The organism is Cylindrospermum sp. FACHB-282 (assembly GCF_014697195.1).
GTDB lineage: Bacteria > Cyanobacteriota > Cyanobacteriia > Cyanobacteriales > Nostocaceae > Cylindrospermum.
In genome coordinates this window covers 1-115,343 of the sequence record NZ_JACJRJ010000007.1, presented here as the reverse complement: position 1 = coordinate 115,343, position 115,343 = coordinate 1, and the positions used below count along the sequence as shown (strand labels likewise).

100 protein-coding genes, 1 tRNA gene and 2 pseudogenes (1 of these 103 running past the window's edge) are annotated in these 115,343 nt (G+C 42.7%); 41 read left to right on the top strand and 62 right to left on the bottom strand.

Going from position 1 to position 115,343, the window contains the following annotated elements; genetic code table 11:
- From H6G32_RS05775 to H6G32_RS05765, 3 genes are all read right to left on the bottom strand, one after another.
- A protein-coding gene (locus tag H6G32_RS05775; protein WP_190456005.1) for a CHAT domain-containing protein crosses the window boundary here: on the bottom strand, positions 1 to 2,224 show its 5' portion. Its footprint begins 389 nt before the window's first position; 2,224 of the gene's 2,613 nt are visible here — the first part of the coding sequence; it begins with the start codon at positions 2,222 to 2,224; the stop codon falls past the left edge of the window.
- A 94-nt stretch (positions 2,225 to 2,318) separates the two neighbouring features.
- Entirely contained in the window at positions 2,319 to 3,065 is a 747-nt protein-coding gene (ftsE, locus tag H6G32_RS05770; RefSeq protein ID WP_190456003.1) for a cell division ATP-binding protein FtsE, read from the bottom strand.
- A gap of 163 nt (positions 3,066 to 3,228) precedes the next feature.
- Positions 3,229 to 3,981: a WecB/TagA/CpsF family glycosyltransferase gene (locus H6G32_RS05765; RefSeq protein WP_190456001.1), complete on the bottom strand. Its 753-nt coding sequence runs from the start codon at positions 3,979 to 3,981 to the stop codon at positions 3,229 to 3,231.
- A 570-nt stretch (positions 3,982 to 4,551) separates the two neighbouring features.
- Between H6G32_RS05765 and H6G32_RS05760 the strand changes: the two genes are divergently transcribed.
- The 3 genes from H6G32_RS05760 (at position 4,552) to H6G32_RS05750 (ending at position 7,565) form a co-directional block, all read left to right on the top strand.
- Positions 4,552 to 5,268: a response regulator transcription factor gene (locus tag H6G32_RS05760; protein ID WP_190456000.1), complete on the top strand. Its 717-nt coding sequence runs from the start codon at positions 4,552 to 4,554 to the stop codon at positions 5,266 to 5,268.
- Positions 5,269 to 5,462: 194 nt separating this feature from the next.
- Entirely contained in the window at positions 5,463 to 7,136 is a 1,674-nt protein-coding gene (locus H6G32_RS05755) for a SpoIIE family protein phosphatase (protein ID WP_190455998.1), read from the top strand.
- Between the two features lie 3 nt (positions 7,137 to 7,139).
- On the top strand, positions 7,140 to 7,565 hold the full coding sequence (locus tag H6G32_RS05750; RefSeq protein ID WP_190455996.1) for an ATP-binding protein: 426 nt from the start codon (positions 7,140 to 7,142) through the stop codon (positions 7,563 to 7,565).
- Between the two features lie 193 nt (positions 7,566 to 7,758).
- Here H6G32_RS05750 and H6G32_RS05745 read toward each other — a convergent pair whose 3' ends face one another.
- The gene (locus H6G32_RS05745; RefSeq protein WP_190455994.1) at positions 7,759 to 8,193 is read right to left on the bottom strand and encodes a nuclear transport factor 2 family protein; all 435 of its coding nucleotides are present in this window, start codon (positions 8,191 to 8,193) and stop codon (positions 7,759 to 7,761) included.
- A gap of 172 nt (positions 8,194 to 8,365) precedes the next feature.
- Between H6G32_RS05745 and queG the strand changes: the two genes are divergently transcribed.
- The gene (queG, locus tag H6G32_RS05740; protein WP_190455993.1) at positions 8,366 to 9,340 is read left to right on the top strand and encodes a tRNA epoxyqueuosine(34) reductase QueG; all 975 of its coding nucleotides are present in this window, start codon (positions 8,366 to 8,368) and stop codon (positions 9,338 to 9,340) included.
- Positions 9,315 to 9,950 carry an HAD-IA family hydrolase gene (locus H6G32_RS05735; protein WP_190455991.1) on the top strand — a complete coding sequence of 212 codons (636 nt, stop codon included), beginning with the start codon at positions 9,315 to 9,317 and terminating at the stop codon, positions 9,948 to 9,950. Before queG ends, H6G32_RS05735 begins: the two co-directional genes overlap by 26 nt.
- A gap of 126 nt (positions 9,951 to 10,076) precedes the next feature.
- Here the strand turns inward: H6G32_RS05735 and H6G32_RS05730 are convergent, their stop codons facing one another.
- A complete protein-coding gene (locus H6G32_RS05730) occupies positions 10,077 to 10,454 on the bottom strand; it encodes a hypothetical protein (RefSeq protein ID WP_190455989.1) in 378 nt (125 codons plus the stop codon).
- Positions 10,455 to 10,665: 211 nt separating this feature from the next.
- On the opposite strand from H6G32_RS05730, the gene H6G32_RS05725 reads away from it, so the two are divergent.
- Positions 10,666 to 11,196 carry an orange carotenoid protein N-terminal domain-containing protein gene (locus H6G32_RS05725; RefSeq protein WP_190455988.1) on the top strand — a complete coding sequence of 177 codons (531 nt, stop codon included), beginning with the start codon at positions 10,666 to 10,668 and terminating at the stop codon, positions 11,194 to 11,196.
- Positions 11,197 to 11,213: 17 nt separating this feature from the next.
- Here H6G32_RS05725 and H6G32_RS05720 read toward each other — a convergent pair whose 3' ends face one another.
- From H6G32_RS05720 to H6G32_RS05690, 7 genes are all read right to left on the bottom strand, one after another.
- Positions 11,214 to 11,978 (bottom strand): ABC transporter ATP-binding protein, encoded by a 765-nt coding sequence (locus tag H6G32_RS05720; RefSeq protein ID WP_199328008.1) that lies wholly within the window; start codon positions 11,976 to 11,978, stop codon positions 11,214 to 11,216.
- A 22-nt stretch (positions 11,979 to 12,000) separates the two neighbouring features.
- Positions 12,001 to 13,218 carry an ABC transporter permease gene (locus H6G32_RS05715; RefSeq protein WP_190455985.1) on the bottom strand — a complete coding sequence of 406 codons (1,218 nt, stop codon included), beginning with the start codon at positions 13,216 to 13,218 and terminating at the stop codon, positions 12,001 to 12,003.
- Entirely contained in the window at positions 13,215 to 14,687 is a 1,473-nt protein-coding gene (locus tag H6G32_RS05710) for an efflux RND transporter periplasmic adaptor subunit (protein WP_190455983.1), read from the bottom strand. The genes H6G32_RS05715 and H6G32_RS05710 overlap by 4 nt, the downstream gene beginning before the upstream one ends.
- A 129-nt stretch (positions 14,688 to 14,816) precedes the next feature.
- Complete coding sequence (locus tag H6G32_RS05705; protein ID WP_190455981.1) at positions 14,817 to 15,410, bottom strand: TetR/AcrR family transcriptional regulator; 594 nt, start codon at positions 15,408 to 15,410, stop codon at positions 14,817 to 14,819.
- Positions 15,411 to 15,747: 337 nt separating this feature from the next.
- The gene (locus tag H6G32_RS05700; protein WP_304523776.1) at positions 15,748 to 16,419 is read right to left on the bottom strand and encodes an ABC transporter ATP-binding protein; all 672 of its coding nucleotides are present in this window, start codon (positions 16,417 to 16,419) and stop codon (positions 15,748 to 15,750) included.
- A 91-nt stretch (positions 16,420 to 16,510) separates the two neighbouring features.
- Positions 16,511 to 17,788, bottom strand: coding sequence for an ABC transporter permease (locus tag H6G32_RS05695; protein ID WP_190455979.1), 1,278 nt, complete (start codon positions 17,786 to 17,788; stop codon positions 16,511 to 16,513).
- Positions 17,789 to 17,810: 22 nt separating this feature from the next.
- Positions 17,811 to 19,373, bottom strand: coding sequence for an efflux RND transporter periplasmic adaptor subunit (locus tag H6G32_RS05690; protein WP_190455977.1), 1,563 nt, complete (start codon positions 19,371 to 19,373; stop codon positions 17,811 to 17,813).
- 458 nt (positions 19,374 to 19,831) lie between these two features.
- Between H6G32_RS05690 and H6G32_RS05685 the strand changes: the two genes are divergently transcribed.
- On the top strand, positions 19,832 to 20,725 hold the full coding sequence (locus H6G32_RS05685; RefSeq protein WP_190455975.1) for a tetratricopeptide repeat protein: 894 nt from the start codon (positions 19,832 to 19,834) through the stop codon (positions 20,723 to 20,725).
- Positions 20,726 to 20,850: 125 nt separating this feature from the next.
- Here H6G32_RS05685 and H6G32_RS05680 read toward each other — a convergent pair whose 3' ends face one another.
- Positions 20,851 to 21,249, bottom strand: coding sequence for a response regulator (locus tag H6G32_RS05680; protein ID WP_190455972.1), 399 nt, complete (start codon positions 21,247 to 21,249; stop codon positions 20,851 to 20,853).
- Between the two features lie 228 nt (positions 21,250 to 21,477).
- Here H6G32_RS05680 and gyrA point away from each other — a divergent pair, with 228 nt between their 5' ends.
- The gene (gyrA, locus tag H6G32_RS05675; protein WP_190455970.1) at positions 21,478 to 23,979 is read left to right on the top strand and encodes a DNA gyrase subunit A; all 2,502 of its coding nucleotides are present in this window, start codon (positions 21,478 to 21,480) and stop codon (positions 23,977 to 23,979) included.
- A gap of 71 nt (positions 23,980 to 24,050) precedes the next feature.
- On the opposite strand, the gene H6G32_RS05670 is transcribed toward gyrA, so the two are convergent.
- Entirely contained in the window at positions 24,051 to 24,431 is a 381-nt protein-coding gene (locus tag H6G32_RS05670; RefSeq protein WP_190455968.1) for a hypothetical protein, read from the bottom strand.
- Between the two features lie 354 nt (positions 24,432 to 24,785).
- On the opposite strand from H6G32_RS05670, the gene H6G32_RS05665 reads away from it, so the two are divergent.
- The gene (locus tag H6G32_RS05665) at positions 24,786 to 24,971 is read left to right on the top strand and encodes a chlorophyll a/b-binding protein (RefSeq protein ID WP_190455967.1); all 186 of its coding nucleotides are present in this window, start codon (positions 24,786 to 24,788) and stop codon (positions 24,969 to 24,971) included.
- 123 nt (positions 24,972 to 25,094) lie between these two features.
- On the opposite strand, the gene rpoD is transcribed toward H6G32_RS05665, so the two are convergent.
- On the bottom strand, positions 25,095 to 26,267 hold the full coding sequence (gene rpoD / locus H6G32_RS05660) for an RNA polymerase sigma factor RpoD (protein WP_190455965.1): 1,173 nt from the start codon (positions 26,265 to 26,267) through the stop codon (positions 25,095 to 25,097).
- A 2,107-nt stretch (positions 26,268 to 28,374) separates the two neighbouring features.
- On the bottom strand, positions 28,375 to 30,315 hold the full coding sequence (gene gyrB / locus H6G32_RS05655; protein WP_190455963.1) for a DNA topoisomerase (ATP-hydrolyzing) subunit B: 1,941 nt from the start codon (positions 30,313 to 30,315) through the stop codon (positions 28,375 to 28,377).
- Positions 30,316 to 30,540: 225 nt separating this feature from the next.
- On the opposite strand from gyrB, the gene miaA reads away from it, so the two are divergent.
- Entirely contained in the window at positions 30,541 to 31,440 is a 900-nt protein-coding gene (gene miaA, locus H6G32_RS05650) for a tRNA (adenosine(37)-N6)-dimethylallyltransferase MiaA (protein ID WP_190455961.1), read from the top strand.
- 52 nt (positions 31,441 to 31,492) lie between these two features.
- On the opposite strand, the gene H6G32_RS05645 is transcribed toward miaA, so the two are convergent.
- Positions 31,493 to 32,176, bottom strand: coding sequence for a Uma2 family endonuclease (locus tag H6G32_RS05645; RefSeq protein WP_190455959.1), 684 nt, complete (start codon positions 32,174 to 32,176; stop codon positions 31,493 to 31,495).
- 371 nt (positions 32,177 to 32,547) lie between these two features.
- Here H6G32_RS05645 and glcD point away from each other — a divergent pair, with 371 nt between their 5' ends.
- The 5 genes from glcD (at position 32,548) to H6G32_RS05620 (ending at position 39,072) form a co-directional block, all read left to right on the top strand.
- On the top strand, positions 32,548 to 34,020 hold the full coding sequence (glcD, locus tag H6G32_RS05640; protein WP_190455957.1) for a glycolate oxidase subunit GlcD: 1,473 nt from the start codon (positions 32,548 to 32,550) through the stop codon (positions 34,018 to 34,020).
- Between the two features lie 459 nt (positions 34,021 to 34,479).
- The gene (locus H6G32_RS05635) at positions 34,480 to 35,700 is read left to right on the top strand and encodes a glycoside hydrolase family 10 protein (protein ID WP_190456083.1); all 1,221 of its coding nucleotides are present in this window, start codon (positions 34,480 to 34,482) and stop codon (positions 35,698 to 35,700) included.
- Positions 35,697 to 36,272 (top strand): hypothetical protein, encoded by a 576-nt coding sequence (locus tag H6G32_RS05630; protein ID WP_190455955.1) that lies wholly within the window; start codon positions 35,697 to 35,699, stop codon positions 36,270 to 36,272. The genes H6G32_RS05635 and H6G32_RS05630 overlap by 4 nt, the downstream gene beginning before the upstream one ends.
- A 428-nt stretch (positions 36,273 to 36,700) precedes the next feature.
- Positions 36,701 to 38,938 carry a sensor histidine kinase gene (locus H6G32_RS05625; protein WP_190455953.1) on the top strand — a complete coding sequence of 746 codons (2,238 nt, stop codon included), beginning with the start codon at positions 36,701 to 36,703 and terminating at the stop codon, positions 38,936 to 38,938.
- 62 nt (positions 38,939 to 39,000) lie between these two features.
- Positions 39,001 to 39,072 (top strand) — tRNA-Lys (locus H6G32_RS05620).
- Between the two features lie 207 nt (positions 39,073 to 39,279).
- Here H6G32_RS05620 and H6G32_RS05615 read toward each other — a convergent pair.
- The 8 genes from H6G32_RS05615 to H6G32_RS05580 all read right to left on the bottom strand — a co-directional run bounded on the left by H6G32_RS05615 (position 39,280) and on the right by H6G32_RS05580 (position 45,630).
- Positions 39,280 to 40,719, bottom strand: coding sequence for a hypothetical protein (locus tag H6G32_RS05615; protein ID WP_190455951.1), 1,440 nt, complete (start codon positions 40,717 to 40,719; stop codon positions 39,280 to 39,282).
- A 101-nt stretch (positions 40,720 to 40,820) separates the two neighbouring features.
- Complete coding sequence (locus H6G32_RS05610; protein WP_190455949.1) at positions 40,821 to 41,144, bottom strand: DUF433 domain-containing protein; 324 nt, start codon at positions 41,142 to 41,144, stop codon at positions 40,821 to 40,823.
- A 98-nt stretch (positions 41,145 to 41,242) separates the two neighbouring features.
- A complete protein-coding gene (locus H6G32_RS05605; protein ID WP_190455947.1) occupies positions 41,243 to 41,536 on the bottom strand; it encodes a helix-turn-helix domain-containing protein in 294 nt (97 codons plus the stop codon).
- Complete coding sequence (locus tag H6G32_RS05600) at positions 41,533 to 41,883, bottom strand: type II toxin-antitoxin system RelE/ParE family toxin (RefSeq protein WP_190455945.1); 351 nt, start codon at positions 41,881 to 41,883, stop codon at positions 41,533 to 41,535. The genes H6G32_RS05605 and H6G32_RS05600 overlap by 4 nt, the downstream gene beginning before the upstream one ends.
- 174 nt (positions 41,884 to 42,057) lie before the next feature.
- Positions 42,058 to 42,285 (bottom strand): type II toxin-antitoxin system MqsA family antitoxin, encoded by a 228-nt coding sequence (locus H6G32_RS05595; protein WP_190455943.1) that lies wholly within the window; start codon positions 42,283 to 42,285, stop codon positions 42,058 to 42,060.
- A gap of 17 nt (positions 42,286 to 42,302) precedes the next feature.
- A complete protein-coding gene (locus H6G32_RS05590) occupies positions 42,303 to 42,527 on the bottom strand; it encodes a DUF4258 domain-containing protein (protein ID WP_199328007.1) in 225 nt (74 codons plus the stop codon).
- A 405-nt stretch (positions 42,528 to 42,932) separates the two neighbouring features.
- Positions 42,933 to 44,486, bottom strand: coding sequence for an NAD(P)H-hydrate dehydratase (locus H6G32_RS05585; protein ID WP_190455941.1), 1,554 nt, complete (start codon positions 44,484 to 44,486; stop codon positions 42,933 to 42,935).
- A gap of 391 nt (positions 44,487 to 44,877) precedes the next feature.
- Positions 44,878 to 45,630, bottom strand: coding sequence for a hypothetical protein (locus H6G32_RS05580; protein ID WP_190455940.1), 753 nt, complete (start codon positions 45,628 to 45,630; stop codon positions 44,878 to 44,880).
- A gap of 284 nt (positions 45,631 to 45,914) precedes the next feature.
- Between H6G32_RS05580 and mnmA the strand changes: the two genes are divergently transcribed.
- Positions 45,915 to 46,970: a tRNA 2-thiouridine(34) synthase MnmA gene (gene mnmA / locus H6G32_RS05575; protein ID WP_190455938.1), complete on the top strand. Its 1,056-nt coding sequence runs from the start codon at positions 45,915 to 45,917 to the stop codon at positions 46,968 to 46,970.
- A 400-nt stretch (positions 46,971 to 47,370) separates the two neighbouring features.
- Complete coding sequence (locus H6G32_RS05570) at positions 47,371 to 47,769, top strand: hypothetical protein (RefSeq protein WP_190455935.1); 399 nt, start codon at positions 47,371 to 47,373, stop codon at positions 47,767 to 47,769.
- A 55-nt stretch (positions 47,770 to 47,824) separates the two neighbouring features.
- Here the strand turns inward: H6G32_RS05570 and H6G32_RS05565 are convergent, their stop codons facing one another.
- Positions 47,825 to 48,247, bottom strand: a complete 423-nt coding sequence (locus tag H6G32_RS05565) for a hypothetical protein (protein ID WP_190455933.1) — start codon at positions 48,245 to 48,247, stop codon at positions 47,825 to 47,827.
- Positions 48,240 to 48,665: a Panacea domain-containing protein gene (locus tag H6G32_RS05560; protein ID WP_309232563.1), complete on the bottom strand. Its 426-nt coding sequence runs from the start codon at positions 48,663 to 48,665 to the stop codon at positions 48,240 to 48,242. The genes H6G32_RS05565 and H6G32_RS05560 overlap by 8 nt, the downstream gene beginning before the upstream one ends.
- Before the next feature lie 286 nt (positions 48,666 to 48,951).
- Between H6G32_RS05560 and sat the strand changes: the two genes are divergently transcribed.
- On the top strand, positions 48,952 to 50,118 hold the full coding sequence (gene sat / locus H6G32_RS05555) for a sulfate adenylyltransferase (protein ID WP_190455929.1): 1,167 nt from the start codon (positions 48,952 to 48,954) through the stop codon (positions 50,116 to 50,118).
- A 28-nt stretch (positions 50,119 to 50,146) separates the two neighbouring features.
- Positions 50,147 to 52,294: a caspase family protein gene (locus H6G32_RS05550; protein WP_190455927.1), complete on the top strand. Its 2,148-nt coding sequence runs from the start codon at positions 50,147 to 50,149 to the stop codon at positions 52,292 to 52,294.
- A gap of 456 nt (positions 52,295 to 52,750) precedes the next feature.
- Here H6G32_RS05550 and H6G32_RS27040 read toward each other — a convergent pair whose 3' ends face one another.
- The 4 genes from H6G32_RS27040 to H6G32_RS05535 all read right to left on the bottom strand — a co-directional run bounded on the left by H6G32_RS27040 (position 52,751) and on the right by H6G32_RS05535 (position 56,295).
- Positions 52,751 to 52,873 (bottom strand): hypothetical protein, encoded by a 123-nt coding sequence (locus H6G32_RS27040; protein ID WP_255502404.1) that lies wholly within the window; start codon positions 52,871 to 52,873, stop codon positions 52,751 to 52,753.
- Between the two features lie 531 nt (positions 52,874 to 53,404).
- On the bottom strand, positions 53,405 to 55,387 hold the full coding sequence (gene thiO, locus H6G32_RS05545) for a glycine oxidase ThiO (protein WP_190455926.1): 1,983 nt from the start codon (positions 55,385 to 55,387) through the stop codon (positions 53,405 to 53,407).
- 103 nt (positions 55,388 to 55,490) lie between these two features.
- Positions 55,491 to 55,937, bottom strand: coding sequence for a hypothetical protein (locus H6G32_RS05540; RefSeq protein ID WP_190455923.1), 447 nt, complete (start codon positions 55,935 to 55,937; stop codon positions 55,491 to 55,493).
- Positions 55,938 to 55,953: 16 nt separating this feature from the next.
- The gene (locus H6G32_RS05535; protein ID WP_190455921.1) at positions 55,954 to 56,295 is read right to left on the bottom strand and encodes a 2Fe-2S iron-sulfur cluster-binding protein; all 342 of its coding nucleotides are present in this window, start codon (positions 56,293 to 56,295) and stop codon (positions 55,954 to 55,956) included.
- A 76-nt stretch (positions 56,296 to 56,371) separates the two neighbouring features.
- Between H6G32_RS05535 and cimA the strand changes: the two genes are divergently transcribed.
- The 6 genes from cimA (at position 56,372) to H6G32_RS05505 (ending at position 63,752) form a co-directional block, all read left to right on the top strand.
- Positions 56,372 to 58,027, top strand: coding sequence for a citramalate synthase (gene cimA, locus H6G32_RS05530; protein ID WP_190455919.1), 1,656 nt, complete (start codon positions 56,372 to 56,374; stop codon positions 58,025 to 58,027).
- A 191-nt stretch (positions 58,028 to 58,218) separates the two neighbouring features.
- Entirely contained in the window at positions 58,219 to 58,809 is a 591-nt protein-coding gene (locus H6G32_RS05525) for a COP23 domain-containing protein (protein WP_190455917.1), read from the top strand.
- Positions 58,810 to 58,837: 28 nt separating this feature from the next.
- Positions 58,838 to 59,692 carry a S1 family peptidase gene (locus H6G32_RS05520; protein ID WP_190455915.1) on the top strand — a complete coding sequence of 285 codons (855 nt, stop codon included), beginning with the start codon at positions 58,838 to 58,840 and terminating at the stop codon, positions 59,690 to 59,692.
- A gap of 49 nt (positions 59,693 to 59,741) precedes the next feature.
- Entirely contained in the window at positions 59,742 to 60,671 is a 930-nt protein-coding gene (locus H6G32_RS05515; protein ID WP_242046507.1) for a S1 family peptidase, read from the top strand.
- Positions 60,672 to 60,751: 80 nt separating this feature from the next.
- Entirely contained in the window at positions 60,752 to 61,321 is a 570-nt protein-coding gene (locus H6G32_RS05510; protein WP_190455913.1) for a hypothetical protein, read from the top strand.
- Between the two features lie 163 nt (positions 61,322 to 61,484).
- Complete coding sequence (locus H6G32_RS05505) at positions 61,485 to 63,752, top strand: VWD domain-containing protein (protein ID WP_190455911.1); 2,268 nt, start codon at positions 61,485 to 61,487, stop codon at positions 63,750 to 63,752.
- 42 nt (positions 63,753 to 63,794) lie between these two features.
- On the opposite strand, the gene H6G32_RS05500 is transcribed toward H6G32_RS05505, so the two are convergent.
- The gene (locus H6G32_RS05500) at positions 63,795 to 64,028 is read right to left on the bottom strand and encodes a hypothetical protein (RefSeq protein WP_190455909.1); all 234 of its coding nucleotides are present in this window, start codon (positions 64,026 to 64,028) and stop codon (positions 63,795 to 63,797) included.
- Between the two features lie 163 nt (positions 64,029 to 64,191).
- On the opposite strand from H6G32_RS05500, the gene H6G32_RS05495 reads away from it, so the two are divergent.
- Positions 64,192 to 66,324, top strand: a complete 2,133-nt coding sequence (locus H6G32_RS05495; protein WP_190455908.1) for an NAD(P)/FAD-dependent oxidoreductase — start codon at positions 64,192 to 64,194, stop codon at positions 66,322 to 66,324.
- 71 nt (positions 66,325 to 66,395) lie between these two features.
- On the opposite strand, the gene H6G32_RS05490 is transcribed toward H6G32_RS05495, so the two are convergent.
- Positions 66,396 to 67,973 carry a hypothetical protein gene (locus H6G32_RS05490; RefSeq protein ID WP_190455906.1) on the bottom strand — a complete coding sequence of 526 codons (1,578 nt, stop codon included), beginning with the start codon at positions 67,971 to 67,973 and terminating at the stop codon, positions 66,396 to 66,398.
- Positions 67,974 to 68,371: 398 nt separating this feature from the next.
- On the opposite strand from H6G32_RS05490, the gene H6G32_RS05485 reads away from it, so the two are divergent.
- On the top strand, positions 68,372 to 68,617 hold the full coding sequence (locus H6G32_RS05485) for a hypothetical protein (protein ID WP_190455903.1): 246 nt from the start codon (positions 68,372 to 68,374) through the stop codon (positions 68,615 to 68,617).
- 162 nt (positions 68,618 to 68,779) lie between these two features.
- Here the strand turns inward: H6G32_RS05485 and H6G32_RS05480 are convergent, their stop codons facing one another.
- The 3 genes from H6G32_RS05480 to H6G32_RS05470 all read right to left on the bottom strand — a co-directional run bounded on the left by H6G32_RS05480 (position 68,780) and on the right by H6G32_RS05470 (position 72,402).
- Positions 68,780 to 70,279: an Ig-like domain-containing protein gene (locus tag H6G32_RS05480; protein ID WP_190455901.1), complete on the bottom strand. Its 1,500-nt coding sequence runs from the start codon at positions 70,277 to 70,279 to the stop codon at positions 68,780 to 68,782.
- 46 nt (positions 70,280 to 70,325) lie between these two features.
- Positions 70,326 to 71,099, bottom strand: a complete 774-nt coding sequence (locus H6G32_RS05475) for a TIGR03943 family putative permease subunit (RefSeq protein ID WP_190455899.1) — start codon at positions 71,097 to 71,099, stop codon at positions 70,326 to 70,328.
- Positions 71,100 to 71,346: 247 nt separating this feature from the next.
- Positions 71,347 to 72,402, bottom strand: coding sequence for a permease (locus H6G32_RS05470; RefSeq protein WP_190456080.1), 1,056 nt, complete (start codon positions 72,400 to 72,402; stop codon positions 71,347 to 71,349).
- Positions 72,403 to 73,029: 627 nt separating this feature from the next.
- Here H6G32_RS05470 and H6G32_RS05465 point away from each other — a divergent pair.
- Positions 73,030 to 74,388 carry a sensor histidine kinase gene (locus H6G32_RS05465; protein WP_190455896.1) on the top strand — a complete coding sequence of 453 codons (1,359 nt, stop codon included), beginning with the start codon at positions 73,030 to 73,032 and terminating at the stop codon, positions 74,386 to 74,388.
- 607 nt (positions 74,389 to 74,995) lie between these two features.
- A complete protein-coding gene (locus H6G32_RS05460) occupies positions 74,996 to 75,787 on the top strand; it encodes an exosortase-dependent surface protein XDP2 (RefSeq protein ID WP_190456079.1) in 792 nt (263 codons plus the stop codon).
- A 302-nt stretch (positions 75,788 to 76,089) separates the two neighbouring features.
- Here H6G32_RS05460 and H6G32_RS05455 read toward each other — a convergent pair whose 3' ends face one another.
- Together H6G32_RS05455 and H6G32_RS05450 are read right to left on the bottom strand one after the other, a co-directional pair.
- Positions 76,090 to 77,574: a glycosyl hydrolase family 57 gene (locus H6G32_RS05455; protein WP_190455894.1), complete on the bottom strand. Its 1,485-nt coding sequence runs from the start codon at positions 77,572 to 77,574 to the stop codon at positions 76,090 to 76,092.
- A 97-nt stretch (positions 77,575 to 77,671) separates the two neighbouring features.
- Positions 77,672 to 78,547: an SDR family NAD(P)-dependent oxidoreductase gene (locus tag H6G32_RS05450; RefSeq protein ID WP_190455892.1), complete on the bottom strand. Its 876-nt coding sequence runs from the start codon at positions 78,545 to 78,547 to the stop codon at positions 77,672 to 77,674.
- An 807-nt stretch (positions 78,548 to 79,354) separates the two neighbouring features.
- Here H6G32_RS05450 and H6G32_RS05445 point away from each other — a divergent pair.
- From H6G32_RS05445 to H6G32_RS05430, 4 genes are all read left to right on the top strand, one after another.
- On the top strand, positions 79,355 to 79,756 hold the full coding sequence (locus H6G32_RS05445; RefSeq protein ID WP_190455890.1) for a hypothetical protein: 402 nt from the start codon (positions 79,355 to 79,357) through the stop codon (positions 79,754 to 79,756).
- Entirely contained in the window at positions 79,756 to 80,190 is a 435-nt protein-coding gene (locus H6G32_RS05440; RefSeq protein ID WP_190455888.1) for an HNH endonuclease, read from the top strand. Before H6G32_RS05445 ends, H6G32_RS05440 begins: the two co-directional genes overlap by 1 nt.
- A 259-nt stretch (positions 80,191 to 80,449) precedes the next feature.
- On the top strand, positions 80,450 to 80,674 hold the full coding sequence (locus H6G32_RS05435; protein WP_190455886.1) for a hypothetical protein: 225 nt from the start codon (positions 80,450 to 80,452) through the stop codon (positions 80,672 to 80,674).
- A 59-nt stretch (positions 80,675 to 80,733) separates the two neighbouring features.
- Positions 80,734 to 81,096: a hypothetical protein gene (locus H6G32_RS05430; protein ID WP_199328005.1), complete on the top strand. Its 363-nt coding sequence runs from the start codon at positions 80,734 to 80,736 to the stop codon at positions 81,094 to 81,096.
- Positions 81,097 to 81,687: 591 nt separating this feature from the next.
- Here the strand turns inward: H6G32_RS05430 and glmS are convergent.
- The 4 genes from glmS to H6G32_RS05410 form a co-directional block, all read right to left on the bottom strand.
- On the bottom strand, positions 81,688 to 83,577 hold the full coding sequence (gene glmS, locus H6G32_RS05425) for a glutamine--fructose-6-phosphate transaminase (isomerizing) (RefSeq protein WP_190455884.1): 1,890 nt from the start codon (positions 83,575 to 83,577) through the stop codon (positions 81,688 to 81,690).
- 315 nt (positions 83,578 to 83,892) lie between these two features.
- Positions 83,893 to 84,138, bottom strand: coding sequence for a photosystem I iron-sulfur center protein PsaC (gene psaC / locus H6G32_RS05420; RefSeq protein WP_012411495.1), 246 nt, complete (start codon positions 84,136 to 84,138; stop codon positions 83,893 to 83,895).
- A gap of 554 nt (positions 84,139 to 84,692) precedes the next feature.
- Positions 84,693 to 84,851: a hypothetical protein gene (locus H6G32_RS05415; protein WP_190455882.1), complete on the bottom strand. Its 159-nt coding sequence runs from the start codon at positions 84,849 to 84,851 to the stop codon at positions 84,693 to 84,695.
- Between the two features lie 97 nt (positions 84,852 to 84,948).
- The gene (locus tag H6G32_RS05410; RefSeq protein WP_190455879.1) at positions 84,949 to 87,237 is read right to left on the bottom strand and encodes a tetratricopeptide repeat protein; all 2,289 of its coding nucleotides are present in this window, start codon (positions 87,235 to 87,237) and stop codon (positions 84,949 to 84,951) included.
- Between the two features lie 317 nt (positions 87,238 to 87,554).
- Here H6G32_RS05410 and H6G32_RS05405 point away from each other — a divergent pair, with 317 nt between their 5' ends.
- Positions 87,555 to 87,926: a DUF6464 family protein gene (locus H6G32_RS05405; protein WP_190455877.1), complete on the top strand. Its 372-nt coding sequence runs from the start codon at positions 87,555 to 87,557 to the stop codon at positions 87,924 to 87,926.
- Between the two features lie 17 nt (positions 87,927 to 87,943).
- Here H6G32_RS05405 and fmt read toward each other — a convergent pair whose 3' ends face one another.
- A complete protein-coding gene (gene fmt, locus H6G32_RS05400; protein ID WP_190455875.1) occupies positions 87,944 to 88,948 on the bottom strand; it encodes a methionyl-tRNA formyltransferase in 1,005 nt (334 codons plus the stop codon).
- 1,057 nt (positions 88,949 to 90,005) lie between these two features.
- On the opposite strand from fmt, the gene H6G32_RS05395 reads away from it, so the two are divergent.
- Positions 90,006 to 91,283, top strand: a complete 1,278-nt coding sequence (locus H6G32_RS05395; protein ID WP_190455872.1) for a hypothetical protein — start codon at positions 90,006 to 90,008, stop codon at positions 91,281 to 91,283.
- A gap of 395 nt (positions 91,284 to 91,678) precedes the next feature.
- A complete protein-coding gene (locus H6G32_RS05390; RefSeq protein ID WP_309232562.1) occupies positions 91,679 to 91,873 on the top strand; it encodes a hypothetical protein in 195 nt (64 codons plus the stop codon).
- A 213-nt stretch (positions 91,874 to 92,086) separates the two neighbouring features.
- Here H6G32_RS05390 and H6G32_RS05385 read toward each other — a convergent pair whose 3' ends face one another.
- From H6G32_RS05385 to H6G32_RS05375, 3 genes are all read right to left on the bottom strand, one after another.
- On the bottom strand, positions 92,087 to 92,539 hold the full coding sequence (locus H6G32_RS05385; RefSeq protein WP_190455870.1) for a DUF29 domain-containing protein: 453 nt from the start codon (positions 92,537 to 92,539) through the stop codon (positions 92,087 to 92,089).
- 64 nt (positions 92,540 to 92,603) lie between these two features.
- Complete coding sequence (locus H6G32_RS05380; protein WP_190455869.1) at positions 92,604 to 93,191, bottom strand: Uma2 family endonuclease; 588 nt, start codon at positions 93,189 to 93,191, stop codon at positions 92,604 to 92,606.
- 31 nt (positions 93,192 to 93,222) lie between these two features.
- Positions 93,223 to 93,438, bottom strand: coding sequence for a helix-turn-helix domain-containing protein (locus H6G32_RS05375; protein WP_190455867.1), 216 nt, complete (start codon positions 93,436 to 93,438; stop codon positions 93,223 to 93,225).
- Between the two features lie 158 nt (positions 93,439 to 93,596).
- Between H6G32_RS05375 and H6G32_RS05370 the strand changes: the two genes are divergently transcribed.
- Together H6G32_RS05370 and H6G32_RS05365 are read left to right on the top strand one after the other, a co-directional pair.
- Positions 93,597 to 93,812, top strand: coding sequence for a hypothetical protein (locus tag H6G32_RS05370; RefSeq protein ID WP_190455865.1), 216 nt, complete (start codon positions 93,597 to 93,599; stop codon positions 93,810 to 93,812).
- A gap of 45 nt (positions 93,813 to 93,857) precedes the next feature.
- Positions 93,858 to 94,511, top strand: a complete 654-nt coding sequence (locus tag H6G32_RS05365; protein ID WP_190455863.1) for a Uma2 family endonuclease — start codon at positions 93,858 to 93,860, stop codon at positions 94,509 to 94,511.
- Positions 94,512 to 94,662: 151 nt separating this feature from the next.
- On the opposite strand, the gene minE is transcribed toward H6G32_RS05365, so the two are convergent.
- The 6 genes and pseudogenes from minE to H6G32_RS05335 form a co-directional block, all read right to left on the bottom strand.
- Positions 94,663 to 94,962 carry a cell division topological specificity factor MinE gene (gene minE / locus H6G32_RS05360; RefSeq protein WP_190455861.1) on the bottom strand — a complete coding sequence of 100 codons (300 nt, stop codon included), beginning with the start codon at positions 94,960 to 94,962 and terminating at the stop codon, positions 94,663 to 94,665.
- A gap of 35 nt (positions 94,963 to 94,997) precedes the next feature.
- Complete coding sequence (gene minD, locus H6G32_RS05355; protein WP_190455859.1) at positions 94,998 to 95,804, bottom strand: septum site-determining protein MinD; 807 nt, start codon at positions 95,802 to 95,804, stop codon at positions 94,998 to 95,000.
- A gap of 44 nt (positions 95,805 to 95,848) precedes the next feature.
- Entirely contained in the window at positions 95,849 to 96,964 is a 1,116-nt protein-coding gene (gene minC, locus H6G32_RS05350; RefSeq protein ID WP_190455857.1) for a septum site-determining protein MinC, read from the bottom strand.
- Positions 96,965 to 97,057: 93 nt separating this feature from the next.
- Positions 97,058 to 98,398 carry a four-carbon acid sugar kinase family protein gene (locus H6G32_RS05345; RefSeq protein WP_190455855.1) on the bottom strand — a complete coding sequence of 447 codons (1,341 nt, stop codon included), beginning with the start codon at positions 98,396 to 98,398 and terminating at the stop codon, positions 97,058 to 97,060.
- A gap of 54 nt (positions 98,399 to 98,452) precedes the next feature.
- Positions 98,453 to 99,115 carry a hypothetical protein gene (locus H6G32_RS05340; protein ID WP_190455852.1) on the bottom strand — a complete coding sequence of 221 codons (663 nt, stop codon included), beginning with the start codon at positions 99,113 to 99,115 and terminating at the stop codon, positions 98,453 to 98,455.
- 41 nt (positions 99,116 to 99,156) lie between these two features.
- Positions 99,157 to 99,366, bottom strand: a pseudogene (locus H6G32_RS05335) (DUF29 family protein); the annotation flags it as partial.
- Positions 99,367 to 99,668: 302 nt separating this feature from the next.
- Here H6G32_RS05335 and H6G32_RS05330 point away from each other — a divergent pair.
- Positions 99,669 to 100,616, top strand: a complete 948-nt coding sequence (locus H6G32_RS05330) for a class I SAM-dependent methyltransferase (RefSeq protein WP_190455850.1) — start codon at positions 99,669 to 99,671, stop codon at positions 100,614 to 100,616.
- Positions 100,617 to 100,761: 145 nt separating this feature from the next.
- On the opposite strand, the gene H6G32_RS05325 is transcribed toward H6G32_RS05330, so the two are convergent.
- Complete coding sequence (locus tag H6G32_RS05325; RefSeq protein WP_309232561.1) at positions 100,762 to 100,935, bottom strand: hypothetical protein; 174 nt, start codon at positions 100,933 to 100,935, stop codon at positions 100,762 to 100,764.
- Positions 100,936 to 101,187: 252 nt separating this feature from the next.
- Here H6G32_RS05325 and H6G32_RS05320 point away from each other — a divergent pair, with 252 nt between their 5' ends.
- Positions 101,188 to 102,444, top strand: a complete 1,257-nt coding sequence (locus H6G32_RS05320; protein WP_190455846.1) for a hypothetical protein — start codon at positions 101,188 to 101,190, stop codon at positions 102,442 to 102,444.
- Between the two features lie 375 nt (positions 102,445 to 102,819).
- Here H6G32_RS05320 and H6G32_RS05315 read toward each other — a convergent pair whose 3' ends face one another.
- From H6G32_RS05315 to H6G32_RS05275, 9 genes are all read right to left on the bottom strand, one after another.
- Positions 102,820 to 103,977, bottom strand: coding sequence for a PEP-CTERM sorting domain-containing protein (locus H6G32_RS05315; protein ID WP_190455844.1), 1,158 nt, complete (start codon positions 103,975 to 103,977; stop codon positions 102,820 to 102,822).
- A 302-nt stretch (positions 103,978 to 104,279) separates the two neighbouring features.
- Positions 104,280 to 105,569, bottom strand: coding sequence for a Glu/Leu/Phe/Val family dehydrogenase (locus H6G32_RS05310; protein ID WP_190455841.1), 1,290 nt, complete (start codon positions 105,567 to 105,569; stop codon positions 104,280 to 104,282).
- A gap of 179 nt (positions 105,570 to 105,748) precedes the next feature.
- The gene (locus H6G32_RS05305; protein ID WP_190455839.1) at positions 105,749 to 107,248 is read right to left on the bottom strand and encodes a carotenoid oxygenase family protein; all 1,500 of its coding nucleotides are present in this window, start codon (positions 107,246 to 107,248) and stop codon (positions 105,749 to 105,751) included.
- A gap of 106 nt (positions 107,249 to 107,354) precedes the next feature.
- Positions 107,355 to 108,713: a folate/biopterin family MFS transporter gene (locus H6G32_RS05300; protein WP_190455838.1), complete on the bottom strand. Its 1,359-nt coding sequence runs from the start codon at positions 108,711 to 108,713 to the stop codon at positions 107,355 to 107,357.
- Positions 108,714 to 108,799: 86 nt separating this feature from the next.
- Positions 108,800 to 111,025, bottom strand: coding sequence for a CHASE2 domain-containing protein (locus tag H6G32_RS05295; RefSeq protein ID WP_190455835.1), 2,226 nt, complete (start codon positions 111,023 to 111,025; stop codon positions 108,800 to 108,802).
- Between the two features lie 62 nt (positions 111,026 to 111,087).
- Positions 111,088 to 111,831 (bottom strand): DUF928 domain-containing protein, encoded by a 744-nt coding sequence (locus H6G32_RS05290; RefSeq protein WP_190455833.1) that lies wholly within the window; start codon positions 111,829 to 111,831, stop codon positions 111,088 to 111,090.
- A 152-nt stretch (positions 111,832 to 111,983) separates the two neighbouring features.
- On the bottom strand, positions 111,984 to 113,177 hold the full coding sequence (locus tag H6G32_RS05285; protein WP_190455831.1) for a beta-ketoacyl-ACP synthase: 1,194 nt from the start codon (positions 113,175 to 113,177) through the stop codon (positions 111,984 to 111,986).
- Between the two features lie 45 nt (positions 113,178 to 113,222).
- A complete protein-coding gene (locus H6G32_RS05280) occupies positions 113,223 to 114,014 on the bottom strand; it encodes a peptidylprolyl isomerase (protein ID WP_190455828.1) in 792 nt (263 codons plus the stop codon).
- Between the two features lie 171 nt (positions 114,015 to 114,185).
- A complete protein-coding gene (locus H6G32_RS05275; protein ID WP_190455826.1) occupies positions 114,186 to 114,755 on the bottom strand; it encodes a photosystem I assembly protein Ycf4 in 570 nt (189 codons plus the stop codon).
- A gap of 454 nt (positions 114,756 to 115,209) precedes the next feature.
- Between H6G32_RS05275 and H6G32_RS05270 the strand changes: the two are divergent.
- A pseudogene (locus H6G32_RS05270) lies at positions 115,210 to 115,343 on the top strand (photosystem II D2 protein (photosystem q(a) protein)); the annotation flags it as partial.

Here is a 115,343-nt window from a genome sequence, read left to right as displayed (position 1 = left end):
CTGATAATTCTGGATGCTTGCTGTTGAGAATGCCATGAGTAGCGAAATGTACAATGCGATATTGACTCAACTCATTGCTGGTGGCTGTAGTACGACTAGCAGTAAAGTCAAAAGCTGGCTTACCCTCATTCACAGGTACAAGAGAAAGAATTTGCTCGGCTTCTTGGCGTGTAAACTGCAAACGCGTAAAGTTAATATTTGAGTCTTCGGCGGATCTATTTAAAGCCAGCCTATCTAAATTGCCTTCTATTGCCCCATCTGGGCGAGACACTTGCCTTTTATCTTGAAGACGTTCATCATCATTACTAAAAATGGGATCTGCCAACACCACTAACGTCTTAGGAGCAAGTTTCCGTCCTTTATGTTCACGTCTGAGGACAGCTAATGTAGAGGCTGAGGGCAAAGTGACGATTTCGTGGTTTAGCAATAATGGTTCATAGTTACTGCTTTGTGGATGAGGTGTATTTAGCGCCGCAAATGGTACATACTGCAAAGCACCATCGCTAACAATCACTAAGCGTTTCTGTCCCAGTTGCTGGGCTACTGGTGCAAGTATAATTTGAGATAGAGCATCGATAGCTGGGCTATTTCTTAGATATGGGGTGGTGACAGCTTGACGGAATTTTTGGACAGCAGCTTCAATATCTGCACCCTTGGGTAGTTGATAACTGGTGATACTTTTGTTAGTAACTGCCCAAACATAACTACGCTCCGTTCCCAGGGAATATTCTAAAAGCAAAGTGTTGTCATCGAGTACCTGCTCCTGAATTTGTGCCAGTGTCAGGGGCTGAGGTTGAGTTATCGCTGCATAACGTGGACTAGTAGCGCGGATCTGTGTTTGTACTTGCCGATACTGTTCTAGAAGTACTTCAGTTTCTTTTTCTAAGGCTTGCCCCTGGGCTTCTGTATATTTACCAGCTAATATCTGTAGTCGGCGTTGTTCTAAAGCATCAAGTTGTTGCTGCAAGTCCCGTTCTTGGGAGAGCAACTTCGGTTCTACACCTTGACGAATATCGGCGTTAGCTTCTGTGAGCAGTTCCAAAAGACTGCGGGCGCGGGCACGTTCGCTCCCGAACAGAGCCAGAGCATCGTATCCTTTGGCTGGTTGCTGTTTATGTAACTGCATCAACAGGTCAATGTATAGCTGATAATAGTCCTGCACTGTAGCAAAATAAGAGGTGCGGAGTTCCTGAGAAGTAATTTTGCTCCGCAGGTTTTCCACAATTTTGATGGCGCTCTCTATCTGAGTCAGGGCGGCGTTAAGATTGCCGCTGTCGCGTTGAAGGGAGGCGATATTATAAAGGTTACGAGCCTCTCCTGCCTTGTTACCCACCTGTCGGTATAGAGGCAGGGATTGGTTGTAATATAAGAGCGCCTTTTGCTGTTGGCCTAAATTTGAGTAGACTTTGCCAGTGTTATTCAGGATAGTCGCTTCTCCTGCCTTGTCCCCCACTTGTAGGTATAGAGGCAGAGATTGGTTGTAATATAAGAGCGCCTTTTGCTGTTGGCCTAAATCTGAGTAGATTTTGCCAATGTTGTTCAGGGTAGTTGCTTCCCCTGCTTTGTCTCCCACCTGTCGTTTTAGAGGCAGGGATTGGTTGTAATAAGAGAGTGCCCTTTGGTATTCTCTGAGGGAATGGTAGACAGAGCCAATGTTATTCAGGGAAATAGCTTCCCCTGCCTTGTTTCCCACCTGTCGCCTGAGGAGCAAGGATTGGTTGTAGTATGAGAGCGCTTTCTGCTTTTCGCCTAAATCTGAGTAGATTTTGCCAATGTTGTTTAGGGTAGTCCCTTCTGCTGTTTTGTCCTGCACCAGTTGAAATAGGCGCAGAGATTGGTTGTAATCATCTAGGGCCTGTTGCTTTTCTCCTAAATTTGAGTTGATTTTGCCGATGTAAGCGAGGGTGTTGGCTTCGGATAAGCGATCGCCCACAGCACGATACAGTGAAAGGGCTACTGTAAATTCTCCCATCGCCTGTTGCAGGGTGGCTGCTGTTCCTTGCTGATATAGTTGCTTTCCCGAATCATATGCTTTCTTGGCAGCAGCGCGAGTTGCATCTGGTGATGTCTGTGTTAACTGTGCCATATTTAGCGGATACAGCCCAGCCATTGCAACACTTGATGCTGAACATAACAAAATGCTGGCAAAGACAAAAATAGAGCGACCTGCTACAAATGGAAAAAATGGCGATTTTGTTGAGTCAAATTTCTGCCATTTACTCATAGATACACCCTTTTTGCCTAATTATCTGGCAGTTGCTATTTATAAGTATATTGGATGTTTATTTTTATTCATTCTCCCCACCCTGTCTAATTGACTATTTTCGATATAGCCGTCCATTCTGGACTTGCACCACTGGTTGATTGCACCGCCGAACCAATTGTTCATCGTGGGTAGTGACAATTACCGTAGCCCCAAAGGAATTTAGCTTCTGGAGAATCTGCATCACTTGCCAGGAATTATCAGGATCGAGGTTTCCGGTAGGTTCATCTGCTAATAATAGTGGTGGGGTGGCGACAATTGCCCGCGCAATACTCACACGCTGCTGTTCTCCCCCAGAAAGTTGATCAGGAAATCTGTCAGCTTTGGAGAATAAACCCACTAACTTTAAAGTTGGTTCTAAACGCCGTTGAATTTCCTTACGGGTAAACCCTTGTGCTTGCAGCACAAAAGTTATATTTTCCGCCACTGTTCGCTGGGGAATCAGTTTATAGTCTTGAAAAACAATGCCGATGCGGCGGCGTAATGATGATAAGCGATCGCCTCGCAAAGCCGCTACATTAAATTCATCAACAATTACTTCTCCCTGTGTAGGTAACTCCTCCCCATAAAGCAGTTTCAGAAGCGTAGATTTACCAGAACCACTAGGGCCAGTGATAAACAGAAATTCTCCCTGTTTTATCTCTATGCTCACATCTAACAGCGCATCATAGCCATTAGCATAAGTTTTTGTGACAGCGCGTAATTGCACCATTGCCGCAGTCTGATGACTGTGCTGTTGATTTTCTTCATCCTCTATCTGAACGGATTTGTCAGTATTTTCCTGAGTTGTTGATATTGGCATTGCTAAATTTTCCTCACATCCACAACCAAAAGTCTCCCCAAAATAAGGATTCCCAGGTTATGCCTGGGAATATCAAATCCAAAAAAGAAAATTTAAATTTTCTTGAAGACCCAAGGAAAAACTACGTATTATCACTTAGCGCTCAAGACTCAGCACTCGCAACTCAGCTTACACCCCTGGCGGTGAAGCGATAAATAAAGGCTTTCACAGCAAACTCAGGCAAAGCCAACATCCGCCGCCAACGCCAAGGTTCTTGATAAAGCCGATATAACCACTCTAAATTGTTATTTCCCAACCAAGCGGGAGCGCGAGTTTTCGTTCCTGACCAAATATCGAAACTACCACCAACGCCTATCCAAATTGCTTGGGGACATAAATGGCGGTTTTCGGCAATCCATAACTCTTGACGTGGTACTCCCAAGCCGACAAAAATCACTTGTGGCTGCAATTGAGCAAGAGTTTGCCGCAATTTTTCTTCCTCTTCTGGAGAATGGTAGCCAGAGTAAGTACCTGCGATCCTCAAAAGAGGAACTTCCTGCTGCCATAACTCTGCGGCGTTTGCAGCTACTCCAGGTGCGCCGCCATAAAAAAATACTTTGGCATCGGTCGAATGTTGTCCAAGTTCTTGTAACAGTTTTTCTGCTAGTTCAATCCCCGGAAAACGCTGTACTTTTTGCCACAACAGCCATTGCAAGTACAAAACAACCCCTGCTCCATCTGGAATCACTAGTTCAGCATTTTGAATGACCTTCGCTAGGGATAAATTGCGCTCTGCCTGCATCGTCATTTCGGCATTGAGCGTTACCACATGAGTTCCTCTGCCTTGTTGCAGGCATTCTAGCAACCAGTCTGGATAATTTGTCATTACATGAACTGGTAACCCCAACACTGAAAACACTTTAGGCGGTTTAAACATAGCCTATTCTTGATTAGACTCACACCGGATTATCTCGAACGTTTAGTTTATCAAATTTTTTCATGGGTGGAGAACTCAAAGCTTCCTGCACTCTTTGTTACGGGGATTCACAGGGTAGCGGCTGTCAGAACTTAGGTTAAACAAATTACGAAGTTATGCTGTTGACGCTGACCAATTTTGGATAACTCTAATGAAACCCCCAAGACCTAAAATTCATCTCAACACCGTAGCTTGCTCAGAGCAGGGTACGGTGTACCATTACGGTATGAGGCTTTTTTTTTGGACTAAGCTAAAAAAATAGATCCACGTCTAACAGACTAAAAAACAGTAAGCGATTGATTTTAGTTGGGAGTATTTATACATTAATTCTCAAGTAAGACAATAGATAGTCTTCGGTTATGGCATCAGTTAGACAAAAGGTGAAAGCGCTCACCAAACCAGCTTGACAAAACCTCAAAAAAGTTGATCTAACACATAGGTTGGCTGGTGGAAAGCAGAATCTCTCCCCTTGAGCGATGTGGAGGGGAGGGAAGGTCAAAGTTAAGGTAGTGTAACGGGCACAAGTTGGCTATGAGTAAAATTCGGATTGCTCTGATTGAAGATCATGACCTCACCCGTGTGGGTATTCGGACAGCACTACTGCAAAAAGAAGAAATTGAAGTTGTAGGGGAAGCTGCCAATGCTACTGAGGGACTAAAAATGTTAAAAACACTACAACCAGATATTGCGATTATAGATATTGGGTTACCAGATAAGGATGGTATTGAACTGACAAGGGAGTTGAAATCGATTAATGGTGGCCAAGAGTTAGCCATCAAAGTGTTAATTTTGACACTACGGGATAACAAAGAAGCAGTGTTGGCAGCTTTTGCCGCCGGAGCAGACTCCTACTGTATGAAGGATATCAAGTTCGATAATTTGCTTGAAGCAGTGCGAGTTACTTACAATGGTAACGCTTGGATCGATCCGGCGATCGCTCGGATTGTCTTGCAACAAGCCCAACAAAATCCACATAAATTGGAAGTATCTTCTGATACAAAAAATTTTGTCTTTCATCCAGAGTCGGGGGAGAATGAAGCGGCTATTGACCTCTACACCCTGACAGAAAGGGAGCTAGAAGTGTTACAGTTGATAGTAGAAGGTTGTAGCAATGCAGTAATTGCGGAAAGACTTTATATCACAGTGGGAACTGTTAAAACTCACGTCCGTAATATTCTGAATAAGCTAAGTGCTGATGACCGTACCCAAGCAGCCGTCCGCGCCTTGCGTTCTGGGTTAGTTGGATAGGTTGATTTGTGGAATGTAGCCATTCTTGAGGAGACGAAAGAAAATTTGCAACACCTGAAAGATTGATTTATCAGTTGGGAATAGGTAGTTTCTCTTTAATAATGACTAAATGATTAGTTTTTGTTTGCTGGTTCTCAAGTGGGATAAATTTTGCCCTATCTTGCCATTTAAATATCTGAAAATTAAAGTCAAATATGACTGAGACAGAGATAGACAAACTGAAGCTCATGGTGGTAGATGACGAGCCAGATAACTTAGATTTACTCTACCGCACCTTTAGGCGAGATTTTAAGGTATATAAAGCCAGTCATGCCCTAAAAGCCTTGGAAATCTTAGACGAAGAAGGCGAGATGGCTGTGATTATCTCTGACCAAAGAATGCCAGATATGAATGGCACTGAATTCCTCAGTCTCACAGTGGAGCGCTTTCCTGACACAATTCGGATTTTGCTAACTGGTTTTACTGATGTCGAAGATTTGGTAGATGCAATTAACTCTGGTCAGGTATTCAAGTACATCACTAAACCCTGGAGTCCTGACAGGCTTAAGGCATTAGTCGGGCAAGCTACTGATACATATCGCGTAGTTAAGAAGCGCACACAGGAGTTGCGTCGCGCTCTGCGGCGAGAGTCTTTATTTAATGCGGTAACAACAGCAATTCGGGAATCTCGCGACTACGACAGTATGCTACAAAAGATTGTAGCGACCATTGGACAAACATTTGCAGCCACTAATTGCTTACTCAGACCAATAGAGGGCGATCGCCTCATACAGGATCAGTTTTCCTATCAAGATCCCAAATCCAATGCCTCTAATCAGTCCTTCAACCCTCATCCTTTAATTGAAAAAGTTTTCCAAACCCGCCATTATCAACTTACTCAAGATACAAATCATGGTCATCCCTCCCACTACCTAGTTGTGCCCCTTACCTACCAGCAACACTTGCTGGCTGTTATGGCCCTCTACCAGTCGGGAAGCGAGCATCCCTGGCAAGAAGAAGACATTCAACTGATTGCAGGTGTTACTGAACAAGCAGCCTTAGCCCTCTCCCAAGCGAAATTCTACCAGCGCCTCCAAGAAAAGCAACAGCAACTCCGGGCTGAGTTGGAGGTGGCCCGCCAAATTCAAAACAACCTGCTCCGCCAAAGTTTACCTGATATCCAAGGGGCGAAAGTGCAAGCTTGCTGTTACCCAGCGCGAGAAGTGGGAGGGGACTTTTTTGAAGTCTTTGTACATCCCAAAGGCGACTTGTGGATAGCAGTAGGTGACGTATCCGGTAAAGGTGTCCCCGCGGCTTTATTCATGGCTAGTGCAATTTCGGTATTGCGCCGGGAATTGTCTCAAGAAGCACCAGCCGAGCCGAATGTGATTATGCAGAATCTCAACTATGCTCTAGCTGATGATTTAATCAGTAACAATTACTTCATAACTCTTGTCATAGCATGTTATACGCCCAGCACCAAAGAACTCGTCTACGCTAATGCCGGTCACATCTATCCCCTCCTTTGGTCAGGCCAAGCAACTGTTGGTAACCAGCCCAATTACCTCAAAGTCCGCAGCGTTCCCTTAGGAATATTACCTAAGTGGCAGGCACTATCTGGGCGCTTAATTCTTGCTTCTGGAGACACACTACTGCTAGCCAGTGATGGGATTACAGAAGCTATGGTGTCTCATGATTTCTATTTAACCGGAAAAACTGAGGGTAGCGTTCAGCCAGTTAAGCGTTCTATGCTCAATCAGGAAGGTCTTTGGCAAGTTTTACAACAAGCAGACCAACCACTTTGTCTTAACAATTTACTAGCTCGCATCCAGGCAGATAACGATGTTCAAGAAGATGACCAAACTATACTCTCGCTGGAGGTTTTGTAAGTAATGAAAAGTGAGCTTCACGTACCAAGTGACTTGAATTTTTTAAACATCGTCGAAAGTTGGTTGTTGGGATGCTTGAAAGCCCAACTAGGAGAATCCGTGGATTGGTCACGGCAATCAAGTCGTTTGCGACTGGCGTTGGTGGAAGCATACACTAACGCAGTACGTCATGCCCACAAAGACAAGCCAAATTTGCCAATTTTACTGCGTTTGGAACTAAAAAATCGGGATCTGGCAATAGAGGTTTGGGACTATGGCGAAGGCTTCGATATGTCTACCTACTTTCCGCCAAATCCTGTGGAGAAAAAAGAAGGTGGTTATGGTTGGCTAATTATGAATCGTTTGATGGATAAAGTAGAGTACCAGTTACAGGTTAATGGTGCTAACTGTCTCAAGCTAGAAGCGACTCTACCAGAGCTAGTTAATTAGCAATCTCCTGATTAAAAGTCAGGGGATTCTTGGTTCTATGAGGCTGCTTGCTCTGGACATATCCGAATACCCTATGCCAACAGAATACTAGCTTACGGGTTCAACGAATAAGATTTTCAGCAAAAAGTTTAAAGCCTTATATCTATCCCTAGATGTATTTTTGAACTAGAATGCAGCATTATCAAGCTGTTTGTTATTTTTTTGGCGGATGCAAAGCAAGTAACTTTTGAGGAGAGGCTAAAAGTTGGATTTTGGTGTAAGTAATTTGCCCTGTTTGGTTGAGCTTAAACAACCAGAGTACATTAACACTACACCAAGAAGTTTGGACTTTACCTGTCACTTGTACGAGTATATGGTCATTTGCCAAGATTTCAACTATTCCTTGGCGAGGATCAGCTTTAATGTTTTGGGCTTCTTGTTGTAGGTAGGCAGCGATCGCCTCAGTCCCCACAATACCAGATTCAAATGGTGGATGCATTACACCATCCCTGGCGAATAAGGCGGCGGTTGCTGCAAATTCTCCGGCGTTTAAAGTGACAAAATAATCCAGTATCCTGGGTTCTATAATTCCTTCAATCTGGAGTTTTACCCTTGGCTGTGTTTGGGACACAAATTCAGTAGCTGTCATTGGCTTACCTACATAACCCTAGCTGAACATCAATTTCACAACAAAATCAGGGAAAAAGAAAGGCGCTTTTGAGATATTCCCAATGATGGAAGCCATAAACGGACACCCAAGGGATTGGCGACATAGCATATAATGAGAATGCTGTAAAGAAAGCAAACTTCAAATAAGAAAAATGAATCAGTATGCCTTAACAAGCAGCAGTGTAATCAAAGAAAAAGCCCAAGAGTTGGGATTTCACAAAGTTGGCATTGCTGCTGTTGATGGGGTAGATGCTACAGAGAGGCAACGGTTACAAGCATGGATAGCGCTGGGTTATCATGCCGATATGGAGTGGATGACCAGCTCTAAGCGCCAGGATATTGCCTTAGTGATGCCAGAAGCGCGATCGCTAGTATGTGTAGCTCTAAATTACTACACAGCTGATCGACGTCCTGAAGGTGAGGAATACGCTAAATTTTCCCGTTATGGCTGGGGCAGGGATTATCATAAAGTTATACACAAAAAACTCAAGCAATTAGCTACTTGGCTAGAATCACTTGATGAAGGTATTCAAGCTCGTTATTACGCAGATACAGGCCCAGTGCAGGATAAGGTGTGGGCGCAAAAGGCCGGAATTGGTTGGATTGCCAAGAATGGTAATGTGATCACGCGGGAGTATGGCTCTTGGGTATTTTTGGGAGAAGTGCTGACAAATGTGGAACTAGAGAGCGATCGCCCGTCTACAGAACATTGTGGTACTTGTACTCGTTGTATAGAGGCTTGCCCTACAGGTGCAATTACTGAGCCGTTTGTGGTAGATGCCAATCGCTGCATTGCCTATCATACGATTGAAAATCGGGCGGATAAATTGCCCCAGACAGTCGCACCCCACTTGCAAGGCTGGGTTGCTGGTTGCGATATTTGCCAAGATGTTTGTCCTTGGAATCAGCGGTTTGCTCAGGTAACTGATGTGGCAGATTTTCAGCCTTATCCTGGGAATGTAGCCCCCAAGCTGATAGAATTAGCAGAAATATCAGATCAGGAGTGGGATAAAAAATTTACAGCATCAGCGTTGCGGCGCATTAAACCACAAATGTTAAGACGGAATGCTAGCGCTAATCTCGACGCATCTAGGCGAAAGAATGACCCAGAAAGTGATAATTTTTGACTTTGATGGCACGATTGCGGATACAGTGGATGCTCTTGTAAGTATTGCTAATCGTTTAGCCAGAGAGTTTGGTTATATACAAATTACTCCCAATGAACTTGCTCTCCTGAGAAATTTAACTGCTAGAGAAATTATTAAATATTCAGGTATCTCTCTGTTTAAGATACCTTTTCTGCTGAAAAAAGTTAAAGCAGAATTAAAAGATAAAATCCACGAATTCAAACCTATACCAGGAATTCAAGAAGCCTTAATAGAACTTAAAAATCAAGGTTATCAGCTAGGAATTATTACTTCTAATTCTCAAGACAATGTAACTGAATTTCTCAAGTTAAATGATTTAGATTATCTATTTGAATTTATCAACTCAGGGGTAACAATTTTTGGCAAAACAACAATCATCAATAATGTATTAAGACAAAGGCAACTCAAACCTCAATCAGTTATTTATGTGGGAGATGAAACCAGAGATATAGAAGCTTCCAAAAAAGCCAATATTAAGGTGATTGCAGTGACTTGGGGGTTCAATTCTCCAGAAGCATTAACCAAGCAAAATCCAAATTTTTTAATTCATCAACCAAGGGAACTGCTGGATGTGATTAAGAGTTGTTAGATGCTTAATCTATTGGTTGAGCCTTCAAAATTAAAAAAAGATAGGACGTAGACATACTTAGTAATTTTTGGGCACTGAAGTGCCCACTACGAACCTAACTTTTCATTTTGAATTTTTATTTTCGAGTTACTTCTTAGCTGCTTGACCTTTTTTCAAAGCTTTTTGTACTAAATCATCACTGACACTAGTAACAGCCTCATCCCTAGAACTTCCAACTTCTTTAGCCATTTCTGCATAATCATCAGGATTACCAGTAGGCTGTGCTACAGTTTTTGCCTCTTCTGGTTCAATGATTTCATATTGAGGTGCAGTCGCTGCTTCAGCTGCTGCTGCACCTTCTTCTGTGCGGTCGATTTCACTGACACTGAATTGCTGTGCAGCTGTATAATCAGCTTCAAAATCAACCTTTGGCGTTTTTTCTTTACCGCTAACCATTTGTTCAGCAGCTAATTGTGCATCATGGGTGGGAGCTTCATTGATATTGGGCTTCACTACGTCAGACATAATTAACACCTTAGACTAACTTTCTATTGATGGGGAGATTTTACCAAAGTGATTCACTAATCCCTGCATACCTTGAGAGAGATATTTACATCTATTAGAAGCCATAGAGAAGTTACAACATACAATTAATCGAACTCTTTCTATAGGAGGTAGAATGTGAGTCTAAAACTTTGATATTTCTTAGTTTGCACTGTTTACTGTGAGATAAATTATGACTGCTAGTTACAACAAAGGTGTTGCTCAGGCTCAAGGACAGGAAACTCAACAAGTAGTAGCAGATTTTAAGAATTTAGATACCGATGCCAAATTAGCTTGGCTATATTTTGTTTATGAAAAGATGGGAGATTCGGTCACTCCAGCAGCCCCAGGAGCCGCCGAACCTGAATTAGCACCATTGCTAGTAGAAGACTATTTGGAATTATCTGATGAGCAGCAACTACAAATTATGCGGGATATCGTTAACCGCAAGGATACAGAATATTCTCGTGCCTATGGGGCGTTAAAAGAAAACAACCAGCTGTTCATTTGGTATGTTTGGGCAGAAGAGATGGAAGACACGGTGGTGGGAATGCCAGATAATTATGAGTCAACTAAGGCAATTAACGATTTGCTTTCCCGACTTGAAGAACTAGATTTTGAAGAGCAAATTTCCATCCTGCGGACAATTTCTGGTGAAATGGGTTATACGGATGTCAAGCCGATTGAAACGCAAGCGCAAACGGGCAAAACATCAAGTTTGTAAAATTCTTTCATTGTGAATTAAGAAACCACAAGTTGATTTAACTCAGATGGGGTGATGTGAGAGTGTACTACTTCACCATCACGAAACCAAACGATGCGCTTGGTTTGACGAGCAACATCTGATTCGTGTGTCACCATCACAACGGTGATGCCGCTGGCATTGAGTTCGGTAAAAATATCCAATACTTCTTGGGTGGTGCGCGAATCGAGGGCGCCGGTAGGTTCATCGGCTAGGAGTACGACAGGACGGTTAACAATGGCGCGGGCGATCGCAACTCGTTGTTGTTGTCCACCCGATAATTGAGTGGGTTTGTTGTGGAGGCGGTTGGATAAACCTACTTGTTTCAGGGCATCGGCGGCGCGATCGCGTCTTTCATCGGGCTTGACACCACCATACACCATCGGTAACATCACATTTTCTAGTGCTGATAGTTGCGTTAATAAATGGAATTGTTGGAACACAAACCCTAGCTTTTTATTCCGAATCCGCGCCAACTCTCTATCATTTATTTGTGCTACATCCAGGTTATCTAAATAATAATGTCCAGAACTGGGGCGATCCAGACAGCCAATAATATTCATCGCTGTAGATTTACCAGAACCAGAAGGGCCCATAATTGCACAATATTCGCCCTTTTCAATCATCAAGTTGACATCATTGAGCGCTCGAACTTCTGTTTCCCCACTGCTATAAACCTTAAAAACATTCTCCAGGCGAATGATTGTTGATTGGGAGGCTGGGCAAGGAATACTAGAATCAGTAATACTAATAGTATTTGTCATAGAGATGTGATTTTTTAATTTTTTACGCGCTTCTGAGAGCCACAATCGGGTCAAGTTGAGCTGCACGACGGGCGGGAACAACACCAAAAAATAAACCAATTCCGCCAGAAACACCAACTGCAACTGCGATCGCCACAGGAGAAATTCCTGCTTTTAAGGGAGTCAAAACTGCCACTAATATGATGCCGCTGGCACCAACCGCAGTCCCAACTAAGCCACCAATTGCGGAAACAATTACTGCCTCAATGATGAACTGTAACAGGATATCTTGCTCAGTTGCACCAATCGCCTTTCGCAGTCCGATTTCTTGAGTGCGTTCGGTGACGGAGACAAGCATAATATTCATGATGCCAATGCCCCCAACAAACAGGGATATAGCTGAGATCGCCGTCAGCATAATGGTCAATGCCCCTGTAATTTGACCAACGGTTTGCAAAGCATCCTTTTGGGTGCGGATGTTAAAATCATCTTCACCAGTCAGTTTGTGCCGCTGTCGCAACAAATTAGTGATTTGAAATTCTGCTGCATCAACGCTGTCTGCATTCTTCGCAGAGGTGACAATATAAGTTAACTCTAACCCATAGGGAGAAGTTCGCCCGACAATCCGGTTAGCCATTGTGAAGATGGGTATTAGGGCCGCATCATCATAATCAACACCTACGTTTGAGCCTTTGGGTGCAAGTACACCAATCACTTGAAAGCTGGTATTTTTAATTCGTAACTGCTGCCCAACTGGATTACTACTGCCAAAAAGTCTTTCTGCTAATTTTGTACCGAGTACAGCCACTTGGTTGCTGCGCTTCATATCTAAATCAGTGAAAAATCTCCCTGTAGCAATTTCAAAGTCTCGCACTTTTAGAAAGGAGGGAACTGTGCCAACAATGTTGATATCAGTGTTTTTATTCCCGTATGTAGCGACCTGTCGGCTGTTCAATTCCGCTGCTACTCCGGCTATTGTTGGCACTTGAGTGGCGATCGCTTCAGCATCTTCTAAAACCAGAGTTTTGGGTACATCTCTAGAAACGCGCTGGGTTTCCCGATTACCCGGAATCACAAACAAGACGTTTGGTCCTAAAGACTCTAGCTCTTTAGACACAAACTTCTGTCCCCCTTCCCCAATGCCAATCATGGCAATTACTGAAGCATTACCAATGACAATACCCAACATCGTCAGGGCACTACGCAACTTATTGGACAGGAGAGTTTTAACAGCCATTTGGACGCTTTCTAGGAGGTTCATTGATCTTTCTTTTCCTTCGCCTTTTTGAGTTTGTAATCTTCAGGTGGGTTGACAAAAATGCGATCGCCCGTTTTTAATCCCGACAAAATCTGAGTTTGGTCTTCGATTTGTGCCCCTACAGTAATTTGACGAAACTGAGCTTGATTCTTGGCATCCGCTACCAATATGCCAGCTTCTCCCCGTTCAGTAATAATGGCTACAGTTGGCACTAACAAAGCATCACTGATGCGATCGCCTAAAAAAGTTAGATCAACATTTAAGCCAGAACGCAGTTTATCTGCACCACTATCCAGAGCCACCCGCACCTGAAAAGACGTTACACCTTGTTCAATTACTGCTTCAGGAGCAATCAGCTGCACTCGACCCTTAAACACTTGATCCGGATAGGCATCGGCGACAATTTCCACCACCTGTCCCTGCTTAATTCTGCCAATATCAGCTTCCGGGACTTGAGCCAGCACTTCTAAACCCCTGGCCACAGCAACAATAGAACTAGAAGTTGCCGACGCACTTGTAGAAGCAGAAGTTGTTGGCGTCACAAATGCACCGATGTTGGCATATTTCTGCGTCACAATCCCAGAAAAGGGAGCACGGATAATTGTATCTTCAAGCTTTACTTGTACAGCTTGCAGTTGAGCTTGAGCCGACCTCACTGCTGCTAGGCGCTGGGCAATTTCCTCTGGACGGCTGCCATTTTCTAACAACAATAAGGCGGCCCGTGCTTCGCTCACAGCTGCTGCTCTTGCGGCAATTTCCTCATTTCGCGTCCCACTCCGTAAAAGCGAAAGTCGTTTTTGTGCTTCTTCTAAACTAGCTTTAGCTCTTTGGTCTTCACTGATATATTGCTCGAGCTGATCTTGAGAAGTTGCGCCTTGCTGGGTTAATTCCCGATATCGTTTTACCCGCGCTTGGGTCAAATTTACCTGTGCTTTCGCTGAATTCACCTGGGCTTGAGCTTGGTCAATCTCTTGGTAACGATTCCCCGCTCGTGCGGTGGCTAGCTGCGCCTCTGCTTGTGCCAAACGGGCTTTGCCTTGGGCAATTTCTTGGGGACGATTTCCCGCACGAGCTTGATCTAACTGGGCTTGGGCTTGAGCTAAGTTAGCGCGGAACTGAAGGATTTGTGCCTGAATATCACCAACATCCATCCGCGCAATAATTTGCCCCGAAAGCACTTTTTGTCCCTGTTCAACATCCAGTTCGGCGATAATTCCCGCACTTTTAGGGCTGATATTGACGCTTTGCACTGGCTGCACCTTACCACTAGCAACAATCCGCACGGTAATATTTTTGGCTTCAACTGGCACAGTTAGTTGGGTAATGTCTTGTTTATTTGTCCCGTGATTCACAACTTTCCAGACGGTGGTTGTGCCCACAATCAAGATACCAGCCGTCATCAGTCCAATCAGCCAGCGTGAGGGATACTTAACTTTTTTACCAATAAACGGAATTTCTATCTGGCTAGTCATATTATCTGCTCTTGAATATAAAACATAAGTTGGCAATCAATGACTAAAGTAGAGAATTAAATCTGGCCAAATAATAAAATGTAAGTAATCACTTATTAATTGTCCAAAAAAATATCTATTTTTGCTCAATTAATCTTGGGTGGGTGCAATTCCCTGCCAGAGAATCTCCACAAGACCTTGAACAAAGATTGGTGCATCTGTGGTTATACCTTCTTCGGGATTTATCTGCTCTAAAAAAACATAGTTCATCAGCGATCCTAGCAAAATCAGCGCCACTGTATTGGGATCTCCAAGACGAAGCCTTCCTTGTTCTATCTCCCGCTCTAGAAAAGCAGTCAATACCTTGACATCGCGAATAGACTTTGACGCTAGTCTATTCCCCTTTTCTGGGAGCGGCTTCCCGCGGGATCTCAACATCATCAATCGTGGCATGATCTCGCGATGGAATTCCAGAATCTGAAGGCACACCTGTATCAGGTTTTCTTTGAGATCACCTTTGCCAGACAAAGACTCAAGCTCTTGCATCCAGAGGGGCTTTTCGGGAATTCCCATAGACATGTAAAACAGTTCTTCCTTCGTTGAGAAGCGCTTGAAAATTGACGCCTCAGAAATTCCCGCTCGCTGTGCAATTTCTATAGTTGAAGCACCAAAGCCCTGTTGCAGAAAAAGTTCACGCGCTGCCTCTAAAATTTGCTGATTAGTGATTTTAGGTGTGCGAGCCATAAATAAGTATGTATTCACTTATGAATGTATTCGCTACTAGATGGCAACGTCAACCCCTTCCCTACGGGACGCCAAAGGCGAACGGGGAATTCAAAATTCAAAATTCAAAATTAAAGACAATCAGTGGTGGGTTCAGAGCTACCACTGATTGTAGACCGCTGATTCTTAGAATCAGTGGGAGCCTGTACTCGGAATTAATTAATTCAAAATTGTTTTTATTCTTCATTTTTAATTTTGTTCGCGTAGCGTGCCGTAGGCTCTATTTTGCATTTTGAATTCAAAAAAGGTCAAGGTAAAGATTTAATGAACCCCCCCCCAAAGGGTTGATATTATCGAATTATCCCACAATCAAACCATCCTGGACTCGGATAATTCTGTGTGTTTGGGCAGCGATATCTGGTTCATGAGTCACAATCACAATGGTGATTCCTTGCTGATTCAGTTCTGTGAGCAAACTCATCACCTCGTAAGAAGTCTCGGTGTCTAAAGCTCCCGTTGGTTCATCGGCCAAAACTAATGCAGGTCGATTGACCAAAGCGCGGGCGATCGCTACCCGTTGTTGTTGACCCCCAGAGAGTTGACTAGGGCGGTTAGAAATGCGATCGCCTAATCCCACCTTTTGTAACGCTTCCAATGCCCTTTGACGACGTTTTGCCTTGGGTAAATTGGCGTAAACCATTGGTAACATCACGTTTTCTAGTGCCGTCGCCCGTGCCAATAGATTAAATTGTTGGAAAACAAAACCTATCCTTTGGTTGCGGATATAGGCTAATTCATCATCGTCAAAAGTTGTCAGGTTTCTACCCTCTAAAATATAGTTTCCAGTAGTGGGACGATCCAGACATCCCAAAATATTCATCAGAGTTGATTTACCGGAACCTGATGCACCCATAATGGAGACATATTCACCCTCTTCAATAGAGAGTTGAATTCCCTTGAGTATGGGAACATCAATTTCTCCTAAATGGTAGGTTTTGGTTATGGATTCCATCCAAATCATCGTTGCCATATCATGGTGGTGAATTGAGGAGTTTATTTGAAACGCAGAGGCACGCAAGGGTAAGAGCAGAGGTTCGCGGAGGTTGGGAATTTTTAATTATTTAGTCGCTTCTTAGAGCATTGATGGGATCTAATTTGGCGGCATTTCTTGCGGGAATCACCCCAGCGACTAAGCCAACACTTAGGGAGAGTCCAAACCCGACGATGATCGACAAAAAAGAAATCACAAATGGAAATTTGAAAATGGTTGCTGCTGCAAAGGCAATCAAAATGCCACTCCCTATACCAATGCTGCCGCCAGCAATAGAAATCACGATTGCTTCGGCTAAAAATTGATTGAGAATTGCTGAATTGGTGGCTCCTACTGCCTTACGAATCCCAATCTCCCGTGTTCGTTCGACAACAGAAACCAGCATGATATTAGCAATACCAATGCCGCCAACGACTAAAGAAATTCCTGCGATCGCCACTACCATGACTGTAAATAAGCCCACAACATTAGTAAAGGTGCTAACAATATCAGCTTGGTTAGTTAGCCGGAAATCATCGGCTTGGGGCGGATAGATGTTGTGACGCAGGCGTAATAAATTGGTGACTTGAAACTGAGCGGCTTCTAACTGTTCTTGATTGGCGGCTTTGACTAAAATCCCATTCACAGAAACGCCTACCAGGGCATTGTTACCAACCAGTCTCTTTGACATACTAGTGAGAGGGATGAAAATTTGGTCATCTCGGTCTGTCGGACCTTGAGAACCTTTAGGCTCCATCACCCCAATCAGTTCATAAGCCTCTCCCTGAATCCGAATTTTCTCGCCGATGACATTACCGCCCTGTCCAAAGAGAGTTCGCTGGACTGTAGGCCCAATGATGGCAAACTGTGCGGCAGTATCTAGTTCTTCCTGAGTAAAGTATCTCCCCTGCTGGGGGTGGGTATTTCTGACTTCTGGGTAGTTTAAATCTGTGCCCAAAACTGTTGTTGACGTGTTCTGTCCTGCATAAACAACTTGTACATTCCGTTGTAGATAAGCAGAAACAGTCTCAGCAGATGGTGCTTGTGTAGCGATCGCCTTAGCATCCTCCCAAGTCAAGGTGCTGCTAGAACCTATTCCTTGTAGGATATTCCCGCTTCTGGCTGCACCAGCCAAGATTTGCAGCACATCCGTACCCAATGCTTGTATCTGTTGCTCAACACCCTTTTGCACCCCTTGACCCACAGAGGTAATGGCAATCACCGAAGAAATCCCAATAATTACGCCCAGCATCGTTAGTCCTGTACGTAATTTGTTACTCCACAGTGTCTCTGCTGCCATTAAAAATATTTCCAGCAATGTTACTGTGCGGGTACTCTTAGCTTTTGTTACATAAAATCCCTTAATCATATTGTTATATTTACAACTAAATTTAAGGAGATCCCCCACCTTGAGAACGCCCACCGCTCTGAGAACGGCCACCTCCACCACCTCCTAGACCAGGAAAAACTCCTCCTCGTGGTGTTGATTGTGGTCGTGAACCTGGCGGGAAACTGAGCAACACCCGCTCGTCTCCTGTCAATCCAGACTTAACTTCAGTAAAGTTATTCACGGTAACGCCAGTCTCGATGGGAGTAAACACTGGTTTGTCATCGGCACCAGCCACAAACACACCTGTGGCACGTTCTCGCCGCACCACCGAAGCTGTGGGCACCACTAGGACATTTTCCAATTCACCAACTTGAAAATCGGCTTCCACATTCATCCCAGACCGCAGTAACCTTTGAGAATCTGAGAGTGCTACTCTGACTTCAAAACTGGTAACATTTTGTTCCACTATCGCTTGGGCAGCAATTTGTCTCACAATACCTTCAAAGGTTTTTCCTGGATAGGCATCTGCCTTAATCGTGACTTCTTGACCTAGGCTGATTTTAGAAATATTTGTTTCGGCTAAATTGGCAACAACTTCATTGGTGGAAGCTAGAGATAAGATAGAAGAAGAAGTAGCAGAAGATACGGAACTACTGGCAGTTGTGGGAGTGACGAAAGCGCCCGGATCAGCGTACTTCTTCGTCACCACACCCTCAAAAGGTGCGCGAATTATTGTGTCATTGATTTCGGCTTGGACGTTTTGTAGGGAGCCGCGAGCAGAAATTATCTGAGCACGTGCTGCGTCAATATCTTCTCGACGCGTTCCTGCTTTGAGGAGTGATAAAGCTTGTTGTCTCTGCTTCACTACAGCCCGCCCTTGGTCAATATCTTCTGGACGTGACCCGGCTTTTTGTAATGCTAGAGCTTGCTGTGCTTCACTCACCGAGGCTTGGGCACTGTCGCGATCTGCACGTTTTTGGTTTACAGTCTGGAGAGAAATGCCTCCTGAATTGTAAAGTTGCTGATTGCGGCGAAAATCATCTTCAGCTTTACTTAAGGTAGCTTGAGCGCTTTGTAAGCGTGCCTGTGCTTGGGCAATATCTTGAGGGCGATTGCCGACTTGAAGCTTTCGCAGATTCGCCTCAGCCTCGTTTAGTTGTGCCTGTGATTGGGCAATATCTTGGGGGCGATTGCCTGCGATCAACTTTTGGAGATTTGCCTCAGCTTGTGCTATCTGTCCTCTAGCAGAGGTGAGTTGCCCTTGCAGGTTGGAATCATCCATGTAAGCGACAATCTGCCCTTGTTCGACTAAATCGCCTTCCTTCACCAGTAGTCTTTTCAAGATGCCTGAATTTTTGGGGCTGAGGTTGATTGAACGCTCAGGCTTTACTGTTCCATTAGCGGAAACTGTGATTGATAAGCTCTGCCTCTCTACAGGTTTTGTCAGCACCCGGCGTCTTGCTTGCTGACTGGGAAGTACGGCTACTTGGTAATAGATTGCGTAGCCAATACCACCCAAAAGACAAAGAGCGATTAGCCAAGGCAGCCAAAAGTTCCTGCCTTTTTTTTTCACTTCTGGAACTAAAACCGATGAATTGCCAGGGTGTGATGTATCAATTGCCATATCCACTTCCGGTTAATCGGGCAGTAGCTAAAACGATAGAGGCGCGGTTTTGTTTCAACTGTTCAACAACCTCGTCGTATAAGTCGTATAAATTTATGTAAGCAATTATCGTTCAAAAAGTTGTAACTCAATGCATGACCAAAGTCACCAGTTTCAAAGCAGTAAACGAGAACGCCGATTGTCTAACAGTTGGAGTTTTTATCAGTTGAAAGCTCCCACCGCGCTGACGCGCCACCTTCGGCTAAAAGCCGCTAGGCAGATGGGGGTAGTTTACGAGGTACATTGGATATATAACTAGTTCACAACCCTAAGAGTGTTTAACGCAAGTTAAATGTGTTTTTGCTGTCGGTAATTTCCGCCATAAAGACGGGTCTGCTGCAAAATTTGCCTTTCGTCTAGAGCGGAGATCGTTTAAGCTATCTGAAAGATTCTTTGATTTGTGGTTAAGAGGCGGTAGTGTGCCTAAACACGTTCGGTTGATTTCTCTTCTGGTTGTCTGTAGTTTGTGGAGTATGCCCGAAGCAGCTCATGCACAGGCATTGGTACCCCATACGCTGCAACTTGATGCAGCAAAGTTGGAGAAGCAGGGGTTGAGCTTGGCACAGGAGGCAGCTCAATTAGCGCAGTTTCAACAGGTTGAGTTGGCTTTACCACGAGCGCGGCTGGCTTCTCAACTGGCTCCTAAAAATGATAAAGTATGGTTACTGTTAGGTGGCTTGCATTTGCAAACTAAAGAGTTTGATGCAGCGATCGCCGCCCTGAACAAAGCCCAAACTCTCAACCCCAAAAATGCTGACGTTCTGTTTGCTTTGGGTTCGGCTAATTTTCAACAAAAAAAGTATCCAGTAGCTATTGCTAATTACCAAGCAGGTTTAAAGTTAAAACCCAATGACCCAGAGGGTTTATTTGATTTGGGTAATGCTTACTTTGTATCGGGTCGATTGCCAGATGCGATCGCTCAGTTCACCAAAGCTGTCTCCCAAGATCAAAAATTCTGGCCGGCAATTAACAACATTGGTTTAATTAACTACGAGCAGGGTAATATCCAAGGAGCAATTAAGCAGTGGCAAACAGCGGTAACACTTGATAAGCAAGCCGCAGAACCTTTATTAGCCTTGGCAGTGGCACTGTATACCAAAGGCGATGCCTCCGGCGAGCTACGCTTACGCCAACAAGGTTTGGCAATGGGAGAATCTGCACTCCGCATCGATCAGCGCTATGCCGATTTGGATTTCCTCAAGCTAAATCTCTGGGGCGATCGCTTACTGTCTGATACGAAAAAATTCCTAGAATTACCCCGTATTCAAGCAGCCCTACAGCAACGGCAGAACACATCACCCCCCGGTCAATAGCCTAGACAATAGGAGGGATTGGGCATTGGGCATTGGGCATTGGGGATTGTCTAAGAGTTGTTTATCCAATTACCAATTACCAATTACCAATTACCAATTACCAATTACCAATTACCAATTACCAATTACCCATTTGGTAGAAGTGCCATGATCTGGTCAACGAAGTGTTGATGGTCAACAACTGGTTTAGAGATGTAGCCATCAGCACCGCTCTGCTTGAGAAAGTTCTCGCGATCGCCTTCCATAGCGTGTGCCGTTACCAAAATAATCGGTAAGCTTGCTGTTTGTGGGTCAGACTTTAACATTTGTGTAATTTTAATCCCATCAACAGCCTTACCTTGGTAAACACTTCGTGAGAGAGAAACATCCATTAAAATTAAGTCTGCTTCTCCTGCTTGGGCGATATTTATTACCTCTTCCACATTTTCCGTGTGTTTCACCTCCAAGCCACCGCGCTTGGTCAGAATCTTAGAAAAAACGCGAGCATTAATCAGATCATCTTCGACAATCAATACGGTTTTCATGAGAATTTGACTTAATAAGGGTGAGGGGGATTACCAGCTGATAAAAACAGTTGTCTGCCTCCTTTTAAGTAATCAATGTGCCTCCCCGCTGTCAAGGATAATACTACTGCTTTTTATCATATAAGTATCAAGATTTTGTTAGGAATCCTATTTCATCCGTTATGCTGTGGTTGCTAGAGTGTTAAGTTCCAGCGACTTTTGTGTAGTTAAAATTCAGGGAAAAAGCTCATGGCAAAACAGTTAAACCTTCTCTCCACGGGACAGGTCATCACAACAGCCCTGCACACTGAGATGCAACGGTCTTACCTCGAATATGCCATGAGTGTGATTGTCGGGCGAGCGCTACCAGACGTCCGTGATGGCTTAAAGCCCGTGCATCGGCGGATTTTGTATGCCATGCACGAACTCGGTCTAGTACCCGACAGACCCTATCGGAAGTGTGCCCGTGTAGTGGGGGATGTGCTGGGTAAATACCATCCCCACGGCGACCAAGCAGTTTACGATGCTTTAGTGAGGTTGGTGCAGGAATTTTCCAGCCGCTATCCTTTACTAGCAGGACATGGCAACTTTGGTAGCGTCGATAATGACCCACCAGCGGCGATGCGCTACACAGAAACGCGCCTCTCACCCATTAGCCATGAGGGAATGCTGGCGGAAATTGGCGAAGAAACCGTGGAATTTATCGGTAACTTCGATAATTCCCAGCAAGAACCAACGGTACTACCTGCTCAGTTACCGTTTCTATTACTCAATGGCTGTGCTGGTATCGCCGTGGGGATGGCGACGAATATTCCACCCCACAACTTAGGGGAAATCGTTGATGGGTTGATTGCCTTAATTGACAATCCAGAATTGACCGATGAAAAATTATTTGAATTAATTCCTGGCCCAGACTTTCCCACTGGTGGAGAAATTGTTAGTGGCGCAGGAATTCGCGAGGCATACACCACAGGTAAGGGTGGAATTGTGCTGCGGGGAGTTGCTAACCTGGAGGAAATTCCTGCAACTAGGGGAAGCAAACGACGGACAGCAATAATTATCACTGAATTGCCTTATCAAGTGAATAAAGCTGGCTGGATTGAGAAAGTAGCGGATCTGGTGAATCAAGGTCGCTTGCTAGGAATTTCTGATTTGCGGGATGAAAGCGATCGCGAAGGGATGCGGGTAGTAATTGAACTCAAACGCGATACCAACCCCCAAGAAGTCCTCCAGCATTTGTATCACCAAACTGCCTTACAAACCACCTTTGGGGCAATTCTCCTAGCTTTAGTGGATGGGCAACCCCGCCAGTTGAGCTTGCGTCAAATGTTGCAAGAATTTTTGAGCTACCGCGAACATACCCTCAACCGCCGCTACAATTACGAGTTAGAAAAAGCCGAAAACCGGGTGAATCTGGTAGCAGGTTTGCTCAAAGCCTTGTCTAACCTAGATCAGGTAATTGAAATTTTGCGCCAAGCTGCTGATGGCACCACAGCTAAAATCAACCTTTGTAGCCGACTAGATTTGAGCGAAGTACAAGCAGATGCAATCCTATCGATGCCATTGCGCCGTCTCACCAGTTTAGAACAGCAACATTTGCAACAAGAATTTGGCGAACTCAGCCAGCAAATTAGCTTATTACGAAAATTACTTGATGACAGACGGGAATTACTCAAGGCACTGAAAAAAGATTTGCGATCGCTCAAGCGCAAATACAGCGACCCCCGGCGTACCAAGCTAATGCCTACTAGCGAAACAGCAGTAAAACAGGACAAGGAAACAAGCAGACAAGGAGCAGTAGAAGACGAGGACAATCCAAAATCGCAACAGCCGCCAGAAGAAGCAGCATTAGAATTTACCCACCGGGGGTATGTACGTCGTATTCAACCAACGCTTAAAAAGCCGAAAGCCGAAAACGGGTTGCATGAAAACGACTTCATTATCCAAACCGAGTTAACTGACACCGAAAAAGATTTGCTGATCCTCAACAGTGGCGGCAAAGTCTATCCTGTGAAAGTAGGAGATATTCCCGCCACAACAGGACGCTCTCCACGGGGCACACCACTAATTACCATGCTTACCAGTACGGCTCAAGGCAAGGTAGAAAGTGTTGTTAGCCGCTTTTTACTGCCAGAAAATCCCGAAACTGACCAAATGATTCTCTTGACACAGCAGGGACGAATCAAGCGCCTATCTCTGGGAGAATTCACCAACCTAACTCGGCGCGGAATTACAATTTTGAAGCTCAAAGACGATGATGAATTGTCATTTACCCAATTCACCACCACAGGGCAACATCTGATTTTAGCCAGTTCCGGCGGTCGTCTATTGCGGTTTGCAGTCAATGACGAACAACTACCCGTCATGGGTCGTGCAGCAATGGGATTACAAGCATTCCGGCTCTCGAAAAATCAGCAAATGGTTGGTTGTGTCGCTGTAGCCAAAGATGATCAGCTATTGCTAGTTACTCAAGAAGGATCTGCCAAGCGGATGCCTGCAAATCAATTAAAAGCAGCCAACCGCGCTGATTTAGGCACGCAAGCCCTAAAATTTGCCAACAAAACTGACAACCTAGCTGCTATGGTACGCGCCACCCCAGGAGCCGAAGTAGCACTGCTGACAAATAAAGAGCGTGTGGTGCGGATACCTGTAGACACAGTGCCAATATTGGGTAGAGATGTGAAGGGAGAAAGCATCCTCCAACTCAACCGCGATGAAAGAATTATCGCTGTTGTCGAAGTGCGAGTGTGAGTCAAAAAACTAGGGACACAACATTGTTGTGTCCCTAAAAAATCAAGTTTAAAAATAGTTGTTCAACTGGCTTATTTGAAGAAATCTTCACCGGCGATAGTTTGAGGTGTAGTACCTACAACCTTTCTAAAGGTCAAAGAGTAAGTTGAGTTGTTGTGGTCAATCTTTTGATATCTGAATCCATCAAGCTTTCCTTGACCAATCAGATTAGTCCAATCATTTCCGTTGATCCGGATAGTGACAGATGGCCCACAGCAGTTGTATTTGACATCTTTTGTGATTACGCCACTTGAAAAACTCAATGTAGCGCACGATTGTTCATAAAGACCAATAGCTACGGTAGCCGCACCCTGGTTCATTGTTGTTATACATTCTTCAGCTAATGCTTGTTCTTGTCCTAGGGAGAAGAATAAAGACAGCATCATTAAGAAGGCAATGATCATCTTTTTCATTGGGCAAATCCTCATGAGTAGTAAATTTCATCTCCAGTCACAACAGGCTTTGAGAGATGCCTATTTGACTGCTAATTTAATCTGTCTATAGATATAAATTAAGAAGAGCCTTCTACGAACAGAGTTTAATAATTTGTAATAATTAGCACATTTTGACAAAGCTAATTAGGTAAAAACAGGTTTATTCGGTAATTTTTTTAAGTAACCTACTTATATAGGATGTTTGAAGCAAAACTACATATATAAATCACTCACAATTAATTCAATAAATGTTTCATTCATGAAAATATTTGTTATATTAGTTTACATAAGGCAACAAAGCTTAGTAAATCTATTTTGGATGGAGTGCGAACCATGACTAATGCAACAAAAACTATCAGCAATGCTCCCGTAGCTGAAGACCGCAACGCTTGGCGCTGGGGCTTCACCCCACAAGCAGAAATCTGGAATGGTCGCTTGGCAATGATTGGCTTTTTAGCAGCTGCTTTGATTGAGCTTGCTTCTGGTCAAGGTTTCCTACACTTTTGGGGCATTCTGTAAATTTTGAAATCCTATATTACTCATAAAATAAAAAAAGCCTGGCATTCTTGATTAACTGCCAGGTTTTTTATTTGTTAATAGCCACTAGTCATCAGCTTTAAACTAATGACTAATGACTAATGACTACCGGATATATTCCTTGAGAACGCTGTTGCGGTTCGGGTGGCGTAATTTGCGGAGTGCCTTCGCCTCAATTTGACGAATCCGTTCGCGGGTAACGTTGAAAATCTGGCCGATTTCCTCAAGGGTTTTCATCCGACCGTCATCCAAGCCATAACGCAGTCTGAGAACATCCCGTTCGCGGGGGCTAAGACTGTCGAGGACTTTTTCCAAGTCTTCCCGCAGGAGATTTTTGGAAACTTGGTCTTCTGGCGTTTCACCATCGGATTCAATAAAATCGCCCAATCGGGAATCTTCTTCTTTACCGATGGGCGTTTCTAGCGAAATTGGTAACTGGGCGGATTTAGCGATAAACCGCAACTTCTCGATGGTCATTTCCATGCGGGTGGCGATTTCTTCTTCGGTGGGTTTACGACCCATTTCCTGAGACAGCAATTTGGTGGTTTTCTTAATCCGCGAGATGGTTTCGTAAAGATGAACCGGAAGGCGAATCGTGCGTGATTGATCAGCTATCGCCCTGGTAATAGCTTGACGAATCCACCATGTCGCGTAAGTAGAAAACTTATAACCTTTTTCGTGGTCGAACTTTTCAGCTGCCCGAATCAAACCCAGACTGCCTTCCTGAATTAAGTCTTGGAAGGACAAGCCGCGATTCATGTATTTCTTGGCAATTGAAACCACAAGGCGCAGGTTAGATTGTACCATCTTGTCTTTCGCCCTGCGTCCAACATGCAGGCGATAACGAAAGGCAGGTAATGGCAATTGTACTGCTTCTGCCCATTCACTGTCTTTAGGATCGCGTTCCAGCCGCTCTGAAAGTCTTTCCCGCACCCTTTCTAATTCCAGCAAGTCGGCTATTTTCCGTGCCAGTTCAATTTCTTCGTCTGCGCGTAACAGGCGAATTCGACCAATTTCTTGCAAGTACAGGCGAATCGAATCTTCGGTGTAGTGCTTTTTCTTACTTTGAGTCCGACGACGCGATTTAGCGGCTTTTCCAGACTTTGCGTCGTCCTCATCAGTCTGAGGCTCTAAAAACTCATCAATTTCGCCATCATCCGGTATCAGCAAGTCCTCTTCATCGTCGATTAAGAGTTCTTCTAACTCGAGCTCAGGCTGATTCATTATTTCTAGGTCAGGCTGATATATGCTTTCGAGTACGTTGTTAGCCTGGTTCATGCCGCGTTCCTCATGCTCCTTGCAGAATCAATTACTCAAGATGTGTTTACTGCTCTTTTAATCGAGCTAATTGTTAACCGAAAATATGGTATTGGCTGATTTGCCTGAGATATTTTCGGCACTCATTGTGCCTCTAGGAGGCGGAGTTTTTTACTTTAGTGGCAGTCATTAATAAATGTGACTTGCACAACGAAAGTAAATGCTTTGTGTGTTGCTGTCGCAGACAAGTTCTAACTAATGGTCTAAAAAAGACTCGTCTTGATCAAGAAATTTACCACTCCAGACAAAACAAATATGACTGCTGGTAGATTTCTCTGTAAAGACTGTTCCGATTGTAGCCTGTTTCACAGAAATTGCACTCTTTTTGTGTGTTAATCATGAGGCCGTTAACCAAGGTGATGCCACTTTTATCAAAAAGACATTAAATACGGTAGTTTAACCCTGAAATCTTTTCTCAAACTTTTTAGTTTTGCAGTGGCATTCTCATTAGATTAAAAGCTAGGTACAATTGCTCTTAAGGGATTCGAGGTATTATATACAACAATAATTACCTAGAGATAGCACATCTGATGTTAATTCTCTTAAGAAGCATTAATGCACCCATTTTGGTTCTTCCTTCATAAATTAATCAGTTAAGAGAGCAAAGCGGGGCTTCCCTCTGGGTAAACACAGCAATTTTGGAACAGTGGCGGTGCTTGTTTTCTTGCACTCAACCTTATACATACCAATAACCTTTACTATTGAGTTGGGGTAATGGCAGAATCAAGCCGATGGTAGATGAATTTAGCTTTAACTAATTCGGTCTTATTCACACATTAGCGCACTGCTGAGATTTCAGCCTTATGAAACTTGACAAACTGTTCTTATTGTATAAGTAAGTCGGCAGAAAAGAAGCAAATTCTGTAAAGATAGGTAAATACGGAGAATACATTTACTGAAGTAACAGGGAGATGGACGCTCGTTTAAGGAGATTTCTCAGTGATGAGCAAGACCCCAGGCTAATAAATGACCAAGGCTGGGATTTTAAGAACTACGACGGGATGCTCCTAGTTGAGGATCAAAGCCAAAGTAGAAAGAAGAGGTCGAAGTGGGAAAGCCAGGGTTGATACATTTTCTTTTTCCTCAAATATTGCTGGGAAATAAACCCAATATAATTGGAGTGGCAACACCTCAAAAAAGATTAACTAGCAGGACAAATCTTTAATGACCTACTTAGAACTTGCCTATGCGGTCATCGATGGTGTTCAAGCTAGAGAAAAAAGAGGAAACTACAGCACACAAAGTATTTGCTTTAACTTTAATCGCTCTACTTGATTTTTCGTTACAACCTTTTAAAGTTTTACTCCGACCTAGTTACAAGGATAATTTAAACAGTCGAGAAAGAATTTAATATTCGAGATCCTCGATGGTTGACACAGGTTATGACAAAAGTGCATTAGATAAATGCCAAATAGTAGCCTTCCCCACCTATATAACCAAATATCAGGGCAAATTTTAGCACGGTTATTATCGGTTTTTGGGGGCGAGAACTGGGATTATCAGGAATTTGTGGGTTGGATTGTGACCTAATCGTTAAGCGGATTGGCGAAAAGTATTTGTAAATTTTAATACTTTTTTATTGTCAGGAACTTTCCAACTTAGGTGAGTGGCTTAGATGGTTCCCTGATTTGAGGAGCTAGTCTGTTAAGAGGCGTAACTGGTGGTAACTGGGAACTAGAGGATCTGAGAACTTCTAGCTGTGGAGCATTGGCATTGTCATGGAGAATTATCAATATGCTTACTAAATACTGTTTGGTGAATTGATATGTAGCTACTCCTCAAGCATAACAAATGCTTTTCTTTTTTTGTGGATAAAATTAATTAGCCGACAAGCAATCTATTTTTATTTTAACTTTTATATTAATTTTATTGACAAGTAATGCTTTTTATGTATGGTACATGAGAAGTTTGCCTGTAGTTGTTCATTCCTGACAAATAATAATTTTGAGATTTCTTGAGATTTTATGGCGCGGTTGGATTTAATGATGTCTAATATAGAAAAGTAATAGGCGATAGGTTAAAACCCATTACCCATTACTAATTACCAACCCGACTAGAGGATTGAAACTTAGATATCTAGATCTGTGAGGTTGAGTTTAGATCCATAGGTTTCAATGAATTCGCGTCTGGGTGCGACTCGATCGCCCATTAAAATTGTGAAGATGCGATCGGCTTCGGCTGCATCCTCAATTTCTACTTGTTTGAGGGTGCGGGTTTCTGGGTTCATTGTAGTTGTCCAGAGTTGGGCTGGCATCATTTCACCCAAGCCTTTGAAGCGTTGGATGTTGTAGTTGGCGTTGCTGGGAAATGTGGCGATGTGCTGTTGCAGTTCGCGATCGCTATAACAATACTTTGGATCACTGCGTCCCCGTTCTACTTTAAATAGTGGCGGACAAGCAATGTAAATGAAGCCTTGTTCGATCAGCGCCCGCTGGTAGCGATAAAAGAAAGTTAACAATAGAGTGCGGATGTGCGCCCCGTCTACGTCAGCGTCAGTCATGATCACTATTCTGTGATAACGCAGTTGGGAAGCGTCAAATTCATCACCCTTGACGCCTAAACCGAGTGCTGTAATTAAGGCTTGGATTTCGTTGTTTTTGTAGATTTTGGCGTCGTCGGTTTTTTCGATGTTGAGGATTTTACCACGGAGGGGGAGGATTGCTTGAGTGCGGCGATCGCGTCCTTGCTTGGCACTCCCACCGGCAGAATCCCCTTCCACAATGTAGATTTCTGATTCGCTGGGGTCACGAGTACTGCAATCTGCCAATTTACCAGGTAATGGCGAAGATTCTAGCACAGATTTGCGCCGCACCAACTCCCGCGCGTGACGGGCTGCTTCAGCAGCTTTGAAAGCTTGAATCGCTTTATCTAAAATAGAATCAGCGACACCAGGGCGAAATTCTAGATATTCGGTGAGGACTTCTCCCACCAGAGAATCGACAATCCCCCGGACTTCTGTGTTACCGAGTTTGGTTTTAGTTTGTCCTTCAAATTCTGGATCGGGGACTTTGACGGAAATGACTGCTGTTAAACCTTCGCGGACGTGTTCACCGCTGAGGTTAGGCTCATTTTCTTTGATTTTATTGCGCTTGCGGGCGATCGCATTTAAAGTGCGAGTCAACACCGCTTTTAAACCTTCTAAGTGGGTACCACCATCAACGGTGCGAATATTATTGGCAAAGCCCAGGACATTATCCGTGTAAGCATCAGTACACCACTGCAAGGAAACTTCGATTTGAACGTTGTTCCGTTCCCCCTGCACATAAATGATTTCTTCATGTAGGGGTAGTTTCTCACGGTTCATGTAGGCAATATATTCTTTAATACCGCCCTTATATTCGTAAGTTTCTATTCTAGGTGTATCGCTTTTTAGTATTTCTAAACGATGATCGGTAAAGGTAATTTTGACACCTGCATTTAAATATGCTAACTCCCGCAGGCGACCTGATAAAGTGATGTAATCAAACTCAATACTGGTGGTAAAGATTTGCGTGTCTGGCTTGAAGGTGACTGAAGTTCCTGTTCTGGCTTCTTTGTAAGAGTTTGCTTGCAGTTCGGTAACGGCTGCACCACGTTCATAGCGCTGGGTAAATACCTTTTTTTCTCGCCAAACTGTAACCTCCACAAACTCAGACAAGGCATTAACAACGGAAATCCCCACCCCGTGCAATCCTCCAGATACTTTGTAGCCGCCGCCGCCAAACTTACCACCGGCGTGCAATACGGTCAACACAGTTTCTAAAGCCGATTTTCCGGTTTTTGGGTGAATATCGGTAGGAATACCCCGACCATCGTCGGTTACAGTCACGGAACCATCGGCGTTGATATCCACCTCTACATGGGTGCAATGACCTGCTAAAGCCTCATCAACAGAGTTGTCCACCACCTCGTAAACTAAATGATGGAGTCCTCGGGGCCCTGTGGTACCGATATACATCCCTGGTCGTTTACGGACGGCTTCCAGACCTTCCAGAACTTGAATCTGATCGGCACTGTAACTGCTCGTCATGAAAATTCTCCTGCTGCGTCGGGTTGAACTCGCCCAAAGGCTAAAAAAGTAAAATCACTCCAAAATTCTAACACAAAAGCCTTGTTGGCGTCTGTAGAGCAATTTAGAGAGAAGTTTATACTGGGGTTGCAGTCCATCAAAAATTGGGATCTGTTCCCAAAAATTCAAAATTCCCCAGGTGGATTCTTCATTTTTAATTTTTAATGGGAGCGAAGGGACTGACTAATGACTAAATTGATTGTGATTTGTGGAGCGACGGCGACGGGTAAGTCAGGTTTGGCTGTGGCTATGGCTTTGCGGTTGGGTTGTGTAATTCTCAGCGCCGATTCTCGTCAAGTGTACCGCGAGTTTGATATTGGTACGGCTAAACCAACTGTGGCTGAACGAAACTTAGTGCCGCACTACTTAATAGATATCTGCGAACCAACTGACATAATGACGGTAGCAGATTATCAGGAGCAAGCACAAGCTTTGATTGCTGCTGGTGGGGTTTCACCTATGTTGTTGGTTGGTGGGACTGGTTTATATATCCGTTCTGTCGTTCAAGGGATGAAGATTCCGAGGGTAGCACCGCAACCAGAATTGCGATCGCAACTTGAAACTCTCGGTCAAAGTCAACTCTATGCGATGTTACAACAAATTGACCCAGTTGCCACACAAAAAATTCACCCTCATGACTTTGTGCGGACTTTAAGAGCTTTAGAAGTATATTATGTCACAGGAAACCCAATTTCCCAACAGCAAGGTGAAAATCCACCAAATTACCCGATTTTGCAAATTGGTTTACATTGCGATGTCGAAAAATTAGGCGTCAGGATTCACAAACGCACCGAGCAAATGATAGCAGATGGCTTAGTAGCGGAAGTAGAGTATTTGTCTCAAAAATATGGCGTTGATTTGCCTTTATTAAACACTTTAGGATATCAAGAAATTAAGCAGTATTTAACTGGAGATATTTCTTTAGAAGAGGCGAAACAATTAACGGCTTTGCATACGCGGCAATTTGCCAAGCGACAACGTACATGGTTTAGACCATATCCACAAATTGAATGGTTTAATGCAGATAGTGCTGATTTATTAGAGCAAGTTTGGCAGCGAATAAATAAATTTTTATCAGATGTGTAGAAACCTTTCAGCAAACATCTCTAGAAACTATTAGACATTTCCTTAAATGCCTCTACATATTATGAGGATCTACACCTAATGCCCTTAACCTTTCGGCTAGTAATTGAACACGTCGTTCTGCTTGTTGGGCGCGTTCATCACCAGTCGGTAAAACAGTCCTATCTTGGTAGCACCAGCGTAACCAAGTATCATGTCTACCTTCAAACTCACCTTCCGAGAGAGTTACACCTAAATTAATATCTTCTAACCAATTTTCCGTAACTTCAACGTAACGCCTATTCTTGAGTGCATAAACCCTTAGTACCTGTTCTCCTAATTGCCGATTTTGGTCATAGATAATGTAATAATTTACCTTGATATGTTCATAAATTCTGAGTTTTTTACCCAGTTCCTCCCCTTCCTGATTAGAGACAATTTCAATTGCCACTTCTGGAGATTTGCCAAACCTCCAAACTAGGTAACAACGGTTTTGTTTTTCCCACCAATTTTCAGGAACTTGCACATCGAAGCTAACGAAAACGTCAGGGACAATAGGGGGTTCACCATAAGTATGATAAATGCCAACATTAGCTTCAGCTAAAAACATCTGTTGCAAAGAACTGTAAAGAGAACCGACTAAAAGGCGTTGTTGTTTGGCAGATGCGAAATTATCCACAGGTGTATCATCTTCAGTGACTAGTCGGTTGGCATCTGGCACATCATAATCGTCAACATTGATTAAAAGTTGCTCAACCATAATTTGATCCACTATTTGATAGAGTTACTTTTATATTAATTCATGGCAGGTGGCAATTGCGCACACTTCATAATATTGATTTTTTTATCAAATGCTACTTTACTCATAGTAGAGATAATTATTTTGCTTCAAATGGATTTTCAAAATAACGAAACCTTCATCTATTATGATAATAGAGAACCCTTACTACAGCCAAACAGCCCCAAAGTTTGCAACAATAGAAAAAATATATCCACTCTTACCCTTGCAAAACAGCTTGAATTGATCAAAAACTCTCCCCTTCCTCTGGTGCGTGAGAAAAAATAACCTCCGCAAGCAAACCAATAGCCTGACAGTAAAACTAAACATCTACCACTAATAGACAAAAACCTATGCTTACCCAAGATAAAAAACAAATAGACTGGAAACCCATAATCAAAAAATTCGAGGCTGTACTCGGCAAAAACGGCGTAGTCAAAAGCCGTGAAGAACTCATCACCTATGAATGTGACGGTTTAACCAGCTATCGCCAACGTCCTGGCTTAGTGGTTTTACCGAGAACTACAGAACAAGTTGCCGCAGTTGTCAAGATATGCAACCAATTTTCTGTTCCCTTCATTGCACGGGGTTCTGGTACTGGCTTATCTGGTGGTGCTTTGCCCTCAGAAGACTCGGTTTTGATTGTCACATCTCTAATGCGGCAAATACACAAAATAGATTTAGAAAATCAGCAAGCAATTGTCCAACCGGGAGTAATTAACAGTTGGGTAACGCAAGCTGTTAGCGGTGCTGGATTTTACTACGCTCCCGACCCTTCCAGCCAAATTATTTGCTCAATTGGGGGCAATATTGCCGAAAATTCTGGCGGGGTGCATTGTTTGAAATACGGTGTTACCACTAACCACGTTTTGGGTTTAAAACTCGTACTTCCAGATGGTGAAATTGTGGATGTAGGGGGACAAATTCCCGAAATGCCTGGTTATGATTTAACAGGTGTTTTTGTGGGTTCAGAAGGTACTTTAGGTATCGCCACAGAAATCACTCTGCGAATTCTCAAAAGTGCCGAATCAATTTGTGTGCTATTAGCAGATTTTACCAGCGTCGAAGCGGCGGCGGCCAGTGTTTCTGATATTATCAGCGCCGGCATTATTCCCGGTGGAATGGAAATGATGGATAATATCAGCATCAATGCAGTTGAAGATGTTGTAGCTACGAATTGTTACCCTCGTGATGCCACTGCAATTCTGCTGGTAGAAATTGATGGTTTAGAAGTAGAAGTGGCGGTGAATAAACAGCGGATTGCCGAAATTTGTCTCAAGAATGGAGCGCGGAATATTACTACGGCTAATGACCCAGAAACCAGATTAAAATTGTGGAAAGGACGCAAAGCAGCTTTCGCAGCTGCGGGACATTTAAGCCCAGATTATTATGTGCAGGATGGAGTAATTCCCCGGACTCAATTACCTTATGTTTTGCGGGAGATTGAGTCATTAAGTCAAGAATATGGATATACTATTGCCAATGTCTTTCATGCTGGCGATGGCAATCTTCACCCACTAATTTTGTTCGATAATTCTGTACCGGGGGCATTAGAGAAGGTGGAAGAGTTAGGGGGAGAAATTCTCAGGCTTTGCGTGAAAGTTGGTGGCAGCATTTCTGGTGAACATGGCATTGGTGCAGATAAAAAATGCTATATGCCAGATATGTTTAGTGAAGCTGATTTAGAAACTATGCAGTGGGTACGGCAAGTATTTAATCCTCAAGGTTTAGCAAATCCGGGTAAGATATTCCCCACACCGCGCACTTGTGGGGAAGCAGCCAATGCAGCAAATATTAAGCAGTTCGCAGGGGTGGAAAAGTTTTAATTTTGCACTAAAAAATGTCCTAACTTCTACAGTAGAGATATTGCATACAATGTCTCTACATATCCCCTTGTCTAGGTTATAGCGATTAAGAGTTACGTGAGGTACAGATAATATTTTGAAACGCAAAGGGACGCAAAGTAAAGCGCAGAGGTACGCAGAGATTTGTACCTCAGCAGACTAGGAAACGCTATAGCAAAGGGAAAGTGTGGAAGATATTTCTTTATGTTTTATACCAATTCTGTATGAGGATGCGCCAAACTATATTAGAACTTAAGTTCAAGCAAGATAAACAAACCACAAAGGACACAAAGAAAGAAAAAACAAGAGGTCAAAAAATACAGCGTAGCCTCACAAAGAAATGGGATTAGTAAAAAATAGTTAAATCTTTATATATTCCGGAGGGTTAAGACTTTATTTTGTAGTTATATGTACACCTACAAAACCAAGTTAAGCCTACAGATGAAGCGGTTGATTCGCCGTTGTATTTTTTACTTCCTCTATCTGGTACTAGTAGCCTATTTAACAGTTTTTTCCCTTTCATCGCATTTTGTGACTTCTCCACAAGCAAATCCTTTAAAAACAGAAATTCGCGGTGTTTGGCTGACTAATGTTGCTAGTGGTGTCCTTTTTGTACCTTGGGGGATTAACCGCGCTTTGAACCAACTATCGGCTCTCAATTTTAATACGGTTTATCCTGTTGTTTGGAATCGGGGTAATACTTTTTATAAAAGTTCTGTAGCCAAAAAAGTGACAGGTTCAGAAACTGAATTTTTATTGAAATTAATGCATGGGGGAAAGGATTTTTTATCTAAGTTAGTGAAGCTGGCTAAAATTAAAAAAATAAGTGTTATTCCCTGGTTTGAATATGGGTTGATGACCCCGCCTAATTCTACATTAGCGAAGAGATACCCGGATTGGTTAACAATTGGGCAAACAGATATTATTTCTGTTCAAGATATCCCCCAGGAGGAAATTAATAATGGCTTTCCTACTCAGCAAGCTTGGCTTAATCCCCTACATCCTCAAGTTCAGGAGTTTATTCAAGGGCTAGTTGTGGAAGTTGTCAGTAATTATGATGTGGATGGGGTGCAGTTTGATGATCATTTTGGAATGCCAGTACAGTTTGGTTACGATCGCTTTTCTATCCAACTCTACCAGCAAGAGCATGAAGGCAAAAGTCCCCCTACTGACCCTTTTAACCCAGAATGGATGCGTTGGCGAGCGGATAAACTGACGGATTTTATGGCACAAATTTATCAAGCTGTGAAAAAGGTTAAACCGAATGCCAAAATATCGCTGTCTCCAAATTCTCAATATTTTGCGTATAAATACTATTTGCAAGATTGGGAAACTTGGGTGAAAAAAGGTTTGGTTGATGAGTTAATTTTGCAGGTATATCGAGAGGAGCAAAGCAATTTTATCTGGGAATTAGAAAAACCTGCGGTAAAACTGGCACGTAGTTTAATCCCCGTAGGCATTGGCATCTCAGCGGGAACACTGCGTAACCCTGTAGATATAGCCCGAATTAGAGAACAGGTACAAACAGTGCGCGATCGCCATTTTAATGGTATTTCCTTTTTTTATTGGGAGAGTTTGTGGGGTTATATCTCCCCAGAATCACCCAAACAGCGACGCCAGGCTTTTCAAGAGATGTTCCAGTCTAAAGCTATCAAACCATGATCAAGGTAAAAAGTGACCAAACTAAATTTAGCTGGACATTGCTGTGGATTTTAGCTACTTTTGGTGGGTTTTTGCTGAGTTTACCCTTGATTGAAATCGGCACACGGAGAGATATTGGCATCCTAGAAGCCTCTATCGGAGGAATGGCGATCGCCATTCCACAAAGTTGTATACTCAATTCATCGATCTTATCAATGCGGTGGGTATTAGCAACGCTTTTTGGTTGGGCGATGATTGGGGCCACTAGTGTGGGTGCAGTGGGTTGGATTGTACACACAACTCAGTCTCTCCCCCTTAGACTCATCTGGGGGACAATATCGGGAGCTATTGGCGGATTCGGCGTTGGTTTGGCACAATGGTGGTTAGCAATTCCCCAATCAGTCCCCAAGGGGTGGCAATGGGTGTTAGTCAGTTCAGGAAGTTGGGCTGTGGCGATACCTATAGGCTCGGCTGTAGGTATGTTTCTGCGTCGCCTCACGCAGTTATTCTTAGGTGAAGTCGTCGGATTAGCTATCACTTGGCTGATAGTCGCCATCTTGACAGGCATTAACGCTTATAGATTGCTTAAATAACTCTCATTTTTTCTCAGGAACTTAAAGTCTACAGCTAGAAAGTTTGTCCAGATTGGGTTTTAGCAATTGCCAAGGGGAATATTCCATGGTTTGCAACTCTCCCAGGGTAGCAATTGTATGAATAATTATAACAATTATGAACCCCAACGCTGGTTTTTATCTCAGTATATGCAACAATTCTAAGACATTATTAACAATGAATCTCCGTAACTTCTCACGAACCTGCATGAGCATTTTCGCCTTCAGAAAGCAGGATTTGTAAAGCTTACTCTGATTAGCTTTCCGAGATATCTGTTAAGAAGCAGAGAACGATACAAATATTCATGAGCAAGGGCTGATAATGCATAGCTTTAGGCGCTAAGGAGCATTGTATTAAATACAAAAGAGAGCGCCTAGAAGAGTCATCAACACAAAAAAGGGACTCTCTAATGACAATAAATCCAGTTGAATCCATCTTAGAGTTGAAACAACCAGCACCTCCTCAGATTCTCTTCGGCACAGAAGTAGATAAAAAAAGCAGTAGTGAGCAATTTCTACTGAGTATGTACGATTCTGTGCAGGCATCTATATTTGTAGTTGATGTTCTCGATGACGGAGATTTTCGCTATTTAGCGCTCAATCCTACACATGAACGATGGCTCGGTATCCGTTCTGATGAACTCCGGGGTAAAAAACCAGAGGATATCCTTTCAGCTGTAGATGCGGCTAGAGTGCGTCAGCATTACGCTGACTGTGTGCGCTTTGGCAAAACCATTTCCTACGAACAATGTTTGCAATTTCAGGGAAACACTACTTGGTGGAGTACGACGTTGACACCACTACGAGATGCAGACTCCAGAATTTATCGACTGATTGGCACTAGCAGTAATATTACTCCTTCCAAGCAAGCAGAACAAGCACTTGGATGGCAAGTTGAACGGGAACGTTTGTTAGAAGCAGTTGCTCACCGAATTCGTCAAGCTGAAGATTTAGAAACAATTCTCCAGCAGACGGTGAAAGAAGTGCGGCAGTTGCTAGAATGCGATCGCATCTTGATTTATCGCTTACAGCCGGATAGTGGTGGGATCATTATTGCCGAATCAACCATCACTGCTAATGGCCAGCTACTAGGGCAAAACATCAACGATCCCTGTTTTAGCAGCACCCATCGCAAACGCTACAAGCGCGGTTGCATACAAGTTGTTGAGGATATCTATGCAGCCGGCTTACATCCTTGTCATCGAGATTTTCTCGCTTCTTTACAGGTGCGAGCTAATTTGATCGTACCAATTTTGGTACAACAGGAATTATGGGGGCTGTTGATTGCCCAGCATTGTTGTAAACCTCACCAATGGCAGCAGCCAGAAATTGACTTGCTCAAGCAACTAGCAACTCAAATCGGCATTGCAGCCCAACAGGCAGAACTGCATCAGCAGGTAAAATATCTGCAAGCTCAACTGGACTTGCAGAAGCAGCAGTTGCAGCAGACGCAAAACTTTCAAGGGCTGATACGCCGAATTACCGAACAAATCCGCGACAATTTAGATGAAACCAAAGTTCTGAAAACAGTCGCAGCAGAATTGTCACATTTACTCAAACTTGAACGTTGCCAAATTGAATTTTATAGCACCTGTCACACCTCGGCAACCGTTATCTGTGAATACACCACAAATTTACCTCATTGCCAGGGATTAACCAGACAGATTGCCGACTTTCCCGAAGTTTATCAGCCACTATTGCATAAACAAATTTTGCAATCTTGGGAAATCGTCCCCGAATGGCACTCAAATTTGCAAGTTGTCACCCAAATGGCTTGTCCCATTTTCGACAATCAAGGCATTTTAGGCAATATTTGGCTAATTCGACCAACACAAGGGGCATTTGATGAATTAGAGATAGCTTTAGCCCAGCAGATAGCCGATGAATGTGCGATCGCCATCCGTCAATCTCAACTTTACACCCAAACCAAAGCCCAGCAACAAGAAATCACCAACCGCGAACGCCTAAAAAACGAATTTCTCAGAACCCTTTCCCAAGAACTACGAACCCCCGTAACTAATATTAGCCTCGCCGCCCAAACTCTAGAAAGTGTTCTCACCCCAAACGGCAAAATAGATCCAGAACTCATATCCCAACTCTTGCAGATTCTCCATAACGAATGTGGACGAGAAAGCAAATTAATTAAAGATTTGCTCACCCTCACCTATCTTAAAACCGAACCCGAACCACCGACATTAATCGCCATAGACTTACAAACCTGGCTTCCTCCCATTGTCGAATCATTTCGCGATCTTGCCAGTTGCCAGCGACAAAAGTTAGAATTGAAGATTGAGGCAGAACTCCCGCCGTTAGAAACAGATATCACCGATTTAGAGCGAATTGTCAGCGAACTCCTGCACCATGCTTGCAAATGCACCCCGGAGGGCGAAGAAATCACAGTTTCCGCTTACCTAACAGCAGACTCGGTGCAGCTAAGTCTCAGCAATTCCGGTGTTGAGATACCCAGCAACGAACTATCCCAGATATTCCAGCCATTTTATCGCATTACCAAAAATGCCCCCTGGAAATCCAGCGACACCGGGCTAGAGTTAACTTTAGTGAAGACAATGGTCAAGCATTTAGGCGGCTCAATTCAAGCAGAGAGTGCAGCCGGTCAAATCACCTTTACGATTAAATTTCCCCTTTAGCCAGTTTTTCAACTGCAACACTGGCGGAAGCATCAAAATCCTGCTATCATGGTTTTTAGTGTGGGTGACTAGCTCAACGGTAGAGCAGTAGACTCTTAATCTATTGGTTGCGGGTTCAAATCCCTCGTCACCCACTAACAGCTTTTTAACTAAATAATAATATATTACCCTGAAGCGCTAAGAAAAATTTAGCGTTTTTGTGTTTTGGGGGAAAGTGGGGAAAATGCGATCGCGCTTTCTTTCATTGTAGGTTGGGTTGAACAAAGTGAAACCCAACAATTATCTTGATAGTGTTGGGTTTCGTCCCTCAACCCAACCTACAATGCTATAGCAGATAAAGCTTATCTCTCTACATGAATGTTGTATTTCTGAAGGGTAGTCTTTAAACTTGAGCAACTCCATGATTGGTATACTTCCCAACGTTGTCCATTTTCATCAAAATATCCTTTTTCACAAAAAAACATTGCCAATTTCTGCCACGAATCTTTTGTAAATTCAAGATGATTAATAGTTGCAATAAAAAAACATTCAATTACTTTTATACTTTTTGAAGCATGGTAAATTTGATCATTGCTCATAATAGCTTCTAATATTTTTTTAATCTGGATAAACGAAAAATAAGATGCCATAGGAATTAATATTGTATTGCCTAATACTTCGGCATCATTATAGCTGGATACTTTTGAATAATACAAAATAGCTTCTTCTGCAAAAATAGGATTTGGATATTTTGTTATAATTTCTAGTTTTGACGAATAGTTAAACTTGTTAAATAGTTCTATTAAAAAAGGCTTCAAATCTTCTATACTTAGACTATCAAATAGTTTATAATCAATGACTTTAGTTAATTTTTCTTGTAAATTCTTGTCTTTGATAATAATCTTTAGAAGTTCTTTTATATGTATTTTATTTCCTTCTGTTAGCCAATTCCAGCATCTTGAATCCATGCTTAATAATCTAAAAATAGAAGCTAATCCATGATCATTAGTTAGTCTCTCCACTATACTGGGGAGTTTTGCCGACAATCTTTCTTCATAAATGGTAGGACGTACACGGCGAATAGCTATTAAAACATGAGAAATTTCATTTACTTTAGACATAAAATCTGGTTCTTCCATTAGAAGGAGAGTTTTCAGTAAAACATCAATCAAATTTCTAATAAAAGATTCTTTAGAGCGATTAAGGTATTTTGTATTTAGCAAAGTACAAACTACCTCCAAATCTGGTGGAAATAATGTTCCTTTGATCTCAGACATAATGCGCTCAATAGCACTTTTACCCTGCACAGGCTGGTGTTGCAGAAGATGTAATATTGCATGGACAATATGTGTGCGAACTAATTCAGGAGTTGGTTGAAATAATGCTTCTTCAGCTACAAAAGCTGGATGAGCACATAGATTACGGTCTGCCTTCAGTCTTTGTAAATCTGTATACTCATGTAGTGACAAGAATTCATATGACTGGTCTGGACTGTCTGTTGTGCCTTTGTATGCATTCTCAAGAAGGAATTCCTCAATTTTTTGTAATTTAGGAATATTTTTGGAACTAATAGCCTTGTCAAGGTCTTTAATAAAGTCAGAAGCATTTGGAGTACCTTGACTAGCTAGTTCCTTAATTTTTGCAATAATGTCGAAACAAACAGCTATCCAAGTTGCAACTATTGCTGCACGGTATGCCCCTCCTCTGTATGCATTTACTGCCTCTGAAATATGGGAACGAGATGTTTTATCTCTGACACTGAGTATAAGGTCGTCTAAGTCTGCGAGTCTAACACTATTCATATTATTACCTAATATTTTTTCTTAAATTCGTTGAATTTGCTTAGTATATTCTTTAAAGAAGCATAATGAGCTACAAAGTTACATTTTCGTCTAAACTGAATTTAATCTTGTTCATGATTACGAGTTTTTAATCTTTGTTGAACAAGAGATTTTGTTTTAGTTTTCAGCTTTCGGGCAAACTCTTCATCTTCTTGCATTTGCTGATGAATTTCATCTTGATGATCATAATAGTATGCTAAAGCAGCATAAACATCAGATAGAGTAATGCTGGGATAATCATGGAGAATTTCATCGGGTGACATTCCCATTTTTTCGTGCCAAATAACTATATCTTGAACACGAATGCGATGTCCGACGATGCGCGGTTTTCCTCCACAGACTCCGGGAGTGATTTCAATATGTTCTTTGATGACAGATAGAGACATAATGTTTAACCTTGATGTTGTATCGCTTTCCTTATATTACAATTAAATTAAATTAACTCGTAACTGTGCATTGGGTAAGCCGTAACGCAGCCTACTAATTAAACAGTGTCTATTAATTCAAAATGTATTTTCTTGCCAATTACTCTAGCAGCCCGATCAATTGTGTCTAAGGTTACAGATGTATTATCTGGGTCTAAAAGTCTATCGATAGATGATCTACTTGTTTTCATCTCTTCTGCTAGTGCTTTCTTAGTTATATTTTTCTCAGCCATAGCTTGTTTAATTTGCCAAGAAATAACTCTTTTAGTAGCAATTAAATTGATTTCATCAAATGTTCCATCTTCTTCTAAAAACGCATCAAAAGAGGAACCAATATGAGGATTTTTATTCATTTATTTGCCTCCAGTTTTTGTTTACGTTCAACAGCTAATTCTAATGACCTTTTTGGGGTTTTCTGAGTTTTTTTGATAAAACCGTGCAGTAGTATCATTTTACCTTCATGAAAACAAAAAAATACACGAGCTATTCTACCCTGTGGTAAGTCGGTGCGGACTTCAAATAATCCATTACCCATTGGACGACAGGTTGGCATTCCAATGGGCCAACCATATTCAACTGTTTTTATATCAGCACCAATTAAAGCTCGTTCATCTTTAGGTAAACTCTTTAACCAGTCACGAACTGGTTCAGTACCATTTTCGTTTTTATAGAAGTTCGCAGGAACTAATTTATCTGTCATTAATCAAACCTAATTAAATCCACACGCTGGCTTCGAGATCAAGTAGTATGTCTCTTTACATTTGGTGTACAGAATGTTAGATTTGATATCATACAATATTTGTACCTTTTTTGGTACAGTTAGTCAATAGGTATTTTAATCAAAACATAACAGGCATTAAATAAGGATGTTTAACTACCCAAAACTAGCGACTTCTACAGGACGTTCAACGGCTAATTTTTTCCGGTTAAGTTTAATCTGCTCAATTTGGTGAAGAGTTTCTGCTGTCAGGTAGCTTTCACCGCAATGAGAACAAGTTAGTAGCGGAATGTTTTCTATAACCAGCAAGTCTTTACCCTTTCCATAGGTTCTAGTAATTTGGCGGATTTTTACACCATCGCTTCCACAAATATCACATAGCATTAGCTGCTTTCCTGGTATTAGGGTACATATACAGTAATGATAACAACCTTTCCAGTTAGACCGAGCTTTGCAATTATCTCAACTTTGCCGCCATCAAGGGTGAAACCTCTAATACGGTATTTAGATTCTGCTGTCACCCTGTCTTTCTGACGTTCTAATATTTCACCTGTGAATACACCTTGCTCAATATCATAAATTGATAAATTGTCATCGCTCATTTCTTCTTCAGCATGGAGTGTCATCACATACTGGCGAGAAGCGATTTTTTCTTTGATTCTTTATAAAATTTCATCAAACAAGGTACGAATCTCAGATGAAGTAGATTTTTACAGTTTACATTCAGGTAGTAACGCATTATTAGAGATTTCCAAGAAATAAATTACCCAATCTTGTGGGATGGGCATCCTGCCCGTCCTATATTCCGGGCGGGCTAGAAGCCCACCCCACAAGAAAATTTGGGATATTTTATTATTTGGAAGTTCCTTAAAGTTACTCAAAGCGGTGCGTTAGGCAAGTATCCCGAACAGGCGAGACGCCTGTTCTACGAATAAATGATTTTTGTTTCATTTTTCTCTCATTTTTCTCTCTGCGTCCTCTGCGTCTGGAGCGGTTCGTTAAAAAATAACTTTTTACAAAATAGAGAAAATTCAAATCTGCTTCAAAACAGGCATTAAATATTGCGTCAGCGTAAACGCATCCACACCCAATTCTGTACGTTCTTGAGCGGCTAAAATACCTGCTTGAGAATGCCACCATGTTGCAGTTGCAACAATATCCTCAATGGGAATTTGCTTAGTAGCCGCTTGCGCCAACAACCCACCAAGTAGCCCAGTTAAGACATCACCACTACCGCCACGGGCCAAGGCTGGAGTACTTTCAGGATTAATCCAAACAGCGCCTTGGGGATTAGATATGGCTGTTCTCGCCCCTTTTAATAATATTGTCGCACCACATTGAGATGCAGCTGCTTGCACAGCTTTGATTTTGTCTGCTTTAACATCACCAATATCGGGAAACAACCGCTGAAATTCACCTGTATGGGGAGTGAGAACCGTTGCAGCGTGGCGTTGTTGTAAAGTGGGGATAGTTCCCAATTGCGCCAGGATATTTAAAGCGTCAGCATCAAGCAGCAAGGGTTCTGCGCTCTTGATTACTGCTTCGACAATGGGTGTGCTATCTTTAGTTAAACCGGGGCCAATGGCGATCGCACTAAAAGAACTCAAATCAGTTTTTTCCGGTAACTGCAACTGCGATATAGCCCCCGTTTCCGTCTCAGGACAACCGATAATCAGCGCTTCTGGCAAATGAGACACCAAAAGATATTTCAACGATTCCGGTACCGCTATCGAAAGCATCCCCACACCACTTGCTCTCGCACCCAAACCCGTTAAAATTGCCCCACCTGCATAACGCCGCGAACCACAAATTAATAGTAAATGTCCTTCCTTATATTTGTGAGTAACTGGAGGACGAGGAAGAGGTAAATTTGAAAGTGCCGTAACTTTGGTAATGCGTTTAATCTTCGGTACTTCCCCTAAAACAGCTTGCACATCTACCAAGGGAATATCAAAATCAATTAATTCAACTTTACCAAAATAATCTAAAGCTTGATCTTGCAAAAATGCCAACTTCCACAAACCCAAACAAAAAGTGTGAGTAGCGCGAATTGCAGTTCCTAAAACTTCACCTGTATCCGTGTGAATACCCGAAGGTAAATCAATACTAAAAATTGGCTGATTCCGTTCATTTAGTTCATTAATTGCCGTTGCGATGTTATCAGTAATTGTTCTTTCTAAACCAAAACCAAACAACCCATCAATCAAAAAATCGCAATCTGGTAATTGTTCAATAAGTGAATAACAGGGAATAGCCAAACTTTGGGCATATTGTAAATGCTGCGTAGTTAATTCCTTCAACTTTGAAAAAGGCGAATAAATGCCAACTTCATACCCGCGAAAATGCAATTCACGGGCTACCACCAAAGCATCACCCCCATTATGACCAGGGCCGACTAAAATTCCCACACGCTTTTTAAGATGGGTTGGGGGAATCAAATCTTGAACGCGACGTGCAATAAGTCCCGCAACTTTTTCCATTAAAGCGACTACAGGCATACCTGCTGCAAAAATCCGCTGTTCAATATCGCGCATTTGTCCAGCAGTAACCACTACTTGCGAAATTTTTTCTTGCCTATCTTGCATCAGTTTTAAGTCCTGAGTTATGAGTGCAGTTGAGTCCCATAGAGTTTCCCTAACCCTCCCCTAGGAGGCTAGAGTGTATAAACAAGTTATTCGATTACCCAAAAGTCCTCCAAAACCTCAAATAGTCCTAACGGACATCCCTCTCCTTCTGAAGGAGAGGGAAAGGTTCTGCTACGCAGAACCAGGGTGAGGTTTTGTTTTCTTGAGATGTTCGATAAAGAGAGACTTGTGTGTACACCGTAGCCTAAAAGAGGAGGGAAGGGGAGTAAGTCTCAAAGCTTCTCTCCTTGCAGGAGAGAGGTCAAAGTGTATGGCAGAAAAATGAGAAGCACTATATTAATTAACCCCTCATTCTTTAGTTTTACCTCTTGATTCAGCACTCAGCACTCTTTTATTTTCCGTAATAAACCCTGGCATTACCATAACCAAAGTCTTGCAGATATTTATTCCATTGTTCTGCTTCTAAGCGCTGGGTAAAAGGGCCCACAGCTATATGCCATCCTCGCGGTTGATTTCTTGAGAAAACGCCGATATTTGGGCCGATATTCTGGCGAATTCGTTGAGAAATGTTGGCTAATTTTTGGGATTTGGCGGGAATAGCGACATAGTAAAAATTAGAATTTTCACTTCTATCATTTCGGTTATTGCCTCCATTAGTGGAAATAACGGTTTCCTCTGCATTAGAGAAGCTGGCGATACTTACGTTATAGATACCATTTGATGCCAGTTCATTAACTCGTTGTTGGGCATTAACTCTAGTACTAAATACTCCCGACTGGATGACAGTACGCCCATTCAAGGGACGGGTATAAGCACTGCGCTCAATCTGACGTACTCGTTGCAGTATTTGAGGGTTATCGCTATCAACGTAGACAAAGTAGCGCTCAAAGTTCTGGGTATTTTGACTAAACTTTATTGGTTGGGAGGGCTGATAGTTCTGGTTAGAAAACTCTACTGGTTGCTGCTGGAATATTACTTGTTGATTAGTGGGAACCTCTTGGAGATTTGGCAGTGGTGGTAAAGTTTCACTTCTCCTTTGCTGCCCTTGTGCTGGGTTACAGTGGGGAATCAGTGCCAAGCATCCTCCTATAAATAAGGGTAGCAGCGGTAACGCGATAAATCGACTTGGTATTGCACTAGACATATTAGTAATCAGCTTCCTAGACAGTTGGCTAAATGATTTTTCGACACTTCAGTGTTAGCTTAGAATTAGCTTATCTGGGTGATAATAAATACATCTACCAGCAATCTTAGCCGCTGTCAGTGAAAAATGGCGCGGATGAAATAACAAGTTAATAGCCTAAAAACTGAAGCGCATTTCTAGTAAGGCTTTGAAGATATGTGTGCTATAATTAAGCGGTCACGTTAATCTCGTGTGGTGCTGGTATGAGAAATCTCAGCTAGCACAAAAATAAAGATTTTAAGGATATGAAAAAAGTCGTCGTTGGTCTTTCTGGTGGTGTTGACAGTTCCACCGCTGCTGCTATCCTGCACCATCAGGGCTATGAAGTGATTGGTTTGACTCTTTGGCTGATGAAAGGAAAGGGTCAATGTTGCTCTGAAGGAATGATCGACGCGGCTGAAATTTGTGAACAACTGGGGGTTCCCCATCAGGTTGTAGATATTCGAGATGTCTTTCAGACGGAAATTGTTGATTTTTTGGTGACTGGTTATAGTGTGGGAATTACGCCGTTACCTTGTTCACAGTGCAATAAGACGGTGAAGTTTGGGCCGATGGTTAAGTATGCCCGTGAAGAATTGGGATGCGATCGCATCGCTACAGGTCATTATGCCCAAATTGCCTACGATGAAACCACAGGACGTTACCAATTATTCAGGGCTGTTGATCGCAACAAAGACCAGTCTTATTTCCTTTATGACTTGTCGCAAGATTTACTTGCAGCAACCGTATTTCCCCTTGGTGAATTACAAAAAGCCGACACCCGCCGCATCGCCACAGAATACGGTCTAAAAACCGCTGATAAGCCAGAAAGTCAAGACTTGTGCTTAGTGGAAAGTAACGGTTCTATGCGGGCATTTCTGGATAAATATCTGGCTCCCAAACAAGGCGAAATTGTGGATACCACAGGCAAGGTTTTGGGACAACATGATGGTGTCCATCATTACACCATTGGTCAGCGTAAAGGATTGGGCATTGCGGCGGCTGAACCTCTGTATGTGATTGAATTGGATGCAATTAATAATAGAGTGGTAGTAGGCGATCGCACCAAAGGAACCCAGCCAGAATGCACCGTCAACCGCATCAACTGGGTTTCCATCGCTGAACCATCAGCCCCAATTCGCGCCGAAGTGCAAATTCGCTATCGTTCCACCCCCGTACCCGTGACGGTGATTCCTCTGGAAAACTCCCGCATCCGCTTAGTATTTGATGAACCCCAATTCAGCATCACCCCCGGACAAGCTGCGGTTTGGTACGACGGCGATAAGGTTTTGGGTGGCGGGATTATTGAGTCATTTAGTTGAACAAAACCGCCCCTCTTCGCTTTGGAGGGGTAGTTTTGTTTTTACATCGATTTTCAAGTAAATAGACCACGCGGTAGGGGCACAGCATTGCTGTGCCCCTACGAGAGATATGGTTCAAATAGATGAAAACTGCTGTAGTTCAGCTGTATATCGTAAAGGCAATGAATATAGCAATCCTATTTGATTTGTGAACAGGTTTTTTTAAACGAACCGCCAAGACGCCCGCGCGCAGCGATGCCCGTTGGCGTAAGCCTGCCGTTAGGCATAGGGCTGTAGAACGCCAAGGGAAAGAGAATAATCAGAGAGGTTGCAAGTTTCACAAATGATTTAGGATTGCTATATCTGATTGTCAAACCTGATAAATATGGTACTGAAAAGATAGTCACTTATGGAGTCAACGATGACTGAAGCAATTTTAAATGAGCAAGAACTAACGAAGAGGAATATTTTACAATTATTCTCGCAGTTGGCTAATGTTTATCAAAATACCCGCAACGAACGACGAGAAATTATTATTCAATTTCCTCCAGAGGATGAAGAGTTTTCATTACTAGAAGAACTGGAACTTTTAACAGTGAATATTAGAGGTTATGCCAGTCAACTTCAATCCACAGGTCAAATTATCAACACATCTCAGGCAATTGACCAACTTCAAACAATACGAGTTTTCAATGTGCCTCAGATTGCCAGATTTTACTTTGGCAGTAATAGCAAATACGAACAGATGAAGAGTTATGTTAGGATGTTGGATTACTTACGGTTAATACTGTTGGAATATTTGCAGTTTCAGATAAATTAAAATCAATTTATCTGAGTTAAGCCTATATTTTATTCAGCAGGATATGGAGAAATCATTAACCATGATCATAAAGAGTAAAATCTCTATCTAGCCAAATAACATAAAAAACGGCTTTATCACGATAGCCAACCATCGGACTTTTTCCAGAAAAGCGAAAAGCAATAATATTTACATCTTCAGTAATAAACTTGGGAATTGGCGCTTTTATAGCAACTCTAGCAATTTTTTCATAACCAAGTCCGTGTCTATCTTGTGACTGTATCTGACACCAGGTTAACTGACTCAATTTGTGAATTTTTAAAGCAAATGCCGCTTGCTCATCTTTCGTACATTTAGTTATACAATATTCATTATCTAGGTATCTTAGAGAAAATATAGGTGGTTGTTGTTCTGGAGATTCTTCTTGTTTTGCAGATGGAGTCCCTAACTTATTTCCGCTTTCCTTTGGCGGTTGTTTAAATTTTCTCTTGCTACTCATCTTCATTCACAAGCTGAGTTTTGAAGTATTTTTTCAGAGATTGAAAAATGATAACATCTCCTACGGATGTATCTTTCCAAGGATCTTCATTGTGAGTCATATTTCGCAATTTCCAAGCAGAAAATTGACCATAGACATTGTAAACTTCATTTAGCAATTCAACAGTTTGCTCATTAAATTTTGAAAAATCAATATCTTCAGGAATAGGAATCGCATCAGAACCACAGTTTTTATACTCATGATAAACTTCAGGCACTACAGGCCCGTATCTCCAAGCTTCGATAGGCTCAGAAAAAAGAGGTTTATCATACAGCGCTAAGTGAAAACCTTGAGCATAGTAAAGCAATTTTTGCAGCTTGAGATTAGAAATTAAATCCCCAGCATCTTCGTCTGTTTGAGCTAGAAAATACTTAGCCACATCATGACAACTGAGCATACTTGTTTCCTTCTATCTTTAACAATTTCGGCTACTATCCTTCTCTGTAAACAGTACAGGTAATTCAGTTTCCGACATTGACGGTTTTTTATTAATAGTACTATTGTACTACACAAGCCGTAAAATATTTCAACGCTTCCTAATCTCGCCCTTTCCGACCGGCAATCAATAAAAACTGATAAACTTTTTGTTCACTGTGTACCTACCTGATAAGTTAGTACATACATAGTTTGCAACAATTGTCGTTAAAAGAAAGAAGGGATATACGTTGAGTTACCATTTAGATGCTATTTCCCCCCACGGTGGAGAGTTGGTTAACCGGGTTGCTACACCGGAACAAAAAGCAGAATTTCTTTCAAAAGCTGACTTTTTGCCGCGAGTGTCGCTTGACGATCGCGCCGTTTCTGATTTAGAAATGATTGCCATCGGCGGTTTTAGCCCACTCACGGGCTTTATGAACCAACAAGACTATGATCGCGTAGTTACAGAAATGCGGCTGGCTAATGGCGTTGTCTGGTCAATCCCCATTACTCTGTCGGTAACAGAAGAAGTTGCCCAACCCCTGCAAGAAGGCGGTTTAATCCGTTTGGATAACCCCAGTGGTGAATTTATCGGGGTATTGCAACTGACACAAAAATATCAGTACGACAAAAGCCGCGAGGCGATTAATGTCTATCGCACTGATGACGCTAAACATCCAGGAGTGCAGGTACTCTATGGTCAAGGTTCCATACATCTGGCAGGAGATATTTGGCTATTACAGCGCGGCGCCCATGCCCTATTTCCCAGCTATCAAATAGATCCCGCAGCCTCACGGCAAATGTTTAAAGAGAAGGGTTGGAAAACCATCGTCGGCTTTCAAACTCGTAACCCCATCCACCGCGCCCATGAATACATCCAAAAGTGCGCTTTAGAAACCGTGGACGGGTTATTTTTACACCCATTGGTTGGGGCGACTAAAGATGATGATATCCCCGCTGATGTGCGGATGCGTTGCTATGAAATTTTACTAGAACACTACTACCCCTTAGACCGGGTAATTTTGGCAATTAATCCGGCAGCGATGCGTTATGCTGGGCCACGGGAGGCAATCTTCCATGCTTTAGTCCGTAAGAACTACGGCTGTACACACTTTATTGTCGGACGAGATCATGCTGGTGTGGGTGACTACTACGGCACTTATGATGCTCAGTACATCTTTGATGAATTTGCCCCTGGGGAATTGGGCATTGTGCCAATGAAATTTGAACATGCTTTCTACTGCACCCGCACCAAACAAATGGGGACGACAAAAACAAGTCCCAGCAAGCCAGAAGAGCGTGTTCACCTGTCGGGAACAAAAGTTCGGGAAATGCTACGCCGGGGTGAATTACCCCCACCAGAGTTTTCCCGTCCTGAGGTGGCGGCTGAGTTGGCGCGGGTAATGCACGCCTAATTATCAGCTGAGGACTGATAGCTAATTTATGAAACGGCGGACGTTTTTACAACGGATGGGCTGGCTGCTGACGGTGTTGGGGGTAACTGAGGCTGAGTGGTTGACTGTGGGAAATCGCTATTACCAAGCTTTAGCACAACCCAGCCCCCGGAAGTTAGCACTATTAGTGGGCATCAATCAATATCCACAAAGTCCAGCCCTTGGTGGTTGTTTGACTGATGTGGAATTGCAAAAAGAACTTTTGATTTATCGCTTTGGCTTTCTCGCCGCAGATATTCTCACTTTAACTGAGGAACAAGCTAGCAGGGAATTCATTGAGGCGGCTGTTTTAGATCACCTCGGTAAAAAAGCTAAACCCGGTGATGTGGTCGTTTTCCACTTTAGCGGCTATGGTACCCGCGTCCAATTGGGAACTTTGCCGGACACGGTGCAAAATGCTCTGGTGCCAGTTGATGAAAATCAAAATTCACAAAATGATCAAATAGCCAACTATTTATTAGAAGAAACTCTTTGGCGATTGTTGCGATCGCTTCCCACCGACCGAGTGACAGCCGTCTTGGACACCAGTTACTATGAAATGAGCACATTACAGCCCACAGGGATGGGAATTCGCGCCCGCCCGCAATCGTTAAAAGCCAGGCTAGCAGAGGCAGAACTTGATTTTCTCCAACAACTGAAAACGCAAAACTCAATACTTAACAATCCTGTTGTGTTGTCAGCGACATCAGACCCAAATCAGGTGGCGCAGGAGTTCTTATTGTCTGGTTTAAGTGCCGGGTTATTTACCTACGCCTTGACGCAATATCTGTGGGAAAACACCCCAGCAACGACTCAAGTCATCCTTTCCCGTGTGGGGAGTACTATGTCCAAGCTGGGTAGCAATCAGCAGCCCGCTTTATTGAGTGAGGGAAAAAATACTCAAGCTGCTTTCATTGTCGATAATTTCTTTCTCGACCCCACTGGGGCAGAAGGCGTAGTCATAGCTACAGAAGAGGATGGTAAAACTGTTCAGGTATGGTTGGCAGGGTTACCCCCGCAAGTTCTGGAATACTACGGTGTGAATTCCCGACTCAATATAGTCACCGGAGGACAGTTAGTATTGCGTTCGCTGAAAGTGGACGTTTCGCCATCGCGGAGTGGATTAACAGCCAAAGCCCAAATTGCCAGCCCAGAAAATAGCAACCTCCCACAAGTCGGGCAACTTGTCCAGGAAGCAGTGCGGGTTTTACCCCGAAATATTGGCTTAACAATTGCCCTAGATACCAGATTAGAAAGAATTGAGCGGGTAGATGCCACCAGCGCCTTTGCCACATTTGCCGGTGTATCAACTGTAGTCGCAGGAGAAAAACCAGCCGATTATGTGTTTGGTAAACTCATCAAAGCTCACACTCGCTATGCACTATTTTCTCTAGGTGGTGAGCTAATTCCCAATACATCTGGGGAAATTGGGGAAGCAGTGAAAGTCGCAGTGCAGCGTTTAGCGCCGAAATTACCAAACCTCCTAGCAGCAAAGTTATGGCAACTCACAGATAATGAAGGTTCTTCCCGTTTGCCAGTTAAGGGAACCCTAGAGATTATGGACGGGATATCGCCTCGCGTGGTGATGCAACGGGAAACAGTGCGAACTCGCAGCGCTAAAACTGCGAATAGCATACCACTGGTAGCTATACCCACAGTGCCTGTTGGTAGTCGGATGCAGTACCGGGTGCAAAATTTGAGCGATCGCCCTTTATATTTCATGCTGCTGGGATTAAATAGTAGTAGTATGGCGATCGCCTTTTACCCTTGGCAAGTTTACCAACAACCCAACATTGCCGAAACCAAAGCCCTGCTCCACGATATAGTCATGGCTCCAGGGGAAACCCTCACCTTACCAGAAATTGCAATTGTGTCTGAATGGGCAATTCCAGGACTAGCTTATGAATGCGAACAGCTATTGATTTTCAGCACCGCCCCCTTCAGTGAAACCCTTGCCGTCTTGGGTGCTAACTATCCCACGGGAGTCCGAAAGCCCATTGGCCCATTGCTGAACCCCTTAGAAGTTGCTCAAGCCCTGCTCCAAGACTTGCATAACGCTAGTGCAATCCCTGGCGAGACTAACAGCAGCCCCCCTGACTCCTATATTTTGGATGTGAATAATTGGGCAAGTCTTAACTTTAGTTTTCAAATCTTGTAAGCCAGAATTACAGCAGATTGGAACTTGGTGAGGTACAGATTATTGTAGGGGCACAACAATTTTGTGCCCCTACCCGTGTACTTCATTTACCTGAAAAACGCTGTACTTTCTCAACCGTGATTTTCCTGCTATATAAAACCTAGACAAAGCTAGACTTTACTTTCTACTTCAACGGGAGCATGGGAGCGGTTATCCCTCAGTAGACTTACACGCTGTAGCCCAACGCCATCTTTCTTTTTTTTAGATTCTCAAAAAGACTATCACTATCATTGCTTGGTTTTCGCGTCAGCAACAGTCTTATTCAATATTTGGGACATGGGAATTATATATCGAGTATTTGATTTTTTCAACTAAAATATTATATTGACAAAAGTCAACATATCTATAGCTTTGTCTAGAAAATTGTCAGCTTAGGACTAACTCCTCCTTGTCCAGGGGGAATTTTTCGCATTTACCTTAACCGGCTAGGGCGGCGAGATTCATCGCCTGAGCCATAACTGGTGGGTTTTGTGAAAGTGCGATGGCCCAGAGCGCCATCGCACTATTAATCAACCCAATTACCCTATGTTTGTATACCAAACAACCTATCTCTATAAAAATTATCTTTTTTGAGAGTCGAAAGGCGTAATATGGGTTCTAACCTTTGACTAATGAGTTTTTGATCAATATTATTTATTCTCAAGTCACTAGGTAAGCAATTACTTGGTAACGAAAATGAGGTAACAATTATGTCAGTGCAACCTTTTCAATCTGAGTTACTTGTTGAACTAACCACAGAGCAACAACAGATTCTATCTGCCGGACAATGCCCTAGTAGATACTTCCTAAATGCGAGATGCGGCTGGTACGTCCCTGAAAGTCCTTTTGGCGTTCAAACTTTTGGTGCTCCGGCTCCTCGGCCTGGGAAACCCAGAAGAGGACGCTAACCACTGATTCGGGAAACGCTATCAGGTTCATACATATACCCCCCACCCACGCCAGTTCGCGCAATGGGGGGCAAAGAAAAATTTTGATAGGTTTTCCGGGCTTCTATCTGTCACATTTTTTTTTCAAATTGGTATTATAAAGGTGATATTAGCGATCGCAAACACCTAGGAGAATAAATCCCGGTTACTCACCAGTAATCTTGCCCGTTAGCGGCGAACTAGCACTAGCGTAGTCTTTAACCGGCATCCTTCCCGCCAGATATGCTAGACGACCGGCGACGGCGGCGAGATTCATCGCCTGAGCCATAACTGCTGGGTTTTGTGAAAGAGCGATCGCACTATTAATCAACAAAGCATCTGCCCCCAACTCCATCGCCTGGGCAGCTTCCGAAGGCGAACCAATACCCGCATCTACCACCACTGGGATCTTGGCATTTTCAATAATAATCTGAATATTGGCAGTTGTTTTCAGCCCCTGTCCCGAACCAATGGGTGATGCTAAAGGCATGACTGTGGCACAACCAACATCTTCTAAACGCTTGGCTAACATCGGATCAGCGTTGATATAAGGCAACACAGCAAAGCCTTCTTTAACTAATTGTTCTGCTGCTTCCAGTGTGCCTATCGGGTCTGGGAGTAAATACTTAAGGTCTGGTATTACTTCTAACTTAACAAAATTATTATCTTCCTGTCCCAATAGTTTCGCCATTTCCCGCCCCAAACGGGCAACACGAATCGCTTCTTCAGCAGTTTGACAACCTGCGGTATTGGGTAACATCCAGATTTTCTGCCAATCCAGGGCTTCCGCTAAACCTTCATGTCCAGCGGCTTTGGTTTGTACCCGCCTCACTGCTACAGTCACAATTTGGCAACCACTAGCGGCAACGCTTTGCTGCATTTCTTCAATACTGCGATACTTACCCGTTCCTGTCATCAAGCGTGATTGAAAGGTTTTCCCAGCGATAATCAGTCCTGAGTCTTGAATGCTAGGTACTGGAGGCTGTAAAGATAGGGTTTTACCGTTTCCGTTGGAGAAATTGGCCGGGTGAGTAAGCATGGTTGGGGAGGTAGATGGCTGGCTATGAAAGCGCGAATAGTGAAAATTAGCAAGTAGGGAATCTGACTTTTGTGACCAAATCAAATCGGCAATCAATGCCGCTGTTATGGGTGTAAGCAAAATCCCATTGCGATGATGTCCAACGGCAAAGGTTAAATTTTTACAGTGGCTAGTGCCCAAAATTGGTAATTCATCGGGGGTAGCTGGGCGAAAACCCCACCAGAATTCGAGTATGGGGTAATGGGCTAATTGGGGATATAGGCGAATGGCTGCTTGTAATAAGCTTTGAATACCGGCTGGGGTATTGTGGGGAGTAAAGCCGACATCTTCACTAGTTGCTCCAATAATTATGGAACGATTTCGCCTGGGGACAATGTAAATATCTTGCCCATACAAGACTTGCGTCAAGGGTAATTCCGGCAAAAATTCCGGTATTTGTACACTCAGCATTTGCCCTTTGCGGGGATGCACGGGTAGTGGTAATAATTGATTTGACCAAGCACCTGTAGCTAAAACATATTCTGCGGCGCAGATCACCCCAATATTGGTTTGTACACCTACAACCTGGCCTTGTTGTTGCCTAATAGCTTCTACTGTAACGCCGTCTTTGAGTTCCACACCAAGGGACTCGGCGGTTGCCCACAGAACTTGAGCTAGAGCTTTATTGTCAACTTGGGCATCTTCAGGATACCACCAGCCCCCAAGGACTTCTGCACCCAATCCTGACTGATATTGATGAATTGCTGCTTGATCTAACCAATAGGCGGGGGATTCACGGGAATATGGGGGTAAAGAAGAATTTTTTTCCTCTTGCTGTTGATAAACCGGTGCTAAAATCCCACAGGGCCAATACCCGGTACTGAGACCGGTGAGTTCTTCTAGCTTGCGCGTCCAGTGTGGATATAAAGAACGCGATCGCCAACATAAAGAAAGCATTGCCCCATTTTGGATGTTTTCCGCATCTGGTGCCAACATCCCAGCCGCCGCATGGGCAGATGCCGCGCTGAAATCGCGGCAAAGTACGGTGACATTTGCCCCACGCAATTTTAGTTCGATGGCGATCGCCAAGCCAATAACGCCGCCACCAATAATTAAAACATCACTAGTCATTAGTCATTAGTCATTAGTCATTTATTATTAGTACATAACTAATAACTCATAACTAATAACTCGTAACAATAACTCATAACTCGTAACTAACGACTAGCAGCAGTTACCACAAAGCGCGAATTGGTTCTTTGTCTTGATTGATATTCTCAGATGGAGTGGTTGTTGATTGAGCTTCTGTTGCCGAATTTTCTGGAGTCGTGTCTGATGTATCATCAGTATTTTGTGCAGTCTCCGTAGAAGCATTATTCTGGGCAACCCTACGCCGATTCTCAACTGCCGAATCACCATTGCCGCTGGTAGTGCTACTCCGGTTTTCAACTGCCGAATCATTATTCCCGCTGGTAGTGCTACTCCGGTTTTCAATTGCCGAATCATTCCTACTCGCTGTACTATTAACATTGATATTCGCTGGGAGAACGCCCTCTGCTTGGCGGACTGGGGGAACTTTAGCGCTTTGTTGTCCGCCCATGGGAAAATTGATGCCTAGCAGTGTACCTAGCAAAATCGCTAAACCCCCAGCCATCAGAATTAACGGTGTCCATCTACCCATCTTGTTTCTCTCCTTTTTAACCTTCTGGTGTCCACACTATTTGAGAACCTTGACCCCAAAATCCAGTAAACTTCGTCACTTTTACATCATCACCTAAAACCTCAGTTTGACAAGCTAAACGCAGGTCTGATGTAGGAGAATGGGGAGGAAGAGAGCGCCGCGCTTTGTCACGCCAATTCGCTGCGGATACTTCGCCTTCTACCTTAACCGCACAGGTACCACAGCTGCCAATACCTCGACAGTTGATTACCTTCGCATTGCCGTTATAAAGGTCAATACCGTTGTGCAGCAATATCTTTCGTAAATTGGCGTGGCTCTGGCACTCAATTGTTTTACCTTGAGCTAGTACCTTGGGCATATTTAGATTACCAAACTGGCTTTTTGTTGTATATTGGCACATCGCAAGAGAAAGTTGTCTCGAAGGTCTCAGTCTTATGACCATCAATCCCTCACCTCAACTTTGGCTCTATGACACCACTCTACGGGATGGCACTCAGCGAGAAGGGCTATCAGTGTCCATAGAAGATAAGTTACGCATTGCCCGGAGACTCGATCAACTGGGAATTCCCTTCATTGAAGGCGGTTGGCCTGGTGCTAATCCCAAGGATGTACAATTTTTCTGGCAACTCCAAGAAGATCCGCTCAAACAAGCAGAAATTGTTGCTTTTTGTTCAACTCGACGCCCCAACACCACTGCCGCTTCCGAACCAATGCTGCAACCTATTCTCGCGGCAGGTACTCGTTGGGTAACAATTTTTGGCAAGTCTTGGGATTTACACGTCACAACAGGACTCAAGACGAGTTTAGAAGAAAATTTAGCGATGATCGGCGATACGGTGGAATATCTCCGTACCCAAGGGCGTCGCATTATCTACGATGCTGAACACTGGTTTGATGGCTATAAGCATAATCCCGATTATGCTCTACAGACATTAGAGGCAGCAGTGGCAGCAGGTGCTGAATGGCTAGTTCTCTGTGATACCAATGGTGGCGCTTTACCTCACGAAATTACTCAAGTTGTGGAATCAGTCAAAAGTCATTTGTCAAAAGTCATTTGTCAAATACCAATGACTAATGACCAAGGACAAAGGACTATTCCCCAAATTGGCATTCATACTCATAATGATTCGGATCTGGCGGTGGCTAATGCCTTGGCCGCAGTCATGGCCGGGGCGACAATGGTACAGGGCACAATTAACGGTTACGGGGAACGTTGCGGTAATGCTAACCTTTGTTCATTAATTCCCAATTTACAACTGAAGTTGGGTTATGGCTGTATCGGTGAACACCAGCTTTTGCAACTTACAGAAGCTAGTCGCTTTGTGAGTGAGGTGGTAAATCTTGCCCCTGATGAACACGCGCCTTTTGTGGGACGTTCGGCTTTTGCTCATAAAGGTGGGATTCATGTATCAGCGGTGGAACGCAACCCTCTGACTTATGAACACATTCAGCCGGAACAAGTGGGGAACCGTCGCCGGATTGTGATTTCTGAACAGTCTGGACTCAGTAATGTTTTGGCAAAAGCGCGGGCTTTTGGTATTGAACTGGATAAGGAGAAACCAGAAGCGCGAGAAATTCTGCAACGGATGAAAGATTTAGAGAGTGAAGGCTATCAATTTGAAGCAGCTGAGGCAAGTTTTGTGCTGTTGATGCATGAGGCTTTAGGCGATCGCCAACTGTTCTTTGAAGTCAAAGGCTTTCAAGTACACTGTGACTTGATTGAGGGTAAAGCAACTACCAATGCCTTAGCGACAATCAAAATCACTGTCAACGGTAAAAATATTCTGGAAGCAGCGGAAGGTAACGGCCCGGTGGCAGCTTTAGATGCTGCTTTACGTAAGGCTTTGGTGAATTTTTACCCCCAAATTGCTGCTTTTGAGTTAACAGATTATAAAGTCCGAATTCTCAACGGACATACGGGTACAGCGGCAAAAACTCGTGTGCTGGTAGAGTCACGTAGTGGACTAAAACGCTGGACAACTGTCGGGGTTTCCACAAATATTTTAGAGGCTTCCTATCAAGCGGTGGTAGAGGGCTTGGAATATGGTTTGTTGTTGCACTTCCAAGCAGAAACAGCTTTGAAAATTTAAGAACTTTTTGGGGAACAGGAAAAGGTCAACAATATGGTATTCAAAAAAGTTTTCCTCTGTTCCCCGAATTATGATTCTTTCTAAAAAAATATTTATGCTGATCTTGTCAATGTGAGATCAAGCTTTCACTGGGGTATTATTTTAAATAAAAGCCAAATAAAACCCTTTTAGTTAAGAATTGAGACCTACTCATGAAATTAGCATCATTGACAAATGTTTTAGCTGCGGGTGCGATCGCACTCAGTTCTGTAACTGCCATTCATCAACCAAGCCAAGCTCAGGGTACAACCTTTTTCTGTGGTACGAGCCAAGGTGTACCATCCACTTTAGCTAACACCCCAAGAGGTACGGTGGTTGTAGTCAAGTGGGTTTCTAAGCATTTTAGTCGTGGAGGATATAACCCGCAAACACGTTGTGAGGAAGTATCAGCAAGGTTTCAGAAGCATTATACCCAAGGTAATCTCAATTTCATTACTGCTGGGTATTTGAACAATCAACCGGCAATTTGTGCTGGTAATGGTGGTATTCCTTGCACTTCAGAAAAATTGTTATTCACTCTTAAACCTGGACAAAATGCCGCCAGAACTATTCAACAACTGTTTAATGTTCGCACTAGTGCATCTGGCACTCTTTATGAAAGCACCAATACGTCTGTAGTTGATATGCAAGAATTCCTACAAGAAGCCACTGTGGTGAATGGGGAAACTGCACCGGCAAATCCTCCAGCTGCAACAGATACGCCAACAACAGCACCAGCCCCTAGTGGTACTTCTGTTTGGTAGGTAGCAATTAATTCTGGAGTGATTTAAGGTGAATTGGCGATCGCCAGAGCTGATCTTCATAGCTTGTCTTAGCAGTTTGTTCATTGAATTGCCAGTAAAAGCAATTCCTGATCAGGTTTCTGTCCCAATTCCCCAGACATCTGAACTGTCAGCAACACAACTGAGTCAACTGGCGAAATCAATTACCGTCAAAGTCTTTTCTGGAGAAACTTCCGGTTCAGGAATTTTGATTTACAGACAGGGACGGGCTTACACCGTTCTCACCAATGAACACGTACTCTTACCTGGTTACGGTAAACAATATCGGATTCAAACTCCTGATGGCCGGATTTATCCAGCTTACGAGTCAAAGACAGGTAAGTTTAATGGCGATGATTTGGGGTTGTTGCAATTTTCTAGTGGGAAAGTTTATGCGATCGCCTCTTTCTCAACTGTATCTCTATGCCAAGGAGATGCAGCTTTTGTGGGTGGGTTTCCCTTCGGTGCTGCTGGATTTGTGTTCACAACTGGACAAGTTTCTCTATTACTCCCCCAAGATTTTGAGGGTGGTTATCAGATTGGATACACCAACGACATTCGCAAGGGGATGAGTGGGGGGCCACTCTTAAATAGTCAAGGCAAATTAGTAGGAATTAATGGCAAACACGCCTATCCCCTGTGGGGAAATTCTTATATTTTTCAGGATGGTTCTGTAGCTTCTGAGTTGCAATATCAACAAATGTCGCAACTTAGTTGGGGCATACCTTTGCAGACCTTTTTGGGAAAACAGAATACAGAAAAATCCTCTCCAGCAATGTGTATGCAAAGTCAACCCATAACTCAGCCTGTAATCGTTAACCCCAAACCCCCAAATATCCCACCCCTGACAAATTGGCTGTGGTAGGGCGCCCAATTTCTCATACAAAGCATTGTTAAATTATTTTGGAGCTTAAATGATGAAAATTTACCAAAATTTGCCAGCTATACTTGCTGGAACTGCTGTTGTAACTGCCATTATCATTACTCAACCTTCGGCCGCCCAAGCCCTGACAGGAGAAGAAGTTAACAATATAGCCCGCGAAGTCACAGTTTTAATTAAAGGCGATAAAGGACATGGTTCAGGAGTAATTGTGGCTAAAGATAGCAAAACTTACTACGTCCTCACCGCCCTTCACGTCGTCAACAATAAAGATAATTACAAAATTGTGACTCACGACAAACAAGCATATCAACTTGATTACGGTAAAGTGAAACGCTTATCAGGGGGGGTAGATTTAGCAGTAGTAGAGTTTAGCAGCGATAAAGATTACAAACCTGCCAAACTTGCTAATTCGGAAACCGTCAGCGAAGGTAAACCTGTTTTCGTTTCTGGTTGGCCGCGTCTGACAGCAGTAGGACAAAAGGCTGGTGGACAACTTGTGCGTCAATTTACTGGTAGCAGGGTATCAGGATTTCTGCCTCAAGCACTCAACGGTTACAAAATGATTTACACCAATACTACCCTTGCCGGTATGAGTGGTGGCCCAGTTTTAGATGCAGGTGGAAGAGTAATTGGTATTCATGGTTTGGGAGATAAGGAAGATCCCAATAACCTGCTAGTAGAAGGATTAACCGAAGACGCTGCTACCAGTATCGCCGGATTAATTAAACCTGGTTTTAACTATGCCATCCCTATCAATACCTTTTTAAGCCTAGCCCCACAATCAGGAATTTATTTAGGTTTACAAGTCGAAAACTCTTCTGCTGGGGAATTAGGTGCGCCTTATGTAGCCAGCGCCCAACCTGATAAACGAGACACAATTGATAACATTAATGATGTTTTAAATACAGCGAGACGGGGTGTAGATGCGTTGAACGGCGTGCGTAACTTGTTACGTTTCTAGTTTTTGATTAAAAAAGGCGATCGCTTATGCAGAAAATAAGCGATCGCTCTGTTTTTCTGTTTTTAAATTTGAGGTGATTTATGCGTCAATTTCGATTTTGGATAATTGGATTAATTAGCTTTTTTGCAGTTCTAGGTGGCACATTTGGAAAGCGCGTTATAGCAGTTTCTTTGTGTGGGGTGTTAGGTGCTAATTCTCCGGTTTGTTATTTAGTTGCAGATAATCGAGTTAATGCGGCTGTGCCACCAGAAACGAGTGTGATTGCACAGGGTATTGATATTTTTGATAATAGGAATGATGGGAATAATGCACCAGGGAATATTGACATTTTTAGTAATACTAATATTGAAACATTTACTCGAACGGGAAATAATCAACCGACATCATCTTCAACTGATACTGAAAATGCTGAACCAATATGTACTTGTTGGGTAAGTAAAGAACAACCGGGAGGTAAAATTTGGGACTGTAGACTCTGGGGAAAGTTAAATGGTTGGGGTTGGTGGTGGTTTTATCCTCATGGTGGAGAACCTTCCCTAAATCCTCCTGAAGAAGTACAAAATAGACAATGCCAAGTCACTGATGGTAAGAAAGAATTAGAAGAACAGAGATTAAATATAGAACAACCTCCACGGAGAATAAAGCCCTAAATATATTATCTGCAAACACAATAATGATATTACAAGGATGATTGTTTTATCCCAATGATGATTGGCTGAATGATAAATAACAATCAGTAGTTAGTTGGAAAAAAGCATTGAAAAACTGAGATGTGATAGCTTTTTTATTTATATTTCAAATTTGAGGTGGTTTATGCATCAATTTAGATTTTGGATAATTGGATTAATTAGTTTTTTAGCAGTTTTTGGTGGCACATTTGGGAAGCGCATTATAGCAGTTTCTTTGTGTGGGGTCTTAGGTGCTAATTCTCCGGTTTGTTATTTAGTTGCAGATAATCGAGTTAATGCGGCTGTGCCACCAGAAACGAGTGTGATTGCACAGGGTGTTGACATTTTTGATAATAGGAATGATGGGAATAATTCTACACCAGTGCAAGGTGATATTTTTAAACCATCAAACTCTCAAGAATACCCATCAGATAATACAGATATTTTTAGCCCTAATAATTCTAAACCACCTCAAGTAACCCAACCTTTATTGAGAAATCAAAAACTTGCCCAGTTCAATATTATTAATCCTCTACAAGAGATTAAACCGGGATTATATGAAATGGTTGTGCGTAATTCAGAAGGATGTCAAATTACGCGTAGAGTCAGGAAAGCAGGTAATTCTATTGAATATGATTCCATTATATATACAGTTCCCAATAATACAGTTTGTGGAGGGAAGTCATATCAATTTACATTTTCTCAAAACAAACCTGAAATTTTTGTTGAAACAAGTTTAAATGAAAAAATAACAATTAATTTAGTTAGCAATAATCTATGGAAAATTGATTATATAGATTCTCAGAAAAGAAAATTGGTGATAGAGACTGAAATACTTACCAAAAATAACAAAAAACACAACAAGTTATTTACCAAAACTTCCTCTTTTGTTTGGAAACAGAAAAAAAATAATATTGATAATTGCAATAAGAATAATTTTAAAAAGTTCGATAATCGCTCAAATTTAATTGCTTCTGGATGTGGAAGTTCTGATATTTTGTTGGGATTAAATTGTGATATGTGCCAAATAGGTGATCGGATACTTGGCATCGAAAAAACAAATTATAGTCGGGCTTCAAATATAGCAGGAACAGCAAATACAACCGAAAGAATATTACAAACTCCTTGGTCTTTTAGTGTAAGAACAAAAATAGTAGAGGCTCCATTCGTAGTTAATGAACTTTATAATCCTCTAGGAGGTGCTACAGACGGGAAAGTCCCAGGATCGCTGGGAGGTGCATTCCAAAAATGGGTAGATGATAATTTAGTAAATCCAATTAGACAAACACTGAAAGAAGGTTTGACAGAAGCATTAGGATGTAACAATTCTCCATGCGAGAAGTTAGCTCAAGAACAGCGTGATTGTCAAACACCAACAGCTAATAAACCTAGACAAGATAGAAAAGACTCACCTCAGTCGATAACTTCCCGCTCACCCAAGTATAGGGGGACACTCAAGCCAGGTAAAAGTTACGGTGACCCCCACATTATTACCTTTGATGGATACCGCTACAACTTCCAGATGGTGGGAGAATTCACATTAGTAAAAGCTAAAGATAACAGCTTTGAAATCCAAGTTCGCCAAGGTGCGGTTCCTGGTCGTCAACTTTCCCTGAATACGGGTGCAGCCATGAAAGTTGGGAATAGTCGTGTGGCATTTTACAGTAAAGACTTTCCTGATGCAAATACAAATACACAACTACGAATTGATGGTCAACCAACTGTAGTTCAAGGTTCGTTGTCATTACCTGGAGGGGGAGAAATTACTCGTTCTGGTAGTGATTATGTGGTGCAATGGCCTACAGGTGAGCAGGTGAGAATTCATAATATTACTGTTGCAGGTTCAACATTTATGAATGTTACTCCTGCTGTTCCAGACCAGTCAGATAGATATATTGGTTTGCTGGGTAATCTTAATGGTGATCCAAACGATGATTTACGGACTCGTGGTGGTAATATAGTTCCGACTAAGAACAATTCAACTTATGGACAACTCAGCACGGCATTAAATAATTTATTACCTGTTCCTGTAGCTCTTGGTAAAGTTGAAACATTGTTCTTTGATCAGCTTTACAAAGAGTTTGGTGATAGCTGGAGAATTAAGCAGGGTGAATCTTTATTTGACTACGCTTCTGGTCAAAGTACGGTTACATTTACCAAACGAGGTTTTCCCAATAATTACATCAGTCTCAGTTCTTTTTTACCACCGCAACTGCGTAAAGCCGAGGAAATTTGTCAGCGTGCAGGTGTTAGGGGAGATTTATTAGATGGATGTATTTTTGATGTTGCCAATACTGGAGAAGCTGGATTTGCTCAAGCGGCGGCAGATGCGGTGACAGGTATAGTCAAGGATAGAGTAGAAAGAGAAATCCGCGATCGCATTCCCGTCAAAATCCCAGGTCTGCCATTTTAACCCCGTAGGGGCGCGGTTGCCGCGCCCTCCCCCGCTTTAACTTTAACGAAAACTGTCCCAAGCCTGAGCAACCAATTTACTCAGCCAGCGCCGTTGTTGTCTGTCTAGCACGGGGTCATCCGCTAACACCTGAGCAGTTAAATCTTCCAAGGATTTGCCCTCAGCGCGGATAACTTTGACTACTCCAGCGATCGCCGCAGCCACTAGTTCTTCATCAATTGGCTGTTGTCGCAGGGCAAATATTTCTTGGGGACTATCTGGGATGGGATAATTCATGGCGTGGGTTTACAGAAATACAACAGAATGAACAATAGATTTCACAAAATATTACAATTTCTTTACTAAATCTTTATGCAACTGATAGGGCGGAGTCTAGCGTATTTTCTGCCTTCGTCAAATCCGTCTTGGTGAGTAGATCGATTGGAGATGTCAGAAATAGATGAAAGAAATCCTTTATTTAGAAGTTCCTGCGAGCGATACGGCGGCTGTACGTAGCTGGCTACAAGTAGATTTCGCACCGGAAACTGGCGAAAAGCTGCTAACGCCAGAAGGCTTTTGCTTAAGTATTCCGGAAATAAATACAACCAAGGTTGGGGATGTTTCGGAAAACTTGCCAGATCAACTTTCTGTATTTGTCTGGTCTGTGCAGCGCACCACCTATCTCAAGGTCTTCCGTTGGGCAGATAAACCCTTTTGTAATGAGGGAAAAATCCTGCACCAACTGACTACGGGAATCAGAAACCGCTTTCCCCATAGCTACCCAGAACCGCCCGCAATTGATTTGTCCCAGCAATCAATTTTTGAAGCCCTAGGCTCTGTTTACCCCCTGACTGTTAAGTATTTTCAGAAAATGCCCAATGGGGAAAATGACCTCAAGCGTGCTTACTGGTGGGAGCAACGCTGGCGCGAAGGGGTGCTTCATCCCCAAGAACCTCGGCAGGTGGTGTTTTCCTCTACCGATAAGGTAATCAGGGGACAAGGAGGAATTTCTCCCAAGTCTCCTCCCAATCCCCAAAGCCCAATCCCCAATCCCGAATATGACCTGATCTATATTGGCGGCGCTTTAGGGGCAATTCATGCAGCACTCATGGCAAAATTGGGATACAAAGTACTGCTGGTGGAGCGACTACCCTTTGGGCGGATGAACCGGGAATGGAATATTTCCCGCGATGAGCTTCAGAGCTTAGTTAATTTGGGTTTGGTGACAACCGCTGAGTTGGAAACCATCATTGCTAGGGAGTACAAAGACGGTTTCAATAAATTTTTTGATGCCAACAATCCTCCAAAACTGCGATCGCCTATTTTACACACCCCGACAGTCCTCAACTTAGCCTTAGATTCCGAAAAGTGGCTGCAAATGTGCGGACAAAAGCTGCAAGCTGCGGCGGGCGAAATCTGGGATCAAACGGAATTTATCCGTGCGGATATCAGTACACCACAAGTTGTGGTTACTGTCAAGCATTTAGTTTCTGGCGAGGAGCGGCAAGTTAGTGGGCGACTGTTAATAGATGCCATGGGAACGGCTTCCCCCATTGCTTGGCAATTAAATGGTGGTAGGACTTTTGATAGCGTTTGTCCGACGGTGGGAGCGGCAATTGCCGGGGGATTTGAGCCGGGAGTGTGGGATTCCCAATATGGAGATGTGCTGTACAGCCACGGCGATATTTCGCGGGGTAGGCAGTTGATTTGGGAATTATTTCCTGGCGCTGGGGAAGAATTGACAATTTATCTATTTCATTACCACGAAGTTAAGCCAGAAAATCCCGGTTCCTTGCTGGAGATGTACGAGGACTTTTTCACGATTTTGCCAGAATATCGCCGCTGCGATCTTGACAAACTGGTGTGGAAAAAGCCGACATTTGGCTATATTCCAGGGCATTTTAGTGTTGGGAGTAGCGATCGCACAATTGCCTTTGATCGATTAATAGCGATCGGTGATGCTGCCTCACTCCAGTCTCCCCTAATTTTCACCGGCTTTGGTTCCCTAGTTCGCAACCTAGAGCGCTTAACCACACTATTAGATACTGCCCTCAAGCATGACCTACTAAGTTTCCCACACTTGAATAAAATTCGCGCCTACCAAAGCAACGTTTCGGTAACTTGGCTATTTTCTAAAGGCATGATGGTACCCACAGGGAAATTTATCCCACCTCAACGGGTTAACTCCATGCTCAATACCTTTTTTGGGCTTTTAGCAGACGAACCACTAGAAGTGGCAGATAATTTCATCAAAGACCGATGCGATTGGTTTACTTTTAACCGCCTAGCCATCAAAGCCGCGAGCAAAAATCCCGCATTGCTGCTGTGGATTTGGCAATTGGCTGGGCCAAGGGATCTGTTGCGGTGGCTGGGGAGTTATTTCAACTTTAGCCGTCATGCCCTAGTCAGCCTCTTGCTGAGTCCCTGGTTCCCGCGCTTCCTCAAATTGAGCAAATCTTGGCTAGAACCCCGCTATCCGGCGTTGTGGCTGCATCTGTTAGGGATTAACTACGCTATTTCTACTGGCAAACCGCGATCGCCAAATCAGGTAGCAAAAGTCAGCCCAGAAGCAGTAATTCAAACTAGTCATTAGTCAATCGCCAAGGGGATGATTAAAAATTAAAAATTAAATAACTCTTTTTTTAATTTTTAATTTTTAATTACTTATTGACCCTTTTGGCGAAAATTCGGCAGTTCCACAGAGGCCAACGACTTGCGTCCCTTCGGTGGACGCTCTGGATAAACTACTGGTGAAGGTGAATTGCTATCGCTAGTATATTTACTTAACATATCTGGCAAGAAATCACTCGTCGGCAATTCCATCTGTGGCAATTGTGGGGCTTCTGACCAAAAATCCTCAATTTCTACCGCAGTTGTCTCAATATCTGGGGAAGCCGCCGATGCTTGTGAGTCTTTGGCTAGTGAGATTGGCGAATCTACCATCCAGGTAGTGTAAGTATTAACAGGAGGATTGATTTCTGCCTCAAACTGTTCTGCTCTTGCAGTTTCTGATTCCCCATCATCCTCTAAAATAGTTGCCAAAGTCTCCCAGATGGGCCCACCACCCTGACTGCTATCTGGATTATTTTCTGCAACAGGCTCTACTGGTGACGTAGATCCAGGCTGGGAGACAAAAAACATTTGAATGAGACTATCCAGTTGCTGGCCTAGATTGGTTGACCCCGAAGCCAAAACATCTGCCGGTGTAGTCGGAGAATCTTCAATTTTAGGCGCAGCGGCACTTTGGGCTGGTATTGGCTCAACTTCCTGATTTGACCAGTTCCAAGGCGATGATGGAGCCGGAGCAGGGTGATTTTTTCTGGATGGGGGAGGTGTTGAGGATTCCCCCCAAGAATTATCTACATGATCACTCACAGATTCTGGTTCCGCTGACCAAGGCTTGATTGGCTGTGCATTGGGAAACAAAGACCGAGCCTTCCGAGAAAATCTTGATTGTCCGCAAGCTATGTCATGGGGATGATTGGCCGTATCATCTAGAGTGTCGTAGCTAGGAACTGGTGTGTCTAAACATTTTTCCAGAGCAGCTTTAAATTGCAGAGTCTGGCGTTGTTGTCGCATTAGTCTAGTACGCAACTCCCGACAAGTATTTTCCGATTGCGAGAGATGCACAGACTGGTCGCTGTAGTTACTTTGTAACAGTGAACATTCCCGCTCTAACAGGGCCAGGCGTTGCTGGCTAATTAGTAGCTGTCCTTTAAAAGTTTCAATAAAAATTTCTTGGTGTTGAACAGTTTGCACCGCCGTTTCTAACTGTTGGAATAAAGACTTAATCTGCTCTTGAGCGGCGGCTAGTTCCTGAGTCTGTTGGTTGAGCATCGACTCAGTCACGCTGAAGCGAGTTTTTTGCCACTGAAAAACCTTTTCTGACTCAGTTAGGTCATTTTTTAGCTGCTCCACTTGCTCATACAACTTACTATTAGCCGTACTTAACTCTTGATTCAACGCCAGCAACTGCTGAAATTCTGAGTCAATGACCGCTTGAGAGTCCATTTCTGGCTCTGCAACCCAGTCTTGCTCTGTGGTATCTTCCCCAATCTCTACAACTGTGGTTTCGTAATCCTGAGAAGTGGCTGGTTTGAGGAGCGGCAAATTTTTCACAGTCTTATGTTCATGAGGTACAACTGAGTAAAAGGGACAACTCGCCTGCTCTGATTGTGGCGAATTAGCAGAATTTACGGTTTCAATTACAGTCCCGTTGTTTAAGGTGTCAGCTTCATTCATCACTCTTGAACCACCCACTTAAAAATATTCAGCATTGCTGGCGTTAGCATTGCTGACCAACTGTGTTCGATCAGGATTTACTCTAGAAGCCAAGTTGAACTCTCCCCAAGCATGAGTAATGAGTCATGATCATTTTGCATCTAGAACTGATGCTGTCATAACGCCGTTATAACATTCTCCGGTTCGTCTGCGTCAACCTTTAGTATGATGAAGGTTTTTAGCTCACTTACCCCTAGAGGGTGTGAACCTGCTTGACTTTGGTAAGTAGTTATAATTTGATGACTAGCCTGCAAGTATTTACATAGAGGTAAATCTGATTTCCGTACAGAACCAGAGCAATAGTTTTGTAGTAAGGACTTTAGTGCTTAAAATGCTGTGGTATCAGCAAATGCTTTGCCTTGTCCCGACTAGGCTCGATTAACTCAAAGGCTTGTAGGGGCATATTCCCCCAAGTGCTTTGTTTTCCCTTTGCGTTATCCTCTCCCCGCACTACCGTGTGGGGCTGGTATAAACGAGCGCGTCTCGCCGGAAAGAGCCTCGCTGAATCTGAGCAAGCTGATCAACGTCCTCCTCTATTGGCAATTAACACAGGTGATGGACAGGTGCAGTTGTTAATTCTCAGCCGTCCCAAACTACTGGCGTGACACGCCTTAAATGTTGCTTTAGAAAAATGCTCGAAACTTGATTGAACAAGAACAAAGACCGAAAATCTATTGCACTATTTTAGCCTTGTCACGCCACTACGTGTATTTCAAAAATCAAATATGAGTCTTATTGGATAATTTACATCCTGGAAAAAACCTGTTTTATGGTAGCCAACGGGGATGAAACCCGACTAAAGGCAGTTGTTCTGGGTTAATCTCATTAGTTGTGGCATCGGCGATGGGTAACAGAGGCATTAACCACAGACTACTACTAGCGATCGCTTCTCCATCATCAGTTTTCAAGGTGTTTGCAGGTGATAGTGCTGTAGTATCCGTAACTGCAACTAATTGGTCGAATAACAAACCCAAACCGTCAGGCGATAAACTCATTTTCACATTTCGCTGGGCGGGGGGTAGGACTAAAAGTGGTTTCTGTTGCCCAGTTTTCAATTCAATCGCCACTAAATAGGGCTGTTCTATGTATTGTTCTTTAGATACCAACTGCGTCAGCAAGCAATAAAGAGTGGGTGAAGCAGTATCAAACTGACAACTGAGAATAGAACCTGTTGTTTTTAATAGTTGTTTCTGCACGCCTTGGTTTGTCACTAAAAACAAATCTCGCGTGTAATCTGTATTAAACTTGACCATTGCCGCTTGTGAGCCATCTTTAGAAAAAGCCTGCACCAAGCCAAATTGTGGCAGAAAATCTAGGGGTTTACTGGCATCCCCTTGCAGAGTTAAGATTGCAGTTCCTTGTCCTTGGGCAACTGCTACAGCTTTACTATCTGGTGTAATCGTAAAGTCTCCCCCCGGTTGGCTTTCCAGGCGTTTAGGGGTGAGCTTTTCTCCCTTTTGATTGCTAGTTGTTGGTATATACCACAGCCCAAAGTCACCGGGATTATCTTTTTTCCCCCGTTGAACAACAATCGTTTGTCCATCAGGTGATAAGTCAAATTTCAGATTTTGATAGTCTTTATTATCTAAAATCAGGTCAACTCTGCTTGCTGCTGCTGCTGGTTTGTCAGCAGAACTAGAAATGCCCGTTGTAACTGTATATAGTTGCGCTGAAAGTAAGTCTTGGTTATTAGTAGTGCGAGCAGAAAATAAAATTTTCTCCCCATCTGGAAATGGCTCGAAGTCCATGACAACCAAGTCTTTGGGGGTAAGTACCTTTTTTTGTCCTTGGCTCAAGTTGTAGAGAACTAACTGTCCTAGTTCTTCAGGATTGGCTCCTATATAAAGAATGACGCGATTGCGGGTGTTGAAGCTACCTATAAAAGGCTGGATAGTTCTATTTTTTCCTTCTCGTTCAGAAAACTTATCTCTAGCTCCTTGTAATTGCACTTTATAATTTGTGCCATAGGGTGCTGGTGTTAGCAATGTATAAACCATCCGTCGCCCTGCCCAACTGACTTTACCTGCTAGAGGCGGATCTATTTTTAAGTTATCCTCTACGCTTTTGGTGTCCATTGGGCGGCTAAAAGTGAGGGTAAAGGAGGTGTCCTCTGCCCCGATTTTTAGGTTATCCCAAGTAAAATTCCGAACGCGGGGCTTAACTGCATCACCTTGCCATATTACTAACCCAATGAGCAGACTCAACAGAAGTATCAGGGCGATCGCTATCCGATCCAGTGGTTGGATAAATGTATTGGATTTAGTCATTGGTCATTGGTCATTGGTCATTGGTTATTGGTTATTGGTTATTAGACTAATAAGTATAAGGATTCTTGGGTTGGGGAATTGTTTTCAAGGAATTAGCAGCAATAGTGAGTTGGCGTTTACCTAAAAGATTTTCTGTCACCATTTGTCCTTCCACTTCTAGCCAGATATCAGGTGGGTATTGATCGCGAGTTCCTGTGAGTTTGACAGGTAATCCTGCTGGATAGGCATCTGCGGCGCAGCAAGTAATTACAAACCTTGCCAAGAACAAATGGTCTTTGCTCATGTCTGGTGGGTGGATGACAAATCCCTGTACCTTAACTTTTTGTCCTGCATAAGCATCAGGTTCGGGATAGACATTGAGAGTGCGTACCCAGTCTACAAGCGATCGCTCCTCTGGACGAATGGTAGCGCGAAAAGCTTGGGGTTGGGCGCGTGTCGCTCCCATTAATTCAGTCACACCACCCTGAAGTGCCTTGTCACTGGCAAACACGCGGGGTGTAATCATTAACCCTAAAATCGCCGCTGTTAACAGCAAAGCACTACCCCACCCTGGGGGAAACAAGCTGAAATGTTGGGTGCTGGGCGGATCATAACGGCGACGTCGCACCCAAAGTTGCCATGCTTTAGATAAGCCAACAATTAGCAAGCCAAAGCCACCTGAAATAGCTAACCAAAAGTAATCAGGGTGAATCAATAAATTCAGCTTGCCTGTCAGCCAGTATTTCAGAATTAAAACTCCCCAAGCTCCAATTGCGAAGACATCCAGCCAAGGGAGCAAAATATTTTGGATTTTGGATTTTGGATTTTGGATTGAAGTCATTAGTTATTGGTCAAACAGGTCATTGGTCATTGGTGAGCCAGTGCGCAGAACCGTCTTGTTTCCACGCCACGTGCTTTAAGCCGGGGAACCCGTCCAACGCAGTGGCTCCCCATGAGCAACTGGCGAACCCGAAGGGTCATTGGTCAAACAGGTCATTGGTCATTGGTCAGTCGTTTCGCGGTCAATTTGAATTTTGAATAAGATAATTTTGAATTGCAGCGAAGCGACCTTGGTCATTAGACAAAAATCAAATGACGTGTAAATTCAAAATTAAGGTGAATAAAAACGCTAGTTGTCCTGCTAAAGCAAAGAGATAAATTAGAGCTTTAGGTTTGAAAATTGATAACATCAAACCAACGCCTTTAATATCAATCATTGGGCCAAATACCAGAAATGCTAACAAGGAACCACTGGTAAAAGTTGAGGCAAAAGATAGCGCAAAGAAGGAATCCACTGTAGAACAAATTGACACCACTGCCGCTAATATCAGCATGGCAACAATTGAACTAATCGGCCCAGCCCCAAGACTGAGGATGAGTTCACGGGGAGCTAGAACTTGAATAGCCGCAGCAATTGCACTACCTAAAACCATCACTCCGCCTAATTCCCGTAATTCTTGGACGACATTATCCAATAACAGGCGCAATTTATCTGCCAGGGGTTTACTAGGGCTAGAGGCTGGGGTATTGGCTGGGATTAAATTAGCATCTAGACGCGTGGGGCCACCTGCTTTTCCTCCCAGAATATAACTTCCTGATTGCAACAAACTGGGTGTAGTGGCTGGCTGTTGTACCTGTCCATGTCTCCGTCGGCCCTTAGGTTCAGGTTTTGCGGGTGGATTAAACTTCAGATAACGGGCGATTTCAGGTTGCAACATCGGACTCAAGTCCTTTTGAAAACTGAAAACATAACCAATAATAGTGGCGATTAATAAGGAAAAGACAACTCGTAACACCACTATTTCTGGCTGATCTCGAAATGCTGTCCAAGTTGCCCAAATCACAATTGGGTTAATTGTCGGTGCTGCTAGTAAAAAGCCGATTGCTACTGGTGTGGGTACTCCCTGCATCAATAACCGCCGCGCCACCGGCACATTACCACACTCACACACCGGAAACAAAAAGCCAATCATACTGCCAAATAAAGCGCCCAGTAGGGGATTTTTGGGCATTCTCTCCACTAATTTGCGTTCATCAACAAAAAATAGCAGCAAACTGGAGAATAAAACCCCAAGCAGCAAAAAAGGCATCGCCTCGACTAGCAGACTTAGAAATAGGGTAAAACCATTGTTCAGTTGATTTATCATGCGTCGCAGTCACAAGCGGTTTTGAGTTGTAGGGTTCTGCCTAGCCATTCTATCGGAATGAGGATCAAAAGCAAGTTGGGATAATTAAACCTCATTATAATCAGCGAGTTAGTTTCGCTTAAGGGCCATAAAGCAATTTTTAGCTGAGTGCATTTACTAGCGATGACTATGACTAAGATTGTCTGACTTTAGAAATGGTTCCGATTCCAGCAGTTAAGCATCTCCAGGATCTTGAATTAGCTATGTTTATATTTACAGTAATTTGCTTGATAGTATGTTGAAAGAGCGAAATTTTTACCAAGGATTTACAGTATTTCTACATTTGGGGATCTCTAGGAGTTCCTGTCTACCGTAAAATCTGATATGTGTTTTGGTTGATTTTTTACTCTCAAAAACTTAAAATTGCCACACCAAAGTTAAATAAATGCGGTAAATGCCCTGCGGTATTTTGTGCAAAACCTGCCCACCACAAGTAGATCAGCGATTTTTCTCAGATATTCATAGATGCTCTACAAGCAAAGTCTGCACAAGCGGATTTGGTAACTTATGGCTATGGGACGATCACGAGGGGAGCTAAAATATTAGCTGACCGGTTGCAAGTCTAGCTAAAGATTAAGGTGTCTAGTGCCACAAGAATTCAATCCTCAAATCTCAGGGCCATTTTTTTCTGTTGGTAGCGATCGCGATCTTGGTTTAGGTTCAACCCTCCAGGAACTGCCATTGTGCAATTTTCAAGTAGAAATTAGCTGTACTGGTAAAGAAATTGTCCAGGTTTTTGAAAAATACCCCCTGTTGCCAGGAGCAATTTTGCTAGAGGAGGGAAAGTTTCTGGGGATGATTTCCCGACGGCAACTGCTGGAATTTTTGATTCGTCCTCATGGACAAGATTTGTTGAACCGGGAACTGTTGAGCGTGATCTACAGCTATGCACGGACAACGATTTTGCTGCTTCCCGATACAACAACGATTTTGACAGCGATGCAACTTAGCTTACGGCGATCGCCTGAACTTTTGGCTGAACCAATTGTCGTGCAAACCGCACCTGATACCTACAGATTATTAGAGGTACAGCAATTGAATATTGCTTCTTGGCAAATTCGGGGTATTGAAACTCAGGTACGGTATGAACGCAGCCAAGCCAAAATGATCCAAAATGATAAAATGGCAAATCTGGGACGCTTGGTAGATGGAGTAGTACACGAAATTTTAGATCCCGTGGGTTTTATTTGGGGTAACTTAACTTACGTCTCCAACTACAGCCAAGATTTTCTGAAACTGATCGCAGCTTATGATAGGACTTTTCCTCAGCATTCTGAAGAAATTAGGCAACTCAAAGAAGATATAGAATTTGATTTTATAGAACAAGATTTATTACTAACACTGACTAGTATTCGTCATGGGGCAGAAAGATTAAAAAAACTCGTTGCTAGCTTACAAAACTTCTGTTATATCGATGAAGTATATCCTAAACCAGCAGACTTACACGCCTGTATAGATAGTATTATCTTACTAATTAATAGCCGAATTAAAGGGGAAATTGAAATTGTTAAAAATTATGGACATCTGCCTCCACTATGTTGCTTTTTAGGACAGTTAAATCAGGTATTAATGAATATTTTAAGTCGCTCTGTAGATGCCTTACTCAATGCATCAGTACGACATAAGTTTTTATCAGAAGCTATAAACACTACTGATAAACCCCGAATTGAGATTACTACAGAAGTAATTTCCCAGCCAGCTATCAACCTACACGCACCAGATTCTCGCTGGGTTGCTATTCGCATTGCTGACAATGGCCCAGGAATGTCTCAGGAGTTGCAACAGCAGATTATTGAGTCTTTTTCTGTGCAAAAACGGGCTGATAAGGAAACTAGCCTAGCCGTAAGTTATCAAATTATCACCGCAAGACATGGGGGTAAATTAAATTTCCGCTCACAATTAGGTATTGGTACTGAGTTTGAAATTCTTTTACCTTTGGTTTGATTGTGATGTGACACGATAAACGTAGACCCAGAGCGGTTTTCCCAATCACCAAATCCAGATTAGCCGAAATCTTAACCGACGTGGGTTAGAGTCTAAGTATATTTGGGTATGCTTAGTAAAATCTCAGTGAGATTACTATCGCTATTTTGTCACTTTGGGATAATGCAATACCTGAAAAATTTACGGGGCTTGAATTTTCACTGTTTGGCTATGAATTTTATTTTCTGTTAGAAAAGAAGGCTCCAAACCTTGATTAAATCAGAGTTACAAAATCTGACTTCAATTATTCTTTTTCGAGAGTGATAAAAGAGGGTTATAGCGTTTCCCTATCATGTGAGGTACACCTTAAAAACGAAAGTCTTGATATATAAAATCTTTACATACCTCATTAGCTTCGGAAAGGCTATATTATTTTGTTTTTATGGAAATTGAGGCGTTTTTATTGACAAGATGCCCTTGCCTTGTTTTATCGCTTTCACTAAAACTTTAACGATGAATCAGCAATGTTACTGATAGATTTTTGTAATACTTATAACGTAAAATTATATTTAGCTTATGTAGTAAATTTGACAAACTACGGCACACACTTTAAATTGCGGAGAATATGATGAAAGCTCAAGGTGCATTTATTTCCATAGGCTTAGTTTGTACTGCGGTTTTAGCTATGGCTAATTCTGCTCAAGCTGCAAGTTTTACCAGTAACGTCAGCTACACTAGTGCTAAAAACGATGTGATATTGAATTCCATTACCCAGAGTGGAAAGACAATTAACAGCTTTTCCTACGTCAACAATGCTGTAATACAGTACAATACACCCAGAAACGCTACAAGCACTAACAGTGGTGCTGCCAGTACAGATAAAGGTGACAACGCTACTTCGCCCCTGGCCCCGGCAGAAGACCCCACCAGTACAGCTGTTGCTAAATTCTTGGGAAACAACAACTTAAACAATATCATTGACACTGAAGATGATGGGACTTTCACAATTGATGTGTTTTTTGATAGCGAAATTACACAAGATAACTTGGGACTCGATAACCTGTTCTTCTGGGAACGGGGTGTGAATAGTGATTTGGGTATTCAAGCATTGGATAGCACTGGAAGCTTAATCGCCGGTAGCTACAAAAAGCTACTACGTACCGAACAGCAATATACTGGCTTCAAAATTGACACCGTAGAAATTGCTAGCGCTCAAGGTCTAGGTTCTTGGGGAGTTAGCCTCAATGAGTTGGGAGTTACCAAATTAAGTGGTCTCCGACTCACAGCTAATGCTAGCTTTAATGGCCCCGACTTCAAGGTGATTGCTAGAAAAACAACACCTGAACCAACAACCATACTTGGATTAGGTGGGGTAGCTGCACTGGCCTTACTACGCCGTCGTAAGTTAAAATCTGCCTAATAATGCTGTTTTGATATGGATCAAATAATTATATTCAGCCTAGAAGTGGAATCTGAAGAATCTCTCTCAGTCATCCAGTTATAGGCTTTTTCTGTATCTAATTAGGACTTACGAATTGATAGGAAACACCAAATATGAAGCATTGCTTAAGTCTGTTGTAGGGTGCGTCAGATGTCCAAAATCTGTTCATTATTGCCAAATTATTGGGTCTGACGCACCCTACAAAGCCATGTTCAAAAGCCGAAAATGATCAACTATCGTTGCTCCATATCGTGTTCAATTTGTATAGTGCGTAAGTTCTACTAATATGAAGCTTGCAACAAATTGTCGCCCTGTTGATAAATCTCCTGGGCGTAGTCAGTCCAAGCACCTTGTCCCCAATAACGAAAACAGCTTGTTTGCAACAACAGGTTATGTAACAGAAGATTCCGGTATTTAGATTGTCTGGTAAAGGGTTCTGCTGAGTTAGCAGTCAATAATTTATTAACTTTTTGATGAAATGAACTACTTAACTCATACATGGGAGATAGAACATTTTCATATCCTTGCACCCAACTAATATGATTAGTCCAGGAAGCACCATCCATGTGAAAATTGGGGTTGATTTGCTTAATTTCTTGAATGGCATTTTCTAGAGCGTGGGGTAGGAAATTATCTGGTGAAACTCGCTGCCAAATCTGGTGTTGTCCCACTGGCTGACAAGCAGGAAAATCTTCGGTTTGACAACCAGCATCTGCTAGTAATTCTAAATATTCTGTGCCACACACTCCAACAACTCCTGTTTTACCTATTTCTCCCCAAGCTTTTTTAAAAGCACTGGGAAATTCATTCATCATCACACCACCATTTTCACCGTCACCAATTTGGCTGACGATTGGGGGTACTAAAATATTACCTATTTTTTGTTTAGATAGGGTTTTGGCTTCATAATATGGCTGCATTTGAGCTACTAATTTAGTATCTGAACCTTGGGTTTTAATCAAAGCTGTGATACTAATTGTTTCACCTTGGGAATTGCGAGCTATTAAACGGTGTGGTAAATGTTTGTCGATGATAGATTCACCGCTAAGTGTTTCTATAGTATGTTCTTGAACGAGTAGCCAGCGATATCCACATTCTTTGAGGGCTTTGACAAATGCAAATAGGGTGTCAGGGTGATTTGGTAGGTGCATTTCTGGGGGTGAAAATCCTTTGACTCGCCCTAGTGCTTCCCAACCAAATATTGCTGCAAAGTGTTGTTGCCATGCGATGATGTGTAGTTTAATATCTGGGATGGGGGTGGAAGGAATCACTGCATGACTCCACATTGTACCCAACCACTCTACATAAGGCTGATAGGTAGAATCGCAGGTGATGCGTTTGAGGTTGTCGATAATGTCTGCGCGTCCCATTTGTTGGAGTCCCCACAAAAGATTACCTGAGTAATCCAACATCACACGGGGATTGCAACCTTGATTGACAAGTTCGGGGATGAAGTCTCCCATGCGACTATAACAATAGGCAAAGGGCCCGGCGTTGTGGTTATCTCCTTGGTGAGGATTTTCAAACATGTGTTGCAGATTGCTGATGAGTTTGCCATTATGTCCAGCGGGGATTGTTGGCTGGTGCATGTGTAAGGCGATCGCAAATACTGCATTTACATCCTCTAACCGGATATTGGTTGTTGGTAAAAAAACAGGTGCATCATGGTTAACTACAGAGAGTACCTCTGTTTCCCAACCAGAAATATTTGGTAAATCATCAATGATTTCGGGCAATTTAGGGAGAGTGGTAGGAAAGGTAAGCATTTCTGGTTGCTCCGAAACAAGGTATAGCTATCATCTTGCACCTGTATCTGGCAATGAGTGCCCGAAGCTGCGCGATTCTTAACCTAGAAGTCTCTTATCACTTCCGCGCAGATACTAAAGAAGCCATATTTCCAGACAACAACCAATCGCCAAAACGGTGGATTTTTGCCCGAAAACTCTTAATTAAGCTGTCTTGAGGTTGTTTTGTTCCTGGTGTGGCAAGTTGTAAAATCTGCTCTAGCAACCAAGGGGAAAGACGTTGACACCAGACGGCTAAATGAGATTGCCATCCCACTAATATTTCTGGTGTATTCTTTTCTAGTCCAGCAACGAGTACTTGGGCTACTTTTTCGGGAGTCATGGGAACTACCCAGCGAAATAATTGTAAGTCGCGTACCATGTCTGTGTCTGTGAGGGTGGGGAGTAAGGCGATAACACGGATATTATGTGGTGCTAGTTCTTGGCGTAAGGCTTGGGTAAAGCCGATAATTGCAAACTTGGTGGCGGAATATGTGGCCATTGTTGGTGCTGCTACTTTCCCCATCAAGCTGGAGACGTTGACAATTGTCCCTTGTCTTTGGCTGGCCATGCGTCGCGCTATCAGACTGGTGAGGGTGTACATTCCCATTAAGTTGACTGATAGTTCTTCTTGGACTTGGGGAAGTTTAGATTGTAAGAATGTGTTTTGGTATGCTACCCCTGCACAATTCACTAGGAGATCAATGGGGCCATCATTGCGCCAAAGTTGTGCGATCGCAATATTGATGTTGACTGAATTGGCTAAATCTAAGGACAGGATTGTGGTTTCCACTCCCATGGACTCGATTTGTTGGGCAACTTCCGCTAATTTATGGCGATCGCGTGCCACCAATATCAGCCGTTTCATACCAAGTTGTGCTAATTCTAAGGCGATCGCCCGGCCAATCCCACGTGAAGCTCCAGTAATTAGAGCAACTTTACCTTGAATATTCATGGATTTTAACCTCCAATATCTGCGTCTTACCGCATCCTTCTTTGCTTTCTGATGCAGAGTAAGACAGATCATGCATTGTTATTCAAATCTGAACTCAGCCTAGACACACGAGATATTTCTGGACTATTCTGCAACACCTCTTGATTGCCTGTACACAGCAGAAACCTCTCGCTTTCACGATAGTTGATCAAACACGAAGACTATTCGCAGAGTGGATACAGCTCATCAGTTTTACCTCTTTTTTATCCGAGCGTTCACCATTACTGTCGCACTTACACACCCTAGCAGCTAAATCAAGCTATTGCAATATTTTTTAATAAGAATTGCTTAATACTTCTTTACAACGAGTATATCTATAGGGAATATTTAATGAGATAAGTTTTTATGAATACTGGCTCATCTATATATAGATCCCCTGACAATCAGTTGCTTTTCACCAAAATTGTGATGTTGCTCAACAGCTATTTTCAGGTAAATGAACCACACAACAGAAACTCTTTCCCCGTGTAGAGACGTTGCATGCAACGTCTTTAACGTTCTAAACAAAACGCATTAGGAACAATCAAATTTATTTAGGGAACGTAAACACAGTCAAAATCTGGATTTATAGGATTTTATAGGATTTAAGGATGAACAGGATTTGAACTTAGATAGGATATCAAGATGAAAAATAATCCAGTTTATCCTCTAATCTGGTTAATTCTGATTCTGACATTTTACACTGGTTGAAACGCTTACCATAGTTTAACTATCTTAAATTTGATTGGGTTATAATTTAAGCTATATGTAAATGAGGTCAGGTTTCCCATGACTGCACCTACAGAAATTCGCCGAAGAGCAATGACACTGCTGGAACAATTACCGAGAGAATCTTTAGTAAAGGCAGTTGAATTTTTAGAATCCCTTTCTCATGAGTCTATACAGCTAACAGAAACGCCAAAAACTCCAAATAGCGAAGCTGCTTTATTGCAAATTATTCAACATCGGTTATCTCCAGAAGCACAAGATAAATTATCTTATTTGCGTCAGCAAAATGAGACTGGAGAAATTACAGAAACAGAGTATCAAGAACTACTGACATACATTGACCGTATTGAACAACAAGATGCAGAACGCGCAGAAGCATTGATTCAGTTGGCTCAACTTCGTCAAGTTGATTTAAAAGTGCTGATTAATGAGTTTTTACCTACAGATAATAATGTAACCTGATGTCGGAGCGAGTAACAGAATCAATTAGGCGTGTTGTTGCTGCTCGTGGACGTGGTTATTGCGAGTATTGTCGTTGTTCCGAAAAATTTGCCACAGAGAGCTTTACAGTTGAACATATAAAACCCCGAAAAGCAGGTGGTGAAACTGTTTTAGAAAATCTTGCCTGGAGTTGCTTTGGTTGTAATGGTCATAAACATACCAAAACAGAGGGAATTGATCCAAAAACGGGAGAAAAAACAGCATTATATAATCCTCGACTGCAAGTTTGGAGCGAGCATTTTGGCTGGAGCGATGATTTTGCAGAAGTCATTGGTAAAACATCTTGTGGACGAGTAACGGTTGAAGCTTTGCGTTTGAATCGCGCTGGTGTTGTCAATCTACGTCGTTTGTTGACGAGTGCAAATCTACATCCACCTGAGAAAGTGGAAGATTAAAATGAATCCTGTTTATTTTTCCACAATTACTGTAGAAATATAATTCAATAGCGATCGCACAGTTCAACACAGTATCTTACCGTTAACGTCTTGCTGGATGTTGGGTTTATCTATCGTCAGATATCGCTTTTATATAAAAGTTTTATGTAGCACACCATCAAGTTTTTCACTGCGTGTATAAATTGTATGGTATAATTGACTACTAAATATCTGGTTATTAGCAAGAAAGCTAAAAATATTATTTCAGGAGTTATTTAACATGAGTGGATCACAACCCACCTGGTGTGCTGATGGCAGCTCTCTTCCTCCAATAGATCCTCATACTAAAGCCAAGCATCTTATTATTGAACAATACATTGAAAATCTAGTAATTACACTTTATAAAAAAGCTCTTTACGGAGTGACTAAGTTTACTTTTATAGATGGCTTTTGTGGGGGTGGAATGTATGATCATAAAGACAATAATAACGTTATAAAGCTTTAATCAAAGGTTATGAAGCTGGGTGTAGATTGTATGTTGCAGTCGCTCCTACCCCTCCCAGTATGACTTTAGATGATTTCAAAAAACATTTGTCTGAAATCATGAAATTTAAGCCAGAGGTAATCTTTTGGGAACCTATCAATGCTCGTGGAACTAATGGAAAGAGGATGATAGCCGCCGGATTAGAGTTTACCACTTCCATTATGACTAAAAACTCATGGGCGGAATACTTTAAACGACAATGGGATGATATTGAAGAAGCAGCAAAAGAGGTAGGGTGTTTGGATCGCCTTCATATTTGGCCTGATCCTGAATTGAGAGGTTATGTTGATGATGCTAAATTAGATAGTTGGTTGTATAGACCTACAGTAGAAAGGTGGGATAGCCTGAAAACACCCAAAGCAAAGAGGCTCCACAGAAGTTGAGTCAATTTAATCTACAAAACAGATCCTGATAGAGTTAAATTTTCTCTATTATATATTGTGATAAATTTACAATTTTCTCATGTGGGCATTGCCCATTTGCCTAATAGATAATTTTGCCAAATATCAATTATTCAACAGTTACAGACTTAGCTAAATTCCTCGGTTGATCAACATCCAAACCGCGCCGCGCCGCAATATGATAAGCCAATAATTGCAGGGGAATTACTGTGAGGATGGGGAAAGTAAACACAGTCAGAATCAGGATTTAGAGGATTTAAGGATGAACAGGATTTGAATCAAAAATTATCCTGTTTATCCTCTAATCTGGTTAATCCTGATTCTGACATTATTTAGAGGATTTAAGGATGAACAGGATTTAAATGAAAAATCATCCTGTTTATCCTCTAATCTGGTTAATCCTGATTCTGACAATTTAAATCCATTTGGGATCTTCCCGTAATAGCTCCCACCCACTAAAAATTCTCCTCTGGATGATTGGTACATACACCCACAGGAAAATTTGTACAACTTTTTTATGTATTTTTCAACTTTTGTATTCTTCTACAAAACCCAATAACCCTACCATCAAACTTATTCCACAGTTACAGATTTTGCTAAATTCCTCGGTTGATCAACATCCAAGCCGCGACGGGCTGCAATATGATAAGCCAATAATTGCAGGGGAATTACTGTGAGAATGGGGGAAAGTAACTCTTCCACTTCAGAGACAGGGATTAAATCGTTAAAGATTTCTGCTGCTTCGCCATGATTGACAGAAGTAACACCAATTAAGCGGGAATCTCTGGCTTTTGCTTCTTGGGCGTTAGAAATAACTTTTTCGTAGACAGTTCCCGGAATAGCGATCGCCACTACAGGCACTTTAGTATCCAATAAAGCGATGGGGCCATGCTTCATTTCCCCCGCTGGATAGCCCTCAGCGTGAATATAGCTGATTTCCTTTAACTTTAACGCCCCTTCTAATGCGATGGGAAAATTAATCCCCCTACCCACAAAGATAAAATCTTTAGTTTCGGTAAAGTCGTGTACCAAATGCTCAATATAACGCTCTTGAGTTTCTAAAATGGCTTCAATTTTCCCCGGTAACTGGTGTAACCCTGCGAGAATTTCCTCTAACCTATCGAGAGTAATAGTTTGGCGACGAAAAGCCAAATCCAAAGCTAAAGCATAAAACGCCATCAGTTGGGCGACAAAAGTTTTCGTAGCCGCAACGCCAATTTCAATTCCTCCGTGGGTATTGATAATCTGAGCAACCATATTACCCAAGGTACTTTCTGGGCGATTGGTAATCCCCAAAAGTCGCGGCTGATACTTATCTCCTTTATTGCTGCGACGTTCTTTTTCCATCGCTAAAGCTGCCAAGGTATCGGCGGTTTCTCCCGATTGAGTTACGCCAATGGTAAGTGTATTCGGCGTTAGGGGTGATGGTGCATAGCGAAACTCAGAAGCATACTGCACCTGTGTGGGAATCCCCGCCAGTTGTTCAAGCAAGTATTTACCCACTAAGGCAGCGTGCCAACTAGTACCGCAAGCAACTATTTGAACCTGTTCTAAATCTGCGTAAATTTCCGGTGGTAAACCAAGTTTAAAAGGCGACTGATTAGTTAATTGTGCATTCCATTCAGGCTGCAAGTAAGCTTCTAAACAAGCCCGTACCACTCCCGGTTGCTCATAGATTTCTTTGAGCATAAAATGCTTGAATCCCTGCTTTTCCACCATGATGGGATTCCAGTTGAGGGTGCGGGGGTGCTTTTTTAACCTCTCCCCAGCAAAGTTGTAAACCTCAACGCCTAAAGGGGTCAAGCGGGCAATTTCGCCGTTTTCTAAAGGTAGCACGGCTCTGGTGTAGGGAGCGATCGCCGGAGTATCGGAGGCGCAGAAAAACTCACCTTGTCCAAAACCAATCACCAGGGGGGCTTGTTGCCGCACTACAATCAATTCATCGGGGTAGTCAGCGGAAATAACTGCGATCGCATAAGCCCCCTCTAGACTCTTCACCGCTTCGCGAACTGCCTCTAACAAGCCAAAAAGGGAATCCACCGGAGAATGCTTGAGAAACTCCGCTATCAGGTGAGGAATCACCTCTGTATCGGTTTCCGAAACAAATTTGTGTCCTTTCCCTTTTAGCTGTTCCCGTAACTCGCGGTAGTTTTCAATAATCCCATTTTGCACCACCGCCACTCGCTTTGCTGTATCCAGATGGGGATGGGCGTTATACTCTTCCGGTTTACCATGAGTCGCCCAACGGGTGTGTCCAATCCCCAGTTGGGCTGGGTTCTCTATTTGTTCGAGCTTAGAACGCAGGTTCAGCAGTTTCCCCTTAGCCCGCACACAATGTACCTCACCTTCCCAAATCGTAGCGATTCCCGCAGAATCGTAACCTCTATACTCCAACTTTTCCAACCCAGCGAGTAAAATATCTGTCGCCGCTTGAGTGCCAATATATCCAACGATTCCGCACATTGCTTACACCACTCCGGTTTCAGGATGATTTAAGTTATTAGCACGAACGCGACATTTAAGCAAAGAAAAAAGGAGCAAGTTGCTCCTCTCACCACTAGATATTGTTAAAGATTTTAGGCTTTTACAAAAAAAGATAACCTTGTCGAAGCGACTGTACACACCCGACAACGCCAAAGGTGTTTCATATTGAGACCATCAAAAAAGTCTTGAGTGCTGAGTCCTGAGTGAAGAATCAAGAAATCGTTTTAGCTAATTGACTTCTTGCTTCTTCTTTTCTCAGTCCTCAACACTAAAATACTGAGTTTTTTAAGTTCCTCAGTAAGCTAGACCCATGCTGCGAGTTGTTTCAGCGCCCAGATAAACCCGGATGCTCAAAAAGTCAGTGGGACAAGCAGTTTCGCATCGTTTGCATCCTACACAGTCTTCAGTGCGGGGTGAGGAAGCAATTTGAGCAGCTTTACAGCCATCCCAAGGAACCATCTCTAGCACGTCAGTAGGGCAAGCGCGGACGCATTGGGTGCAGCCAATGCAGGTATCGTAGATTTTAACGGTATGAGACATTGAAAAAACCGCTCCTTCCGAGTGTTCTTCTCTGCGAAAGAATCATAATCAAGGCATAGTTTACCGCAGTGCTTGATAGGCCGCAGTCAAAAGGCTACATAACTTTAAACAATGTAATAGGCACGTTGGACAATTTGTTTTTGCGCGATCGCCCCAATTGCCTATTAATCAGCAACATTGCAGCCAGGTGTTTACCCAATTGACTCCCCAAAAAAATGTTGAATTGTAAAGAGGTGTAAAGCTAAAGTCAATTTTTAGCCGTTATCTATAGTACCCATAGCTTGGAAGTTATGCAATATCAAACCAAGTTTATTTGTAACAAAATATTAATTATTAAGTAAAAATCTAAATTATCTAGAGTTATAGTGTATGGAGCAGTAAATATAAAAATATCCTGACTTTGTCAGCGCAAAGTCCCAAATTAAAAGCTAAATATTTGATATCCAGGACTATTTCATTCTCAACAACCGCCATGACTTACGTCCCCCTGCGCTATCAGAATGAATTCTGAGTCCAATAGCACTCATTCGTCTAAAGACGACTAAAAGAAATTTCTAGTCAGTTTTAACTCTGTAGCTTTTACCGTTGCGTTGCCGTTTTTCTTCAATTTTTAGCTCAACAATATCTGACAGTGGATACTCAACAGTTTTGGTAATGAACCAGAACCACTGACGTTTTTTAATGATAGAACCAGGATTTTTATCACTCAGCATTTGCACAAGCTATCGCAATTCTACAAGATACCCGATTTCTAAGAAATCGGGTATCTGAGCAACTTTATCTGCTAGGAGAATAATTGCCATTTTTCCATTAGTCTAAATTATCCAGAAATTCTTGTAATTCATCTCGTAAATTCTGAATATACTCACCACCGGGAGCTATTGCTAAAGAGCGACTTAATAAAGTTACCGCTTCTTGAAAACATCTGACAGCTTCTTGTTTTTGGGCTAACTCTAAAAGTAAATTACCCAAACTTTGTAACGAATTACCCAAGTTGCTGAGAGCATAAATGTCATCAGGATCCAAGTTGAGGGCTGATTTGTAAGCTGTTATCGCATCATTGTAAGATTGTAATGCTTGATGATGCTGGGAAAGCTGTGTTTGGATATCACCCAAACTTTGTAACACAATCCCCAAATTGTTGAGAGCATAGATGTCATCAGAAGCCAAGTTAGCTGATTTGTAAGTAGCGATCACTTCACTATAAGATTGTAATGCTTGATGATACTGAGAAATCCATGTTTGCAAAACCCCCAATTTTTGTAACGCATTCCCCAAGTTGTTGAGGGTAGCAGTATCATCAGGATTAATTTTTAGGTCTTGTTTATAAGCCGCTACAGCTTCTAAATATTTTTCTTGCGCTTCTTGATATCGAGTTAAGATAGCGAAATAATCGCCTTCAGATTCGGATACTCTACCCAATTGAAAATTGCTCATTATCACCATTTCATTTCTGATTTTCAAGAGTGAACGGCATTTTTCATACCGACTGTTTTGCAATGCTTCGTCAAACACCTTCACCCACTCATTTACACCCTGCAACCAATCCAAACGGTTAGCGTGATAAATTGCTTCTGCTACTTTGCCTTCTTGGCGGTAATATTTTTCTAACACCTCATGGGCTTGTTGGGTAATTTCGTTAGCCCCTTCATAGTCTAAGGGAGGCAATAAGTCGTGGATGCAATACCAGTCTTTACCCAACTGCTTTACATCCCAAACAAAAGAAAATCCTGTGAGGATTTCAAAAGCTGGTTTAGTCGTTTGAAAATGCAATTTTTTACCTAAAAGGCGATAAATATCAAAGTTAAATGCTCGACAGACACTTAAAGCATAAACAGCATAACCAATTTCTCTATCTGCATATTTCAGCAATCGGTTAATTAATATCTCAGCTTTATTTGCTGTTTCTGGTGTTTTGGGGAAGTCAGCAGGGGTAATATTAACTCTTTGCTCTTTTGCTTGCAATACCAAATCCGCACACAAACCCAACAAAAACGGATGCACTTGATTGACTGCTAAACTAGCATAGGCGATCGCACTTTTTCTCAATTCCTCATTCGTAATTTCAGCACGTCGTAAATACTCGTCAGCATCAACTGGTGAGAGACAATTCACCAATTGAGTATCTAAGTGATGAATGGGGAAATTCTTAGCTTGAGTCCAGCGTGGCGCTTCTCTACCGGCAATTACTGCGACTATACCCGCTTTTAGTTCCAATTCTGCTAAAAAATATCTTAGCCATTCATCTTTTTGAAAAAATAGCGTATCTGGTAAGTTGCGCTGATAACTCCAAAAGGCTTCGTGAGTATCAAAAAATAGTACAATTCTTCCTGGTGCATTCTTTTGGAACATCGCCGCATTTAAATCTTGAGCCAAATATCGCGGAAGTTCGTTAATTAATTCGGTTTCTGCATCCATTTGGCGAATTTCTTGCACATCTTCTGCTTTGATTCCCCGCTGCTGTAAGTACAATACAAAGTTTTCCCCTAAATACTTGCTGAAAATTCCCAATACTGATTTACCTATAGTTCCCCAAGATGTTTCGCTGACAGCATTACCAATTTCTATCAGCAAATCAAATTCTTCTGGGGGAAACAGTTCTTTTAATTTTTCGGGGGTGAGGCGGTTTTTTTGCTGAAGATACCAAATGCAAGCAAAGTCATACAACGGAAACTGCAAATGATAATTTAATTTTGTTGCTGCACGAGAAAGCGATCGCCTTAATACCAGCAGCCCATAAAATGGATCTTGGGGTTGATCATCCCCATTTGGTCTTGAGCCAAAATCCTGTAAAACTGCTGGTATTGGGACAAATTGCCAAGAATCTGCTAATTCTTCAATATATTCTGCTATTTCTCTATCAGCTTTGCTCTTTAGTCCTTTCCAAATATCCAACCGTAACCGCTTACAACACTGAGTCCGTAAAAAATTCAGCAGTAGAGATTTACCATTACCGCCATCACCATGAAAAAATAAGATTTTTTCCGCTGGTCTTTCATCATTCAAATAGGCAGCAAATAAGCTGATTAAATTGTAGCGGTCTGTAAATAAGTTTAAGGCGCGATTTCCATCAGTAAGCAGTCTGTAATTAATACTCATGTCAGCAAAAACAAATCTATGGTGCTATTAGTCTTAATCAAGACGGATGAGCCTAATTTCGGCGATGTCTTCTAGCGTAACGAGTGTTCATCGCTTCTAGCGGGCGGTTACGCCATCGCGCCCCATTTAAAATTCCTTTTCAGGCGCTTCTTAAAGACAATTACCGTATAATCCCAGGTATAAATAATGCAAATATTGTTTGAATACAGATTTCTCGCAAATCTGGTAAACCGATAATTATAGTCTAAATCCGGTTAGCTAAGGTAGCCTATTGCGATACCATCTTTATAATGTTGTAAATCAAATAACATTAGCTTATGGAGCCAGACTCTTTACCTACCGAGGTTATTCTGACGCACCCGCGTCAGTCCCTGGGGAGGGTGCAACTCGATTGGACACCCCAACCAGGAAATTATCTCGATTTTCAAGGTAACACCTACGCCGTTTTAGAGCGCCGCCACAGATACCAACTAAAATCAGGCCGCTACAGCTTGCATAATATAGCCATTTATGTGCAGTCCGCTAAACGACCAGATGAAAAAAGTTTAGTAGCGGGACGCTGGGTAATTGGTGATGCTACCTGTCGCTACAATGCTGATTCAGAACTTATTCGTTGTGCAGTCAATCCAGAGGGGCCTTGCAAGTCTTGCCGTTTTTATGAAAACTTAGAAGTTATTCGTGAGGAGTGAGAAACAAAAAGTTATTCTTAATTTCCATTACCAAATACCTCGCCGACAGTTAAGCGGCTACCATTTACAAAATCCCATCCCGACTGGGGACGTTTACCAGCTAGCTGAACCTCTCGCAACAGCAGCAAACCTTCCCCAGTTTGGGCGATCGCACCAATTCCCTTAATGACACTGACCACTTCCCCCGGTTTGCCTGATATAGTTGACAAATCAGGCATTTTATGAATTATTTCTTGTAATTTTGGTGGTAGCTCGTGAATGTAAGCAGCACCCAGGGGCGCGGTGGCGGTGATTTTTAGTAGTTGGTTGCGAAAGGTAGCAGTGCAGTTAGGGTAAAAGCCTCTAATTTGATTGTGTAATTGGATAGCGCTCTTCGACCAATCCAAGCCATAATCCTGCTTTTGAATCAATGGCGCATAAGTCGCTGCGGAATTATCTTGAGGAATAGGCACAATTTCCTGGCGTTCCAGCTTTAACAGCGTTTCCACCAATAAATCTGCACCAGTTGCGGCTAAGGAGTCCGCTAAAACTTGAGCATCATCCAGTAATTCAATGGGTGTAATTGCTTTCAGGAGCATAGCCCCCGTATCCATCCCCGCATTCATTAACATGGTCGTGATCCCGGTTTCCTCTTCACCGTTATACAGACACCACTGAATCGGCGCTGCACCCCGATACTTAGGTAAAATCGAGCCATGCACATTAATACAACCCAACTTTGGCATATTTAAGATTTTTCGGGACAAAATTTGTCCATAGGCAACAACTACAAACACATCTGCGTCTAATTGCTTGAGTTGGGTTAAAGTTTCAGTGTCTTTTTTCACCCGTTCAGGTTGCCATACTGGGAGGTTATGAGTGTTAGCGAAGGTTTTTACAGGTGATGGTGTTAGTCTATTCCCCCGTTCTCGGCGTTTATCTGGTTGGGTAACAACAGCTAATACTTCAAATTCTGGGTGATTCAGTAATTTATCTAGGGTAGGGACAGAAAATTGGGGAGTACCAAAAAATACAATTTTCATTATTGATTAGTCAATAGTTATTAGTCAATAGTAATTGTGTCCCGAATCACTGACAACTGACCATTGTCTCAATCACAATATCAAGGCGAGGGTGTCAAGGGATCTTGATTTCTTTGAATAAGTTTGGTGATTTAGTGGTAAAGTGATTTATGATTAGCTAAACGAAAGGTTAGTTAGATCAACTCAAAATATATTGGCGAGCAAATCAGTTAGTATTAGCTGCATTTGTTGTTGGTGAACTTCATTATTTGGCTATGTCTCGCGACAGGGCTGGTGAAGCATCTGCCGACTCTACCGGTTTAATGATAATTGCTTAAAATTGGCTTTAGTGTAATTGTGTCTCCAAAAGAATATTGCATCATCGCAATTGTTCTAGACCCCATTGCAATTTGTGCTTTTGTGTAGTTAACAGTGGTATTTGTAGGTTATCATCTGTTATGCATCCGCTGTACCAAAGAAAGCAAATCAAGCCTCGCCTTTAGCGTTATCAGGGTCTGTGCTGTTATAGCAGGGTAAAAACAGGCAAGCCTAATATAGATTAGCTTTTGCTAATGCCATTGCTCACTAAATCCTAGCTCCTACCAAAAATAGCTAGAAAATACGCTTAATAACCTGATTGTTACTTAAATTTCGGTGCAATTGGGTATAGGGCAGCAATATTAGTGCTGCGCGGAATTCAAAATATGCCTGCGGCACGCTACGCGTTAGCGAGAGCTACTCTGCAAGAGGCATAAAAAGCTTATTAAGTAGACTTGTGGTCTATTTTTAATAAGATATTTATTTCCGCCGTTGAGTACTAGTCTATAAGTTACGCAGTAATTTCTGATGTTATCTGCATCAGTACAGTGCTGGCATATTTTCCTGAAAAAACAGTAATTCTCAACTTCCCATTATTAACTGTAAATAATGTTACTGAGGTTTTGTAAAGCTATGCAAAATTTGCCCAAATTATCTCGTTAAAGTTTTGAGTTTCTTGTTATACATATAATCATAGCTTTCCCCATTGCCGCATAGACATTGCTCCTCACACAGCAACCGCCCCCCTAGAGAGTCCACCATGCCTAAACCCCTTTTGCTGTCAGGATGGTTCCGCAGACAACCATTTCTCAAATACTGTGTTGTAGTGATACTGCTTGCACCCTTAGTAGGGGCAGCGGCTCACTCTACCTCAGCGAAACAATCGGAGGTAGAAAAGAATACCTTAGGAACTGGAGAATCTGCCTCCATACCTAAGGAAGTAGCTGCTACTGGGGAACCTAATTTAACAGCAGATCAAATCAACACTTTGAGTGGAGAAGCTGGTTCTGGGTCAGTAAAAATGGCTACGATTGGGGAACCGCAACTATCACCAGCTAATCAATTTAACTTTTTGGTAAGAGAAAATAATTCTCTCAACCGTAGCTCTTATGCAGCTAAACACACACCCTTCACAGAGGGGCCTGTTAGTCAACTTGATTTAGTGCAAAGATTAAAAGCCGCTAAATTGAAGCATTTGGCAGAAAAAGATAATTTTATCTCTAGTAGCGCTGCCCTTGATCCGTTGGCAACAGTCGCACCAGCCGTGCGAGAACCACAACCAAGCTTAACGATAGAAACCAATGGGGATCAACAACCTGATGAGTCCCAAACAGTACTAGCAGATCCCATCGGTAGTCCTCATCCTATTCCCTGGAAATGGATTACGGTGACTCAAGAGGCTATTGGGAGTAAGGGGGGTTCTGGTGTGCGCTACTATCGCAGTCTGCCTGTAGTTTCTCCAGATGGTCAGTATGCTGTTTATAGCCGGGTGCAACTAGAAGTAAAACCCGAAATGTACAATAGCCGAGTCACCAGTGTTTTGTTTGTCCAAGATAGGCAAACCAAGCGGTTACGGGTGATGGCTGCAACTTCTCCTGTTAGCGATCCCCTATTAAGGATGCCAGCAGTGCCAGTAGAACAAACCGATACTAACGGTACAATTGGGGTATTGGTTCCTGTTAGTTGGTCAGAAAAAGGCGATCGCTTTTTAGCACGCAAATTTGAAGGCATATTCAACACAGCTGATTCTACAGATCGGGCCGTGATTTGGGATCGGCAACAAAATCAAGCAAATACAGTTGCTCCTGCTCAAGAGGAAGATGAGCATGAGAAAATAGCAGTATTGTTAGGTTGGAGTAAAAGTCAACCTAATAACGTCCTATTCCGTGCCGGCGAACTAGGTGAAGAAAACTGGCCCTTGGTGCAAGTTGCTAGTGATGGTAAGACTGTAACCACAACAACAGACGCAGATCAGCCGATTACTTTTGGTGAACGATTAACACAAGTTTGGGCAGAACCACAAGTTGCTTCTCGATAGTGATCAAAAATATTAACGATTCCCGTTGTTGCTATAGGTGACAACGGGAATTTTTTTGATTTTTTGCTCGGCTGATAAAATAGGAATACTATAGCAGTCCTAAATCATTTGTGAACACAAAGATACCCGACTTCTTAGAGAAGTCGGGTATCTGACTCACTTTATGTTCACAAATCAAATAGGATTGCTATATACAGAAACCCTTAATTCTCTGGCTGGTAAAAATATGATATTTATTACCCACCATCACCCAAGACATAATTGAACTGGCTCCAGGGGATGAGTTAATTTTGCGATTTAGAAGTTGGGATGATTACGAAAATTTGCTCGCTCGTCGCCAAAATAAAGCAGGATTAAGAATTAAATGTAACAGTGCTACTCAAGAAATTAGAATTATGTCACCGTTACCGGGTCATGGTAAAAATACTGATATATTAGCTGACTTAGTAAAGGCTTTACTTCGACATCAAGGTAAGGACTGGGAAGCATTTACACCTATTACTCTCAAGCGTGCTAACCAACAAGCAGCAGAACCAGACTACTGTTTTTATATTCAAAATCGAGAGCGTATTTTAGGAAGCGTATTTTAGGAAAAGAGCGTCTTGATTTTGAAATTGATCCTGGCTTCAAAAATAGATCATACATTTCTAAAGTCTGATGAGTTCAAAAATCTCGTTGTTCAAACAGTAGAAGCAGCAATGAAAACATCATCTGAAAAGAGATGTGATGCTTTAGCCAATGCTTTGTGGTGTGTGTCTGTTACACCAACAAGTCTTTATATTGGCAAACAGACACTCTAAAAGTTACTCCGGCAAAAACTCATCATCAATTACATTTGCTAGAGTATATGGGCATTCTATAGGAAATGTATCTAATGGTAGCCTAGTTTCAGCTTTGGCTTGTTTGACTGCTTCTGTATAAGACTCGACAAATATACTTTCTAGATAAGGCTTGAGGCTAGGAGATTCGTTGCGAAGTTTCTTAACTCGGCGGCGATGTTCAATAATGCTTCCTTCCCAGCTACCACTTCTATTATCTGGTTGAAACTGCCATTTAAGCAAATCCAATATAATTACAATCAAATTGCTTTCTAAACTTCTTTTCTCACTCCTTCCCATGTCCTCAATTTCCTCAATCAGATTCCCCCAATCGACAGTTGAATATTCCTGATTTCGGAGTTTTTCTACAGTAGTTTCTAGCCATTGCAGATAATCTACTTCATAAAGACTTTGGAAATCAGTTGTTAGAGGAGACATGGCAGTTTACATCGAAAAGTTGTTATGTAATTTTCTAGCGTAGCTTATTCAAATCACACCATTTTCACTCTGTTGTCAATTGAGGCAATTCAAAAGTAACATCTTCATACACATCTGTTACAGCACAGCGGAAATCTACACTCGATAGATATATTTGATCGTCTTTTTCATAGGGATAAAGTACCCATTGCCCTTCTGGGTTGCGACGGAAAATTTCCACATTGATGCGGGTTTGACTGACTAACACATATTCTTGAAGTGATTCTAAATTTCGGTAATCGGCAAATTTATCACCTCTGTCAAAGCCTTCTGTAGAATCTGATAAAACCTCAATGATTAAACAAGGATAACGCAAAAAATTGTTAAAGGTTCTATCCCTTTGGTCACAACTTACCATGACATCAGGGTAGTAATAGGTATTAATCGATTCAATATGCGCCTTGGTATCTGATATGTAAGCCTGACATCCGCTTCCACGCAGATGATTTCTCAGCGTAGCAAACAGATTACCTGCAATAATTACATGAGTATTACTTGCTCCTGCCATTGCGTAAACCTCTCCCTGTCTATATTCGTGCTTAACAGGGCTGGTTTCTTCGCCTTGGAGATAGTCTTCTGGGGAAATATAGCTATAACTGGGATTTGCTACCATTTGTCGTTACCAATTGCGATCGCCTACTATTCTACTCTTCCACTAATTCCATTAATTCTTCAATACTTACCTCAAAAGCACGGGCTATTTTATAGACTGCACTTAAATCAACTGTATTCATACCGTCATCACGCCGAGCATAGCTTTTGACTGTGTTGTAGTTGACTCCAGCACGATCAGCAACATCTTGCAGTGTCCAACCTTGCTTCTCAGCTAATTCTCGTATTCGCAGTCTAACTCGTCCCATCCATCTATTGACACAGGTGAGTATTCACCTGTAATATAAATACCAAAGGTGAATACTCACCTTTAATTTAAAACAAATCAAAAGCGATCGCCCATAGCCTGGAAAACTTGAGAGCGATCGCTATTCCTAACACCCCACAAAGTGGGGGATATTAACCTATGATACCAACTTCAAAGCCAAAATCAAATAGTCATCCCTGGTCTATTATTCGCCAACTACCCAAGATGCAACGGTTGGTAGTAGCTCGGTTTCATCGTCGGAATGATGCAGAAGCTTATCTGCAAATACTGCGGCGACTGCTACCTACAGCCAGTCATGGGATTGTGTTTGACTCCAAGGTTCCAGAAAGATCAGAGGAGTCTATCAATGACTAAAATAATAGAAGCACCCAGTTATCCCCTAAACCCAGGTGGCTAATTATGACTACCCTCGTAAACACTCCTCAACCAACAGAAATTTTTTATCCTAGTTCGGATGGTGAACCCTTGGCGGAATCCTACATTCATTTGTATGCAATACTCGTAACTTTAGAAATCTTGAGACAGTATTTGCAGGGACAGCAAGCGACTGTTTTAGGTGATCAATTTCTCTACTATGCTCAAGGTTATCCTAAATTAAGAGTAGCTCCAGATGTGATGGTAATTTTTAATGTTGCGTCTGGGGGTCGGGATAATTACAAAATTTGGGAAGAGGGAGAAGTACCTGCGGTAATTTTTGAGATGACTTCTCCAGGTACGAAAAATCAGGATATGGGTTTCAAAAAGACTTTGTATGAGCAATTAGGAGTGCAGGAATATTGGCTATTTGACCCCAAGGGAGAATGGATAACCGAACAGTTACAAGGCTATCGGTTATATAAAGAAGAGTATGAACCAATTACCGATGGACGATGCGAGCCTTTAAAACTGCGGTTGGAAGTTGATGGCGAATTGATTGCTTTTTATCGGGAAGATACGGGGGAGAAGTTGTTGGCTCCTGGGGAGTTAGCGCAGGCGTTACAACAGTCTGAGTTGCAAGTGGAAAGGTTGAAGGAACAGTTAAAGGCGCTGGGTGTTGAGCCTGAGATAAGTTAGTCTATTATGGCTGTCCCAAGTTATAGCAATTTGCATTTTCATAGACCACGTTGTAGAGACGTTTCATGAAACGTCTCTACAGAAATTTTAATTTCTTTTGTGTGTTTGATTGATTTGAAAATAGCTGTTAAGGTAAAAAACAACTGAAAACCTACTGTGGTTTATCGCTGCTTTCTAATTCAGGTAGAGTTTCTTTTACCCGACGGATGGGTAAATTAGCAATCAAAGCTGTTGTGCGGTTGTTGCTTTCTAGGGAGAACTCCAAGCCGTCTGTCTCAATTTCTACATAGCGACAGACTATGGCCAGGATTTCTTGGCGCATTTTTTCCAAGGTTTGGGGGTCTAAGTCGGCGCGATCGTGGGCAATCACTAGTTGCAGGCGGCGTTTAACTTGGGTACGACTGGTGTCAGGACTGCGAAAAAAAAGTTTTTCGATAATTTCAAGAATCATTGCGGCTAAGTCTTAGGCGGAGACTAGAAAATGAGTTAAACAATCTTTGTCCACAACAACTTTCGCAGCCGGGAGAAGATGTTGTCGTTAGGTGAGTCAAGCTCAAGAAATTCGACAGTTTCTCCTTCCAATCTGCGAGCAATGTTCTCAAAGGCTATGGCAGCTAAAGAGGGTGTTTCTGATAATACTAAAGGTTCGCCGCGATTGGTAGAGACAATAACGCGCTCATCGTCAGGGATTACCCCGATTAAGGGGATGGCGAGAAGTTCCTGAACATCTTGCACTGACATCATATCATTTGCTCGCACCATTGCGGGTCTGATACGATTAATTATTAAATGAATTCGCTTAACGCCTTGTGCTTCTAGTAACCCCACTACCCGGTCAGCATCACGGACTGCGGAAATTTCTGGCGTGGTGACGATGAGGGCTTCTTTGGCTGGGGCGATCGCATTTTTAAACCCCATTTCAATACCCGCTGGGCTATCAATCACCACGTACTGGTATTTTTGGGCCAGTGCATTCACCAATAACTTCATTTGGTCAGGAGTTACGGCTTCTTTGGTACGATTTTGGGCAGCTGGCAGGAGTACAAGATTGGGTTGCCGCTTATCTTTGACTAAAGCTTGTTCTAAGCGGCACTCTCTAGACAAGACTTCTACAGCTGTGTAGACGATGCGATTTTCTAGCCCTAGCAACAAATCTAGGTTTCTCAGACCAAAATCCGCATCAACCAAGGCAACTTGACGCCCTATTTTGGCTAAAGCCATGCCCAGATTTGCAGAAACTGTGGTTTTACCCACCCCTCCTTTGCCGGAGGTAATTACAATAATGCGAGTCATGATAGGAATGCGCTCGATTAGGGTTCAGGAAATATAGTAAAGATTTATGGCTCTTGATTGATTCTACTTAATTGGCTTCGGGAAAAATCACTAGCCCTAGCGATGCGAATTCCTTGGGGCGTAATGTGTGCCACTTCTGGATAAAATTGCACCGGTAATTTTTCTGGTGCCCTCGCTACAGCATCTGCAATCCGTAATTGAGTTGGTTCCATTTGCAAGGACATAATTAGACACTCGCGATTGCCCCCGGCACCAGCATGAGCTATTCCCCGGAGACGACCCCAAACTAGAATATCTCCATCTGCAATCACGATACCACCTGGATTTAAATCTCCCAAAATAATTACTGTACCGGGATGACGAATTTCTGCCCCAGAACGGACGGTCATTTCCAGATAGAGGGCATCAGCTAGGGCTGTATGGGTAGTTTTCGACTCGGAATTCAGGGAGGTTTCTGGTTGTAGTTGTTCTACAGAATAACCAGAGGTGACAGCAGCGATCGCTGTTTGACGACGACTAGTCGCCACAGACTTTAGCTGGAGTTGAACTTCACTTAAAGCTTCGGCAAGTTCTTGCAGTTGTCTATTATCCAACAAGCGGTCTTTTGCCACCAGATGCACTGTGGTGTTAGGCCTCCGTAAACGATCCCCAGCGTTTAGGCGCTGCCTCATCTGTTGCCAAATTTCAGACCAGTTCAGTTCCGAGGCAGGTACTTGAGACTCCGTTGGTAAAATTAATAAAAGTCGTCCCTCCTCAGTTTTCAACTGGACTTGGAGAGCATTATTCACCCTCTGTTCTGGTAATACTAACTCAAGAGTATTTAAATCAGCCAAGGCAGCATCAGATTCTACATCTGAGTTAGCAGCATCAGATTCTACATCTAAGTTAGCAGCATTAGATTCTACATCTGAGTTAGCAGCATCAGATTCTACATCTGAGTTAGCAGCATTAGAATTTGATTTTAAATAGCTGAGGACAGAATTTAGCTCGGTATCGGGGACAATAGAATGAAAATCTGCTTCAGTTGTGGCAGAATTTGACTCTACATCTGCAACGCTAGAGTTATTTACCTCTAAGTCGTTAGCAAGGTTAAAGTTTGATTCTGCTTTAGGAGTTGCAGAATTTGAATCTAAATCGGGGATAGCAGAATCAGAAGTCATGCAGCACCAGCCAAAGGACGCAAATACTCTAAGCGATTACCAATATTTAGATTAGTTGTCTTCTGAAAAAATATCCTCACTCTAGAGAGTGCCTTAGCACTCAGCACTCATTACTTTTTGAGTTAATCTTTGATAAATTGTCCCCAAGGCATCAGTGTTACCGACATTACCCGGAAACAGCACCACGGGCAAATTGGGAAACTGGGGATGGTCAGATGGTGTCAGCACCATTGAACAACCAGCTAAAATTTGACCGAGTAATCTCGCTGTAGTTAAATCCAGACCAGTACTCAAGACATCATTGGAGGTAATGCCACCTTTGCTGATTAAGAATCCTATATCAGATGGTAAACCCTGAACAATATCCATCAGTAAGCCAGAAACAGTTGCCCCAAAAGCTAACCTGGTTTTGACATCCTTAAAAGACAATTCTTGACGGCTGGTATAAACCACTGGTGTTTGACCGGCGTTGTGTGCTGCATGGACGCTTTCGAGAATCTCGGTTAGCAGTTTAGCAGATTGATTGTCCCCATCTTCAAGTAACCGTCCGACATTCACCTCAATCCCCACAGTTCCCTCAACTTGCAACAGTGACTCTAACTGCTGCGTTGTTTTTTTGACGTGGGAACCTACAATTACTGCACCTGGTTTACCACCACGGACATACTCTGCCATATTTTCGGCGGCGATGGGTTGGGGAGGTAAGGCGGCTAAGGCTGTTAAGATGCTGGCAGCGGAACGAAATAGAAAGCGTTTCCCCTGACTCGCTGCTGTTAACAGGTCTACAGCAAAGCGGTTGAGATCGGCCTGAGTTTCGCCATCAACAACAGCACACTGATTATTATTCAGTTGTAGCAAGCGTTTTAGACTACCAGCACGGATGTCTGCAAGTAAGAATCTTTCTACTGTTTCCGCACTGATGCGACCTTGGGTTTTTTCTTCTACGTATTTTGGTAAGTAACTGTGATGGTAACTGAAAACTGAATCACGGGCAAACTCAGTTTCATGTACTGGGGTAGGGACTCCATCGATGATCAAATAATGGATGCTGTCGCGGGTAATGCGTCCACCTTCAAAAAAAGCGGGTACGAGAAAATGAGCATCAAATGGCCCAAGTTCTTTAGCGATCGCATCGGTTTCTATGGGGTAATGTCCCCGTAATGTGGAGTCAGAACGGCTAACAACCAGAAAATCGTCTATTGCTTCGGCGGCGATCGCTAATTTCAGGTTTTGACAAACTTCTTTGGTGACAGATGTCGCTGTCTCTGGAGTTAGCGATCGCGTATTAGTCAGGACAAAGAAGATCGGGGAATCATCCCGCAACCCAGCGCGTAAAGTTTCCACATCCCAGTGCATTAGCAGCAAGCAGCTGTGGACTGTTTGAGAACCCGTAGGGTCATCATCCAGGACAATTATCTTCGGTTTGTTGCTCATTTGACTCAACGGGACGACTTTTTTGAGGCAGGTCTAAGCAGAGGTTTCCTTTACTTAGACTTTCTGCAATTTTCTGATTTCTGCTTGCACATCGATGGCAATCTGCAATGATTGATTTAGGAGTTGAGCGTATTCGCCAGCCTGACTACTAACTTCTAAAGCTTGCAGATTGGCTAAATTGTTGACAAATAACTCTTGGTTGTTAGCAAGCAGTTTTTTATTATCCCGCAAAATACGTTCACTTTTCAGGGCGCGGACTAAATCTTCTCGAATTAGTTCCATGGCGGCGAGTACTTGGTCTCGGTCTTTGAGGCTGCTTGGTGAGTTTCCAGTGGTCGCCAGCTGGTCATGAATATCTATCGCTGTGATTACTTGGTGATATTTATCAACTTCGTCTAAAAGTATTGTGAGTAAGTGGGGACAGGTGAAACGCCGCCATAGCGATCGCCCCAAGATTACAGCCATAGGGACGACAATTAGCAGAAGAATGCCCAATTTTATGGAAGATCCGATGGTGGGTAGGATGAGAAATGCATAAATAAAGCCGACAATGATGGGGGTAAGTGCGATCGCTACCAAGCCTTCATTCAACAAAAACCCTAAGCGCTTCTCACGGTCTGCCATAATCGAAGGTCGAAAAACGTCTTCAGGGTCAAACCCAGTCAAGCGCCTCAGTTCCCCCTTGCTAATTTCCAAGCCTATTAAGTCCGGCTGCACCGCTGGATACTCCTTGAGGAAGCGTGAGTTAAGTATCTATCTTAATCGGCTTTACCGTGATGATTGTAGTTATATTCGGGAAACCAGCTTTCATCTAAAATTTGTTCTAAAGACCCAATGGGTATAAGCCGAAATATGTCAATAGCAAGTTGAGAACGGTCAGATGCTTCTTTTCTTGCTTCTTGATAACATTCATCAAAGATTTCTAAAATGCAAGGTTTCAGACTAGGACTATCTTTGATCTCATCTTTTCCCCCACGCACCTACTTGTCCAAATTAGATGTGTTTTAGCTTATGCAACTTCACATAAAATTGGTATAGGGCAAAAAATATTAATTTTACTAGCGAAATATAGTACAATGACCCGGATGCTATCTCTAGCTAGAATAAAGCCAAATTTTTCAGAACTTTTTGAAAAATGCTTTTCAGTGTAGCTGCGATTTAGGAGAACGCTTGCTAGGCAAGATAAATTGTTCAAAAGCACTTACATCTAAAGCTAGAACAGATGCAGTGGAAACTCAAATATTCATATTTTTAGTGATAGGGGGTCAAGATGCCGAGTATTGAGGAAAACTTGGATATATGGTCTAATTACAGCTGGAACGAACAGGGTAATGAATGGTCTAGAGCCTGGGGTGGAGCAGATTATTCCTTTTGGGGAAGCATATATCCTCGCATTCAAGCATTTATTCCAGGAAAAACAATCTTAGAAATAGCTCCTGGTTTTGGGCGTTGGACGCAATACTTAAAAGATTTTTGTGAGAACTTGACCATAGTAGATTTAACTGATAAATGTATTGCTGCTTGTCAACAGCGTTTTGCTGATTGTTCGCATATTAATTATCATGTCAATGATGGTAAGTCCTTAAAAATGGTTCCTGATGAATCCATTGACTTTGTTTTTAGCTTTGATTCTTTAGTTCATGCTGAAGAAGATGTAATTAAAGCATATTTGCAAGAGATAGCTTTGAAACTTAAACCCAATGGTATTGGATTTATCCATCATTCCAATATGGGTAGCTATCTTAATCCTTCTACTGGTAATTTAGAGGTAGAAAACCCGCAATTACGCGGTGAAACTATGAGTGCTAAAGTATTTGAGCAATACTGTGAACAGGCTGGTTTACAATGCTTAAGTCAGGAAATTATTTCCTGGTGCAATGGAAATATTCTGTGTGATTGTCTTTCCGTATTCACCCCTAAAGCTTCTCAATGGAGTCGCCCAAATCGTGTAATTAAAAACATATTTTTTATGGAGGAAGCTGATCGTTTGCTGATGAATTATAGCCTTTACAGCCTTAACCCTCAAGCAGATAAATTAGCTACATCGCAACTTATGCAATGGCAACAATCTCAGTTGCAACGACAACAGACTACAACAGAACTAGAAAACCTAAAATATCAACTACAGCAAACTCAGTTGGAGCTAGAACTATCTCATGCTACCGTCAATGAATTGCAAGAGGTAATTTTAAAGTTTGACTCAGAGGCTAAATTTTAGATACACCTTGACTTGAAGCATAAAAGCCTAATAGACCAAGTCCGTTTTAACGGACTAAAACAATTTTTCAGTCGTCTTGAGACGACTTTTACTATTAGCCTCAGAATTCATTCGAGGCGGTTGTGGGAACTGATCAAGATGTAAGTTAACAAAAAAACCAGCGGTTAGCGGTAAAACAGTGTTCATCTCCCTTTGTAGTCAATGTTCTGATTTTAATGTCATTGCCAATAATATAGTCAAGTTGTACGCGATCGCATTCCTGATCAAACTTTCTCATCAAAGCATACTGGATGCTTTTATGCGCTCGCGTTGCATCCATCTCAACTATTTCTCCATTTATGAGTTCACAAATTGAGTCATTGGGGTATTGCTCCAGAAATTTCCTAAACGCCAAGAAACCGAGCATCAACTCTAAATCAACATTCCACTTGCAACTGATAGCAGTTGTAGAAAATTACACAGACTTAGGAACTTATAGCTGTGACATCCTGTCGTCTAGATGAAGACTAAGTAAACCAACTTACTTAGAAGCCAGGTATCACGACACAAGTCAAGCCACAGAAGGATTTCTATGTCACTTAAGTCTTCACTCAGTTTGTTTGCTAAAGGTGCTTTGACAGTTACAAGTCTCTCTGTCGTAGCTGCTGCGTCTCTCCCCTCTCAAGTTCTTTCTTTAACAACCAAAATAGACGATTTACAAGGACAGACTCTTGAACAACAAGAGCAAGGAACTGATTCAGTTCAAAATCAGTTGCGTGGAATTGAGAAATCAACTTTTTTGATTGCCGATAATGACGATGACGACGATGATGATGATGACGATGATCGCAAACGTGGACGGCGAAGAGATGATGACGATGACGACGACGATGATGATGATGACGATGATCGCAAACGTGGACGGCGAAGAGATGATGACGATGACGATGATCGCAAACGCGGATATGGTAGACAACAAGATCATCGTTCATCAAAAGTTTTTCGGATTAAAGACTGGAATACCTCACTTAAATTAAGGCGGCTAGTTAATTACAATAAAAAAGCTTTGGTTGTACATCTGGATATTCTAGAAAAACCAGTTACCAGATATGCAAATGCTGTCTACATTGTTTACGCCCGCAAAAACAATAATTGGGTGCAGGTTTACACCAGCACAGGAGCAAGACTAATTGACAAGAATGCAGGGAGATTTTTCTTACAACCAGAGGTAATTGAATTAAGTCAACTGCGACTAGGCAATATTGACTTGTCGAGGTCGGAGCTGAAAGTTGTAACTCAAATTCGTTATGATTCAGCCAACAGACGTGAAGAACAATTGGTATTTGAAGATATCTGGAACTACAGAGAAATAACTGAAATTAGTAATATCAGCCAAATTACTACTGTCAGCAATACAACCACTGGAACAGTCGGTACGTATACAAACACCACAAATACTGGAACAATCGGTACTTCAACACTCGATCAATCAATTACACTCGCAAATAGCTTCCGTCTTAGCTATCTGGGGGTATCTTACAGCGGCAACACCTCTACCTGGCGCTACTATCTGGAAGAATTGCCGAGGTCTAGAGATTTGAACACCTGGGTACTCGGCTTACCAAGCTGCGTTAGAGTTGTGAGTGCAAGTCCAAAAGCAGAATTAGTTAATTTTGACCGGAATGCCAAAATAAGCGGTGTTAGATGGCAACCAGGTGGCAGCTTTAAAAAGGGAGAATTTTTAGTCAAGCTGGATAGAAGATATGCCGTGGGAACTATTGACATAGCTGCTAATGGGACTAATGTAGCTAGAGGCGTTATTGCTGGGCCTAGTTGCGGTACTCTGTGAACTAGTTCAATTAAACAGGAATTGCAGTTATGCAACTACGGTCGGGCATCTGGAAAGTTAACCCTTGGGAGCCAGTGCGTGGAGTGGGTTTCCCGACTTGAAGCACCTGGCGTGGAGAGTCCCACCTCTGGGCTAGATAACGCAAGGAATCTAGTTTAAGTGGTCTCTTTGAACCAAGAATCCCCGTGCATTTATGCCGGGGAGTGTCAAAGCTAGTATCTGGTTATGTTACTTGTTAAGTGACAGGTAATACAACCAGTACTAACTTGCTTCAGCTGATAACATCTGCCAGAGATGGGAATATAACCCATTATTCAATTTATATGAATTATAAAGTGGTAATTGTACGGCAACAGGGGTAATGGTCTGATGAGATTAGCCCAAATTTTGGCGCTTTTTCCCAGTAGCAATAGAGAATGCACCAAGGGCTAACAGACCCCCTAACATACTGTACTTTTCTGGCACTGGTACAGCAGTAATACCGATAGGACGCACCAGACTACTGTTAGTAAATTGACTACCAGTAAAATTTGTAGAACTGCCTGTAGCCCCATTGAAAGCTAAGATTGAGCCAAGGTTGTTATTAGTAAAGTCAAACCCAGCAGCATAGAGATTATTACTAGAACTACCAGCCCCAAAAGTTAAGCCACCAATAAAATTGTTACTGGGATTAGTGCCTGTGTAATTAGTAGATAAAGTCTCAAGCAACAAGCCATCTGAGTTATAACGCCGGATACCCCCAGCAAAGTCACTAACTAAAATATCATTGTTGGGTGCGATCGCTAAACCCAGCAAACTCACAAAACCGAAACTTTCCGGTAATGGGGTAGGCTGAGAGATCAAGACAGTGGGATTTGTCGTTGGCTCAGTACCAGCTACTTGAGCCGGACTGTAACGCAACACCTGGCTTTCATAAGGAAACGCGAGATTACCATCAGCATCATTAGCCGTACCCTCCGTGGTCACATACAGGCTACCATCTGGACCAAACACCAGACCATTGGGGCCATTCAACCCGTTAAGTGACCCTTGACCATTATTATTATCAGAAGCAAAGACACCTAAAAAATCCCCTGTAACAGGGTTAAATTTCAATATCTGATTACTGCGGAAACTACTAACGTAGAGAGTACCATCTGGGCCAAATGCATTGCCGTAGGGGCGAATCAATCCATTACCAGAAGCCGCTACACCCAAGAACTCTCCAGTTGGGCTATAGCGCAGTACCGCAGAATCAGTTGGATATAAGGAGTCAAGCAGGTTGAGGTTAGAGTTACCACCACTACTAACATAGAGGTTGCCGTCTGGTCCAAAAGTTAAGTCATCGGGAGCGCGTAACCCACCGCTACTAGGAGTTGTAAAGTTACCCAGAAAGTTGCCAGTATTTTCATCAAAAATAATAATACTGTTGCTATCACTATTGGCAACTAAAAGGGCTGCATTTACCTGGGGCGCACCAATGCACAAGGTTGTGAGGGTACCAAGAAGCACTGAAGCTGAAACGGTAGAAGCCTTAAAACCCATTGAACTCATTTTTTTCACCAGGTTATTTTGTGTATTAAAATGCTAGTTAACTACTGATGTATATAATATTCTCTGCATTTATATCATGAATTATGTAGAGTAAAATTTGAAAAAGATAGCTACAAATCACCTAAGATAAGATTTTTTATCAAAACTTCATTGATATGGGCGAATTTTAGCGGTGTTTTGTTTTCTAGCTTCATATTTAGTTTTTCTGATCATCTTCAGAAAACACCATAAAAAATCAAAGGTAAAAATCCTGACTTGGACTTTTACCTTTGATTCACCTCAAATCATCAACATCAAGAAAATTAAGGATACAAACCCCTATCAGTTAGCGCCTGGGCCACTCTACCCACCCCCAGGGTATAAGCTGCTAACCTGAGAGTAACCTGCCGCGTCTTTGACTGTTGAATCACCTGGCGATAAGCCTGCACCATCAAGTGCTCCATTTCCCGGTTGACCCGTTCCTCATCCCAAAATACGTAAGAAAGACCCTGTACCCACTCCAGGTAACTCACCACTACACCGCCAGCATTGGCCAAAATATCTGGTAACACCGTTACACCCCGCGCCTCTAGGGATAGATTAGCCTCAAGGGTAACTGGGCCGTTAGCAGCTTCGGCGATAATCTGGGCCTGTACCTGATTGACATTTTCCTCAGTGATTTGGTTTTCCAAAGCCGCTGGAATCAACACATCACAAGGTAAAGTAAGTAAATCTGCATTACTAATTGACTCCCCTTGGGGAAAACCCACAACACTCTTACGGTTGTTAGCGGCGTAGGCTTTTAAGGCAGGAATATCAAGACCGGTTTGGGAAAATACGCCTCCAGCACCTGTGGAAACAGCAATCACCTTCGCTCCCTCTTGGTGTAGTAATTCAGCTGCGGCACAGCCAACATTGCCAAAACCTTGAATGACAACTCGCACTCCTACCAGGGATTTACCTTGATCTGCCAGGGCCTCACGGACAACAATCATGACACCGCGTCCGGTGGCCATTTCCCGTCCCCGCGAACCACCAATGGAAAGCGGCTTCCCAGTCACCACCCCAGGCACAGCATGACCGACATTTACAGAGTAAGTGTCCATCATCCAAGCCATTTCACGGGCAGAAGTACCCATGTCTGGTGCAGGTATGTCTACAGCGGGGCCGATGTCTTTAATTAACTCGCTGATATAACGACGGCTGATGCGCTCTAATTCGCCGACGGTGTAGCGCTTGGGATCTATGGGAATACCTCCCTTAGCGCCACCGTAGGGAATACCTACCAACGCACATTTCCAAGTCATCAGCATTGCTAGAGCTGACACTTCCCGCAGTGTCACAGCCGGATGGTAACGAATTCCCCCCTTGTAGGGGCCTAAAACATCAGAGTGTTGCACCCGATGTCCGGCTAGAACCCGCACCTCTCCATTATCCAGTTTTACGGGAATGGAAACTGTCACCACTTTACGCGGGTGGCTGAGGATTTCTAATAAACCTTGATCTAGTTTTAATTCTTTAGCCGCCCATTCTAAGTAGCTACAAGCTTGATCAAATGGGCAAATATGCGCTGGAGAATGATTTTCTAGCGATCGCAGAGGGGTTGAAACCATAAGATTTTCTCCTCATCACCCTATATTCGCAAACCGAATTTATGTATGGCTAGTCTAGCCCTTTTTTTTGAGAAAATCAAAATTCTGTAAATTTCGTTACATTTTTTTTTGCTTTATTGTTGTAATGTCTCTCTACCTTCCCGATGAGGCAAGAGCTAAAGCCTTAGTTGATGTAGAAATTAATTTGCCAGAAAAACCTCAGAAGTAAAGTTCCCATGCAGACCATAGGGAATGTGATGTTTGAGATGTAGTCGCGCAACTGCTCCTTTGTGAAAATCACTAGCATCCAAAATCACCATATCTGAACGGTGATGAGCCGCATCATAAACTAAAGCCAGCACCCAGCCATCATCTTCTTGTTGGGAATTTGGACGGGGGACAAAAATCGGCTCACCTACAAAACCACGAGGTGCAGCACTCCACAATTGTCTTTCCCCTGACTTTAAATCAATTTTCACAATTGCTTGCAAGGGAGCATTCCCAGTCTCTGCATGAGCCGCACCTATGTATAAATAGCGATAAGGGCGTCCGACATTATCAGGGTGGATACTGGGAAACTCACAACAGCGGCTTTCAATCAACTCCCGCTGCACTGTATTCTCTTTCAGGTTGAGGTCAAACCGCCATAGTTGTCCTGGGGAAATAGCCTCAAAATTAGTTTGGCGAAAATCGCTTGCTGGTTCGACTTCTGGTAAAGCTTCATAGCAAATAGAGTCAATCACAATTTCATCTCCTACCTCAAATGCATTAGCGTGATGGAAAACAAAACCAGATGAAGTTTCCAGAATTTTTACCCCTTGTGGCTCTGTTTGGGGAGTTCGGGGGATAACTATAATCCGAGTTGGCTGATTGGGCTGAAACTTGATGCATTCCCCTGCACCAAGCATTCCTAAAGCGAAAGGTAAGGGATTGAAGGTGACAGGATTTTGAAAGAGGATACAGTAATTAGAAGTAATGACAAAATCATGAATGAAACAGAAACCGGGGACACTATGGACGTGTTTTCTAACAATTTCACCTGCTGTGTTTAACTCAAAAGTTGTAATTTTGGTTGAGAGTCCCGGCTTAATTGAAAAGTTTACTAAGCAAGGTGCGCCGCCATCTTGGGCGCAACTGGGGTCAAGGCGGGGATGGGCGCTAAAAGCTTCATCTGCTGACAAAACACCGTTAAAAGATTCTTTGCCTAAAGTTTCCAATGTGTGGGGGTTGAGGCGATGGGGAACGGCTGCTTCCCACAGTGCCAAAAGTTTTCCTCCCCAGTAGATGACGTTTGTATTAGCAATATTTTTGAGTTGGAAGTTGAAGATATTAGCCAGCCAACCGCCGGGTTTTTGAGTACCAAAAACGCCGCGGTAAAGAATTTTACCGGCTTTTTGTTCTTCTAAATAGCCAGTGGTGCGAACAAAGCGATTACGGAAATGGGCGCGACCATTATTAAAGGTAATTCGGCTAATCATTCCATCACCATCAAAGGGGTGATGTATGCTTTGTCCGTTCACATCCAACAAACCGGGGCCATTTCTAAATAGGGTACCTTGCAGTTCTGGGGGAATTTCTCCTTCTATATCATCAATCCCATAATCAAATTCTTGGGTTAGCGATTCATATCCTCTCTGCCAGTCTTCACGAGTATAGGATTTTTCTAAGTCTGGGTGTTCTTGAAGTTTCAATTTATGCATTTGTTTGGAGATATTTTAAGTTTTTTAATTGTTTTTTAGCGGCAATACACAAAAACGCAAGGACAATTTTTTGCGCCTTCATGGGAAATCAATTCTTGACTATCAGTTACCCATTGTTGACTGACAATGTTATGGTTTGAGTCTTCTCTTCAGATTCTGGTAGCCACTTGAGGAATGCTAGGGGCAACAGGTGGCTGAGGTTAGCAATCAACACTAACAGCCACAGCAAATCAAAGTTAGTTGAGGTGATGTTCAGCCAATGCATGATTAATACCCCAAATCCCTGGGAAGCTATGCCGCCTAAATTAAAAATCGACATCAGCAAGGCAAATAATGTTGCTTCTACTCCAGAGGGACAAACTCTCGCCGCTAGTACCATCACTGGCATAAATGCGATTTGCCCCATCACAGTGAGAATCAAACTATCACCCAAACTAAACCAGTGGTCATCTATACTCAAAAGTCGGTTGGTATGAGTGACTAATATCAGCATTGTCATTCCTAATGCTGTGGATAGGATGATACTCCAAGCAAAAATTACCCGAAAGGAGATGGTTTTGAGGAAACGTTGAAAAATCCAAACTCCTATTAAGGAAGCAAAACTCGTCACTAGGCGCACTCGCCCTAAAAATTCTGGTGTAAAGTGTAGTTCGTTGGTGGTAAAGAAGAAAAAAGCTGTATCGGCGCTGGGGGTGGCGTGCCAAATAAAGATAAATGCTGTTGGGAGCCAAATTGCTTTTTGGGTAATGGCTTGGCGTAGTTTTGCTAGTTGATGTTTGATGGTGAGGAAGTTGGTTTTATGACTCTTTTGGTCATCTTTGCTGATGGGAGTTTCGGCAATTAACCAAGCTGATACGGAGACAATCAGGGGGAAGATAGCGGTAACGCAAAATACAGCGCGGGTGGTAAAATGTTCTAAAAGAAAACCACTCAAGTATGCTGTGAGCAAACTTCCTAATGCGGAAGCACCCCAGCAAAGGGATTGTAGGGAACCTGCTTTTGCTTGTGATTCTACTCTTGCCCGTTCGACAACCAAGGAGTCAACTATCACATCACTGACAGCGATGGAGAGGGAACTCAGGGCGATCGCAATTGTAGCTGCCCAGCTAGTATGCACTATTGTTGCTAGACTCAACCAGGAACCGGCTCCCAGGATGCCCGATAACACAAGGTATGGACGTCTCCGATAGCCAAATATGGGCAAGCCATCGGAGAGAAAGCCATACACTGGCTTGATCATCCAAGGTAGGGCTACTAGTCCCAATAGGACGGATACCTGAACGGGACTCAGCAATAATTCATCTTTAAGGAAAAAGCTGACGGCTAGACGCGCTAATCCTAAGATGCCTTGCACAAAGTAAACGCTCAGAATGGCGATTAATTCGGCAGTCGGTTTATTGCCGAAAAAAATCTTTTCTGTGACTGAGTCTTTGACCTTGGACAAGCCAGAGGAGTGAATCAGCATTTTGTGAACATTTTTTAAGTTTTATCTACTTTCCTATCATACCCAGATTTCAACTTTTGGGTCTGCTGGCAGGTTTATCACTGATTTTAGGTCATATTTGTCTGGCGTAGTGCATTGAGTAATGCGATCGCCTTTGGGGGAACGGCTGTAAACCGAATTAGATAATGGTGCTGATCAACGGTGGATTGTTTGATTACCTTGGCATAGATATCTGCATCTTCGGTAGGCAATTCTGGTTCAGTCAATAACTTCAGCTTGAGATTACTTAAATTTTCTAATGAATGGGGCGATTGCAATTCTGCCCCGGTTTCTGAGAGGCTGACTAATCTCCCCTGAAAAACTGTGCCGACTGCGTGTTTCCCTTGTAAAACGACATACTCAAAAGGTACTTCCTCAATCAATTTCACCCAATGCTCTGCTTTTTTGGGTAAGAAGAGATTATATTTGCCGCCGATCCCACCAATGTCGTAAAGGGTAATGGGAGATTTGATGCCCTTCGGTTCTACTCGCAATTGGTCATCAATTCTGAGTTCAATGCTGGCATCTTTGCTGGTAAACTCAGAAATTAAAATCTGTCCACCCACAGTATAAGTCTCAACGCGAGCTGCTAGATTGACATGACTGCCGATGACTGTATATTGGGCGCGTTTTTGAGAGCCAACATTTCCCGCTACAACCTCCCCGGTATTAATCCCAATTCCCATTTCTAGAATTGGTAGATTCATGATTTCATTTTGATCATTCACTTTTTCCATTGCCAATTGCATGGCAACAGCACAGGCGATCGCTCTTTGAGAATCATCTGGGCGACTAATAGGTGCACCAAACATCACCAGGATGCCATCACCAATAAACTCATTAATCGTACCTTTGTAATAGTTGATGACATCTGTCATCACTTCTAGATAAATATTGAGAATTTTTACCACTTTTTCTGGTGGCAATTGTTCGGAAATGGCGGAAAATCCTCTTAAGTCAGATACAAGAATCGTGACTTTTCTCCTTTCTCCTCCCAGCTTTAAGCCAGAGGGGGTTTCTAGCAAATTGGCGACTACTTCATCTGTCAGGTAGCGACCAAAGGTTTTTTGCATTTCGGCAGCGCTACGGGCAATATACTGAGCAATTGCGATCGCCGAACCCCCTAATGCCAGCAGTGGCGGAACTACAGGAATCCACCAGCCAACCAAAAACCCCAGAAAGCAGCTACCAATCAAACCACCAGCTGCCAGGAAAACACTGATAGCAACTAGGTGAGGGCTGTGGCGTTTCTGCCAACACAAGGCAGCACCAATGATAGACCAAACCAAAATCCACAGCCATTCTAAAGGCTCAGGTAAACACTGAATGAGTGGACGACCATCTATAGACGCACTCAAAATTTGACTAATCAAATTAGCATGAATTGTTACACCCGCCATTCGCTCAGGGGCAGCAAACACGTTACTAGTGTAAGGTGTATAGAACAGATCCTTCAAGCTCTCAGCAGTTGAACCAATTAACACTATTCGTCCCCGCATTAAGTCTGGTGGGATGCGGTTTTCTAATATTTCTGTGAGGGATATTTTGGGAAATTGCTTTATTTGTCCCCGATAATTCAATAATACTTGGTAGCTCCCCGCATCTGCCCCCACGTAACCGCCATCATTAGCTTCAAAAATTGGGAACACACCCCGACCTAATTGCAAGTAATTTGGGTTGGTTGTTGGGGAGCGATCGCTATCAGTAATCCCCTCACCTTTCAAGTACAATAATGCCAGTTTCAACCCGAAGCTTGTCAGGGCTTCGCCATTCTTTAAATTTACGTACAGTAAGCCCCGCCGGATTTTGCCATCCCCGTCTAAAGGTATGTCGTTTGCCCCAACCTGTTGGCGTTGCTTCAGTACCGGAGGTGGCTGCACCGGAGCGCTATCATCAGTCTCAGAAACTTTTTGGATGCCAATTAAGTTGGGGGTAGTCTCAAATACATTAACAAGGTCTGAATGACCGGGGTTTACGGGGAAGTCCCGATAGAGGTCTAAACCGATGACTCTAGGTTGTTGCTGCTTGATTTTCTCTAATAAGCTGGCAAGGGTGGCATCAGACATCGGCCACTGCCTGTGCTGATGGACATCTGCCTCATTAATCTCAACTATAACAATGCGGGCATCAACTGGCTCTTGTGGGCGGTGGATAAAAAACTGATCCCACGCTGTCAATTCCAGCAATTGCAACAATCCAGTTAACCGGATTGCAATCACTAAGACTGTGACATTGGGAACTGTAATGATCACAACCCGCCATTGCCAGATTTGCTGTTTCAGCTTTGCCCACATATCAGTAGTTCTGAGTCTTGAGTTTTTTAAGTCATTTTTGTGGAAATTACAAAACTGTTTTACTATTTTTTGACCGTGCAGCAATCAATTAATGGCTCAGAGGCGATCGCATTCAATCCTACAGAGTTTAAAAATTGTCTCCAATTCAAAGTAGTTGTTAAATTATTTCGTTCTGTACGTCGTAACTGCACCAGACTACTCAGCGCTTCATGCCAAATTCCAGCGTTTGCATAGAGGCTTGGTAGCTGTTGCAAGTTTGAATTGGAAAGAGCCTGGGACAGAGATGATTCTGGTTGAGTGCGTTTTACCCAACCATCGACCCTAGGATTTTTGCTGAAGTCTTGATCATCACATAGAACCATCAGATACCAGCGGTAAGTTTTACCCACTTCGAGGGGAGGGTTACTGCTAGGGATAGTGTAGCTAATAATTCCAGGTACATTGGGAAGTGTCAAAGCTGTTTCATAAAATACGCTTTTGTCAGCATCAGCTAGGATGATCAATTGGGCAGTTTTGACTGGAGATGTGGGTATATACCAAAAAAAAGTAGGATGCTCAGAGAAGGTCAGCCCCAATTTATTTGCAGGTATTAAGGAGGTTAATCGCTTGTTACCTTCTAAGCAAGAAATGCCACGGGTTGCACCACCAACACTTGCCGGAGGTGCTTCTCGCTGTGGTGGCTTAAAAGCCTGACTAATTTGCCAAGTTTTTGTTGTTGGTATGGACTGAGCCTGTACCCGTGCTGCTTGGGAAAACAAAGGTAAAGAAAATGCTAGGAAACAAAGGTATGGCTTGATCCATTTCATGTCAGAGCGTCCCGGTATAAATACATCGAAACAGTTGATTTTTCGCTAATGAAGTAATTATATACTGGCAAAATTAACGACACCCAAAGAATGAGCCATTTACATCCATATTCACACTGGCAGGCTCGGAATCAGCAATCAAAAACAAAATCTCAGTTACCCAAGGCTATCACTGCATTCTGACCACCAAAACCAAAACTCAAACATAGCACCCGCCGAATTTGACTTTCACTTGCTACAGTCACGAAATCTAAATCAAACTCTGGCTGTTGCAATCCCACACAAGGCGGTAAAATTTGATTTTGCAAAGCCATCAAGGAAAAAGCCACGCCCAAAGCTCCCGAAGCACCTAGGGTATGACCTGAGCTTCCTTTGGTGGAACTAACTGCTACCCCTTGGGGAAATATCTGCTGGATTACCATGCTCTCTACACGGTCATTTAGAAGGGTACCCGTACCGTGAGCATGAATGTAATCTATATCTGTTGGTTTTAAGCAACTGCGTTCTAGACATTGCTTGATCGCGGCGATCGCACTTTTTCCTTGAGGTTCTGGTTGATTCGCATGATATGCGTCTGTTGTCAATCCAAAGCCGAGAATTTCGCCATAAATCTTTGCCTGCCTAGCTAGTGCTAACTCTGCTGATTCTAAGACAACCACAGCAGCACCTTCACCTAATACTAAGCCTTGGCGATGCAAATCAAAGGGATAAGCCCCAGTTTTTGCCAAAGCACCCATTTGCTGAAAACCGGATAAAGTCAGGGGTGTAATTGGTGCTTCTACAGCCCCAGCGATTGCTTGTTGACATTGCCCAGTTTGAATGAGGAAAGCTGCTTGAGCGATCGCCCAAATTCCTGTAGCACAAGCTGCCATTGGTGCTAAAACTATCCCTGTTGCACCGATCTGCCGCGCTGAGGCGATGGCATTCATGTGAGGTAAGGTGTCTAACCAATTCTCTAAATTTAAAGATGCTGGGCGGGGATCTTTCCCAGACATCTGCCGTGCTAACATCTCCCATGAAGCTTGATAACTGCGACTCGATCCAATGATCACCGCACAATCAGACAACGGTGGAACCAACTGGGCATCAAGCAGTGCAGCGTTAACAACCCTATGGGTGAGAATATTTAATTCAGATGGTTGTTGAAAAATTAATCCTAGAGGAAGTATTTCCAGTTCTGGAAATGGTTGATGTAATTTAATTCCAGATTTACCTGCAAGTAACTGTTCCCAGCTATCCTTTAAGCTTTTACCCAAAGCCGAAATTAGACCAATACCAGTGACAACAACCTTCAAATAATTCGTAATTTGTAATTTATTTGGATTTTGGTAATTGTCAGTAGTCATCTGCCATTTGCTAATGACTAATGACTACTGACTAATGATTACTGACTATTGACCAGTTTTCAAGTTTTCTGCACCTTGGGTGACTTTCGCAGAGTCAATGCGATCGCCTTGTTGAATTTTACTAACTACATCGAAACCCTGAGTAACATTGCCAAACACGGCATATTGACCATCTAGGAACCCCAAATCTGCCAAAGCAAAGTAAAACTGAGAAGAAGCAGAGTCAGGCATTTGCGATCGCGCCATCGCTAAAGCACCTTGCTTATGCTGTAACAAAGGCTGTTTAGTAATCACCTTACCGTAAACTATGGCTTCATTATCGCCTTTTGGCTTAATCTCCAAAGGTATACGGCGTTCAGTCCCAGTTTTGGGGTCAATATAACCACCTGTACCCAGTCTATTCTCTGGAAATTGCGGGTCTTTGCCTTGGGGATCGCCCCCTTGAACTACAAACGGTTGAGGTTCGCGCACCACGCGATGGAAAACTAAACCGTCGTACACTTTCTTTTGCACTAAATCTACGAAGTTACCAGCCGTATATGGGGCATTAGTGCCATCTACTTCGATAGTAATCGGCGAGCCTTTAACTGTCATCACCACAGTAGCTTTACCTTCGAGCCGTGGTAAATCTTTCATTCCCGGAATACTCTCACTACTAATTTCTGATACTGATGTTGTTTCAGTGGTTGTTTTGCTGCTTGTCTCAGTTGCTTTAGAGGTAGCAGTTGCGGTTGGAGAAGTAGCTCGAGAAGCATTTTGCTCTGTAGAACATCCTCCCAACATCAACGCCCCAACAATTAAAAGGGCAACCAAAAATTGTGGAAATTTTAACTGCATTGCCAATTACTGACTCAACCACAGTATCTTATCTCCTCTGATCAATTTTGGACTTGGGAATTTAGATTTTAGATGAAATTCAAAGAATAGACACTAAAGCAATTTAGTATTATATGATGCCAGTATTTTCCAGTGATCCCAAATCCAAATCCCAAATCCCAAATCTAAAATTCACAACCCTTCTAAAGGTACTTCCAAAAATCTGGCTAACTCAGCACCTTGAGTTTCTAACTCTGTCAAAGATAACGGTTGTCCTACTCGTGTTAAAGGAATGTCCCGACGACCTTTGACACGTAGATAAAGTGCGCGAGTGGGATTCAAACCTTCTTTGAGGGAGATTCGCACAGATTGTACATCTTGGATAGAGCTATCAATTTGAATTTGGCGGTTTTTGCCGGGAAATCCCCAGCGGAAGATTTTAAATGTACCAGTTTCCTGATTAAATTCGTTGTAGCCACCACCCACATCCCATAAAATTACCAGCCACAGGTATGAGGCTAACAGCAAGCCAGCCGTGCCATATAACCCCATAACCAATCCTTGAGGCACGAAAATTAGTTGAGTTGCGTCAGTAACTAGTAGTAAATTGACTCTGAGATAACTGGATAGTCCAGCCAAAAGAAAGCCCGTCGCTCCCAAAGTAACGATTGTTGCCCACCAGTAGTTGCTAAACCGACGAGAACCGAGAACGTTTTGATGTAGGAGGCGATCGCCTTTGTTAATCGTTGTTGATGCCGTCATTGAACTACCTTGGCCCGTGAGATATTCTCCTTATCTAGTCTAGTGTCCCATTGGAGCAGGATGTCTTGCAAGTTCAGGGAGCCGCTGGATAGTTAGAGATTTCTGAGAAAATTTGTGTCAGATTGTAAAAATTATGATGCCTGCTGAGATCCATAATAAATAATTGATGGGTTCACTTGCGTACATACGGCGCAAAGCTGAACTAATGTGATAAGTTAAAAATCATTAAGTTACTACAAGCTAGGTTACTAGCCAAATAGTACAGGTAATACCATAACCCTGAGAAATGCCCTCTGGTTCAGTCGGTAAGTTCTCATAATCTCAGCAGCTTGCGAGCAACTGAGATTCTCAAAAAAACGTTAATTCCTCACGGCAGCCGCTCATAGAGGAAACTTCTAAGACGGTGCAGCCTTAAAAACGTGGCAATTTTAGTAAAAAAGAGGATTTTTGTGCAATGACCATCGCAGTTGGACGCGCCCCCAGTTCTAGAGGGTGGTTTGACGCTCTAGACGACTGGTTGAAGCGCGATCGCTTCGTATTCGTAGGTTGGTCAGGGATACTACTGTTCCCCTGCGCCTTCCTAGCACT

What these genes read in the sequence shown, in the direction of transcription:
- ftsE (WP_190456003.1), bottom strand. Translation starts at nt 3,065, where the DNA reads ATGCCAATATCAACAACTCAGGAAAATACTGACAAATCCGTTCAGATA.
- H6G32_RS05765 (WP_190456001.1), bottom strand. Translation starts at nt 3,981, where the DNA reads ATGTTTAAACCGCCTAAAGTGTTTTCAGTGTTGGGGTTACCAGTTCAT.
- H6G32_RS05760 (WP_190456000.1), top strand. Translation starts at nt 4,552, where the DNA reads ATGAGTAAAATTCGGATTGCTCTGATTGAAGATCATGACCTCACCCGT.
- H6G32_RS05755 (WP_190455998.1), top strand. Translation starts at nt 5,463, where the DNA reads ATGACTGAGACAGAGATAGACAAACTGAAGCTCATGGTGGTAGATGAC.
- H6G32_RS05750 (WP_190455996.1), top strand. Translation starts at nt 7,140, where the DNA reads ATGAAAAGTGAGCTTCACGTACCAAGTGACTTGAATTTTTTAAACATC.
- H6G32_RS05745 (WP_190455994.1), bottom strand. Translation starts at nt 8,193, where the DNA reads ATGACAGCTACTGAATTTGTGTCCCAAACACAGCCAAGGGTAAAACTC.
- queG (WP_190455993.1), top strand. Translation starts at nt 8,366, where the DNA reads ATGAATCAGTATGCCTTAACAAGCAGCAGTGTAATCAAAGAAAAAGCC.
- H6G32_RS05735 (WP_190455991.1), top strand. Translation starts at nt 9,315, where the DNA reads ATGACCCAGAAAGTGATAATTTTTGACTTTGATGGCACGATTGCGGAT.
- H6G32_RS05730 (WP_190455989.1), bottom strand. Translation starts at nt 10,454, where the DNA reads ATGTCTGACGTAGTGAAGCCCAATATCAATGAAGCTCCCACCCATGAT.
- H6G32_RS05725 (WP_190455988.1), top strand. Translation starts at nt 10,666, where the DNA reads ATGACTGCTAGTTACAACAAAGGTGTTGCTCAGGCTCAAGGACAGGAA.
- H6G32_RS05720 (WP_199328008.1), bottom strand. Translation starts at nt 11,978, where the DNA reads ATGACAAATACTATTAGTATTACTGATTCTAGTATTCCTTGCCCAGCC.
- H6G32_RS05715 (WP_190455985.1), bottom strand. Translation starts at nt 13,218, where the DNA reads ATGAACCTCCTAGAAAGCGTCCAAATGGCTGTTAAAACTCTCCTGTCC.
- H6G32_RS05710 (WP_190455983.1), bottom strand. Translation starts at nt 14,687, where the DNA reads ATGACTAGCCAGATAGAAATTCCGTTTATTGGTAAAAAAGTTAAGTAT.
- H6G32_RS05705 (WP_190455981.1), bottom strand. Translation starts at nt 15,410, where the DNA reads ATGGCTCGCACACCTAAAATCACTAATCAGCAAATTTTAGAGGCAGCG.
- H6G32_RS05700 (WP_304523776.1), bottom strand. Translation starts at nt 16,419, where the DNA reads ATGGCAACGATGATTTGGATGGAATCCATAACCAAAACCTACCATTTA.
- H6G32_RS05695 (WP_190455979.1), bottom strand. Translation starts at nt 17,788, where the DNA reads ATGATTAAGGGATTTTATGTAACAAAAGCTAAGAGTACCCGCACAGTA.
- H6G32_RS05690 (WP_190455977.1), bottom strand. Translation starts at nt 19,373, where the DNA reads ATGGCAATTGATACATCACACCCTGGCAATTCATCGGTTTTAGTTCCA.
- H6G32_RS05680 (WP_190455972.1), bottom strand. Translation starts at nt 21,249, where the DNA reads ATGAAAACCGTATTGATTGTCGAAGATGATCTGATTAATGCTCGCGTT.
- gyrA (WP_190455970.1), top strand. Translation starts at nt 21,478, where the DNA reads ATGGCAAAACAGTTAAACCTTCTCTCCACGGGACAGGTCATCACAACA.
- H6G32_RS05670 (WP_190455968.1), bottom strand. Translation starts at nt 24,431, where the DNA reads ATGAAAAAGATGATCATTGCCTTCTTAATGATGCTGTCTTTATTCTTC.
- H6G32_RS05665 (WP_190455967.1), top strand. Translation starts at nt 24,786, where the DNA reads ATGACTAATGCAACAAAAACTATCAGCAATGCTCCCGTAGCTGAAGAC.
- rpoD (WP_190455965.1), bottom strand. Translation starts at nt 26,267, where the DNA reads ATGAACCAGGCTAACAACGTACTCGAAAGCATATATCAGCCTGACCTA.
- gyrB (WP_190455963.1), bottom strand. Translation starts at nt 30,315, where the DNA reads ATGACGAGCAGTTACAGTGCCGATCAGATTCAAGTTCTGGAAGGTCTG.
- miaA (WP_190455961.1), top strand. Translation starts at nt 30,541, where the DNA reads ATGACTAAATTGATTGTGATTTGTGGAGCGACGGCGACGGGTAAGTCA.
- H6G32_RS05645 (WP_190455959.1), bottom strand. Translation starts at nt 32,176, where the DNA reads ATGGTTGAGCAACTTTTAATCAATGTTGACGATTATGATGTGCCAGAT.
- glcD (WP_190455957.1), top strand. Translation starts at nt 32,548, where the DNA reads ATGCTTACCCAAGATAAAAAACAAATAGACTGGAAACCCATAATCAAA.
- H6G32_RS05635 (WP_190456083.1), top strand. Translation starts at nt 34,480, where the DNA reads ATGAAGCGGTTGATTCGCCGTTGTATTTTTTACTTCCTCTATCTGGTA.
- H6G32_RS05630 (WP_190455955.1), top strand. Translation starts at nt 35,697, where the DNA reads ATGATCAAGGTAAAAAGTGACCAAACTAAATTTAGCTGGACATTGCTG.
- H6G32_RS05625 (WP_190455953.1), top strand. Translation starts at nt 36,701, where the DNA reads ATGACAATAAATCCAGTTGAATCCATCTTAGAGTTGAAACAACCAGCA.
- H6G32_RS05615 (WP_190455951.1), bottom strand. Translation starts at nt 40,719, where the DNA reads ATGAATAGTGTTAGACTCGCAGACTTAGACGACCTTATACTCAGTGTC.
- H6G32_RS05610 (WP_190455949.1), bottom strand. Translation starts at nt 41,144, where the DNA reads ATGTCTCTATCTGTCATCAAAGAACATATTGAAATCACTCCCGGAGTC.
- H6G32_RS05605 (WP_190455947.1), bottom strand. Translation starts at nt 41,536, where the DNA reads ATGAATAAAAATCCTCATATTGGTTCCTCTTTTGATGCGTTTTTAGAA.
- H6G32_RS05600 (WP_190455945.1), bottom strand. Translation starts at nt 41,883, where the DNA reads ATGACAGATAAATTAGTTCCTGCGAACTTCTATAAAAACGAAAATGGT.
- H6G32_RS05595 (WP_190455943.1), bottom strand. Translation starts at nt 42,285, where the DNA reads ATGCTATGTGATATTTGTGGAAGCGATGGTGTAAAAATCCGCCAAATT.
- H6G32_RS05590 (WP_199328007.1), bottom strand. Translation starts at nt 42,527, where the DNA reads ATGACACTCCATGCTGAAGAAGAAATGAGCGATGACAATTTATCAATT.
- H6G32_RS05585 (WP_190455941.1), bottom strand. Translation starts at nt 44,486, where the DNA reads ATGCAAGATAGGCAAGAAAAAATTTCGCAAGTAGTGGTTACTGCTGGA.
- H6G32_RS05580 (WP_190455940.1), bottom strand. Translation starts at nt 45,630, where the DNA reads ATGTCTAGTGCAATACCAAGTCGATTTATCGCGTTACCGCTGCTACCC.
- mnmA (WP_190455938.1), top strand. Translation starts at nt 45,915, where the DNA reads ATGAAAAAAGTCGTCGTTGGTCTTTCTGGTGGTGTTGACAGTTCCACC.
- H6G32_RS05570 (WP_190455935.1), top strand. Translation starts at nt 47,371, where the DNA reads ATGACTGAAGCAATTTTAAATGAGCAAGAACTAACGAAGAGGAATATT.
- H6G32_RS05565 (WP_190455933.1), bottom strand. Translation starts at nt 48,247, where the DNA reads ATGAGTAGCAAGAGAAAATTTAAACAACCGCCAAAGGAAAGCGGAAAT.
- H6G32_RS05550 (WP_190455927.1), top strand. Translation starts at nt 50,147, where the DNA reads ATGAAACGGCGGACGTTTTTACAACGGATGGGCTGGCTGCTGACGGTG.
- thiO (WP_190455926.1), bottom strand. Translation starts at nt 55,387, where the DNA reads ATGACTAGTGATGTTTTAATTATTGGTGGCGGCGTTATTGGCTTGGCG.
- H6G32_RS05540 (WP_190455923.1), bottom strand. Translation starts at nt 55,937, where the DNA reads ATGGGTAGATGGACACCGTTAATTCTGATGGCTGGGGGTTTAGCGATT.
- H6G32_RS05535 (WP_190455921.1), bottom strand. Translation starts at nt 56,295, where the DNA reads ATGCCCAAGGTACTAGCTCAAGGTAAAACAATTGAGTGCCAGAGCCAC.
- cimA (WP_190455919.1), top strand. Translation starts at nt 56,372, where the DNA reads ATGACCATCAATCCCTCACCTCAACTTTGGCTCTATGACACCACTCTA.
- H6G32_RS05525 (WP_190455917.1), top strand. Translation starts at nt 58,219, where the DNA reads ATGAAATTAGCATCATTGACAAATGTTTTAGCTGCGGGTGCGATCGCA.
- H6G32_RS05515 (WP_242046507.1), top strand. Translation starts at nt 59,742, where the DNA reads ATGATGAAAATTTACCAAAATTTGCCAGCTATACTTGCTGGAACTGCT.
- H6G32_RS05510 (WP_190455913.1), top strand. Translation starts at nt 60,752, where the DNA reads ATGCGTCAATTTCGATTTTGGATAATTGGATTAATTAGCTTTTTTGCA.
- H6G32_RS05505 (WP_190455911.1), top strand. Translation starts at nt 61,485, where the DNA reads ATGCATCAATTTAGATTTTGGATAATTGGATTAATTAGTTTTTTAGCA.
- H6G32_RS05500 (WP_190455909.1), bottom strand. Translation starts at nt 64,028, where the DNA reads ATGAATTATCCCATCCCAGATAGTCCCCAAGAAATATTTGCCCTGCGA.
- H6G32_RS05495 (WP_190455908.1), top strand. Translation starts at nt 64,192, where the DNA reads ATGAAAGAAATCCTTTATTTAGAAGTTCCTGCGAGCGATACGGCGGCT.
- H6G32_RS05490 (WP_190455906.1), bottom strand. Translation starts at nt 67,973, where the DNA reads ATGAATGAAGCTGACACCTTAAACAACGGGACTGTAATTGAAACCGTA.
- H6G32_RS05480 (WP_190455901.1), bottom strand. Translation starts at nt 70,279, where the DNA reads ATGACTAAATCCAATACATTTATCCAACCACTGGATCGGATAGCGATC.
- H6G32_RS05475 (WP_190455899.1), bottom strand. Translation starts at nt 71,099, where the DNA reads ATGACTTCAATCCAAAATCCAAAATCCAAAATCCAAAATATTTTGCTC.
- H6G32_RS05460 (WP_190456079.1), top strand. Translation starts at nt 74,996, where the DNA reads ATGAAAGCTCAAGGTGCATTTATTTCCATAGGCTTAGTTTGTACTGCG.
- H6G32_RS05455 (WP_190455894.1), bottom strand. Translation starts at nt 77,574, where the DNA reads ATGCTTACCTTTCCTACCACTCTCCCTAAATTGCCCGAAATCATTGAT.
- H6G32_RS05450 (WP_190455892.1), bottom strand. Translation starts at nt 78,547, where the DNA reads ATGAATATTCAAGGTAAAGTTGCTCTAATTACTGGAGCTTCACGTGGG.
- H6G32_RS05445 (WP_190455890.1), top strand. Translation starts at nt 79,355, where the DNA reads ATGACTGCACCTACAGAAATTCGCCGAAGAGCAATGACACTGCTGGAA.
- H6G32_RS05440 (WP_190455888.1), top strand. Translation starts at nt 79,756, where the DNA reads ATGTCGGAGCGAGTAACAGAATCAATTAGGCGTGTTGTTGCTGCTCGT.
- H6G32_RS05435 (WP_190455886.1), top strand. Translation starts at nt 80,450, where the DNA reads ATGAGTGGATCACAACCCACCTGGTGTGCTGATGGCAGCTCTCTTCCT.
- H6G32_RS05430 (WP_199328005.1), top strand. Translation starts at nt 80,734, where the DNA reads ATGACTTTAGATGATTTCAAAAAACATTTGTCTGAAATCATGAAATTT.
- glmS (WP_190455884.1), bottom strand. Translation starts at nt 83,577, where the DNA reads ATGTGCGGAATCGTTGGATATATTGGCACTCAAGCGGCGACAGATATT.
- psaC (WP_012411495.1), bottom strand. Translation starts at nt 84,138, where the DNA reads ATGTCTCATACCGTTAAAATCTACGATACCTGCATTGGCTGCACCCAA.
- H6G32_RS05415 (WP_190455882.1), bottom strand. Translation starts at nt 84,851, where the DNA reads ATGCTGAGTGATAAAAATCCTGGTTCTATCATTAAAAAACGTCAGTGG.
- H6G32_RS05410 (WP_190455879.1), bottom strand. Translation starts at nt 87,237, where the DNA reads ATGAGTATTAATTACAGACTGCTTACTGATGGAAATCGCGCCTTAAAC.
- H6G32_RS05405 (WP_190455877.1), top strand. Translation starts at nt 87,555, where the DNA reads ATGGAGCCAGACTCTTTACCTACCGAGGTTATTCTGACGCACCCGCGT.
- fmt (WP_190455875.1), bottom strand. Translation starts at nt 88,948, where the DNA reads ATGAAAATTGTATTTTTTGGTACTCCCCAATTTTCTGTCCCTACCCTA.
- H6G32_RS05395 (WP_190455872.1), top strand. Translation starts at nt 90,006, where the DNA reads ATGCCTAAACCCCTTTTGCTGTCAGGATGGTTCCGCAGACAACCATTT.
- H6G32_RS05390 (WP_309232562.1), top strand. Translation starts at nt 91,679, where the DNA reads ATGTCACCGTTACCGGGTCATGGTAAAAATACTGATATATTAGCTGAC.
- H6G32_RS05385 (WP_190455870.1), bottom strand. Translation starts at nt 92,539, where the DNA reads ATGTCTCCTCTAACAACTGATTTCCAAAGTCTTTATGAAGTAGATTAT.
- H6G32_RS05380 (WP_190455869.1), bottom strand. Translation starts at nt 93,191, where the DNA reads ATGGTAGCAAATCCCAGTTATAGCTATATTTCCCCAGAAGACTATCTC.
- H6G32_RS05375 (WP_190455867.1), bottom strand. Translation starts at nt 93,438, where the DNA reads ATGGGACGAGTTAGACTGCGAATACGAGAATTAGCTGAGAAGCAAGGT.
- H6G32_RS05370 (WP_190455865.1), top strand. Translation starts at nt 93,597, where the DNA reads ATGATACCAACTTCAAAGCCAAAATCAAATAGTCATCCCTGGTCTATT.
- H6G32_RS05365 (WP_190455863.1), top strand. Translation starts at nt 93,858, where the DNA reads ATGACTACCCTCGTAAACACTCCTCAACCAACAGAAATTTTTTATCCT.
- minE (WP_190455861.1), bottom strand. Translation starts at nt 94,962, where the DNA reads ATGATTCTTGAAATTATCGAAAAACTTTTTTTTCGCAGTCCTGACACC.
- minD (WP_190455859.1), bottom strand. Translation starts at nt 95,804, where the DNA reads ATGACTCGCATTATTGTAATTACCTCCGGCAAAGGAGGGGTGGGTAAA.
- minC (WP_190455857.1), bottom strand. Translation starts at nt 96,964, where the DNA reads ATGACTTCTGATTCTGCTATCCCCGATTTAGATTCAAATTCTGCAACT.
- H6G32_RS05345 (WP_190455855.1), bottom strand. Translation starts at nt 98,398, where the DNA reads ATGAGCAACAAACCGAAGATAATTGTCCTGGATGATGACCCTACGGGT.
- H6G32_RS05330 (WP_190455850.1), top strand. Translation starts at nt 99,669, where the DNA reads ATGCCGAGTATTGAGGAAAACTTGGATATATGGTCTAATTACAGCTGG.
- H6G32_RS05325 (WP_309232561.1), bottom strand. Translation starts at nt 100,935, where the DNA reads ATGGATGCAACGCGAGCGCATAAAAGCATCCAGTATGCTTTGATGAGA.
- H6G32_RS05320 (WP_190455846.1), top strand. Translation starts at nt 101,188, where the DNA reads ATGTCACTTAAGTCTTCACTCAGTTTGTTTGCTAAAGGTGCTTTGACA.
- H6G32_RS05315 (WP_190455844.1), bottom strand. Translation starts at nt 103,977, where the DNA reads ATGAGTTCAATGGGTTTTAAGGCTTCTACCGTTTCAGCTTCAGTGCTT.
- H6G32_RS05310 (WP_190455841.1), bottom strand. Translation starts at nt 105,569, where the DNA reads ATGGTTTCAACCCCTCTGCGATCGCTAGAAAATCATTCTCCAGCGCAT.
- H6G32_RS05305 (WP_190455839.1), bottom strand. Translation starts at nt 107,248, where the DNA reads ATGCATAAATTGAAACTTCAAGAACACCCAGACTTAGAAAAATCCTAT.
- H6G32_RS05300 (WP_190455838.1), bottom strand. Translation starts at nt 108,713, where the DNA reads ATGCTGATTCACTCCTCTGGCTTGTCCAAGGTCAAAGACTCAGTCACA.
- H6G32_RS05295 (WP_190455835.1), bottom strand. Translation starts at nt 111,025, where the DNA reads ATGTGGGCAAAGCTGAAACAGCAAATCTGGCAATGGCGGGTTGTGATC.
- H6G32_RS05290 (WP_190455833.1), bottom strand. Translation starts at nt 111,831, where the DNA reads ATGAAATGGATCAAGCCATACCTTTGTTTCCTAGCATTTTCTTTACCT.
- H6G32_RS05285 (WP_190455831.1), bottom strand. Translation starts at nt 113,177, where the DNA reads ATGACTACTGACAATTACCAAAATCCAAATAAATTACAAATTACGAAT.
- H6G32_RS05280 (WP_190455828.1), bottom strand. Translation starts at nt 114,014, where the DNA reads ATGCAGTTAAAATTTCCACAATTTTTGGTTGCCCTTTTAATTGTTGGG.
- H6G32_RS05275 (WP_190455826.1), bottom strand. Translation starts at nt 114,755, where the DNA reads ATGACGGCATCAACAACGATTAACAAAGGCGATCGCCTCCTACATCAA.